At 59.4% G+C, this 115,343-nt stretch carries 93 protein-coding genes and 1 pseudogene (1 of these 94 running past the window's edge); 50 read left to right on the plus strand and 44 right to left on the minus strand.

Annotation, left to right across the window (positions count from 1 at the left end; genetic code table 11):
* Nucleotides 1-1,378: 1,378 nt before the first annotated feature.
* Nucleotides 1,379-2,083: an arylsulfatase gene (locus HB633_RS13765; protein WP_213778654.1), complete on the plus strand. Its 705-nt coding sequence runs from the start codon at nucleotides 1,379-1,381 to the stop codon at nucleotides 2,081-2,083.
* A 563-nt stretch (nucleotides 2,084-2,646) separates the two neighbouring features.
* Here the strand turns inward: HB633_RS13765 and HB633_RS13770 are convergent.
* From HB633_RS13770 to HB633_RS13780, 3 genes and pseudogenes are all read right to left on the minus strand, one after another.
* Entirely contained in the window at nucleotides 2,647-3,666 is a 1,020-nt protein-coding gene (locus tag HB633_RS13770; RefSeq protein ID WP_213778655.1) for an aldo/keto reductase, read from the minus strand.
* Nucleotides 3,667-3,747: 81 nt separating this feature from the next.
* A pseudogene (locus tag HB633_RS13775) lies at nucleotides 3,748-4,598 on the minus strand (NmrA family NAD(P)-binding protein).
* 63 nt (nucleotides 4,599-4,661) lie between these two features.
* Nucleotides 4,662-5,975 (minus strand): serine hydrolase domain-containing protein, encoded by a 1,314-nt coding sequence (locus HB633_RS13780; RefSeq protein ID WP_213778656.1) that lies wholly within the window; start codon nucleotides 5,973-5,975, stop codon nucleotides 4,662-4,664.
* 290 nt (nucleotides 5,976-6,265) lie between these two features.
* Here HB633_RS13780 and HB633_RS13785 point away from each other — a divergent pair, with 290 nt between their 5' ends.
* The 10 genes from HB633_RS13785 to HB633_RS13835 all read left to right on the plus strand — a co-directional run bounded on the left by HB633_RS13785 (nucleotide 6,266) and on the right by HB633_RS13835 (nucleotide 17,766).
* Entirely contained in the window at nucleotides 6,266-7,198 is a 933-nt protein-coding gene (locus HB633_RS13785) for a LysR family transcriptional regulator (protein ID WP_213779056.1), read from the plus strand.
* A 160-nt stretch (nucleotides 7,199-7,358) separates the two neighbouring features.
* Entirely contained in the window at nucleotides 7,359-7,784 is a 426-nt protein-coding gene (locus HB633_RS13790; RefSeq protein WP_213778657.1) for a hypothetical protein, read from the plus strand.
* Nucleotides 7,785-8,475: 691 nt separating this feature from the next.
* Nucleotides 8,476-8,706 carry a hypothetical protein gene (locus HB633_RS13800; RefSeq protein ID WP_213778659.1) on the plus strand — a complete coding sequence of 77 codons (231 nt, stop codon included), beginning with the start codon at nucleotides 8,476-8,478 and terminating at the stop codon, nucleotides 8,704-8,706.
* Between the two features lie 201 nt (nucleotides 8,707-8,907).
* Complete coding sequence (locus HB633_RS13805; protein WP_213778660.1) at nucleotides 8,908-9,183, plus strand: YlcI/YnfO family protein; 276 nt, start codon at nucleotides 8,908-8,910, stop codon at nucleotides 9,181-9,183.
* Nucleotides 9,180-9,479: a type II toxin-antitoxin system RelE/ParE family toxin gene (locus tag HB633_RS13810; RefSeq protein WP_213778661.1), complete on the plus strand. Its 300-nt coding sequence runs from the start codon at nucleotides 9,180-9,182 to the stop codon at nucleotides 9,477-9,479. Before HB633_RS13805 ends, HB633_RS13810 begins: the two co-directional genes overlap by 4 nt.
* A gap of 1,033 nt (nucleotides 9,480-10,512) precedes the next feature.
* A complete protein-coding gene (locus HB633_RS13815) occupies nucleotides 10,513-12,114 on the plus strand; it encodes a recombinase family protein (RefSeq protein WP_255580928.1) in 1,602 nt (533 codons plus the stop codon).
* Nucleotides 12,074-12,964 (plus strand): ParB/RepB/Spo0J family partition protein, encoded by an 891-nt coding sequence (locus HB633_RS13820; RefSeq protein WP_213778663.1) that lies wholly within the window; start codon nucleotides 12,074-12,076, stop codon nucleotides 12,962-12,964. The genes HB633_RS13815 and HB633_RS13820 overlap by 41 nt, the downstream gene beginning before the upstream one ends.
* The gene (locus tag HB633_RS13825) at nucleotides 12,961-13,926 is read left to right on the plus strand and encodes a plasmid partitioning protein RepB C-terminal domain-containing protein (RefSeq protein ID WP_213778664.1); all 966 of its coding nucleotides are present in this window, start codon (nucleotides 12,961-12,963) and stop codon (nucleotides 13,924-13,926) included. The genes HB633_RS13820 and HB633_RS13825 overlap by 4 nt, the downstream gene beginning before the upstream one ends.
* Before the next feature lie 1,592 nt (nucleotides 13,927-15,518).
* The gene (locus tag HB633_RS13830; protein WP_255580929.1) at nucleotides 15,519-16,448 is read left to right on the plus strand and encodes an ADP-heptose--LPS heptosyltransferase; all 930 of its coding nucleotides are present in this window, start codon (nucleotides 15,519-15,521) and stop codon (nucleotides 16,446-16,448) included.
* A gap of 379 nt (nucleotides 16,449-16,827) precedes the next feature.
* A complete protein-coding gene (locus HB633_RS13835) occupies nucleotides 16,828-17,766 on the plus strand; it encodes a transposase (protein ID WP_255580930.1) in 939 nt (312 codons plus the stop codon).
* 68 nt (nucleotides 17,767-17,834) lie between these two features.
* Here the strand turns inward: HB633_RS13835 and HB633_RS13840 are convergent, their stop codons facing one another.
* A complete protein-coding gene (locus tag HB633_RS13840; RefSeq protein WP_213778666.1) occupies nucleotides 17,835-19,340 on the minus strand; it encodes a mannose-1-phosphate guanylyltransferase/mannose-6-phosphate isomerase in 1,506 nt (501 codons plus the stop codon).
* A 485-nt stretch (nucleotides 19,341-19,825) separates the two neighbouring features.
* Between HB633_RS13840 and HB633_RS13845 the strand changes: the two genes are divergently transcribed.
* From HB633_RS13845 to HB633_RS13895, 11 genes are all read left to right on the plus strand, one after another.
* Nucleotides 19,826-21,196 carry an undecaprenyl-phosphate glucose phosphotransferase gene (locus HB633_RS13845; RefSeq protein ID WP_213778667.1) on the plus strand — a complete coding sequence of 457 codons (1,371 nt, stop codon included), beginning with the start codon at nucleotides 19,826-19,828 and terminating at the stop codon, nucleotides 21,194-21,196.
* 49 nt (nucleotides 21,197-21,245) lie between these two features.
* Nucleotides 21,246-22,637 (plus strand): UDP-glucose/GDP-mannose dehydrogenase family protein, encoded by a 1,392-nt coding sequence (locus tag HB633_RS13850; protein WP_213778668.1) that lies wholly within the window; start codon nucleotides 21,246-21,248, stop codon nucleotides 22,635-22,637.
* 94 nt (nucleotides 22,638-22,731) lie between these two features.
* A complete protein-coding gene (locus HB633_RS13855) occupies nucleotides 22,732-23,187 on the plus strand; it encodes a low molecular weight protein-tyrosine-phosphatase (RefSeq protein WP_213778669.1) in 456 nt (151 codons plus the stop codon).
* On the plus strand, nucleotides 23,181-24,356 hold the full coding sequence (locus HB633_RS13860; protein WP_213778670.1) for a polysaccharide biosynthesis/export family protein: 1,176 nt from the start codon (nucleotides 23,181-23,183) through the stop codon (nucleotides 24,354-24,356). The genes HB633_RS13855 and HB633_RS13860 overlap by 7 nt, the downstream gene beginning before the upstream one ends.
* A 45-nt stretch (nucleotides 24,357-24,401) precedes the next feature.
* Nucleotides 24,402-26,624 (plus strand): polysaccharide biosynthesis tyrosine autokinase, encoded by a 2,223-nt coding sequence (locus HB633_RS13865; protein WP_346730311.1) that lies wholly within the window; start codon nucleotides 24,402-24,404, stop codon nucleotides 26,622-26,624.
* 34 nt (nucleotides 26,625-26,658) lie between these two features.
* Nucleotides 26,659-27,645 carry a glycosyltransferase gene (locus HB633_RS13870; RefSeq protein ID WP_213779058.1) on the plus strand — a complete coding sequence of 329 codons (987 nt, stop codon included), beginning with the start codon at nucleotides 26,659-26,661 and terminating at the stop codon, nucleotides 27,643-27,645.
* Nucleotides 27,642-28,844: a glycosyltransferase family 4 protein gene (locus HB633_RS13875; RefSeq protein WP_213778672.1), complete on the plus strand. Its 1,203-nt coding sequence runs from the start codon at nucleotides 27,642-27,644 to the stop codon at nucleotides 28,842-28,844. Before HB633_RS13870 ends, HB633_RS13875 begins: the two co-directional genes overlap by 4 nt.
* A gap of 3 nt (nucleotides 28,845-28,847) precedes the next feature.
* Nucleotides 28,848-30,377: a glucose-6-phosphate isomerase gene (locus HB633_RS13880; protein ID WP_255580931.1), complete on the plus strand. Its 1,530-nt coding sequence runs from the start codon at nucleotides 28,848-28,850 to the stop codon at nucleotides 30,375-30,377.
* The gene (locus tag HB633_RS13885) at nucleotides 30,374-31,579 is read left to right on the plus strand and encodes a glycosyltransferase family 4 protein (RefSeq protein WP_213778673.1); all 1,206 of its coding nucleotides are present in this window, start codon (nucleotides 30,374-30,376) and stop codon (nucleotides 31,577-31,579) included. The genes HB633_RS13880 and HB633_RS13885 overlap by 4 nt, the downstream gene beginning before the upstream one ends.
* Nucleotides 31,580-31,620: 41 nt before the next feature.
* Nucleotides 31,621-32,787, plus strand: coding sequence for a glycosyltransferase family 4 protein (locus tag HB633_RS13890; RefSeq protein ID WP_213778674.1), 1,167 nt, complete (start codon nucleotides 31,621-31,623; stop codon nucleotides 32,785-32,787).
* 919 nt (nucleotides 32,788-33,706) lie between these two features.
* Nucleotides 33,707-34,702 (plus strand): LysR family transcriptional regulator, encoded by a 996-nt coding sequence (locus HB633_RS13895; RefSeq protein ID WP_213778675.1) that lies wholly within the window; start codon nucleotides 33,707-33,709, stop codon nucleotides 34,700-34,702.
* Here HB633_RS13895 and HB633_RS13900 read toward each other — a convergent pair.
* Nucleotides 34,692-35,660, minus strand: a complete 969-nt coding sequence (locus HB633_RS13900; protein ID WP_213778676.1) for a GDP-mannose 4,6-dehydratase — start codon at nucleotides 35,658-35,660, stop codon at nucleotides 34,692-34,694. The two genes, HB633_RS13895 and HB633_RS13900, sit on opposite strands and share 11 nt — an antisense overlap.
* Nucleotides 35,661-36,420: 760 nt before the next feature.
* Here HB633_RS13900 and HB633_RS13905 point away from each other — a divergent pair.
* The 3 genes from HB633_RS13905 (at nucleotide 36,421) to HB633_RS13915 (ending at nucleotide 43,389) form a co-directional block, all read left to right on the plus strand.
* Nucleotides 36,421-38,607: a hypothetical protein gene (locus HB633_RS13905; protein WP_213779061.1), complete on the plus strand. Its 2,187-nt coding sequence runs from the start codon at nucleotides 36,421-36,423 to the stop codon at nucleotides 38,605-38,607.
* Between the two features lie 765 nt (nucleotides 38,608-39,372).
* On the plus strand, nucleotides 39,373-40,866 hold the full coding sequence (locus HB633_RS13910; RefSeq protein ID WP_213778677.1) for a flippase: 1,494 nt from the start codon (nucleotides 39,373-39,375) through the stop codon (nucleotides 40,864-40,866).
* Between the two features lie 15 nt (nucleotides 40,867-40,881).
* Nucleotides 40,882-43,389: a glycosyltransferase family 4 protein gene (locus HB633_RS13915; protein WP_213778678.1), complete on the plus strand. Its 2,508-nt coding sequence runs from the start codon at nucleotides 40,882-40,884 to the stop codon at nucleotides 43,387-43,389.
* A gap of 39 nt (nucleotides 43,390-43,428) precedes the next feature.
* Here HB633_RS13915 and HB633_RS13920 read toward each other — a convergent pair whose 3' ends face one another.
* The gene (locus HB633_RS13920; protein WP_213778679.1) at nucleotides 43,429-44,334 is read right to left on the minus strand and encodes a LysR family transcriptional regulator; all 906 of its coding nucleotides are present in this window, start codon (nucleotides 44,332-44,334) and stop codon (nucleotides 43,429-43,431) included.
* A 130-nt stretch (nucleotides 44,335-44,464) separates the two neighbouring features.
* Here HB633_RS13920 and HB633_RS13925 point away from each other — a divergent pair, with 130 nt between their 5' ends.
* Both HB633_RS13925 and HB633_RS13930 read left to right on the plus strand, forming a co-directional pair.
* On the plus strand, nucleotides 44,465-44,791 hold the full coding sequence (locus HB633_RS13925) for a YciI family protein (protein WP_213778680.1): 327 nt from the start codon (nucleotides 44,465-44,467) through the stop codon (nucleotides 44,789-44,791).
* A gap of 44 nt (nucleotides 44,792-44,835) precedes the next feature.
* Complete coding sequence (locus HB633_RS13930) at nucleotides 44,836-45,447, plus strand: NIPSNAP family protein (protein ID WP_255580932.1); 612 nt, start codon at nucleotides 44,836-44,838, stop codon at nucleotides 45,445-45,447.
* 26 nt (nucleotides 45,448-45,473) lie between these two features.
* Here the strand turns inward: HB633_RS13930 and HB633_RS13935 are convergent, their stop codons facing one another.
* On the minus strand, nucleotides 45,474-46,649 hold the full coding sequence (locus HB633_RS13935; RefSeq protein ID WP_213778681.1) for an acyltransferase: 1,176 nt from the start codon (nucleotides 46,647-46,649) through the stop codon (nucleotides 45,474-45,476).
* A 304-nt stretch (nucleotides 46,650-46,953) separates the two neighbouring features.
* Here HB633_RS13935 and HB633_RS13940 point away from each other — a divergent pair, with 304 nt between their 5' ends.
* Nucleotides 46,954-47,097 carry a hypothetical protein gene (locus HB633_RS13940; protein WP_213778682.1) on the plus strand — a complete coding sequence of 48 codons (144 nt, stop codon included), beginning with the start codon at nucleotides 46,954-46,956 and terminating at the stop codon, nucleotides 47,095-47,097.
* A gap of 140 nt (nucleotides 47,098-47,237) precedes the next feature.
* Complete coding sequence (gene galU / locus HB633_RS13945; protein WP_213778683.1) at nucleotides 47,238-48,167, plus strand: UTP--glucose-1-phosphate uridylyltransferase GalU; 930 nt, start codon at nucleotides 47,238-47,240, stop codon at nucleotides 48,165-48,167.
* A 42-nt stretch (nucleotides 48,168-48,209) separates the two neighbouring features.
* On the opposite strand, the gene HB633_RS13950 is transcribed toward galU (HB633_RS13945), so the two are convergent.
* Nucleotides 48,210-48,800, minus strand: coding sequence for a phosphatase PAP2 family protein (locus tag HB633_RS13950; protein WP_213778684.1), 591 nt, complete (start codon nucleotides 48,798-48,800; stop codon nucleotides 48,210-48,212).
* Nucleotides 48,801-48,882: 82 nt separating this feature from the next.
* On the minus strand, nucleotides 48,883-50,070 hold the full coding sequence (locus HB633_RS13955) for a helix-turn-helix domain-containing protein (RefSeq protein WP_346730312.1): 1,188 nt from the start codon (nucleotides 50,068-50,070) through the stop codon (nucleotides 48,883-48,885).
* Nucleotides 50,071-50,362: 292 nt separating this feature from the next.
* On the opposite strand from HB633_RS13955, the gene galU (HB633_RS13960) reads away from it, so the two are divergent.
* Nucleotides 50,363-51,304 (plus strand): UTP--glucose-1-phosphate uridylyltransferase GalU, encoded by a 942-nt coding sequence (gene galU / locus HB633_RS13960; protein ID WP_213778685.1) that lies wholly within the window; start codon nucleotides 50,363-50,365, stop codon nucleotides 51,302-51,304.
* Between the two features lie 223 nt (nucleotides 51,305-51,527).
* On the opposite strand, the gene HB633_RS13965 is transcribed toward galU (HB633_RS13960), so the two are convergent.
* From HB633_RS13965 to HB633_RS13980, 4 genes are all read right to left on the minus strand, one after another.
* Nucleotides 51,528-51,992, minus strand: a complete 465-nt coding sequence (locus tag HB633_RS13965) for a GDP-mannose mannosyl hydrolase (RefSeq protein ID WP_213779065.1) — start codon at nucleotides 51,990-51,992, stop codon at nucleotides 51,528-51,530.
* 87 nt (nucleotides 51,993-52,079) lie between these two features.
* Complete coding sequence (locus HB633_RS13970) at nucleotides 52,080-52,220, minus strand: hypothetical protein (RefSeq protein WP_213778686.1); 141 nt, start codon at nucleotides 52,218-52,220, stop codon at nucleotides 52,080-52,082.
* A 182-nt stretch (nucleotides 52,221-52,402) separates the two neighbouring features.
* On the minus strand, nucleotides 52,403-52,570 hold the full coding sequence (locus HB633_RS13975) for a hypothetical protein (RefSeq protein ID WP_213778687.1): 168 nt from the start codon (nucleotides 52,568-52,570) through the stop codon (nucleotides 52,403-52,405).
* Between the two features lie 134 nt (nucleotides 52,571-52,704).
* Nucleotides 52,705-54,933, minus strand: a complete 2,229-nt coding sequence (locus tag HB633_RS13980; RefSeq protein ID WP_213778688.1) for a hypothetical protein — start codon at nucleotides 54,931-54,933, stop codon at nucleotides 52,705-52,707.
* A 1,348-nt stretch (nucleotides 54,934-56,281) separates the two neighbouring features.
* Between HB633_RS13980 and HB633_RS13985 the strand changes: the two genes are divergently transcribed.
* From HB633_RS13985 to HB633_RS14025, 9 genes are all read left to right on the plus strand, one after another.
* Nucleotides 56,282-57,283, plus strand: a complete 1,002-nt coding sequence (locus HB633_RS13985; protein ID WP_062000096.1) for a helix-turn-helix domain-containing protein — start codon at nucleotides 56,282-56,284, stop codon at nucleotides 57,281-57,283.
* Nucleotides 57,284-57,409: 126 nt separating this feature from the next.
* Complete coding sequence (locus HB633_RS13990) at nucleotides 57,410-58,924, plus strand: mannose-1-phosphate guanylyltransferase/mannose-6-phosphate isomerase (protein ID WP_213778689.1); 1,515 nt, start codon at nucleotides 57,410-57,412, stop codon at nucleotides 58,922-58,924.
* Between the two features lie 44 nt (nucleotides 58,925-58,968).
* Complete coding sequence (locus tag HB633_RS13995) at nucleotides 58,969-60,345, plus strand: undecaprenyl-phosphate glucose phosphotransferase (protein ID WP_213778690.1); 1,377 nt, start codon at nucleotides 58,969-58,971, stop codon at nucleotides 60,343-60,345.
* A gap of 16 nt (nucleotides 60,346-60,361) precedes the next feature.
* On the plus strand, nucleotides 60,362-61,543 hold the full coding sequence (locus HB633_RS14000; RefSeq protein ID WP_213778691.1) for a polysaccharide biosynthesis/export family protein: 1,182 nt from the start codon (nucleotides 60,362-60,364) through the stop codon (nucleotides 61,541-61,543).
* Between the two features lie 96 nt (nucleotides 61,544-61,639).
* Nucleotides 61,640-63,871: a polysaccharide biosynthesis tyrosine autokinase gene (locus HB633_RS14005; RefSeq protein WP_213778692.1), complete on the plus strand. Its 2,232-nt coding sequence runs from the start codon at nucleotides 61,640-61,642 to the stop codon at nucleotides 63,869-63,871.
* A gap of 69 nt (nucleotides 63,872-63,940) precedes the next feature.
* The gene (gene gmd, locus HB633_RS14010; protein ID WP_213778693.1) at nucleotides 63,941-65,059 is read left to right on the plus strand and encodes a GDP-mannose 4,6-dehydratase; all 1,119 of its coding nucleotides are present in this window, start codon (nucleotides 63,941-63,943) and stop codon (nucleotides 65,057-65,059) included.
* 7 nt (nucleotides 65,060-65,066) lie between these two features.
* Nucleotides 65,067-66,023 (plus strand): GDP-L-fucose synthase, encoded by a 957-nt coding sequence (locus tag HB633_RS14015; protein WP_213778694.1) that lies wholly within the window; start codon nucleotides 65,067-65,069, stop codon nucleotides 66,021-66,023.
* Between the two features lie 57 nt (nucleotides 66,024-66,080).
* Nucleotides 66,081-67,223, plus strand: coding sequence for a glycosyltransferase family 4 protein (locus HB633_RS14020; RefSeq protein ID WP_056357739.1), 1,143 nt, complete (start codon nucleotides 66,081-66,083; stop codon nucleotides 67,221-67,223).
* Nucleotides 67,224-67,373: 150 nt separating this feature from the next.
* Nucleotides 67,374-68,708 (plus strand): glycosyltransferase WbuB, encoded by a 1,335-nt coding sequence (locus HB633_RS14025; protein WP_213778695.1) that lies wholly within the window; start codon nucleotides 67,374-67,376, stop codon nucleotides 68,706-68,708.
* An 81-nt stretch (nucleotides 68,709-68,789) separates the two neighbouring features.
* Here HB633_RS14025 and HB633_RS14030 read toward each other — a convergent pair whose 3' ends face one another.
* Complete coding sequence (locus HB633_RS14030) at nucleotides 68,790-69,254, minus strand: hypothetical protein (protein WP_213778696.1); 465 nt, start codon at nucleotides 69,252-69,254, stop codon at nucleotides 68,790-68,792.
* Nucleotides 69,255-69,504: 250 nt separating this feature from the next.
* Between HB633_RS14030 and HB633_RS14035 the strand changes: the two genes are divergently transcribed.
* Together HB633_RS14035 and HB633_RS14040 are read left to right on the plus strand one after the other, a co-directional pair.
* Nucleotides 69,505-70,155 (plus strand): DapH/DapD/GlmU-related protein, encoded by a 651-nt coding sequence (locus HB633_RS14035; RefSeq protein WP_255580933.1) that lies wholly within the window; start codon nucleotides 69,505-69,507, stop codon nucleotides 70,153-70,155.
* Nucleotides 70,156-70,501: 346 nt separating this feature from the next.
* On the plus strand, nucleotides 70,502-72,241 hold the full coding sequence (locus tag HB633_RS14040; RefSeq protein WP_213778697.1) for a GMC family oxidoreductase: 1,740 nt from the start codon (nucleotides 70,502-70,504) through the stop codon (nucleotides 72,239-72,241).
* Between the two features lie 162 nt (nucleotides 72,242-72,403).
* Here the strand turns inward: HB633_RS14040 and HB633_RS14045 are convergent, their stop codons facing one another.
* Nucleotides 72,404-73,597, minus strand: coding sequence for a glycosyltransferase (locus tag HB633_RS14045; protein ID WP_213778698.1), 1,194 nt, complete (start codon nucleotides 73,595-73,597; stop codon nucleotides 72,404-72,406).
* 53 nt (nucleotides 73,598-73,650) lie between these two features.
* Nucleotides 73,651-75,099, minus strand: a complete 1,449-nt coding sequence (locus tag HB633_RS14050) for a hypothetical protein (protein ID WP_213778699.1) — start codon at nucleotides 75,097-75,099, stop codon at nucleotides 73,651-73,653.
* Nucleotides 75,100-75,754: 655 nt separating this feature from the next.
* Here HB633_RS14050 and HB633_RS14055 point away from each other — a divergent pair.
* Both HB633_RS14055 and HB633_RS14060 read left to right on the plus strand, forming a co-directional pair.
* Nucleotides 75,755-76,903 (plus strand): acyltransferase, encoded by a 1,149-nt coding sequence (locus tag HB633_RS14055; RefSeq protein ID WP_213778700.1) that lies wholly within the window; start codon nucleotides 75,755-75,757, stop codon nucleotides 76,901-76,903.
* Between the two features lie 169 nt (nucleotides 76,904-77,072).
* The gene (locus HB633_RS14060) at nucleotides 77,073-78,251 is read left to right on the plus strand and encodes an acyltransferase (RefSeq protein WP_213778701.1); all 1,179 of its coding nucleotides are present in this window, start codon (nucleotides 77,073-77,075) and stop codon (nucleotides 78,249-78,251) included.
* A 5-nt stretch (nucleotides 78,252-78,256) separates the two neighbouring features.
* On the opposite strand, the gene HB633_RS14065 is transcribed toward HB633_RS14060, so the two are convergent.
* Nucleotides 78,257-79,462, minus strand: coding sequence for a glycosyltransferase (locus HB633_RS14065; protein ID WP_213778702.1), 1,206 nt, complete (start codon nucleotides 79,460-79,462; stop codon nucleotides 78,257-78,259).
* 362 nt (nucleotides 79,463-79,824) lie between these two features.
* Between HB633_RS14065 and HB633_RS14070 the strand changes: the two genes are divergently transcribed.
* Nucleotides 79,825-81,072 (plus strand): oligosaccharide flippase family protein, encoded by a 1,248-nt coding sequence (locus HB633_RS14070; protein WP_346730313.1) that lies wholly within the window; start codon nucleotides 79,825-79,827, stop codon nucleotides 81,070-81,072.
* Nucleotides 81,072-82,151, plus strand: coding sequence for a glycosyltransferase family 4 protein (locus HB633_RS14075; RefSeq protein WP_213778704.1), 1,080 nt, complete (start codon nucleotides 81,072-81,074; stop codon nucleotides 82,149-82,151). The genes HB633_RS14070 and HB633_RS14075 overlap by 1 nt, the downstream gene beginning before the upstream one ends.
* Before the next feature lie 65 nt (nucleotides 82,152-82,216).
* Here HB633_RS14075 and HB633_RS14080 read toward each other — a convergent pair whose 3' ends face one another.
* Nucleotides 82,217-82,363 carry an oxalate:formate antiporter gene (locus HB633_RS14080; protein WP_213778705.1) on the minus strand — a complete coding sequence of 49 codons (147 nt, stop codon included), beginning with the start codon at nucleotides 82,361-82,363 and terminating at the stop codon, nucleotides 82,217-82,219.
* Between the two features lie 29 nt (nucleotides 82,364-82,392).
* The gene (locus tag HB633_RS14085) at nucleotides 82,393-83,790 is read right to left on the minus strand and encodes an OFA family MFS transporter (protein WP_213778706.1); all 1,398 of its coding nucleotides are present in this window, start codon (nucleotides 83,788-83,790) and stop codon (nucleotides 82,393-82,395) included.
* A gap of 708 nt (nucleotides 83,791-84,498) precedes the next feature.
* Between HB633_RS14085 and HB633_RS14090 the strand changes: the two genes are divergently transcribed.
* On the plus strand, nucleotides 84,499-85,320 hold the full coding sequence (locus HB633_RS14090) for an alpha/beta hydrolase (protein ID WP_213778707.1): 822 nt from the start codon (nucleotides 84,499-84,501) through the stop codon (nucleotides 85,318-85,320).
* A 43-nt stretch (nucleotides 85,321-85,363) separates the two neighbouring features.
* Here HB633_RS14090 and HB633_RS14095 read toward each other — a convergent pair whose 3' ends face one another.
* Genes HB633_RS14095 through HB633_RS14115 form a run of 5 tightly spaced genes read right to left on the minus strand, consistent with a single transcriptional unit; the run spans nucleotide 85,364 to nucleotide 90,813 of the window.
* On the minus strand, nucleotides 85,364-86,473 hold the full coding sequence (locus tag HB633_RS14095; protein ID WP_213778708.1) for a glycosyltransferase: 1,110 nt from the start codon (nucleotides 86,471-86,473) through the stop codon (nucleotides 85,364-85,366).
* A 31-nt stretch (nucleotides 86,474-86,504) separates the two neighbouring features.
* Nucleotides 86,505-87,539 (minus strand): UDP-glucose 4-epimerase GalE, encoded by a 1,035-nt coding sequence (gene galE / locus HB633_RS14100; RefSeq protein ID WP_213778709.1) that lies wholly within the window; start codon nucleotides 87,537-87,539, stop codon nucleotides 86,505-86,507.
* 45 nt (nucleotides 87,540-87,584) lie between these two features.
* On the minus strand, nucleotides 87,585-88,730 hold the full coding sequence (locus tag HB633_RS14105; RefSeq protein WP_213778710.1) for a glycosyltransferase family 4 protein: 1,146 nt from the start codon (nucleotides 88,728-88,730) through the stop codon (nucleotides 87,585-87,587).
* Between the two features lie 29 nt (nucleotides 88,731-88,759).
* The gene (locus HB633_RS14110) at nucleotides 88,760-89,560 is read right to left on the minus strand and encodes a glycosyltransferase (protein WP_213778711.1); all 801 of its coding nucleotides are present in this window, start codon (nucleotides 89,558-89,560) and stop codon (nucleotides 88,760-88,762) included.
* Nucleotides 89,557-90,813 carry an oligosaccharide flippase family protein gene (locus HB633_RS14115; RefSeq protein WP_213778712.1) on the minus strand — a complete coding sequence of 419 codons (1,257 nt, stop codon included), beginning with the start codon at nucleotides 90,811-90,813 and terminating at the stop codon, nucleotides 89,557-89,559. Before HB633_RS14115 ends, HB633_RS14110 begins: the two co-directional genes overlap by 4 nt.
* Nucleotides 90,814-91,398: 585 nt before the next feature.
* Here HB633_RS14115 and HB633_RS14120 point away from each other — a divergent pair.
* From HB633_RS14120 to waaA, 4 genes are all read left to right on the plus strand, one after another.
* Nucleotides 91,399-92,814 (plus strand): phosphomannomutase/phosphoglucomutase, encoded by a 1,416-nt coding sequence (locus HB633_RS14120; RefSeq protein WP_213778713.1) that lies wholly within the window; start codon nucleotides 91,399-91,401, stop codon nucleotides 92,812-92,814.
* 853 nt (nucleotides 92,815-93,667) lie between these two features.
* Nucleotides 93,668-94,663, plus strand: coding sequence for a lipopolysaccharide heptosyltransferase I (gene waaC / locus HB633_RS14125; protein WP_213778714.1), 996 nt, complete (start codon nucleotides 93,668-93,670; stop codon nucleotides 94,661-94,663).
* A 183-nt stretch (nucleotides 94,664-94,846) separates the two neighbouring features.
* Complete coding sequence (locus tag HB633_RS14130; RefSeq protein WP_213778715.1) at nucleotides 94,847-95,731, plus strand: Kdo hydroxylase family protein; 885 nt, start codon at nucleotides 94,847-94,849, stop codon at nucleotides 95,729-95,731.
* A 34-nt stretch (nucleotides 95,732-95,765) separates the two neighbouring features.
* Nucleotides 95,766-97,121 (plus strand): lipid IV(A) 3-deoxy-D-manno-octulosonic acid transferase, encoded by a 1,356-nt coding sequence (waaA, locus tag HB633_RS14135; RefSeq protein WP_213778716.1) that lies wholly within the window; start codon nucleotides 95,766-95,768, stop codon nucleotides 97,119-97,121.
* A gap of 36 nt (nucleotides 97,122-97,157) precedes the next feature.
* Here waaA and HB633_RS14140 read toward each other — a convergent pair whose 3' ends face one another.
* From HB633_RS14140 to HB633_RS14235, 20 genes are all read right to left on the minus strand, one after another.
* Entirely contained in the window at nucleotides 97,158-98,393 is a 1,236-nt protein-coding gene (locus tag HB633_RS14140) for a glycosyltransferase (protein WP_346730314.1), read from the minus strand.
* 170 nt (nucleotides 98,394-98,563) lie between these two features.
* Nucleotides 98,564-99,214: an urease accessory protein UreG gene (gene ureG, locus HB633_RS14145; protein WP_213778717.1), complete on the minus strand. Its 651-nt coding sequence runs from the start codon at nucleotides 99,212-99,214 to the stop codon at nucleotides 98,564-98,566.
* Nucleotides 99,215-99,225: 11 nt separating this feature from the next.
* The gene (locus HB633_RS14150; protein ID WP_213779069.1) at nucleotides 99,226-99,906 is read right to left on the minus strand and encodes an urease accessory protein UreF; all 681 of its coding nucleotides are present in this window, start codon (nucleotides 99,904-99,906) and stop codon (nucleotides 99,226-99,228) included.
* Nucleotides 99,893-100,510, minus strand: a complete 618-nt coding sequence (gene ureE, locus HB633_RS14155; RefSeq protein WP_213778718.1) for an urease accessory protein UreE — start codon at nucleotides 100,508-100,510, stop codon at nucleotides 99,893-99,895. The genes HB633_RS14150 and ureE overlap by 14 nt, the downstream gene beginning before the upstream one ends.
* Nucleotides 100,511-100,517: 7 nt before the next feature.
* Complete coding sequence (ureC, locus tag HB633_RS14160; protein ID WP_213778719.1) at nucleotides 100,518-102,224, minus strand: urease subunit alpha; 1,707 nt, start codon at nucleotides 102,222-102,224, stop codon at nucleotides 100,518-100,520.
* A 22-nt stretch (nucleotides 102,225-102,246) separates the two neighbouring features.
* A complete protein-coding gene (locus tag HB633_RS14165; RefSeq protein WP_062167398.1) occupies nucleotides 102,247-102,552 on the minus strand; it encodes an urease subunit beta in 306 nt (101 codons plus the stop codon).
* Between the two features lie 19 nt (nucleotides 102,553-102,571).
* Nucleotides 102,572-102,874, minus strand: coding sequence for an urease subunit gamma (locus HB633_RS14170; protein ID WP_056355911.1), 303 nt, complete (start codon nucleotides 102,872-102,874; stop codon nucleotides 102,572-102,574).
* A gap of 67 nt (nucleotides 102,875-102,941) precedes the next feature.
* Nucleotides 102,942-103,661: an amino acid ABC transporter ATP-binding protein gene (locus HB633_RS14175; RefSeq protein ID WP_056355909.1), complete on the minus strand. Its 720-nt coding sequence runs from the start codon at nucleotides 103,659-103,661 to the stop codon at nucleotides 102,942-102,944.
* A complete protein-coding gene (locus HB633_RS14180; protein WP_213778720.1) occupies nucleotides 103,648-104,298 on the minus strand; it encodes an amino acid ABC transporter permease in 651 nt (216 codons plus the stop codon). The genes HB633_RS14175 and HB633_RS14180 overlap by 14 nt, the downstream gene beginning before the upstream one ends.
* A complete protein-coding gene (locus tag HB633_RS14185) occupies nucleotides 104,295-104,972 on the minus strand; it encodes an amino acid ABC transporter permease (RefSeq protein WP_213778721.1) in 678 nt (225 codons plus the stop codon). The genes HB633_RS14180 and HB633_RS14185 overlap by 4 nt, the downstream gene beginning before the upstream one ends.
* A gap of 44 nt (nucleotides 104,973-105,016) precedes the next feature.
* Complete coding sequence (locus tag HB633_RS14190; RefSeq protein ID WP_213778722.1) at nucleotides 105,017-105,820, minus strand: transporter substrate-binding domain-containing protein; 804 nt, start codon at nucleotides 105,818-105,820, stop codon at nucleotides 105,017-105,019.
* 200 nt (nucleotides 105,821-106,020) lie between these two features.
* Nucleotides 106,021-106,896, minus strand: a complete 876-nt coding sequence (locus HB633_RS14195; RefSeq protein WP_213778723.1) for an urease accessory protein UreD — start codon at nucleotides 106,894-106,896, stop codon at nucleotides 106,021-106,023.
* A 43-nt stretch (nucleotides 106,897-106,939) separates the two neighbouring features.
* Nucleotides 106,940-107,632 (minus strand): urea ABC transporter ATP-binding subunit UrtE, encoded by a 693-nt coding sequence (gene urtE, locus HB633_RS14200; protein ID WP_213778724.1) that lies wholly within the window; start codon nucleotides 107,630-107,632, stop codon nucleotides 106,940-106,942.
* A gap of 24 nt (nucleotides 107,633-107,656) precedes the next feature.
* Nucleotides 107,657-108,484: an urea ABC transporter ATP-binding protein UrtD gene (urtD, locus tag HB633_RS14205; protein WP_255580946.1), complete on the minus strand. Its 828-nt coding sequence runs from the start codon at nucleotides 108,482-108,484 to the stop codon at nucleotides 107,657-107,659.
* A gap of 47 nt (nucleotides 108,485-108,531) precedes the next feature.
* On the minus strand, nucleotides 108,532-109,722 hold the full coding sequence (urtC, locus tag HB633_RS14210) for an urea ABC transporter permease subunit UrtC (protein ID WP_056355894.1): 1,191 nt from the start codon (nucleotides 109,720-109,722) through the stop codon (nucleotides 108,532-108,534).
* A gap of 15 nt (nucleotides 109,723-109,737) precedes the next feature.
* On the minus strand, nucleotides 109,738-111,357 hold the full coding sequence (urtB, locus tag HB633_RS14215) for an urea ABC transporter permease subunit UrtB (RefSeq protein ID WP_213778725.1): 1,620 nt from the start codon (nucleotides 111,355-111,357) through the stop codon (nucleotides 109,738-109,740).
* 93 nt (nucleotides 111,358-111,450) lie between these two features.
* Nucleotides 111,451-112,752 carry an urea ABC transporter substrate-binding protein gene (urtA, locus tag HB633_RS14220; protein WP_213778726.1) on the minus strand — a complete coding sequence of 434 codons (1,302 nt, stop codon included), beginning with the start codon at nucleotides 112,750-112,752 and terminating at the stop codon, nucleotides 111,451-111,453.
* 356 nt (nucleotides 112,753-113,108) lie between these two features.
* Nucleotides 113,109-114,428 carry an MFS transporter gene (locus HB633_RS14225; protein ID WP_213778727.1) on the minus strand — a complete coding sequence of 440 codons (1,320 nt, stop codon included), beginning with the start codon at nucleotides 114,426-114,428 and terminating at the stop codon, nucleotides 113,109-113,111.
* A gap of 115 nt (nucleotides 114,429-114,543) precedes the next feature.
* Nucleotides 114,544-115,302: an SDR family oxidoreductase gene (locus HB633_RS14230; RefSeq protein WP_213778728.1), complete on the minus strand. Its 759-nt coding sequence runs from the start codon at nucleotides 115,300-115,302 to the stop codon at nucleotides 114,544-114,546.
* 22 nt (nucleotides 115,303-115,324) lie between these two features.
* Nucleotides 115,325-115,343 carry the final stretch of an aldehyde dehydrogenase family protein gene (locus tag HB633_RS14235; protein WP_213778729.1) on the minus strand. 1,421 nt of this gene lie beyond the right edge of the window, so only the last 19 of its 1,440 coding nucleotides appear in the window; the start codon falls outside the window, past its right edge; it ends in the stop codon at nucleotides 115,325-115,327.

Consider the following 115,343-nt stretch of genomic DNA (forward strand, 5'->3'; position numbering starts at 1 on the left):
GTGGCCGCCGACGTCGTCGAAGTCGGTGCCAGTAGAGCATCGGCGGCAGGCATGACGGAACCGTGATGCGTCACTTTATTCCGGCGGCTGCGATAGCGGCGCATCCGTTCGGCGTGTGCAAAGCGGCCATGGCGGCTGCGCTGGTAGCGCCGGCCGGCCTCGCGCATGCTGGAATGACGCGAAAGCTCGGAGCAGTCGCTATTGCAATAGATTTGGCCGCGGTCGCAACGGCGGCAAACAATGACCTGTGCCCGACAGCGCACGCACACGAACAGTCGACCTGACGCCGGCATCGAGAATCCCTGTCAATGCCGATGCAATATCGACAGGGCTGACCAAGCGTGCAATACTTGGCGCACACTCGTGCCCCGTCGTACGCGTGTTGGGTTCGACACCGGAATGAACCTGGCAGTTTGGGCCGGTGTCGGACCTGTTTGTTCGGCGGTAGGTAAAACTTCTTCTACCGCATCCCGCCCTTCGCGTCACCCCCCGCCAGACGCGAGCAGCACCGGGCGCGTCTGCACTCGCCCTTCGGGCTCCTTCCGACGCACCCAAATACCTGCCCATCGGCACCTCCGCCCGTCGTCGAAAAACCCGTTCTGAAGAACAAGTCATTTAGCGTTTCTGATTGACGCCGCCATCTGGTGTCGCTTTCCGACCGCCATTCACACTAGTTACTTTAGAGCGCTGACATAACACGTTCCGTACGCCAACACGCATTCATCAGATGTAATGCTGCTATGGCTACCATGTCTTAAGCCACTGTCAAGGAGACAACGGCTTAATGGCGTAACGACTGCGGGCATTGAAGGAGGTCTGAACTTCAGGGTGAGCGCGCGTCTGCAGGAAAGGGTGGTTAGGCAGACGGGCTGTCCACACAATCATGGAAGTACTTGGGAACTTTGGCTGCGTCCATGACGCTCATTTGGTTCGATGAGGCTTGCCAGACTGTAACGCGAGATCTTTCGCTCACGTCAGTGTGATTGGGATCCGCTTTGAGCCGTTGCCAAACCCTGCATGCGGCCTTGAGCGGAGCTCACTTGTAGATCCGATTAGATGTGCGGCCGTGTGCGTTGACGCACCCGCGTCCCAATGTGTCGACCCGTTGTGATCATGAGTATGCGAAATCGACTAGCTCGTCGTAAGACGTATTCGGGGGGCCGTAATTTCCATGCGCACCGAGGTCGCCTCTACGTCTCTTTGAACGCGGGTCTGGCGAAGTTCCTGAGGATGTGGCGTCAAGAGGAGCAGATGCTGATCACTCAAATTCAACACGTCTTGAGTTCTTTGCATTTGGAATCGATCGTCGTCGTTGATACGCTCCGAATCATTGCAGACCCCGTGATCGGACAGTCAACGAGCGGCTAATGAGCATTCCATGAGACAAGACCTTTCCATCGTGCTGCTGCACGCCACACCCGTGGCCATCGCGCCAATTCACGCAGCATTCCTGGCCGATTGGCCAGAGGCTCGACTGACCAACCTGCTCGACGACAGCCTGACGGCAGCCCGTGGCAGCAGCAACGACCTGTCCGAGTCGTTGCGAACGCGCTTCGTGAATGTCACGCGATACGGCTACGAGAGCGGCGCCGATGGCATCCTTGCAACGTGTTCGGCGTTCGGTCCCGCAATCGAAAAGGCCGATGCCGAACTTCCGGTACCAGTCTGCAAACCGAATGCGGCCATGTTCGCCGATGCGCTTGCACGTGGCAAAAACCTCGCAATGTTCGTGACCATTGAGCCTGCGTTGCCAACAATGGTGACAGAGTTTTTCAGCGAGGCATCACGCACGAATCCGCACGCTACGCTCGCCACCTTCGTAGTTGACGACGCGATGGAAAGATTGAGTGCGGGCGACAGCGAAACGCACAATTGTCTGGTGGCGCGAAAGGCCGCAAGCCTGCATGGTTACGACGCGATTATGCTGGCGCATTTTTCAACCGCTCAGGCACTCGATGCGGTCACCTCGGTCGCAAGCTGCCCGGTGTTTTCCGCGCCACGCAGCGCAGTCGCGGTGTCGATCGTATCGGGAAATACCGTGATCTTCGTGCGCGCCGCGACCCGGGTCCAGTCTGCGAGATGAAGCGCGGCATCTTGATAGTCGGCGAGTAAGGCAATTTTCATACGAGGCCTCGCTTGGAGAAACGATTCCACTATCACAGGCATCGGCGTGAGAGACCACCTATCTGATGGTATGAGTCGGAGGCAACGCTTACGAAAAAACTTCCATACACGCGGGATGGACTTGAACGTTAATATTATCGGCGCGCAGTCAAGAAGGTCTGATTCGCTTGCCGTCGTGACGCAGCAACTCACAACCGAATACGTTGCAAGATTGTCCTCGCACACGTCCTTTGATCGGCGATAGAAAAGTGCTATCAAATGGCCGGTAAGTACCTCACTCTCGTCAGTCGAATGGCCGATGATGGTGACTTGTGAAGGACTGTTCCCGTCCGACTGGGGGCAAACACTGAACCGCGGTGCGGCCTACAGCTTATCGTTCCGTGATCGGCACACGTCGACCCGTTCCGGTTGGCTAGCCGCAGACTTCGAACGGCGACTATTCGAGGATGAGCTGCCGCTCATGACCACAGGCATTCTCCACTCAACGGCCTTGCGGAGGCAGGATCCCCGACGCCCGTCTCTTCAGCCGCAGACTCGATCCTGGTCATGAAAGCGTTGCATCCAGTAGGGGAAGGGAACTGACGGTTCAGATACCTTATCGAGCCGCGCGCATTGTTCGGAGGTTAGTGCGAGGTTCTGTGCATCGAGGTTAGCGGCGAGTTGCTCGCATGTGCGGGCTCCAACAATGACAGAAGTGATCGGCTCGCGCGCAAGCAACCAGCCTAATGCGACTTGAGCCGGCGTGGCCGCTAGTTCGTCGGCGACTTCACGCATTACTGTGAGGATCAACTCGCCCCTGACCGTATCAACCGGGGGAAAGTCGAGCTTCGCACGCCGCCCGACAGTTTCACCATTCTGCGAGTACTTGCCGCTCAGATAGCCACCTGCGAGCGGACTCCAGACCAGAAGGCCCATTCTGTTTGTCGCTGCAACCGGCATGATTTCGTGTTCGATATCGCGGCTCGTCAGGGAATAGTGCACCTGATTGCTTACGACATGAACCCGATCGTTACGGGACGTTATCCCGACGGCCCGCTCAAGATCGCCTGCACTGAAATTGCACACGCCAATATGGCGGACTTTGCCCTGCATGACGAGGTCGTCCAGCACACGAAGCGTTTCGTCGAGCGGAACGAGCGCGTCACGGTCGTGCAACTGGAACAGGTCAATGTGATCGCGACCAAGTCTCTTCAGGCTTGTCTCGACCGAGCGCATGATGTGTGAGCGGCCCAATCCCACATCGTTCTGGCCGGTGCCGGTGCGTAGCCGAATCTTGGTCGCGACGAGCATTCGATCTTCGTCCAATTTCAATGCTTTCAGCACATGGCCCACGACCTCTTCTGAGCGACCTTGTGAATAGGCGTCCGCCGTGTCGATCAGGTTGACGCCACGTTCCACGGCCATCGCAACGAGCCGGGCGGCCTTATCGCTGTTCAAGCCGGCAATATTGCCCCAGATGCCCGAGCCAGCACCGAAAGTCATTGCGCCCAAGCTAAGCCGTGAAACGCGTAGACCAGTTCTGCCAAGCGTGCTGTATTCCATTGTGTATTCCTTGTTTGAATTAAAACCTGATGCATCGGTAGAGTAAGACCTAGAGTCCACGTGTCGCGCCATTGGCTATGGTCAGATTCGGCGTGACACAAGCTCGCCCAGAACGGTCTCCGGTTCGACGTGGCCGTGAAAGATTTATTCAGAACTGCTTTCGAGTTAGATCCAGTCTTCGTTGAAAGCCATTCAGCACCGCATGCGAGGCAGAGGATGCTTCATGCCCTGCTTGCGGACAGCGCTTCCCACGTCTGCCTTTCGACAACTTCCGCACGTACCTGACGACGCAACACCTCGGCGAAAGCGACTGCGAGATCCTTGGGACTCGCCCGCGAGGACTTTCAAGCTCGACGATGCGCACACTGTGCCATGTCTGCTCAAGCAGTTCGGCAGCTACGCGGCCTACGTCCGCGGTGCGACATCGGCACCGGCTTATCGAGCGGCTGCACGTAACTGGCAATGACGCCGTCGTCGCTTGCTGACGCGACATCCCATGCGGCGTTCTCCATGAATCAGGCTGGCCGCAGGAACGTCACCGGCATCGGCACCTCGCGCAGCGCCTGCTCCATCAGCGTGCGTTGAGTGAGCAGGTTGCCCTCGTCGGCCTGTGCGCCGATCGTCGAGATGCAAACGACTTTGTCGGGCTCTGCCTTCAGGAGGGCTGCGGACTCAGCCTCAATCACTGTGCGCGCTTCAGGAAACCCGGGCCCTGGATCGAATTTCTAAGGCGGCAGGATGAAAACGCTCGTCGAGCCTTCGAACGCGGCGGCGAGCGATGAAGGGTCTTCAATGAAATCTGTCGCGATCTCGCAACCTCGCTCTGCCCACGCCTCTGTCTGGGTCGCATCGCGCACTACTGCGCGTACCGGCTGACCAGTAGCCACCAGTTCGCCGCTCACTTTGCCGGCAACCTCTGTGATTGCATACATTGCTTGTTCTCTATATGTGGACATATCGGGCGACGCAGCGTGAAGGTGCCGACGGCCGACCGCTCAAGCGCGACGCAAACCGTCGTAAAACGCCTGCTCGAACTGTCCGTAGAGGTTCACTACGCGCGCGTCGTAAAAAGGCAGCATCTGCGTAAAGAGCGATCCGGCGACCCGCTTGACCGGATCCACCCAGAAGTAGGTGTTCAACAACCCGGCCCAGCTCACGCTGCCTGCACTGCGTCCATGCGGTCCTTGCTCTGCATTGATGTCGAAGGACAACCCCCACTTGTGCGCGGTGCCGGGAAACTGATCGAAGCTGTTCGACCACGACGGCTGCGCCGTCTTCATTTCCGCGACCTGCAGATCGCCAATGTGATTGCGGAACATCGTCGTGACGGTGTCGGCGCGTAGCACGCGTTCTCCGCGATAGGTGCCGCCCATTAAGAGCATCTGCAGGAACGCCATGTAGTCGCGCGGCGTGCTGAAGAGTCCGCCTCCGCCCATGAAAAATTCTGGGCGCTGATTGATCTCGAACGGCTCGGGCGCGAGGGAGCCGTCCGCCTGACGCCTGTGCATGGTCGCGACGCGCTGCTTCTGCTTGCTGCCGATGAGAAAGCCCGTGTTGCGCATGCCGAGCGGATCGAAGATGTTCTCGCGGAAGTAGACTTCCAGCGACTGATCGGTCACGGCCTCGACCAGTTTGCCGACCCAGTCCATGCTGATGCCGTACTCCCAGCGCTCGCCGGGCTCGAACTCGAGCGGCGCCGCGAACGCGCCGTTCATCGAATAGCCGATGTCCGGCATGCCCGTTACTGTCTCGTACCGGCTTAGCTTGTCGCTCCAGATGCTGTAGGTAAAGCCAGAGGTATGCGTGAGGAGATGGCGCACCGTGATCGCATTGCGCGCAGGACGCAGCTTGGGCTGCCCGGAGGCGTCGAATCCGTCGAGGATTTGAGGCGACTTCAACTGCGGCAGGATCTCGCCCGCAGGTTGATCCAGCCGCAGTCTGCCCTGTTCGATGAGCTGCATGCACGCAGTTGCGGTAATCGCCTTTGTCATCGACAGGAGCCAGAAGACCGTGTCAGGGCTAATGGCCTCGCCAGTGCGCGCATTCGCCAGGCCACGCGCTCCCTCGTAAACCAGTCCATCGTCGGTTGCGGCCATGGCGACAACGCCGGCGACCGTACCGTCGTCCACCGCCCGTTGCAGGCATTGATCGATTGAACTGCAGGCCGGGTGATGGGCCAGCACGGCGTCGCCATTCGGACGCTGCGATACTGCCCGCGCGTCGCGACTTGCGGTGCCACCAAGTGTCGCAAGGGCTAGCAGGCTTGACGCTCCCTTCAGAAGACGACGACGATCTGTTTGAACTGCCATTTTTCGTTTCTTCCTAATTAAATGAATGAATCGCGGCATTACTGTGCTTCAGTGATTGGCGAAAAACGCGCGCCGTGGCCGGTTTGCGTTGATGCGTCCAGCGGATGTCTCGGTGAGACTTATTCTGGGCAAGCATTAAACAAAACAAAATGACATGGATGTCATCAGATAAGTGACAACGCGTCACTGATTTGGCATGATCAACGGACATGTCCAGCACTGCTGCAAGGCGCAGCGTTCGCTCTCACCTGGTCGGTCACGCTTCTCCAAACGTATTAACTCGAGCAACCATGAGATCCAGTAGCGAGAAACTTTCCGGCAGCATTAGCGTGTTCGCCGCCGTCGTGGATGCGGGAACGTTTGTGGCCGCTTCGGAGGTGATAGGAATGACCCCGCCGGGCGTCAGTCGGGCGATTGCGCGGCTGGAAAAAAAGTTGAACATCCGGCTCTTCAGCCGGACAACGCGCTCCGTCTCCCTGACTGAAGAGGGCCGTCGCTTTTACGAGCAGGTCATGCCCCATCTCGCTGGGCTTGAGGAAGCAGCGGCCGCTGCGGCAGGTATCGCGTCCGTTGTGCGTGGGAAGCTCAGAATCAATCTGGATCCTGTTGTCTACCGGACCATTCTCGGGCAACAACTCGATGCATTTATGGACGCGCACCCCGAACTCGAAATCGAGTTCATCGCGCGGGACAGTCTTGGCGACCTTGTCATGGACGGCTTCGACCTCGCCGTGCGATTCGGCGAACCCAAAGCGTCTACCCTGATTGCAAGGAAGCTGCTCGACACCCGCGTCGTCACGGTCGCAGCGCCCTCATACGTTGCCCGCTGGGGACGGCCGGCAAAACCGGAGGACCTCAAAGGTGGAAGCCACAGATGCCTTGAATTTCGCAACCCGGAGACAGGCAAGCCGTTCCAATGGGAATTTCATCGCAAGCGAAAAAGCATTGTGGTCGACACCCGGGGACGGCTCACGGTCAACGACCCGAGTGCGTTGCTCAACGCATGTCTCGCCGGTTCCGGAATTGCTCAGATGTTGTTGCTCGGTGCCGAGCCCCTGATTGCCGACGGCAGTTTGATCAATCTCTTTCCCGAGTGGGTAGACGAACGGTATCCGTTATACGTCTACTACGCATCCCGGCACCATGTGCCGGCGAAGACCCGCGCTTTTATTGACTTCGTAGTGGAGCTGGCAGGCAATCACGAGCGTACGGGCACGCGCTAGTGCTGTTTCGGCCGGACTGGCGAGGCAATATCGAATGGCCGGTTACGTATGGTCTGCGGTCTGCCATGATCAGAATGCGATCGTCCAGTGCTGGCCCAGATTGTGTCTAAACTCGTAGCCACTGGGAATTGACGGATCCTTTCTCGGCAGAGTTCGCGGCTTGTCGATTGCGGCAACCCGAACGTCAAATCACAGCGGAACGTATCGCAAAGACGCGACAACCCCGCACGGGCGTCATGCCTGCATCGCTGAGCCATCTCAGCAGCGCTTTGCGGCCCAATTAGAGGTTGAATGGGTTAATTTGTTCAAGGTCTCAGGTTCGTCGGCAAAAGTTCATGCTTCGAACCTCGACAACGGTATTTCGATTTTGCTCACAGAGATCGACACGCTGTTGTTTCTACATCCTTACGAAAAGCGCTTGCTTGCACGGGCCCAGCGGCTGCTCCGATTAAATAAATATAATGCATCGCTGGTTGCCGTACATCCATTGATTCATGGCCGCGTTTCTAGGCCCTATGATCAAGCAGATTTCAGCGAGCAAACACCGCGCTGGTTGGATAAAAAATTTTTGGTCGATCGTCTTTGAGGCATAGTTAATTTCGCATCTCATTGCCACGCCAAGCTTAGCTAATATTCAATCGCGCCCACGCGCCCACGCGCCCACGCACCCACGCGCCCACGCGCCCACGGCCACGCCGCTCTTGCGCGAGCAACCGTGATCCAGCGTCCTCGCGAACTAGGCTGATAGATCATCCGGGCGATTTGTGATGTCGACTTTCACCCGTGCCAAACGCAGCAGAAAGAATCAATCAAGCTCAGCGCCGAAGTCAATCACAGCCGACAGGCGGAGATGAAATATTTATCCTTTTTCGTCTTCGTTGCGCGGTACATCGCAGCGTCGGCTTTCGCCAAAAGCTCATCGAGCGTCGAGTCGTGCTTGGTTGCTAAAGCTACTCCAACACTCGCGCTCATCAAGATTTCGCGATTACCGATTCGGTAGAGCTGCAATAGTTTTTAGCACAGCGCCTCTCCCACACGTTGGGCTTCATGCGCCGTATTTATTTCAGCGCAGAAGACAGTGGATTCAGCTCCGGCGAGGCGACTGACGACATCATCCCCGAGGAAAGCCTGGATCAGGCGCCCGGATCCCGGGTCCCGCCCTCGTACGTTACTTAAATGGTCGATAACCCACATAGCGTTGCACTTCGGATCTTGTCTTTGTCATATAGGCGCACTATCTTAAGTACTGTATAAACGTACAGCTATCGGAGGGTGCCATGGAAGAATGGGTCCGAGTCCAAAATGAGCGCGATCGCACGGTACTGGTTTGGTTGCGTAAGCAGGTGAGCGATGCCGCGATCGCCATGGCCGCGCGAGCATGTGCCCAAGGTGATTCGAAACCGTTTTTATCAGCGGTCTGTCGACAGCTCGGTCTCAAGGCGCCTCGCGTGCTGTCGCAAAGTCAGACCGGCGAAGCGGTAGGGGAGAAGCACTTGGCGGCGATGTAGGAATCCTGCGGGGGCATTCTAACGGTGTCCGGCCTGGACGCTGATTTCTATCTGACGGCGTCGCTTTCTGACGATAACCGAACGTTTTTAGAAACCTGCCCTTGTCTGATTATCGTTAAAGACAGCTTTTATCAATCATTCCATGCGGCAGAGGAGCCGTGGTAACCTATGCGCTGCAAATGCAACGCATGGAGTTAGCAAATGAAAACCGCTTCGTTACCGTCGCTGCGGGTTGACCCTGAACTGCGCCAAGCGGCCGAAAGCGTCTTGCTCGACGGAGAAAGCCTGTCGTCGTTAATGGAGTCATCCCTGCGCGCAAGCGTCAACCGCCGGCAGATGCAAAGGGATTTTGTCGCGCGCGGTTTGCAGTCCCGTGACGAGGCGCGCCGCACGGGCGAGTACTACGACGCGACCGACGTGCATGCCGAACTGGAAGCGATGCTGGTTGCGGCCGAGCAATCGCAGGGCAACCGTTGAGCCATCGGGTTCGCTACACCGCTGAAGCGCGCGCTGATCTGTTGCGCCTGTACGAGTTCCTGCTTGAAAGAGACGCACCGGCCGCGCGCCGCGCACTGGTGTCCATCCGCAAGGCCGCCGAGTTGCTCGAGTCTTTTCCTTACACGTGCCGCAAGGTCGAACCTGATAACGCTTATCTTCGGGAGCTGGTCGTGTCGTTTGGCGACGCTGGCTACGTCGCCTTATTTGAGATTGAGGACGAGCGTACTGTTAGTATTCTCGCCGTCCGGCATCAACGTGAAGATGACTATCACTAAACCAGCGGCAACCATAGCCGCACGTGAGGGCATGTGTGATCGGTGCTCGCACGCACTTCACGACCGCACCAGAGCGCTGAACTCGCTGCGGCGGTCTTCTCCAGTCGCTAGTTTTAACATCCCTACGCTGCTTTACGATCGCTGACGCACATAGCTGGACATTGGCTCGTCGCTACGAATTGTGCAATGGATTAATCGATTCGATTTCTGCTCAGTATTGTTACGCAAGTTGCAGTGGCCCCCGCGAGGGCTAGCCAGTAATATTCAAGTCGAATCATTTTTAAAAAAAGCATCGCCAGCGCCAATTCGAGTGGGTCCAAAACTATGAATAAATCGCAGCACCTACTGCCAGATATGCAAGCTCATCTTCTTTGCTATGTGGTATTGAGCGCTTTGACGTCACACGCTTTAACCAACAATTGGAAAGTGGAACATTCGGTCGAGTCGATTCGGATCTGGCTGACAAGGAATCGGCAGTCAGCGAGTTGGCTTCAACGTGTGCGTCTTGGACAGTTCGGATTTAAGCTTGCTCGTGACCAAATCGCAGCAAAAAGGCGGATCGCTCATCGTGATATCGCACTGCTCTTCACTCATGAGATGATGCCGAACTATCGAAACTTACACGTTCAGCAGATCTGGCAACTTTGCAGCAATGCGCTCAACGAAAGAGATGGACTTCAGGATGTTTCGGCGAGGACAGGCGACCCTGACTCCGATCTACACTCGGCCTAACTTGGCGGCCTGGCGACAGTTCCGTTGGCTGCTGACAGGACCTACCGCAACACTGCCACAGCATCTTGAGTTCTACGACTGGGTACATACCGGGAAATCTACAAAGAAAGTTTTTGCGAGACCGTTCCGACTTCGCGCTCGTTGCATTTTTTTGTTCGATGCTTGACTAGCATGCCCTGGCGCTTCTCTCCTTCAAGCGGAACGTCAGTTACAAAAACGCCTCGGATCAGAGCGATCCGTACGCGGAGCTTGCATTATTCGCATCATCAGCTATCACACTAGCTTGATCGGGAGGTGTGGTATGCGACCCGCGACCCATACGCGCCCCCGACCGGACACATCGTCGACTGCGGTTCAATACGTGCGTATGTCCACAGACCTGCAACGCGACTCGCCCACTAACCAAAAAGAGATACTCGCGCGGTACGCCACAATACACGGCATTCATATCGCAGCAACATACGAGGACTATGGCAAGAGCGGGCTTTCGATGAGAAATCGGCCCGCGTTAGCTCGCCTCTTACAAGATGTACTCGATGAGAAGCGCATCTTCAGTGTGCTCTTGGTGTACGACGTATCGCGCTGGGGACGCTTTCAAGATGTGGATGAAAGCGCGCACTACGAATATGTGTGTCGACGCGCCGGCGTGCGTGTTGTCTATTGTGCCGAACCGTTCGAGAACGACAACAGCGCATCCTCGAACATCATGAAAACGCTTAAGCGAGCAATGGCTGGCGAGTACAGCCGCGAGCTCTCGTTGAAAGTGTTCTTGGGGCAGTGCCGCGGCACGCGCGAGGGATTCAGGCAAGGTGCCGCCGCGGGCTATGCGCTTCAACGGGTGCTTGTCGATTTCAACGGCAATGTGAAAGGGCCGTTGCACAACGGGGAACGGAAAAACCTTCAGAGCGACCATGTCGTCATCGTGCCGGGTCCTGCACACGAAGTTGCGTTGGTGCGACGCGTCTACGAATGGTTCCTAACGGAGAACTTGAGCCCAACCCGTATTGCTAAAAGGCTAAACGATTTCGGTCTTCGGACCGACTTGAATCGCCGATGGCTCAAGGATGCGATTACTCGTCTGCTCACGAGTGAAAAGTATGCGGGCAACAACGTTTATAACCGAACTTCGGTGAGGCTACACACACCGAGAGTGAAGAATCCGCCGGAGCAATGGGTGCGAGCGGTGGGCGTATTCGAGCCGGTCGTCGATCGCGCGACATTCGATGCTGTGCAACTGCGCCTCGATAGCCGAACGCATTTGATGCCAGACGACGATCTTCTTGTCAAACTCGTGGCGCTGCATGAAAAAATCGGCAAAGTAACGGCTAAGGCCATTACCGCCGACCGTTCGCTCCCAGGAGTGCAGACCTACAGAAAACGGTTTGGCAGCTTAACTGAAGTTTATCGAACGATCGGATTTGACAATGGGCACGACTACGGGTTTTTACGCGTTCTACGGGCGGCGAAAGTCCTTCACAGCCGACTGTCCGATACTGTCATAGCAACGCTGAGGGACGCAGGCCATGAGGTGCATCACTCACTGGACAAAACCCTGCTTTGTGTCGACAACGAGATTCGGATAAAGCTTAACGTACGCCCGGCGACGCGCACCCTCTACAAGCCAGTGCGATGGATCATCAAATGGCCGGAGGTCCATCCGCCGGTCGACATCCTCGTGCTCGCCCGTGCTGACCGATTTGCTGTGAATTTTATTGATTTTTTCGTACTGCCCAAGGGCAGCTTGGGACCGCAGAAGCAGACTGAGCTGACGGAGAAGCCTATCCCTCAGCTTGAAATGTTTCGTTATTTTGATTTAAAAATCTTGCTCGAACTTACGGCTCGAGTTCCTTTGGAGGTTTTTCGTGAACCCCGAAACGCGGCAAATAATCACCGTCCCGATTGACAGCATTACGATTCTCAATCCGCGAGCTCGAAGCAAGGTCAAGCACCAGGAAATCATAGACAGCATTGCGGCTGTCGGATTGAAGCGACCCATCACAGTCAGCTTGCGTTCAACCGACGACGGGTACAGCACATACAACCTCGTGTGTGGGCAGGGGCGTATTGAGGCGCTCCGGCTACTTGGTTATTTGGAGGCGCCAGCGTTTATCGTCGAAGACGATGAACAAGGCTGCCTGGTGCGCAGCCTCGTGGAAAATGTCGCGAGACGCAATCACTCGGCTGCCGAACTTCTCGCCGCCGTTCAGACGCTACGCCAAGCGGGGTGTTCAGACAAAGATCTCGCAATCAAGGTCGGCGTTTCGGTGAATTATCTTCAGGACTTGCTCGTGCTTGTCGAGTCCGGGGAAGAGCGCCTTCTGGCAGCAGTCGAGAACGGTACGATCCCGCTGCGGCTTGCTATTCACATCTCAAAAGCCTCGGATTTGGACGTGCAACGTGCGTTAGCCGATGCATATGCCGATGGGACGCTCAAGGGTCGGCAGATTGTAGTGGTGCAGCGCCTTGTTCAACGCCGAGCCTGCGCCGGTCCCGGACGATCCAAGCACGGGTCGAGCTCGGTTGAATCTAAAGCACTGACACCTGAACGCCTACGAAGAATGTATATCAAGGAGGCCGGAAAGCAACGGCTGCTAGTGAAGAAAGCTGAACTTGTGCAAACGCGTCTGTTATTTATTGTCACAGCTTTAAAAGATCTCCTCTCGAACAGGGATTTCGTTGCGCTTCTCACTAGCAAGGGGCTAACGACGATTCCGCGCGCATTGCAGGAACGGCTTGGTCGGGAGATGTCATGAACGCATATCAAAATCCGACAGGCGTTGGGGTCAAAACAGCGTTCGCGTGCAGTGCCGTGACACTTAAGCTTAAGTCCCTTCGAATCGCCAAGCCGTTGCCGCAGCAGGCATTGGTCAGTAGGAAGTTTTTTCAGGTACTCGCTTCTATTGCCGCCGTCGGCTTGGTTGAACCGGTCGTCGTCACGGCAGCGGGCGAGCCATCTAATTTGTATAGAGTTCTCGATGGCCGGCTTCGGCTTGAAGCCTTACGGCGACTCGATATGGAAGAAGCACTTTGCCTCATCACGACTGATGACGAGGCGTACACCTACAACAAGCACGTCAGTCATCTTTCTCAGGCTCAAGATGCCCGGATGATTGCGAAAGCGCTCGCACACGGCGTGTCACGTGAGCACCTTGCAACCGTTCTGGGTATTGGACCGGGGACAGTGCGCCAGAAGCAGATGTTGTTGACTGGGATCTGTCGAGAAGCACAAGCGCTTCTTGCCGATAAGACTTGTCCAGGTGCCACTTTTACGGCGCTTAAGGCGATGCGTCCGACCCGTCAGATTGAAGCCGCGGAACTGATGTGCGGGCAAGGCAACTTCGCATCCTCCTTTGCGAAAGCAATCTTGGCGGCGACGCCTCCCGAATTGCTTGAGCTGCATCGCCCCGGGAAACGAAAAGTCACGAATGATCTATCTGCGCAGCTTGCACGGCTCGAGAAGGAGCTTGCCATCCTCCAAGCTCAGGTCAGCGTCACCGAAGAAGGATATGGAATCGATCATCTTCATCTTTCAGTGGCTACAAGCTACATTGCAAGCCTCATGCGGGAGGAGGCAGTGTCGTCCTGGTTATCACGGGTTTATCCGGAATATTCGGTTCACTTCCAATCGGTCGTGAACGAAGTCGAAGTAACAAACGGGCCGCGGAAAGCGGTCAAGTTACCGTTTCTACCGTCGTACGCGAGCGCGGCGGTGTGAAAAAAAGAATATCGAAGTTGCGATAAACTTGGCTCCCACTTGCGCCGACGCGAAAAGTTGATCGCATCTTGGCTGAAACTACCCCGACAGCCGCCTCGGAGCCAAAATTCTGTGGGACTTTCGGCCTAGAAAGAACTGCGAATTTCGCTAAGTAATCTGGTTTGACCGTCTTGGTCACTCCCAAACATGCTTCGGCGCACGTGAGGGGCACCGACAGGGGACACGAACTCGATAACGTCTATAACGTCCTGCTTTGTATCGAGAAGCGAATTCAAGCGATAACATCTATTCGGATTAGGCAGCGCTAAAAGCGCTCAGAACTTCAGTCATGTTATTTGCACAGCAGTGTGTCCCTCTGGACCAAACGTTGTGATACGAATTAGGACGCCATGCGGCAAGCGACTAATCCGAACTGCTCGTAGCAGTCCCTGGTGCACGCAAACGCAGCGATCAGCCGTCCTGTACAGAGATACAGTTGGGTTAAGACCGGTGCCCCCGCGGGACAAGGGCTCTGTCGGTCCGAGGTCGAGGACAGCTGTGAAACGCTGGTCAGAGTAGGAATCGCGCGGGGCAGTCTCCAGACGCTGTTTTGAATAGCTGTACCTGTGTTCACTTACAAGGCACCCAGGATTGCTACCGCTTTCTAAGCTGCATTTATAATCAACATACACTCGTAAAGCAGAAGGCGAGCTCGATTTCGGATTGAATTCTGTTTTGTATTTGTCTGTCTGATAGCATTTAAAAGTGAACGTGCAGTCACGAGAAAATTAAAATTCTTAAATTAATAGTTTAATACGCTGATTCCCAATCAACATTCGGAACTAAGTTGCTTCGACTGACCTCGTAATTCACTTGAATATGATTTTCTTGAGAGCATGCAGTCGTATAAGCAGCCTGTTGGTTTCCCCCTTTTCACCCCAGTCCTCCTTTAAAATTACCGTGTGCTTTATTCTTAAATCTCACGTAGGCATTCAGGAGCTATTGCTGAACCCTCTGGCAAAGCTTCGAAGCGATTTGTTGGTTTATCTTCGTCTAGCAAATCATGCCGTTTTTCATAGATTTTTACAGCATGGCTGAGTCGTCAGGTAACGCGGTCAGAAACGTTAGCTGTCAAGCTAGGCATAAATACTTTTTGAATGAAACCCTCTGAATTCGATTTGTCGCACAAGGAAGGGCGTGGCCGCCCCGGGCCAAAGCCACTGACCTCTCAGAAAAGTTGTCCTCATTGTTTCTTCTTTATAGCACGTTCGGTGTAAATTGCATTCCTGCCCTATGCATAGAGTTCCAGTTGCTGTCATGCGACACTCAGTTTTCCATTTTCGTCAGACCGCCGTAGGAACTTTTTTCAACTGTAATGCTTACGGCGTAAAATAATGTAGCTTGAATGACATATACTTGTGAGAGCTGAGTTATAAAAAGACGACAATGGCTCGACTATGAAAACCGTGGATGTTCTGATTTTTTTATAAAACTAAGCTGGTTAATTTCAAATGATGCTTGACGAAATTTCTGCAATCAGTAATCCAGGGTCTTTGCTTTCAGCTAATGGTGAAATCGTTGCGTCATACGATCTCGAAATTTCGAATAGATCGATGACCGGCTACCGAGCGCTTGGGCTTTCAAATGGATTCTTTAACGCGGCGCTGGCTGCGTTCAGATTTGACTATGCTTACGTATCGCAGGTAGTTGTAATCAATGGCATGGGTGTGGCGCTTGGGGATTCCATTATCGGTATCACTGCGCTTCTCGCGATCAAGGCGAATTTCCCGCACATTTCCTTCACGATTTATCGGCCGCGGCTTACGCCTATATACGTAAAGCAGCTATATGAGCTTGCCGCGCCACTATTAGGCCGGATTGTCGACTTGCCCGTTAAGCTTGGCGCGCCGGTGCAAGGAGAATTACGCATCGACTTTGGCAATCATCTGTTCTGGCCGAAATTCGCCGAATTGCCGATGATCGATTTTTTTATCGATGCAATGGGTTTGGCGCCCCAATCAATTCCCGCCAAACGCAAACGGAACCATTGGCTCAAGGACCTGAGCTTGCCGGCGCCGCACGCAACGAGCGGCGAATACGTGCTGTTGTGTCCCACGGCCAGCACGCCAGTGCGTAGCGTTCCGGTGTCGCAACGCGCGCGTCTGGCTGAAGCGCTATGGCAGCGCTTCGGGCTTCCCGTGGCGGGCTTCGGCGCGATCGACCACGCCCATTACACCGATCTCACGCCGCGTTCGCCCAACACGCCGGATTTCATTGCGTGGATAAGGGGCGCGCGTTACCTGCTCACGCCCGACACAGCCGCGCTCCACATAGCCGCCGGTTTCGACATTCCCACAACGGCTTTTTTCACCACGATCGCTCCCGGCTTGCGTGTGCGCGACTACCCGCATTGTCATTGCGTGGACCTGCCGCTTCCGCAATTAAAGGGAATCCACGCAAGCAATCAGACGAGCGATTTAGAACTGATCGAGCGTGCGTATATCGCGCTAAACACGACTGCATTTTTTTCAGAGACTACTTAATATTCGTTAAACCAATAGCATCAAGCCTTTGAAATGTAGTCGGCATAAATTACCTGAATTTGTAAGAATAAAATATGATATGAACCGCTGAAAATCTACTGCTTTGTCATATTCGGGCAAACCATTAGGGTGGTATGCTTCCTGCACGTATTCTTCATATCCTATGACGTAGGATGAAATGTGCGCCGAGATGGATCCAGTTGTGCACCACGGCGCGGATTAGATGCATTTGGAATGCACCAACTTGTTGTTTTTAGCAAACGTTTGCGAACACATCGAATTTCTTGATTCAGCGTCGTGCGGGTGGATTCCACCTCTACGCATGTTTAACGCCTGGTTCAACTTTTCGCAGAGCGGTCCGGCTGCATGGAGCAACCCAATGTTTTTCGACGAACTCAGCAATGAAGAGTGGGCGCTGATCGCCCCGCTTGTGGCCGAAGGCGAAGTCCGTGAACATCGTCGGGGACGGCCGCGCGCGCATCCGCGCACTATCGTGAATGCGGTGTTGTGGATTCTCACGACCGGCGACACGTGGTCGAAGCTTCCCAGCCACTATCCGACCGTGCCAACCTGCCGCCGACGTTTCAACGACTGGCAAATGGACGGCACGCTGATAGAGATGGTCACGCGGCTCGCCACGCGCGGCAGATCGTTCGCCATCGTTCCGTCGCCACCTGTCGAGGCGCCGCAGCGTCAGGCGCAAAACGCGTATGAATGCGACCGCTTGCGTGGCGTGTTCTGGCAAAACCCGGAATCGTGGGGCGCCGGTGACGGCCGCGGTGCGAATGCCGTCGATGCGCTGTTCGCCGCCGTGCCGCGCCGCTTGCCGGACGCGCATGATGTTGCACGCGCCAATGCGTCCACGGCGTTGTCCGCGAGCCGCGCCGCGATGCTCATGAATGTGCCGCGCGCCATGTATCACGATGCATCGCGTATGGCCGGACGTCCGCTCGATCCGGTGCCCATGGCCTTCGAGCCCGACTGCACGCCGGTGCATGACGGTCACGGCTACACCATCTACGCAATTGCGCGTCCGGTTGCAGGCAGCATGTTCCGCGGCTGGGCCGAAATCGTGAAAGACGGGCGCCGCGTCGAGCGCTCGGGCCTGATCGGTCCGCGATACGGCAACGCGGAGGAAGCGGCGGCGTACGCGCTGGAATGGTCGCGTAGATGGATCGCGTCGCAGTCCACGCGGGTCACGCATCCGGGGCAGGATGCGTCGGCGCAAGTAGAAGCCGCTGCGGCCGAAGTCGACCATGCGCAAATGGAACGTGCAACGCCCGTTGAAGCGCGCCGCTTTGCGGACGTGCAGAGCTAAAGAAGGGCTGCACATCGCAAGACCCCACGCCATGCGGCGCGTTCGAATCGCGCGCCGCGTGGCGTTTTTCATTGCCGGCCGTATTTGTCGTCGAAGCGGACGATGTCGTCTTCGCCCAGATACGTGCCCGATTGCACTTCGATGATCTCGAGCGGCATCTTTCCCGGATTCTCCAGCCTGTGCTGCACGCCGATCGGAATGTAGATCGACTCGTTCTCAGCGAGGATGAACTCCTCCTTGCCGCGCGTCACGAGTGCCGTGCCGCGCACGACAACCCAATGTTCCGCGCGATGGTGATGCATCTGCAATGACAACCTCGCGCCTGGTTTCACCACGATCCGCTTGACCTGGAAACGGTCGCCGTTGTCGACGGAATCGTAATGGCCCCACGGCCTGTGCACCTTGCGATGATCCGCGGCCTCCTTGCCTTGCTCGGCCTTGATGCGCCCGACAATCGCCTTCACGTCCTGCACGCAGGATTTATCGGCGACGAGAATGGCGTCGGCCGTTTCCACGATCACAAGGTTATGCGTTCCCACGCACGCGATCAGGCGGCCTTCGGAATGTGCGTACGTCGATGTCGATCCCTGGAACATCACGCGTCCGCGCGCGACGTTTTCTTCGGCGTCCTTCGGCAGGATCTTCCAGATGGCATCCCACGATCCGACATCGGACCAGCCCGCACTGAGCGGCACGACGGCGCCCGCGCAGATGCTTTGATCGGCGGCGAGTTGCTCCATCACTGCGTAGTCGATGGAGTCCGAAGGCGACGCCGCAAACGCTTGTTTGTCGAGGCGAAAGAATTCGCCGTCGCGCGTGCCGGCATCGCAGGCAGCGCGGCAAGCGGCGTGAATGGCGGGCTGGAAATGCTGAATGGCTTTCAGCCACACCGACGCACGCACGATAAAAATCCCCGCGTTCCACCAATACTCGCCGGAACTCACATACTGTCGCGCAAGTTCGAGATGCGGTTTCTCGACGAACTTTTCGAGCAGCCACGCGCCCGAGCTGAGCATTTGCTGACCGACCTTGATATACCCGTAGCCCGTTTCTGCGTGCGTCGGCACGATGCACATCGTGACAATGGCGCCGTCTTCCGCGCAATTCGCGCCCGCACCGATTGCCTTGTGAAATGCTTCGCTATCCGTAACAACGTGATCGGCGGGCATGACGACGAGAATGGCGTCGTCGCCAGCCGAAAGCGCGTGCATGGCGGCAACGGTCAGCGCAGGAGCCGTATTGCGCGCCACCGGTTCGAGCAGAAGGTCGGCCTTGCGGCCGGCGGAACGCAACTGGTCCGCGGTCGTAAAGCGATGATCCTCGCCGCACACAATGATTGCGTCGTCGACACGCGCAGTGCCGTATGTCAGGCCATCGAGCCGTTGCGCGGTGGATTGCAATAGAGACTGGTCGCCGATCAGGCCGATCAACTGCTTCGGAAAATGCTCGCGCGACATGGGCCAGAGCCGCGTTCCCGCACCGCCGGCGAGGATGACGGGCTGGATTCTCAGCCTGGTTTCCGATGCAGCAGGCGCGTGTGGATGGCTGACAGGGGTTGTATCGATGGCGGTCATGAAAGGGTAACTCCTGGGCTTGAACGAGTATTGCAATTTTGAGCAAGTAGTAAATAGCCGATAAATCAAAAAACCAGAAAATAATCGAAGAACATATCCGAACCGGTAACTCGGCTATTAAACGTAACCAAAGTCTCGCAATGAATTTTTTTCTTACGCCTGGCGAATTTTTTATTGGAAAAAAATTGCCGGTCGATCCGTCCGATGGCTTATCCAGCAAGCCTTAGAGAGAATTTTGCCGTGTAAAAAAATTCGTTACAACGTAGCGCGCAAGCGGCCTAAGGTGCCAACAATTTCTTCACGTGACAAAAATAAATCCGTTCAAAACGACGAATTAATTCACGCATTATTTTGCGGTTGCAGCATGAATTTAATTCCAGCCTCATACGGGTATGTACCAAGGCAATCGGCGCTCATGTTTTGGAACAACCTTTATGCCAAAACGCGTGTCCCGCGCCCTGTGAATTCCACCCGAGGTGTCTTACATGTTGAGCGTGCTTTCGAGAATGATCGACATAGCGATGGTCGCGCTGGGCGCGTTGCTCGCCGCGTCGCTGCACGCGGGAAATGCGATATGGCTCGACGATATGCAAAGCACGCTGCTCGCGTTCAATTGCGTGCTGGTGATCATGACGTTTCCGTCGTTCGGAATCTACAAGTCGTGGCGCGGCAAGCCCGTCTACGACCTGTTGTTGCGCGTAACGGTCGCCTGGCTGATGGTGGAGGGCGCGGGCGTGCTGTTGACGTTCAGCGTGCATCGTGCGGATCTGTTGTCGCGTTTGTGGCTGCTTTACTGGGGCGTGGCCACCGCCGCGCTGCTGATGATCTCGAAGGCGAGCGTACATGCGGCGCTGAAGTCGCTGCGGCGTGAAGGCTTCAATCAGAAGGCGGTGGCGATTGTCGGCGCGGCGCCTTACGGCCAGTTCCTGATCGAGCAAATGCGCAGCCGCCCGGAAGCGGGTTTCCGCCCTGTGTATGTATTCGATGAAGCCTTCGCCGAAGAGACGCTCGCAGGCATACCGGTAAGCCGCGATCTGGCGGACCTGACGCAACTGGTCCGCCGCCGCGCGATTCGCGAGCTGTGGCTCGCGTTGCCGATTTCGCAGGAACGCACCATCCACAAGCTCGTCACCGAGTTCCGCGACGACTTCGTGAACATCCGCTTCATCCCCGATGTACGCAGCCTGTCGTTCTTCAATCACGCGGTGGTCGATCTGCTTGGCGTGCCGGCGATCAACTTGGCGGCATCGCCGATTACGGATTTGAAGGTGTTGCCCAAGCGCGTGTTCGATCGCATGTTCGCCGCCGTCGTGTTGCTGAGTCTCGCGCCGTTGTTGATCGTGCTTGCCGTGGCGGTGAAGTTGTCGTCGCCGGGACCGGTCTTCTTCAAGCAGAAGCGCAAGGGTATCGATGGAAACGAGTTCGAGATCTTCAAGTTCCGCTCCATGCGCGTGCACAAGGAAACCGCCGGGCATGTCACGCAAGCGAAGAAGGGCGACAAGCGCGTGACGCGCGTGGGCGCATTCCTTCGACGCACGAGCCTCGACGAACTGCCGCAATTCATCAACGTGCTGCGCGGCGAGATGTCCGTAGTCGGTCCGCGTCCTCATGCACTGGAACACGACGACATCTACAAGGATCTCGTGAAGGGCTACATGTACCGGTATCGCATCAAACCGGGCATCACCGGCTGGGCGCAAGTGAACGGCTTTCGCGGCGAAACGGACCGCATCGAAAAGATGATGGGACGCGTGAAGCTCGACCTTTACTACATGCAGCACTGGACCTTCGGCCTCGACATGAAGATTGTCGCGATGACCTTGTGGAAGGGTTTTGCCGGTGCAAACGCTTACTAAAAGATCAACCAAAACGCTTGAATAATTTGCCAACCCTGGAGCGCGTGCAATGAAACTCACCATCATCGGAAGCGGCTATGTAGGCCTCGTGACGGGCGCGTGTCTCGCCGATATCGGCAACGACGTGTTCTGTCTCGACCTCGACGAACGCAAGATCGCGATCCTGAACGGCGGCGGCGTGCCCATCCATGAACCGGGCCTGCAGGAAGTGATCGCGCGCAATCGTGCAGCGGGGCGCCTGACGTTTTCCACCGATGTCAAGGCCGCAGTCGAACACGGCGAAGTGCTGTTCATCGCGGTCGGCACGCCTTCGGACGAAGACGGCTCCGCCGATCTGAAGTACGTGCTCGCGGCGGCGCGTGACATTGGCCGCTACATGAACAACTTCAAGGTCATCGTCGATAAATCCACGGTGCCCGTCGGCACGGCGCGTCGCGTGAAAGCGGCGATCGATCATGAACTCGCCGAACGTGGCGAGACGCACATGTTCTCGGTGGTATCGAATCCGGAATTCCTGAAGGAAGGCGCGGCTATCGATGACTTCACGCGGCCGGATCGCATCGTGCTCGGTTGCGATGACGACGTACCCGGTGAACGCGCGCGCGAACGCATGAAGCGTCTCTATTCGCCGTTCAACCGCAATCACGAACGCACGCTTTACATGGACGTGCGCTCGGCCGAGTTCACCAAGTACGCAGCGAACGCCATGCTCGCCACGCGTATCTCGTTCATGAACGAACTCGCGAATTTCGCGGATCGCGTGGGTGCTGACATTGAAGCGGTGCGCCGGGGTATCGGTTCCGATCCGCGCATTGGCTACGACTTCCTGTATGCGGGTTGCGGTTATGGCGGATCGTGTTTCCCGAAGGACGTGCGCTCGCTGATCCAGACGGCCGGCGAGTACGACGAGCATATGGAAATCCTGAAGGCGGTGACATCGGTAAACGAGGCGCAGAAGCAAACCCTCGCGAACAAGATCGTCGCGCGTCTTGGCAATGATTTGAGCGGCAAGAAATTCGCGCTATGGGGCCTGGCGTTCAAGCCGAACACCGACGACATGCGCGACGCCCCGAGTCGCGTGCTGATTGCGGCGTTGCTGGAACGTGGCGCGACGATCAGCGCCTACGACCCCGTTGCAACGGATGAAGCCCAGCGCGTGATCGCGCTCGACCTCCGCGATACACCCGAGCAACTCGCGCGCTTGAGCTACGCAAAAGACCACGCCGATACGCTCGATGACGCCGATGCATTGATCATCGTGACGGAATGGAAGGCGTTCAAGAGCCCGGACTTCGATGGCATGAAGCGCCGCCTGAAAACGCCGCTTATTTTCGATGGCCGCAATCTCTACGAGCCGGAAACCATGGCTGAGATCGGCATTGAATATCACGCGATCGGGCGTGGCGTCCGGCAGGCGGCCAAGTCGCCGGTCGCGGCTTAAGCCATAAACACATTCAGGTGCGATCACCGGTTCAAGGACCCGGTGATCGCGCCGTGCGCAGTTTTTATCGAACACATTCACGGACAAAGCCCACATGTTTCAAAGCGTCTTGATTGTTTGCCATGCAAATGTCTGCCGGAGCCCTGTGGCCGAGATGCTGTTTCGCGCGCACTCGGCACGGATGACGACCAGGCATGCAAGACGCGGGATCGAATTCGGCTCCGCAGGGCTTTTCGCGCAAGAGGGTCGCGCTATCGATTCAACCATGTCGCGTCTCTTGATGGAACGCGATGTTGACTCGTCGGGCCATGCAGCGCGCCAGCTCGATCGCGCGATGGCCCGTGCGGTCGATCTGATTCTGGTGCCTGAGCGCAGGCACATCACCGCGATCGAAGAGATGGAACCGGTCACGCGCGGCAAGGTGCACTTGCTTGGCAAGTGGGAAGACTCCGAAGTGGTCGATCCATATGGTCGCCACGAAACCGCCTATCGCGAGAGCTTCGGGCTTATTGAACGTCTGGTCCAGGGATGGCTGAATAAAATATGGTGAACCGGTCTCTAGCTTTATCTGTTTCCGCGATCTTTTCGCTGACGACTTTTCTGTCGGCTTGCGGCGCGCTGCCGGGTTACAGCCTGAACACATCGCGCCTTGAGGACCACGACCCAACGCCGACCGCAACGTATCCGGTCCGCCTGATTTCGGCCGATGTCATCCTGCAGCAGAATCGCCCGGCCACAGCGGCGCCGTTGCCGCCCGCGCGTTTTGCCGATCCGGCGCAATACGTGTATCGCGTGGCGCCGCAGGACATCATCGGCATCACGGTTTGGGATCATCCTGAGTTGACCACGCAGCAGGGCCAGACCTTGTCGGCTGGCGGCAACACCACGCAAACGGTGGCCGGCGCACTTGCGCAGCCGTACACGACCGCGTTGCCGGGTCAGGCCGATCCGTTCGGGCAAACCGTCTCGCCCGACGGCACGATCTTCTTTCCGTTTCTCGACAAGGTTCGCGTCGCGGGCAAGACCGCCGGCGAGATCCGCGATCAGCTTGCCGCAGCTTTGTCGCCGTATTTGAAAAAGCCTCAGGTCGATGTGCGCGTGCTCGCGTACAGAAGCCAGAAGGTGTCGGTGACGGGTGAAGTGAAGACGCCCGGGCCGCTTGCAATGAGCGATGTTCCGCTGACCCTGGTCGACGCCATCACGCGTTCTGGGGGCACCACATCCGATGCCGACTTGCAGCGCGTGCGCCTGACGCGTAACGGCAAGCTGTATCAGCTCGATGCCGACGGCGTGCTCGATCGTGGCGAAGTGGATCAGAACGTGATGCTTCAGGCAGGCGACATAGTCAACGTTCCAGATCGGACCGACAGCCGCGTATTCGTGATGGGTGAAGTCAAGACACCACTGCCTGTATCGATGATGAAAGGCCGCCTCACGATCGCCGATGCCTTGACGCAAGCCGGCGGCATTCTCGATACGGACGCGAACGCGCGGCAGATCTACGTGGTGCGCGGCGCACGGGAAAAGCCCGAATCGCCTGACATCTATCGGCTCGATTTGACGCAACCGGACTCGTTGCTCTTGTCCACGCAATTCCGTTTGCAACCGCTCGATGTGGTGTACGTGGGCACGGCCGGCTCGGTGCAGTTCAACCGTCTCGTGAACCAAGTCCTGCCGACGCTGCAGACCATCTTCTACCTGAAGCAACTGACGCGTTAATCGTGAATGCGCGTCAATGCGCGTCAAATCAACCGGAATCGAATCGTGAGCACGCCAGCACATTCCTATCAGGGCAAGACCGAAGAAGAGGACGTCGTTCTCGGGCAGTTGCTGCAGGTGATCATCGACGACATCTGGTGGCTGATCGGGATCGCGGCGTTCATCGTGCTCGCGGCGGGCGCTTATTGCTACGTCGCGAAGCCCGTGTATTCCGCCGATGCCCACGTGCGTGTCGAGCAATCCGACAACACGTCGCAAGCGCTCACGCAAACGCAGACGGGCGCGGCTATCGGCAATTCGTCCGGTGCGCTGCCGACCGATGCGGAAATCGAAATCATCAAGAGCCGTGGCGTGGTCGCGCCGGTCGTGGCGCAATGCAAGCTCAACTTCTCTGTCACGCCGATGACCGTGCCGCTGCTCGGCAGTCTCGCAGGACGTCTTGCGACACCGGGCAGGCCGTCTAAACCATGGCTTGGCATGACGTCGTACGCGTGGGGCGGCGAGCAGGCGGCGATCGATTCCATTGAAGTAGTGCAGCCGCTGGAAGGGCAGAAGCTCACGCTGACCGCGCTTGCCAACAACCGTTATTCGCTTGCCACGCCCGACGGCCGTCAGTTGCTCGAAGGCACCGTTGGCACCATGGAAAGCGGCAACGGCGTGAACATCAACGTGTCGAAACTGGTCGCGCGTCCGGGCACGCGTTTCACCGTGCTTCGTGCCAACGACCTTGATGCCATCGCTTCATTCCAGTCGGGCATCACGGTCGCGGAGCAGGGCAAGGCGACGGGCGTGATCCAGATATCCCTGGAGAACGGCGACCCGGCGCGCGCCGCTGAAATCGCGAATGCCTTGGCAGATTCCTATCTGCATCAGCACATCGAAAGCAAGCAAGCCGATGCCGAAAAGATGCTCGCGTTCCTGAAGAGCGAGCAGCCCCGTCTCAAGGGCGATCTGGAACACGCAGAGGCCGCACTCACCGAGTACCAAAGCAAGTCCGGTTCGATCAACGCCAGCGATGAAGCCAAGGTTTACCTCGAAGGCAGCATCAGCTACGAAGCGCAAATCTCCGGTTTGAAGTTGCAGATCGCGACGTTGAATCAGCGCTACAACAGCGCTCATCCGGCGTTGATCGTCGCGCAGCAGCAGTTGAGCCAGCTCGAAGCGGAACGTGCGCGCTTCGGTGAACGCTTCCGCAATCTGCCGGCGTCGGAAGTGAAGGCGGTGTCGCTGCAACGCGATGCGAAGGTCGCGGAAGACATCTACGTGCTGCTGCTGAACCGCGTGCAGGAATTGTCGGTGCAGAAAGCAGGCACGGGCGGCAACGTGCATATAGTCGATGCCGCCTTGCGCCCTGGCGCGCCGATCAAGCCGAAGAAGGTTCTGATCATGTCGGCTGCGGTGATTCTTGGCTTGATCCTCGGCACGGGGTTTGTGTTCCTGCGCCGCGCGATGTTCAAGGGCATCGTGGACCCGGACAAGGTCGAGCGTCTGGCGGGTTTGCCGCTGATCGGACTCGTGCCGTTGAGCGTGGAGCAAGTGAAGCTCGATGCCGAAGCCAAGCGCACCGAGCGCGATCGGGAGCGCGTCCTGCCCATTCTCGCGACCATGCGCCCGAACGACGTCTGCGTGGAGATCATGCGCAGCTTGCGTACGTCGCTGCAATTCACGCTGATGGAAGCGAGCAACCATACGGTCATGCTGACGGGACCGGCATCGGGCGTCGGCAAAAGTTTTCTGGCGGTGAATCTTGCGGTGTTGCTCGCGGCATCGGGCAAGAAGGTTTTGTTGATCGATGCCGACATGCGGCGCGGCAAGCTCGAGCGTTCGTTCGGTCTCGAGCGTGCGAATGGTCTTGCCGAATTGCTTGCGGGCACGATCGGGCTCGAACAGGCGATCCGCACCACGCGCACGCCTTTGCTCAGTTTCATGCCTGCGGGCAAGCGTCCGGAGAATCCTTCGGAGCTTTTGATGTCACCGCGTCTGCAGCAATATCTGGATGGGCTGGGCCGCGTCTACGACGTGGTTTTCATCGATACCCCGCCGATTCTCGCGGTCACGGACGCATCGATCATCGGCAAGTTGTCGGGTACGAATTTCCTCGTGATGCGCTCGGGCGCGCACAACGAAATGGAAATCTCCGATGCCATCCGGCGTCTGCGGACAGCAGGTATCCCGCTTGCCGGCGCGATCATGAACGGCATGGCGCAGCGCTCGCGCGGCTATAACCGCGGGCACTATGCAGCGGTCGAAGACTACCTGAACGTTTGAAGCGAGCGGAGCGCGCATGACATCGACATCGACCCTGACTATCTCCGTGCTGGTTCCGACCTATCGTCGTCCCGCCGATTTAAAGCGATGCCTCGCCGCGTTGCGCGCGCAAGCGCGTCCTGCGGATGAAGTGTTGATCGTCGCGCGGCCAGAAGACGACGCCACGCATCGCGCGATGGAAACCGAAATGGCCGAATCGAATCCGTTCGCATTGCGCGTGATCGAAACTGGGCTAGGCGGTCAGGTTGCCGCGTTGAACCGCGGACTCGATGCAGCACGCGGCGACATCGTCGCGATTACCGATGACGACGCCGCACCGCGTATCGACTGGCTTGCGCGCATAGACGAAGCCTTCGCAAGCGATGCCACGCTCGGCGCGCTAGGCGGCCGCGACTGGGTCTTCGAACGGGGCGCATTGCTCGATGGCGAGCGCGCCGAAGTTGGCCAGATCCGTCGCTCGGGGAAGATCATCGGCAATCATCATCTGGGCGTCGGCGCGCCGCGCGACGTATGCTTGCTCAAGGGCGCGAACATGATCTATCGGCGTGCGGCTGTTGGTCAGTTGCGCTTCGATACGCGTTTGCGCGGCAAGGGCGCGCAGCCGTGCAACGACCTCTCGTTCAGCTTGAGCGTGAAGCGCACGGGCTGGAAGATGATCTACGATCCGCGCGTAGCGGTCGATCATTTTCCGGCCGAACGTTTCGATGACAACGGCCGCGATGCGCAAACGCTCGGCGCGCTTGCCGACACCGCGTACAACGTGCATCTCGTGTTGCGCGAACATCTTGGCCCCGTTGCGCGACACATTGCGTGGTACTGGTACGCCGCGATAGGCACACGCGCGATGCCGGGATTCGCGCATACCTTGCTCGCGCTCGCACGCACGCGCGATACCGCCTGCTGGACGCGTTATCGTGCGATGCGTCGAGGCGCACAAGACGCCCGCCGCGACGCGCAACATGAACCCGCGGCCTACGCGCTCGCCATGCGCGGCCATTCCGATGGAGCGAAAGCCGCATGAGCCGCGTATCGAGAGTCCGCAATTCGCAACGACAACATGGCGGCGTCGAGTCTTCAGGCGTCGAGCCGACCAAGGTCCACGTGCATCTTTTTTATGGCGCCGATCCGCGGTTTTATCGGAAGGGCGAGAACATTGGCTGCCTTTACGGGTATCACCACGCGGAGTCGCCGGAGACGACGCTGACGTATTCCCGCGATGAACCCGAGAACAAGATCGTGCGTCTCGCGCGTCGCGGATTGAAGGCCGTGCTCGGCTTCGACTTCATTCATACGTGGCGTAATCGTGAAGAGATCCTGAAGTCGGACGTGGTGTGGACGCATACGGAACACGAGCATTTGTCGGCGGCATTGTTGCTCTTGATGAAAGGCCGTGCGCGCGGCAACCCAATGTTGCTCGCGCAAAGCGTCTGGCTCTTCGATAAATGGGCCGGCTACGGCGCGATCAGGAAGTTCTTCTACAAGAAGCTGCTCGCACGCGCCGACGTGCTGACCACGCACGCGACCGAGAACGCGCAAATGGCGCGCGACTATCTGAAGCGCGACGTGCAGCAGGTTTTCTATGGCATCAATCCGCACGATTTTCCGCTGCAGGAACCGGTTGCGTGGAAGCCGAACACGCCCGTGCGAATCGGCGCGATTGGCAATGATCGTGATCGCGATTGGGAGTCGCTCGTGAAGGCCTTTCGCCAGGAACCGGCGTGCGAAGTGCGGATTGCGACGCGCCGGCGGGTATCGAAGGAACTGCATGCCGGCAACGTGAAAATTGCGCCGGCAATTGGTCTCAAGGCTGCGCGCGAACTCTACGATTGGGCCGATGTGATCGTCGTGCCGTCGCGCCATAACACGCATGTATCGGGCATTACTGTGGTGCTCGAAGCGGTCGCGTTAGGCAAACCCGTGATCGTCACCGATGTCGGATCGTTGCGCGATTACTTCGGTCCTGAACATGTGTTTTATGTGCCGCCGCACGACGTGGAGGCGTTGCAACGCACGCTTCAAAACATCGTCGCCAATCCCGAACTCGCGTTGCATCGCGCGCAAGCCGCGAGCCGTCATTTCGCGGCGCGCGATTTCACCACACGCCAGTTTGCGATGCAGCATGTGCGCCTCACGCAGGACTTCATGCGCAACGCGCGTCCCGCTGAAACGCCGGTGCATGCCGATCTTCACGGCGTTGCTTCATCAAGCAGGGCGCACTGAACAATGAGCACGCCAGCCGCTCCGCGCACCCCGAAGTTCATCGCCGATCTGATCGAGAACGGCGGCAAGCCCGCGCGCGCCGGATTTCTCGGCCTGTTCCGCGATGAACCCAAGCACTGGGTACCGCAGACCGGCTTCTGGGCGTTCACGCTGCTGCTCATCCTCGCGCACCAGGGTACGGTCCTGACGCTCGCGTTTCCGTTTTTATCGACGGCGATCGGCCTATGGCTCTATTTCAAGAGCCCGGCGCGTTACATAGGGTTCGTGTGGTGGCAATGGTTCCTGAGCCCGGAAGTCCGGCGCCTTGCCGACTATGCAAAGGGCGGCTTCACGCCAACGAGTCTGATCCAGATCGCGCCGGTCGTCGTCACCATGATCTGCGCGCTGACCGTCGTGCGGCATTACCGCGTGCTCGCCGAGCGGCGCGGCCTGCCTGTTCTCCTGATCTTCCTCGGGCTTGCGTACGCGTACTTGATCGGCGTGATGTCGAACGGTCCGATGGCCGCGACGTATGACCTCGCCGCGTGGCTTTACCCGGTGCTGATCGGCTTTCACATCATGGTCCATGCACGCGAGTATCCGAAGTATCGGCAGGCGATCCTCGATACGTTCATCTGGGGCATGCTCTTCATGGGCGGCTACGGCCTCATTCAGTTCTTCGTGATGCCCGCCTGGGACGCCATGTGGATGATCGGTTCGCAGATGGCATCGCAGGGCGATCCCGTGCGCCTTGGCGTGCGCGTCTTCAGCACGATGAATTCATCCGGCCCGTTCGCGCTCGCCATGATGGCCGCGCTCACCTTCACCATGGCCGGGACACAAAGCGTGCGCTGGCTCGCGGGTGGCCTCGGCTTCATCTCGTTCGGTCTTTGCATGGTGCGCTCGACGTGGGGCGGCTGGGTCATCGCGATGGTCCTGCAACTGATCAAGGCGAGCAACAAGGTACGTGTGCGCATCCTGGTTGGCGGAGTGGTGCTGGTCGCGCTCTCGGTGCCGCTGCTCACGTTCGGGCCCATCGCCGACAAGATGGCGACGCGCCTGCAATCCATCACCAATCTCAGCGACGACAACAGCTACGCCGCACGCAACGAGTTCTACGCGTCGTTCGCCAAAACGGCTTTCACCGATGTCTCCGGCGAAGGATTCGGCGCAACGGGTTCATCGACGAAACTGTCGTCCTCGAACGGTGATCTCGGCAAATACGGCAGCTTCGACAGCGGCGTGATGAACGTGCCGTTCGTGCTCGGCTGGCCGGGTTCCCTGATGTATCTCGCCGGACTCGGGCTGCTTTTGATGCGCGCGTTTCGCGCATCGTTTTCCCTGCGTGACGACAAGTACGCACAAGCCTCGTTGAGCGTGGCGTTTGCGATCGTCGGCATGCTGGTCTTCACCAACACGTTCACGTCGATTGGCGGAATGATCCTTTACATGGGCCTGTGCTCGGTTCTCGCCGCACGCCATCACATGCGGCTCGACAAGAAGCGGGCACGCGCGGTCTTGGAACAATCCATTCCTCAAAAGGCAATCCGATGAGAATCGCCATCGTCACCCATGTCGTGCGTCATAACGACGGGCAAGGCCGCGTGAACTACGAGATCGCGCGTGCCGCGCTGGCGGAAGGCCATCAAGTCACGTTGCTTGCTTCGCACGTGGCGCCGGAGCTGGCGTCGGAAACGCGTTTGCGATGGGTCGCGATCAAGGTCGGGCGCTTCTGGCCGACCAAGCTTTTCAAGCAGCAGGTCTTCGCGCTGAAGACCGCGATCTGGCTGAAGAAGCATAAGAAAGAGTACGACGTGCTGCATGTGAACGGCTTCATATCTTGGGCCAAAGCCGATGTGAATACCGCTCACTTCGTGCATGGCGGCTGGCTGCGCAGCCCTTACTATCCGTTCAAGCTCACTGGCGGTTTGTGGTCCGCTTATCAGGTCATCTATAGCCACGTCAACGCGAAGCTCGAACACTGGGCGTATCAGCGTTCGAAGATCATCGCGGCCGTGTCCGAGAAGGTCGCCATCGAGATTCGCGCGAATGGTACGCAGAGCGAGCGCATCGAGGTCGTTTATAACGGCGTGGACACGAGCGCGTTCACGGCGGCGCGGCGAACTGGCAGCGACAGGGCGTCATTCGGTCTTCCCGACGATGCCTGCCTGTTGCTCTTTGTCGGCGATCTGCGTACGCCGCGCAAGAACCTCGATACGGTGTTGAAAGCACTGCTACAGCTTCCTTCGAATGTGCATCTCGCGGTCGCGGGTTACATCCCGGGCAGTCCTTATCCTGACGAAGCGAAGGCGCTCGGCATTGACGATCGTGTGCATTTTCTCGGCCTTGTGAAGAACATGCCGACGCTCATGCACTCCGTGGATGCCTTCGTGTTTCCCTCTCGATACGAAGCCATGAGCTTGTCGCTGCTCGAAGCGCTCGCGGCTGGCTTGCCGGTCATCACGGCAAAGACGGCGGGCGGGGCGGAGATCATCGGCACGGATTGCGGCATCGTGCTCGACGATCCCGACGATGCCACCGCGCTCGCCGGCGCCGTCGCCAGACTCGCCGATGCACCCGAACTCCGCCGCGAGATGGGCGCCGCCGCGCGCCTGCTTGCGGATCAGTTCGGCTGGGCGCGGATGGCCCGGCGCTATCTGGATTTGTATCGTGGCTTTGCGAATCAGAAGGGTGCGACGGCTTCATCGAGCGATACAAACGATGCGCAAAAGGCCGAAAGCGTGGCCGCCGTATAAACGCGATTTACCTATCAACAATCTCAGGCGGGGTCAGGGATATGAGCACACAAGCCATCAAGTCGCTGCAAATCGGGATGCATTGGTTCCCTGAGCGCGCGGGCGGTCTGGACCGCATGTATCACACGCTGGTGGGCGCTTTGCCAGGCGCGGGCGTCACGGTGCGCGGCGTGGTTGCGGGGTCGGCGCGGGTTGCGTCCGATACCGAAGGCGCCATTCACGGTTTCGGTCCGGCTGCGCAATCGTTGCCGCGCCGCTTGATGGCTGCGCGCCGTGCGTTGCGCGCTTCGTTGAGTCGTGAAAGGCCGGACGTGGTCTCGTCGCACTTTGCGCTTTATACGTTCCCCGGTCTCGATGTCACGCGTGGCATTCCGCAGGTTTCGCATTTCCAGGGACCTTGGGCCGACGAGAGTCATGTCGAAGGCGCCGATTCCATCGGACAGCGAACTAAACGGATGCTCGAGCAGCGCGTCTATGCCCGTTCCACGCGGTTGATTGTTTTATCGGAAGCATTTGGCGAGATCCTGCAGTCGCGATATGCCATTCCTGCAGAGCGGATTCGCGTGGTGCCGGGGTGTGTGGATGTCTCGCAGTTCAACGTTCCGCTAAGCCGTGCCGATGCGCGGCGCCGGCTGCAATTGCCGCAGGATCGGCCGGTGGTGCTCGCCGTGCGTCGGCTTGTGCGGCGCATGGGATTGGAGGATCTTATTGAAGCGATGAAGCGTGTGAAGGCGAAGCAGCCCGATGTGTTGTTGTTGATCGCGGGGAAGGGACGTCTGGCAGAAGAGCTGCAGGCGCGTATCACAGATGCCGGTCTCGACGATAACGTGCGTCTTTTGGGGTTTGTGCCGGATCGGCATTTGGCGGCGCTTTATCGGGCGGCGGATGTGAGTATTGTGCCGACGGTTGCGTTGGAAGGGTTTGGTTTGATCACGGTGGAGTCGCTGGCTTCGGGAACGCCTGTGCTGGTCACGCCGGTTGGCGGATTGCCGGAGGCGGTCGCGCCGTTATCGGGGAATCTGGTTTTGCCTTCGACAGGGGTGGATGCTATCGCCGAGGGGTTGATCGGTGCGCTCGACGGGTCGCTTGTTTTGCCAAGCGAGCAGGCATGTCGGGCCTATGCTAAAGCGAACTTCGATACGACGGTGATCGCTCGCCGGGTGGCTTCGGTTTATAGCGAGGCTATTGAGGTGGGGGTTTTGCATTGAACGGGGTTTTTGAGGGGGCGGGGGCGGGGTTGATGCTGGGTTGCTGCTGTTTAGGCTTTCGCGCGTTCCTTGTTGGCTGATTTTTTTAGCACTGTTAGCCACTGTGCGTGGCGGGACTTCATTTCTTTGTCCAACGGCGACAAAGAAACGAAGCAAAGAAAACGCCTTCCAAACGAGGGCACATAAGTGTCTCGAGCGTGCAGTGACAACTATTTGGTACCCCAAAAGCACGCTCGGCGAATAACCACGTCCTGCTGAAACCCTCCCGCTCCGTTCACAGATACCCACACGCTTCGCCACCAGTGTGGGAATCCGTTAATACGGAAACCCGGCCTACGTATAACAACGGAATAGCCAATAACAGGTTCAAAGCATCTTGAACCCAAAGCCTCGTCATTGGCACGGCCGACCATTCGGTTTGGGCATCAGCGCGCGCAGCGCGGAAGCCTGGTTGATGGATTCCCACACTGGTGGCGAAGCGTGTGGGTTGCCGTTGACGGAGGGGGAGGGTTTCAACTGTCCGGGGTTATGCGCCGAGCGTGATTTTGGGGTACCAAACCGTTGACACTGCACGCTGGGGACACTTAAGAATTAGCGGTTGAAAGGCGTTTTCTTTGCTTCGTTTCTTTGTCGCCGTTGGACAAAGAAATGAAGTCCCGCCACGCACAGTGGCTAACAGTGCTAAAAAAATCAGCCAACAAGGAACGCGCGAAGACCTAAAAAGCAGCAACCCGGCATCAACCCCGACCGCCACGAACAACCGCCCGAGCGCCCCCCAACACCCCCCACATCCCCCTTCCCAACACCTCCCCCGCCCTCCCTCCCGCGCCCCATTCCAATTTCCATCGTAATATTCACCTTTCAGGGGCCGCGCGCTCAGCGCCCCCCCTGTGTAACCTCCAGCCTGGAACCCCCGTCCATGGACCGTTTCCTAGCGATGAAAGTTTTTGTGCGAGTCGTCGAGAGCGGCAGCTTCTCGAAGGCCGCCGATGCCTTGCGCCTTCCCGCCGCCAGCGTCTCGCGCACCGTGCAAGCGCTCGAAGCGCACCTCGGCGCACGCCTGCTCAACCGCACCACGCGCAGCATCAGCATCACCGAAGACGGCGAAATCTACTACGAACGCTGCGTGCGCGTCCTCGGCGAAGTCGACGACATGGAGTCCGTGCTCTCACGCTCGAAACTCAGCCCGAAAGGCACCGTGCGCGTCAGCCTGCCGGCGCTGATGGCGAAAAGCACGATCATCGGCGCACTGCCGGAATTTTTCGCGGCCTATCCGGATATCCGCGTGGAAATGAGCCTCACCGATAAACAAGTCGACATCATCGAGGCCGGTGTCGATTGCGTGATCCGCGTGGGCGCGGTCGGCGATATCGGTCTGGTGGCAAAGACCATCGGACGATATTCGCAGATCACGGTGGCCGCTCCCTCGTATATCGAAAAATATGGCGAGCCCAAGACGCTGGAGGATCTCGAGAATCATTATTGCGTCGACTATCTGGTGAGCAAGACGGGACGTGTCAGGCCCTGGGAGTTCGTGGTGGATGGCGAAACGCGCACCGTTCCCCTTAAGGCGATGCTCGCCGTGAACGACGCCGAGTCGTACGTGGAATGTGGTTTGAAAGGACTCGGGCTGATCCAGGCGTCGGGTTATACGCTGACGTCGTATGTGGAGAGCGGGGAGCTGCGCGAAGTGCTGCAGGCCTATCCGTCTTACCCGCGGATCGTGTCGATTCTTTATGCCGCGAACCGGCATCAGCCGCGTCGCGTGAAAGTGTTCATTGAATGGATCGCGGAGATCTACAGGCGGCAGTCGTCACTGCAAGTGTCCGACGCCGATCCGCTAGCCGGCCAGACGAGACTCGCAGACCAGGCGGTGCCGCGCGGACAGGTCCAAAACGGCGCTGTCACGTCTTGACGGTTTCTATGTTCTCGAACTTGGCCCGTGCGTGCTGGTACATCCATTCGAGCGTGTCGTAGATCGGCGTAACCGGCACCCTGCCAATTGCACGACGCAACTTGATGTTCGAGCCAACGAGCTTCGCAATCTCGTTGCGGCGCATGAAGCGGGGATCGACGAAAACCTCGATCTCGTAACCGGCGATGCGTCGCATCATGCCGAGGATTTCGCCAAGCGAATGGCCAATACCGGAACACGTATTGAACGCCTGGCCCACAGGCGCTTTTTCGATGAGCTGGGCGTAGACATCGACCACATCCCGGACATCGGAGAAATCACGGCTCACCGCAAGGTTGCCCAGCGACATTTTCTTCTCGTGGCGCGCGTGGTGATTGACGATCTTGGGCAACAAAAAATCTTCGCCCTGGCCGACACCCGTGTAATTGAACGGCCGCGTAAAAAAAATCGGCAGACGGTCGAGCCATAGACGCGCCATGTTTTCCATGGCGAGCTTGCTGACCGCGTAGTCGTTGCCAGGATTGAGCGGCACGTTTTCGTCGATGACTTCCACGTTCGCATTGCCATACACATTCGATGTGCTCGCCATCAGCACCGCCCGAGGTTTCTTGTCGAGCAGCGCGAGTGCATCGAGCAGATTGCGCGAACCCATGATGTTCACGAGATAACTTTGCGTCGGCGGATTGCCGGTAACGTGCGCGAGCCCGGCCAGATGCACGACGACGTCCGGTTTTGCATCGGCCACGCATGCGCGCACCGCGTCGAGATCGAGGAGATCGACGGGCACGCCGGTCGTACCCGGCACATCGGCTTCCGATGCCGGCGAGGTCGTGCCCCATACGTCGTAGCCTTCGTCCAGCAGACGCTCGGCCATATGGCGTCCGGTGAATCCCGAGAGACCCGTGATGAGAGCGCGGCGACGCTTCGTGCCGCCGTCAGGATGTTTTGTGTCGTTCATTACGCTTTATTTGCGGCGATCGTGTCGCGGGTGGAGTACAGCGCCGTCTATGGCTGTTGGTCGAACCGTTCAGCCATTTCGATATGGCAACCCCAAGCAAGTTCATTGCCCAGAAGCTTTCGCGCTACGTGATAACAGAACGCCTGGATGAGGCGTCCGGCCGTTTTCCGCATTGATTTCGTGCCGAATTTTAACATGCGGGTCTTTTTGAAAGGGGGCAGAACAGGGCCGCCGCTCATGTCACCGCACAAACCGTCGCTGGCCGAATCGGGCGCCGGATCGAATGAGAAATTTCACCGATCCCACGCCGGACCGCCCGTGAATATGGACACGGCAAACCCGATTTCACGCCTTTCGATGCGGGCCGCACAGAAAAATTCATAAAAATCGTCATTAATTCTATGGCGAAACAATCAAGAAAATATTTGGGAGGCTTCGCGCCTCGTGGCTTTGGAAGGCGCTGTTGTAAGCCGCGCGGAATCTTCCGGATATTACTTTTCGAAACAATTTTTTGAACAAAATAAGTCGGATCGAAATCCGCGAACACGTTCGTTCATTTCACCGATCCATTTATTTCAGATTTTTTTGCAATATTTGAACGGTAGGCTTGATTAACCGAGTAACGGCCGTGACGCCTCAGCTGCTCCATTGGCCGATCGAGCAGAGCCGGCCGCTCTCAGATGGAGAAAACCTCTTGCTTCGCACTTTGCATCGTTTTTCGGTTGTGGTTTCGCAGTTCGTGGTGGTGAGTGCGCTTGGCATGGCTGCGGCGGCTCCGGCATTTCCGGCGTACGTGGCGCCGCCCGCTGTGCTGCAGGCGCGCACATCCTGGATTGGCAACACCTTTGGTTTCGGCGATGGCGTGTGGACGCAGATCAACATCACCGCGATCGCCGTGGCCCCGGACGGGCGCGTATTTACCAACGCGCCATGGGACGAAAGCGGCGCTGAAGTCAGCGTCTACAAGAACGGCAAGGTGCTCGGCGTGGCCGACGGCACGCACGGCTGGGGCCATTACGGCGGCAACGCCATTGCGATGAACAAGCGTTACGTGTTTGTCGCGGTCGGTGTGGGCAATGAGCGCGGCGGCTTGTCGAAGCCGGGCGTATGGCCGCCAAAAGGCAAGCAGTGGTTTGGCGTGTCGCGCCGCGAGCTTGGCGACATGAAGCGGCCCGCCACGTTCCAGGCGAACCTCGCTGCCGACAAGGCCGACGGACACGCCCAGCTCGCGGCCGCGTTCCTGATGGTCAACGAGGCGCCGGACGAAAGACGTGGCGCGCCGAAGGTCGAGTTCAGGCAGGACGTCGGCGGTCTGGCCGCGACCGATGCCTTGTTGTACGTCGCGAATACATCGGCGAATCGGGTCGAGGTGTACGACGCCGAATCGATGCAGCAAAAGAGCAACTGGAGCGCGCCGCAACCGGGGCGTCTCGCGCTCGCCACGGACGGAACGCTGTGGGCGCTGGTCAACACGCAAGGTGCGAAGGCGCGCCTCGCGCACTACACGGCGACAGGCGCGGTGATAGACGATGCGCCGGCGCTCGTGGCCGGGATCGACGCGGTGGATATCACCGTCGATGCACAAGGACGCCTGCTGGTCGCCGACAACGGCCCATGTCAACAGGTGTTGATTTTCACGCGCGACGGCGGGACGGGAAAGTATCGCGAGACGGGGGCGCTGGGCGAGCGCGGTGGGATTTTTTCGGGCGTCGCAGGCAAGCCCGGACCGCAGCGTTTCAACGGCCTGACTGGCGTGGGCGCGGATGCGGCGGGCAACATTTATGTATCGACGAACGGCATTGGCGTGCGCCAGGGCTCGACGGGCGCGGGGTTAGGCGCGACGCTCGAAAGCTACGCGCCCGATGGCAAGCAGTTGTGGCAAGTGCAGGGTCTGCTGTTCGTGGATGGCGCGTGGATGGACCCGTCGCGGCCGAACAGCGTGTACACCGGCAACAAGCGCTTTGAGCTGGATTTATCGAAACCGGTGGGGCAGGAGTGGAAGTACGCGGGTTTCCTTTCGGGGCGTTTCAAGTATCCCGAGGATCCGAGTTTCAGCGTCGATGACTGGCCGGGCCAGCCGATCGCTCGCAAGCTCAATGGCCGGACGTTTTTGTACCTGACCGACATGTATGCGGATCACCTGAAGATTTATCGCTTCGATGCAAAGCGTGACGGCGAACTGGCCATTCCTTCGGGGTACTTCGCAGGCCGCGAGCGCGGTGCCGGGAACATCCCGAACCGGCCGGCGGGCGGCGACTGGATCTGGCGCGACGACAACGGCAACGGTCGTTTCGAGCCCAACGAGTTCGAGTCGAACAATGGCTTGCTGCCCAACCCGGGCGGCTGGGGATGGTGGGTCGATACGAAGGGTGACATCTGGCACACGAGTGATTCGCGCGGTATCAATCGCTTCAAGTACGGCGGCGTGGATAAGGTCGGCAATCCGCTTTACTCGTACAACAACGCGCAGAACTATCCGATGCCGGCGCCTTTCAACGTGGTGAAGCGCGCGTTATATGAGGCCGATACGGACACGATGTACTTGACGGGCTATACGGCGGACGAACCGTTTGATCGCGGGTACTGGAAGGAAGTGGGGCGACGCCTGGTGCGTTACGACCATTGGTCTTCGGAGACGCCGAAGCTGCGGTATTCGATTGCCTTGCCGTGGGATACGAAGAGCAAGCCGCTTGCTACCACGATTGGCGTGACGGTTGAGGGCAAGTATCTCTTTTCGATCGAGCCCGTTGGGATGGTTCATGTGTATGAGAAGGATACTGGGCGAGAGGTTGGCGTGATCAAGCCGGGGCCGGAAGTGGGCCGTGCGTCGGGGTGGGTCGATGTGCCGAATGGGATTAGCGCGAGCCGGCAGGCTGATGGCGAGTACCTGATTTTTGTTGAAGAGGATGCGCGGGGGAAAGTGATGATGTACAGGTGGCGACCGTAAGGGTCGCTAAGGGTAGGGAGTGTGCTGTTTGGGTTGGCGCGCGGTTTATGTTGGTTGTTTTCTTTAGCACTGTTAGCCACTGTCCGTGGCGGGACTTCATTTCTTTTTCCAACGGCGAAAAAGAAACGAAGCAAAGAAAACGCCTCTCAAACGAGGGCACATAAGTGTCCCCAGCGTGCAGTGACAACTATTTGATACCCCAAAAGCACGCCCAGCGAATAACACCGAACAGCTGAAACCCTCCCCCTCCGTTCACAGATACCCACACGCTTCGCCACCAGTGTGGGAATCCGTTAATACGGAAACCTGGCCCACGCATAACAACGGAATAGCCCATAACTGGTTCAAGCATCTTGAACCCAAAGCCTCGGCACCGGCACGGCCGACCCTTCGGTTTGGGCGCTCGTGCGCGCAGCGCGGAAGCCTGGTTAATGGATTCCCACACTGGTGGCGAAGCGTGTGGGTATCCGTGTTCGGAGGGCGAGGGTTTCAGCGGGACGTGGTTATAGCGGCAGCCGTTCTTTTGGAGTACCAAGCAGATGTCATTGCACGCTCGGGACACTTATGTGCCGATTGTGGAAAGGCGTTTTCTTTGCTTCGTTTCTTTTTCGCCGTTGGAAAAAGAAATGAAGTCCCGCCACGGACAGTGGCTAATAGTGCAAAAAAAATCAGCTAGAAACGAACGCGCGAAGACCTAAAAAGCAGCAACCCGGCATCAACCCAATACCCCCCTAAACCCCAAGTGCCAACGACCCGCCCCCCCTGATGGAAAAATCGTTAATCAAAAACATGGCGATCAACTTCTCGGGACTGGTGCTACCCACCTTTGTCTCCCTGATCACCGTACCCGCCTATATCCATCTCGTAGGCGTCGAACGCTATGGCGTCATCAGCCTGGTCTGGACGCTGATCGGCTACTTCGGCATTCTCGATCTCGGCATGGGCATGGCCGCGCAGCACCAGATATCGAAAGCACACGCAGCGAACGATCCCGAAGCGCGATCACAGGTGTTCTGGAGCGCAATCTGGCTCAACCTGGGCACAGGAATCATCGGCGGGGCGCTGATCTATTTCGGCGCCTTCGCCTATACCGCCTACGTCGCGCATACGTCGCCCGACATGCAGCGCGAGGTCTACCACGCGCTTCCGTGGCTCGCGCTCGCCATCCCCATCGCAAACGTTTCATGGGTCTGCGCGGGCGCAATCAACGGCGTCGAACGCTTCGGCATCTACAACACGAACCAGACAATCGGCACGTTCCTTTTTCAACTGTTACCGCTCGCCGCTGCATGGAAGATCGCGCCGAACCTGCAAACGGTACTCGCCGCAGCCGTCGTCGCGCGCGTTATCGCGGTCGTGCTGCTCGCGCGCGCAAGCATCAAGGTGCTCGATCTCAAACGCATCGAGTGGCCGCAACTCGGCGTTGCCAGCGGCCTGTTCAAATTCGGCGGATGGATGCTGGTTGCGACGATCTCCAGCATGATCACGGATTCGCTCGATCGCATTCTTCTCGGCGCGAATCTCGGCGCGCGTTTCGTCACGTATTACACCGTGCCGCAGAACCTCGTCACGCGTCTGAACATGCTGCCGAACTCGCTCGTGCGGACGCTGTTTCCTCGTCTCTCCGCAATCAAGCGCGATCACGCCGATGCAATGGTCCGCCAGTCGCTGGAGTTCCTCAACGGCGTGTTCACGCCCATCGCGCTCTTCGTGATGCTGGTGCTTGCGCCATTTCTGCACCTCTGGGTCGGGCAGGAAATCGCCATTGCGAGCGCACCCGTCGGGCGCATTCTGATCATCGGCGTATGGCTCGTCGGGCAGGCGAGCGTCGCGCGCATCATGATTCAGTCGCAGATCAATCCCGCTACGGCCGCGCGTATCGGCCTCGTGCAACTGCCGTTCTTCGTGACGGCACTGTGGTTCGGTATCGCGCACTTTGGTCCTATCGGCGCGGCGAGTGTGGTCGTGCTGCGTTCGCTGGTCGACTACGCCCTCTTGCTCTGGATCTCACGCGTCAACGCCCGGCCGATCGCCGCCGACATGCTCCTGCATCTCGCGTTTCTTGTCGCGGGGTTAGGCGCCGCTTATCTCATCGATCCAATCGAATACCCATTGCAGTCGGTCGCAGCGGCGTTTGTTATCGCCGGCCTGAACGCCGGCTGTTCCCTGTTGACGCGGCCTGCGTTGCGCTCCATGGCGCGCAGCTTTGTTCGCGAGTTGAGTGCGCGTCTGAAACGACGCGCGAAATCCACGGTTTAAGGCGAGGAGTGGCCCATGAGAGATGACCTCGATGATGTGCTCATCGACCCGGTTCAGGACCGCACTGACCGTACTGATGTGAACCCGCCTTCCGTGATGGACGCGCCGCCCAAGCATCGTGCGCGCGTTGCAAAGCGGGTGCCGCGGGTGGCGATCGTGCATGACTGGCTCGTGGCTTTTGCGGGTGCCGAGAAGGTGCTCGAGCAGATCCTTATCTGCTTTCCGGAAGCCGATCTGTTCAGCGTGGTCGACTTCATGGAAGAGCGTGCGTGGATGCGCGGCAAGAAAGTGACCACGTCGTTCATTCAGAAATTGCCGCAAGCGAAAAAGCGCTACAGATCGTACTTGCCGTTGATGCCGCTTGCCATCGAACAGATCGATGTTTCTGGCTACGACCTCGTGATTTCGAGCAGCCATGCGGTCGCGAAAGGCATCCTCACAGGTCCCGATCAGGTCCATGTGAGCTACGTGCATTCGCCTATTCGATACGCATGGGATCTGCAGCACCAGTACCTGCAGCAATCGAATCTCACCGTCGGCATGAAGTCGATGCTCGCGCGCCTCGTGCTGCACTACATGCGCAACTGGGACATCCGGACCTCGAATTCGGTGGATCATTTCATTGCGAATTCGGAGTTCATCTCGCGGCGAATCAACAAGGTGTATCACCGCGATTCGCATGTGATCTTCCCGCCTGTCGATGTAGACGCATTCCAGCTCTGCGAAGTGAAAGAGGACTTCTATCTGACGGCATCGCGCATGGTGCCGTACAAGAAGATCGATCTGATTGTCGAGGCGTTCGCGAAGATGCCCGAGCGCAAACTGGTGGTGATCGGCGATGGTCCCGACATGCGCAAGATCCGCGAGAAGGCGACCGCGAACATCGAGATCATGGGGTATCAGCCGTTTTCGGTTCTGCAGGACAACATGCGTCGCGCGAAGGCCTTCGTGTTCGCGGCCGAAGAAGATTTCGGCATCTCGGTGGTCGAGGCGCAAGCGTGCGGAACGCCGGTGATTGCGTACGGCAAGGGCGGCGCGCTGGAAACCGTGCTCGACAGTTCGAACGCGTGCCCAACAGGTCTCTTCTTCGATGAACAGACGACCGAATCGATCATCGACGCCGTGGAGGGCTTCGAGCTCGGCGCGGTGAAGATCGAAGCCGCAGATTGCCGCGCGAATGCCGAGCGTTTTTCGGTGAGGCATTTCCGCGAAAACCTGCGCGGCTACGTACAAAGCGTCGCGCCGCAATTCACGCTGCCGCCGCCGGCGTTGCCGCCCGTGCCGCTCGTGCGCAAGGTCAAGACGACCACGCCGAAGCAGGATGAAGACAACGAAGCCGCCGACGGCATGCGCGTACTCGCCGTCGATCAAAGCGGGGTGCTGGGCGGTGCGGAGCTCTCGCTGCTCGAAGTCATGAAGAACATGCGCGGCAACAACGAAACGGTTCTCTTCGATGACGGTCCGTTCCGCATTGCGCTGGAAGCGGTCGGCATCAAGGTCGACGTGCTCGATGGCGCGGCGCTCGGCGCCGTCAGCAAGGACAGCGGCATGAAACGGCCGAGCGCCGGCATGATCGGCGGCGTCATGGGGCTCGTGCGCGGCACGCTCGAAAAATCACGCAACTCGGATGTGATCTACGTGAACACGCAACGCGCGATGGTCGTCGGCGCCATCGCAGGCCTGATTTCGCGGCGTCCCGTGGTGTGGCATCTGCGCGATATCGTCAGCCCCGAGCATTTCGGCAAGACGCAGCTCACCATCATCAAGTGGTGCACGAAGCTGATGCTGGAACGCGTGATCGCGAATTCGACGGCATCGGCCGTTGCGCTGACTGCGTTGACGCGGATGAAGGAAGAACGACTGGATGTGGTGTTCAACGGGATTTCCGCCGAGCCGTTCACGGAGCTCGAAGCGGTCGAGCAGCACGAACTGCGTGCGCGGTTCGGCTTGCCGCTCGACGCGTTTCTTGTTGGATCGTTCAGCCGGCTCGCGCGCTGGAAAGGCCAACACGTGTTGCTCGAAGCGCTGCTTGAGGCGCCGGATATGCACGCCGTTCTGGTTGGCGCGGCGCTCTTCGGCGAAGACGCTTACGAGGCCGAGTTGAGGGCCTACGTGCTCGAGCATGGGCTTGGCGATCGCGTGCATTTTCTGGGGTTCCAGCATGACATCGCGGCGTGCATGAAAGCGGTGGATGTCATCGCGCACACGTCCATCAGCCCGGAGCCGTTTGGCCGCGTGATCATCGAAGGCATGCTGGCAAAGCGACCGGTGGTGGCGGCGCGTGCCGGCGGCGTGGTGGATATCGTGACGAACCGCGAGAACGGCATTCTCTGCACGCCGGGTGATGTGTCGGAGCTGGCGGGCGTGCTTGGCGAACTTTCCGCCGACGCAGACCTGCGCAGCCGCTTGGTGGAGCAAGGTTATGCAAATGCGATCAACCGTTTTGGCACGGAACGGTACGTGGAAAGCGTGCAGAAGATCTTGTCGGACGTCGCGGGGAAAGGGAGATCCAAGCGGGGGTAAGTGGCCTGCGAAAAAACGAGACGGAAGCGGTAGCGTCGATCAGCGATGGCTGTCCCCAAAGGCCTCGATCATCCGGTCGATAAAACATCGCAGTTTTGAGGTCATTCGCCGGTCAGCCGCGTATAGCAGATGCATGGGGCGGACGGGTCCGTCGAAATCGGGCAGCACCCGCACTAGCCGGCCGGCCGCCAGATCCTCAGCCACGGCATGCTCGGACCCCAGCACAATGCCGAATCCATCAAGGGCAGCGCTGTGAATGGCTCCCCAATCGTTGATGAGCAGGCGGCTGCCAACTGTCGCTTCGATATCGCGGCCGCCTTTATGGAAGCGCCATTGCCGGTTGAGGTCCGCTGGCCAGGGGGCAAAACCCACACATTCATGGTCGGCCAGATCCGCCGGTTTCAGCGGTGTTCCATGCTCGCTGAGATAGGCCGGCGACGCACAAGTGACCAGACGGTATGGCTTTAACGGACGCGCTACCAGCGCCAGGTTTTCACCGATCGGCCCGATTCGCACGATAGCCTCATAGCCTTCCTCGATGGGGTCCACGAGCCGGTCTGATAGCGTCAGTTCCAGTTCCACCTCCGGAAAATCGCGCAAGAAGCGCGTCACCATCGGCATCAGGCCATGGCGACCAAAGGTCACCGGCGCGTTGATGCGCAACCGGCCTTGCGGCCTGAGCTGAACCGCCTGAGCCAGGGCATCGGCGGCGTTCACTTCCGCCAGCACGGTCTGGCACCGTTCCAGATAGGCGCGCCCAAACTCAGTCAGACTCTGCTTGCGGGTCGTACGATTCAGCAAACGCGTCGCAAGGTGCCGTTCCAGCGCGGCAATATGCTTGGCGACCATTTGCGGCGACATGCCGAGTTTGTCAGCTGCTGCGGCGAATGACCCGGTCTGGGCCGCCTGCACAAACACCGCCATGCTGGTGAGTCGATCGAGCATTGACAACTCTTGGTTACTAAAGCGGAAACTGTACGCTCATTTATCAACCGCCATTAGGCGACTATCGTAGGCAGATCGACCCGCACATCTGTTCGGGGCGCATAGCACGACCTTCAAAGGAACCGACGATATGCCTATATACATAGTCCGGATGGAACATCCAGACGGCGACCTCTGGAACAAACATGTTCTCGAGCATGTCCTGTATCTCAAGGGCTTGATCGCCCAGGGCAGACTGCTGGCTTCGGGCCCCTTGAAGGGAACGCCATTGCGCGCGGGGTTCCTGATCATGCGGGCCGAGGACCGCCAGGAAGTCGAAGCGATGGTCGAAGGCGATCCGTTTTCCCGGGAAGACCTGATCTGCGGGCTTGGTATCGAAGAGTGGGATCCGCTCTTCGGCATGCTGGCCGATCAATCCAGCAAGCAACCGCCGGCGGAGCTGGCATCGTTGTTCTGACTTGGCCACGCTGTTCGCGCATGCTTTACCGCTGCAAGGAAAACATGATGCTTTATGAATTGACTACGATCTCCAGCCCGCCGCTGGAGCAAACCGCCGTTTCTACCGGCGCGCACAACTGGGTTCTGGATGGGGAGGGGCGGCTCTTGGGCGCCTGGCGCACGGAGATCGGTGAACTCTTTCAGATCAAACTGCTGCGCGGCTTCGAGACCGCCGAAGCGCTCGAAAGAGAGCGGCTGCGCGCGCTCATGAGCGTCCGTCCATTCGGTATCGATGATCCATCCAGCCGACTGAGCATGGAGCGGTATGCGCGCTTTCCTTTTCTACCCGACGTCGAGCAGCTGGCATTCGGGAGATTCTATGAATTCCGGACTTACCATCTGAAGCCGGGCGGCTTGCCACCTACCTTGGAGGGATGGGAGCACGCCATTGGTCCCGCTCGCGACTATACCCGGCATCTGGTGATCAATATGTATGCGCTGGATGGTCTGCCCCGCATCACCCACATCTGGGGGTTTTCCAGCCTGGAGGAACGCGCTGCGCTACGTGCACGTCATTACGCCGACGGCTCGTGGCCACCGAAAGGCGGCCCGCAACAGATTGCGAGGGCGACATCGACGATCTGCATTCCGGAAGAGTATTCGCCGCTTCGCTGAGTTGAAGCGCTGCTACTCGGAGCGCCTCATAACTTTCGAGTCTTCCGCTTGAAGCTGGCCGACCAATGCATTGCAGGCCGTTCCACAAGCATATAAAACACGAACGCCACGCCCACCGGCACGATCATGAAAACGAATGAAGGCCATATCGCGGTCTGCAACGTCGAGCGGAACAGCAGCGATCCAAGGAAGATCAGGATCGGAATATGCACGATATACAGCGAAAAACTGAACTCGCCGAGCCATGAAAAACCGCGCACCGGCAATGAATTGCGCATGGGTTTATCGAGGACCTGATACAGATACAGCGCGAACGCCACCGCCCAAAGCTGGAATGCCAGATACTGCGCGACCTGGAACGCCGCGCATCCAACCAACGCGACCACGATCGCCGCGCCCAGCAACTTCCACGATCCTTTCGGCGACTTGACCGCATCCGGCGCGACTTTCGCTTCGGCAATCCACGCGCCGAGCGTCCACGAGAACCAGTACGACGCGAACAAGATGATCTCGTGACGCTCGAACACGAGCGCCGATACCACGTTGACAATCCCCACGCTCACCAGCACGGCTTTCATCCCGATCCGGCGGCGCAACGCAATCAGCAACGGATACACGAGATAGAACTGCACCTCGAGCGACAGCGTCCACAACGCGCCGTTTGATCCGAACGTCCCACCCGCCACGCCCTGCAGCGAAAGCAAGTTGACGATGAACAAATGCAGATCCAGCGTGCCGATCTTCGGGCTGACCGGCGAAAAGCCGCGGCTCCATGAATCGAGTACATATGTCAGCACCAGCGCCGCGAGCAGCACGGGATAAATCCGCGCGAACCGCCGCATCAGGAAGTTGCGGGTATCGAAGGGTGCGGACGGATTGGCAAGCAGCTTGCGCGCTGTTCCGCGATGAATACAGTAGCCGCTGATCACAAAGAAGATCGGCACGCCGGCCGAACCCCAGGCAATCGGAAAGGTGAGGTAGCTGAAAAGCGTGTTGAGATCGAACCCGGCCGCCGTCCTGTGGAACTGCTGAATGCCGATCCACGTGATCTGACGGCAATGAAAGTACGCGACCAGGAGCGCGGCGAAACCGCGCCATGCATTGATGGCGATGTCCTTGTCTTCCACGCTGACCGTGGCTACCCGCTCCGGCGATAAATGCAGGGAAGAACGCGCCGGATCGAGCAGGGAGGAGTCGCTCATTAAAAACCTCATGTCCGCGATGATCTTGTTCGAATTAAGCGAGACCGGCCATTGCCCCGGCGCTGCGGCGGCTTTTGGGCGCGCGCTCACTCAGTGAGTGTCGTGAGTGTCATGTTAGTCCCGCAAATAATGAAAAAATATGCGCGGCAAATGGCCTGAAACCTCTCGTCCTGCGCATGATCGGGAAAAAACCCGTCCGGGTCTGTTCGAAAGGTAACGAATTAATTCGGCTGGAACGACGGCAATTATTTGTCGTTTTTTTTCTGATAACTTCGTTTCAAACCATTCAAAACAGGGTAACGCCATGGACATGCACGCACTCGCTGGTATTGCTGTTTTATTGGTCCTCGCCGCCGTTTCGGCATATAGAGACGCGCTGCGCAACGATCCGATGTCGAAGATGAACGCATCGGGCATTCGTTTCCCGCAGTCCGACGATCTCGAATAAAGTTTAATTGAACGGTCGTGCTGCAATGCGAAGGATTGGCGAAAAGCGCGGTTACTCGCTAAATAAGAACTGAATGTATGTACGGACCCGCACGAACGGCCATTCGTGAAATCAATAAGTGATCACTTGGGAAGCGCGCGATGCTGAAAGTCACCAAAGCCGTATTTCCTGTCGCCGGACTTGGGACACGTTTCCTGCCCGCCACGAAGGCGAGTCCAAAGGAGATGTTGCCCGTCGTCGATAAGCCGCTGATTCAATACGCCGTTGAAGAGGCAATTGCCGCGGGCATCACGGAAATGATTTTCGTGACCGGCCGAAGCAAGCGCGCAATTGAAGATCACTTCGATAAATCTTACGAGATCGAGGCGGAACTCGAAGCGCGCGGCAAGGAAGCGTTGCTCGACGTCGTTCGCAAGATCAAGCCGGCGAACGTGGATTGTTTTTATGTCCGCCAGCCGACTGCGCTGGGTTTGGGGCACGCGGTCTTGTGCGCTGAAAAGCTGATTGGCGACAACCCTTTCGCTGTGATCCTTGCCGACGATCTGCTTCACAGCAAAGAGCCGGTCATGAAGCAGCTGGTCGATGTGTTCAATCATTACCATAGCTCGGTGATCGGCGTGGAGCGCATCAACCGAATCGATAGCGCGTCGTACGGCGTGATCGAAGGGCGCGAATGGGAAGAGGACATCATCAAGTTGTCGGGCATCGTGGAGAAGCCGCAACCGGCGCTGGCGCCCTCGAATCTCGGCGTGGTCGGGCGTTACGTTTTCATGCCCGGGATCTTCTCGCATCTTCGCGCGACGCCGCCAGGAAGCGGCGGTGAGATTCAACTGACCGATGCCATCGCGTCATTGCTGTCGGCGGAACAGGTGTTGGCTTATCGTTATTACGGCACGCGCTTCGATTGCGGCAGCAAGCTGGGATACCTGAAGGCGACCGTGCAACTCGCGTTGCAACACGCGGAGGTGCGCGACGGCTTCGAGGCGTATTTGCGTGAATGCATGGCGGAGTTGATGCCGGCGCCCGTGGTCGAGCAGATCGAGCAGGCGGAATTGACGGTGCTTGAGTAGGACGTGGCTCGCACCATCGAGGCCGATCGGTGCGAGCAGAAATCAGAAATCAAACCACTGGCATAACCACGGCGAGTACGCGACCAGGATCTGTTGAATCGGCGCGTGATGCCCGTAAGCAATCGTCGATACAACCAGCAGCCCGAGCCCCGCGAATATCGATCCGGTCATCTTGCGCGGTTGACCGAAAAAGCGTCGCAGGAAAAACAGCGCAACGCCGCTGCCGAGAAACCATCCGGCGACGACTTCAATAGGCGTGTGCGCATCCTGGACGACCCGGCAGAATCCGATCAATGCGCCAAGCGCCAGTCCCGCTGCGGCGCCAAGCCCATACCAGCCTGCACGCCAACTCCCGGCGAGCAATCCGAACGTCACGCCCCATACCGCCGATGTCAGCATGGTATGGCCGCTGATCACGCGAAAATCGAGCGAGCGAACTTCGATACCGCAACCCGCATAAAGAATCTTGTTGATCCCGACCAGCGCCAGCGCAGCGCCAAGCGATGCAATCCAGACCAGCGCCTCGCGCTTGTCCGTGGCACGCAGCCAGATCGCGCAACCCGCTGCAACAGGGATGGTCACCGCCACATCACCGAGATTGGTGAAGATGGCCATCAAACTAGTATTCGTCATGCTTCCCCCGAAAAGCGCGCGCCGTGCTGCGACTGAAACGTCGCGCACGGCTTATCGCGCTGTGCTTTTACATCGTACCTATTTACTCTTCCGCTACCTTCCTGCGTCCGGCGAGGCGGTATTCCGTCGGCGATATCGACAGGCGTTTGCGAAATATCTTCGCCAGTCCGTCGCCGCTTCCCGCGCCGCATCGGCGAGCGATCTTGTCGACAGGAAGGTCGGTCGCTGCGAGCAACATGCAGCTCGCATCCAGGCGTGCGCGCAGCAGATATTCCGATGGCGTCAGCCCGATCTGCGCCTTGAACCGGCGCAGAAAATTGCGTTCGCTCATGGCCGCGACACGCGCTGCATCGGCAATCGAAATAGGGCGGATGTAGTTCTCGCGCATCCAGCGCGCGGCTGCGTCGATCTTCTGTCGTACGCCGCCTGCGTCGGTGTCTTCAAGAACCGCGGACAACTTCGGCCAGGCGCCGGGGATCGACCGCTCCGATACTTCCCTCGCCAGCGCAGGACCGTAGTCGCGCTTGATGATCGACAACGCGGCTGCGATCGGACCCTTGGGGTCATCGAGCGTGAGCGTCTGTTCCGCGATGAACAACGAACTCGTCAACGCGGACGCGGCGGCCGGGTCCTCGAAATCTGGCGCACGATTTTGCAGCGACAGGTTCGCCGCCGCGAGAATCTGCGAGCCTTCGCCTATCGCCTTCACGAACGAGATCTTGGGCGCGACGCGGCTCAGGCGCCGCAGCAACTGCGTGTCGAGCTTCGCACGTTGTGCGCCTTCTCCACCCGCAATGAACAGTGCATCGCAATCGCTCATCCAGCGGGTATCGAGGCTCTCGGTCCAGATGCGCATGGAGCAACTGCTGGCAACGCTGCCGCCATCGCTCGATAAAAACAGCAGCGCATAGTCCGGCGTCACGCCGCCCTTGATAGCGGCCGCGTCCGACAGCTCGTGAATCTCGTTGGCGAGAGAAAACACTTCGGAAATCGAACTGACTTCGACAAGCGAAAAATCCTCGAAGATAAGTATGCCGATTCGCTTGGGCGCCGGCGTGCCTTCGAGTGTGGCTTCGTGCATAACGTCCTGCATTGCGTCGTTGGCGGTTTCGTTTGCCGGGTCGTGGCTGTCAGCGGACGCCTTGTCAGCGGACAGTTCCTGTTCGCTTGCATCGCGCGATGATCCATCGCGCACCTCGTGCGCAAGTGCGGTTTCCGCACCAGTCGGGCGCACGATCTGCAACCGGCTCATGCCATTGGCGTGTCCCATCAACTTTCTCCGTTGTCGGTCAGAGCGGCGGGTATTTGGTCTCGTATGCGTCGCACTATACGCGGCGAGATTGATGCGTCATGACAGTCGTCTGAAAAGCACGAGATGTTGGCAGATGGTTTCGATATTCGAGTAATAAGCTGGCCGTAAGTGATCGAAATGGCGACGCGCGTAGCGACATGCGTAGCCAACAAGTGCGAAGCGTTCGCCAGGCCACACAGGTCACACACGATAGTCACATTCACAAGAAATCCTGGCCCGTTAGCGAGCGCCGGACAAACAAGGGGCGGATATGCTGAAAGTACGCAAGGCGGTGTTTCCCGTCGCTGGACTTGGCACGCGGTTTCTTCCGGCGACCAAGGCAAGTCCAAAAGAAATGCTGCCCATCGTCGATAAACCGCTGATCCAGCACGCGGTGGAAGAGGCGGTCGCCGCCGGCATCACCGAGATGATCTTCGTCACGGGCCGCGGCAAACGCGCGATAGAAGATCACTTCGACAAGTCATACGAAATAGAAAGCGAACTCGAGGCGAGGGGCAAACAAGCCTTGCTCGACCTCGTGCGCAATATCAAGCCGTCGCATGTGGACTGCGTGTACGTGCGTCAGGCCGAGCCGCTGGGTCTGGGTCATGCCGTGCTGTGCGCCGAGAAGCTGATCGGCAACGAACCGTTCGCCGTAATGCTCGCTGACGATCTGCTCGACGGCGAGCCGCCCGTCATGGCGCAGATGGTGGAAGTGTTCAACCGGTATCACTCGTCGGTGCTGGGTGTCGAGGAGATCGATCGGAGCGAATCAGGATCGTATGGTGTGATCGATGGCCGCCAGTGGGACGATCATCTCTTCAAGATTGCGCGGGTGGTCGAGAAGCCCGAACCGGCGTTGGCGCCTTCGAATCTCGGCGTGGTTGGGCGCTATGTATTGATGCCGCGCATCTTCCAGCATCTGCGCACGCAGAAGCCGGGCGCCGGTGGCGAAATCCAGTTGACCGATGCAATCCAGTCCTTGCTCGCCGATGAACAGGTGCTCGCCTATAGATACAAAGGCCAGCGTTTCGATTGCGGCAGCAAGCTGGGTTATCTGAAAGCGACGGTCGAGTTCGCATTGCGCCACCCGGAAGTGTCGCAGCAATTCGATGCGTATTTGCAGGCGTTTCTTGCGAGCCGTCGCCCGGCACAAAAAGCCGAAGACGAGCCGCTTGAGGAAACGCCCGAACTCGCAGTCGATACCGAATGACGACGTCGCCGGACTTTTGTTAGCTGCAGGCAAGTCCGGCCGTGGCGGGGACACGAAATCAATTGCAGCAAGTACCGCGTTGTAAGTAGCGCTAGCCCCCCGGTGCGCGCTATGGTCTTTAGCCCGCCTCGTGCGGGCTTTTTTTGTTGGTGAGGCAAATGAAAAAGCGGCTCAGTTCACATTGAGCCGCTTGCGGATTGTTGAAAACGGGCCTTAGGACGCGTTAGCGGAAATAAGCCTTGGCATTCGGATGCACGTCGTCGCGATTGAGTACTTCAGTGCGCATCAGCCACGCATAACCGCTGTGCTGATCGAAGCGGCCAATGGGCACGGCGCCGCCGAGCGTGATGGAATAGGCGAGGACCACGTAATGCGTCGTGATGTCCGCCGCGCCGGCAAAGTTGTCGTCGTAATGATGTTCGAACACGCCGAACAAACGCGAGGCCGAACGTTGCACGCTGGCTATGCCCAGCTCGTCACGCACCACGCGCGTGAACGCGGCGTCGAGTGTCTCGCCTTTCATCACGCGGCCGCCGGGCACGAACCAGGAGCCTTGTGCAGGACGGTTGCGTCTCTGTCCGAGCAGCACGCGGCGGTTGCCGTCCGTCACGATCAGGTCGATGGACACCAGCGGCGTCAAGCGGACGACATTGAGGAAATCGGCTTCATCGAGATGAGACGCGTGCAAGGATGCCGGCGCTTTTATCAGTTGCTGGGTGCCGTCTGGATCGGCGATTGCGGAAAACGAAGAAAGATCTGTCACGCTCGAATTACCTCAGTCATGGTCGTTGCTCTTGAACAGGCGTGTGCAGATACCGCTTACTAGAAACACCATCAACGCAATCAGCACGCATACAGCCATTCCCCCGCCGAGCATCGCGACGACAAGAATCGTCATCAAGCGCAGGCCGTCCATGATCTTTCCGAATAGGCTTGGAATTGTGGTGCCGTGGCCCGGCGACGCAAAGATTTCCTATGCACCGACAACGGCTCAGGCACTTTATGCTGGCATTTCAGTGTAGCGCGCGGCCTCGCGCGCCGTATTGGCCATGGACTGGCAGAAACCGACGAAAGGTCGTGTTTGTAAGCCATACGGACTCAGCCCAGGTCGTTGGACACGTGCGGGATGTGCTCGGGACGAATCGTGTCCGAAGGGTCGGCCGTATCGGGTGGACACGCGGTCATCACGGTTGCGCAACCGATCAATACGGCGAGAAGAAGGTTGCTCGTGAACGACGAGGCGCGCGATGTGTCTTGCAGGTTCATGGCTTTTCAACGGCATGAGCCGTTGCCTTGAATGATCATGGAGAGATCGAATTTAAGGGGAGCCGGAGGATGAAACTGTCGGAACTTTCGTAAAGACCCGGCAGCTTCATCGAAACAGATTGGAACGCAAGGCGCTATTTCGCAACATACCCCTCGGGCGCGTTGACGTTGTTCTTCATCACATCGGCGTTCTGAGAGATTACGTACACCGGCGCTTCGGTGAGCGTCAGTGCGACCCGGCCGTTTGCATAGGGCAGCGTGGATGGATTGCCCATCATGTCGAGCACGGTGAGTGTTCCGGATGAGCCCGGTGCATCGACGGCAAGCGAATAGCGCACGCCCCGCGTGGCGCTGAAGCCCGATGCGCCGGGCCACGCGGCATTATCGTGCGTCCATAGCGCGGTCACCACCTTGCCGCTGTTCAACCGCTGGAACGCATAGGCATAAACGCCGGGCGGCGTGTCCTTGATGTGGCCCAAGGTGCTCGTGCCGTCAACCACGCGCGTCATGGCGGCCACGCCCATTGCGGCGGGCTTCGGGCTGATTTGCGTCTGGCCGAAACCGCCTTCGGCATTCACGAGATCGAAGAAAATGCCATAGCCTGGTTCGGGTGGATCGGTTGCATAGAAGATGTAGCTCATGTCCGCGCCCTCGCCGAGTAGGATCAGATGCAGCCGCGCAACCAGCGCGCCCTGTGCATACAAGACATTCGCCGATGGCGTAGAAGGTCCGTACTTCGTGCCGATGTCGTAACTGATCCCGGACTCCGTAATGAAGAGTTTCGCACCGGGCTTGAGCATTTGCGTCATGGTGTGGCGCAACGCACGCATCATGGCGGGCAGGCTCTGCGCGGCTTTTTCCGGATCGCTGTTCCCGGCCATGCGCTCGGGCGGATGCGATGGCGACGTGCCGACATCGTAGTAACCGTGCGCACTCACGCCGTCGATATATTTGGCAATCCCAAGGGGTGCGAGACGGTTCAGCCACTCGGTGTTTTTTCCCAGCGACGACAACGTCAGCCCCATGACCACCGCATGCGGATCGGTCGCGTGGATGGATTCGTAGGTGGCTTTGTACATGGCGACGAGATTGGCGTCGGAGTCGCGCCACGGGAGGCCGCCTTCGTAATCGGGCTCCCAGCTCACCTGATAGTAATTGCTCGATTGCGTCGGGAACACGGTCGAGCGCACGCGGTTCGATTCGTCGCCCACACGTTTCATGTAGGCGCTGTAATCGGTGAGAGAGGAGGGCGCGTAGCTGTGCGTGTCCTTGCCGGTCTTGTTCGCCCAGCCGGGAATGCCATCGAGCTGGATCAGGCGTAGCAGGTCGCCCGGTTTGAAGAATGGCTGAAGATTGTCGGCGGCGGCATTGAAAGTGTTCGGCGCCTTGGGCTCCGTCATGTACCAGTTGCGGTTGTCGTTCACCCACGTGAGGCCGAGGTCCGTGTAAAGCGGCCGGTAGCCATCGCCGGAACAGCACGTCTGGCCCGGCCGCAAATACGCCGCGCCCTGACCGCCAAAGCGATGCAGGTCGGCGTTCTTATATGCGACCGGCGGCAAAACGGCCGCGAGATCGGGCAGCACGCCGAACGTCGCGATGCCCGCCGGCCGCGTGCCCTTCGAAGGCAACGTCACCGGCGACCCATTGGCGGATTCAAGCCGCGCCGAGATAGCGAAATAACCGGCCGCCTGCGATGTGCATCGAATGGATGATCCGTGCGTGCCCGGTGTGACGGCAATGCGGCCGCTCGCCTTCACCGTGTTCCATGCGTCCTGGATCTGCCACACGAGCGTGCCGGCTGATTTCGTTCGGGTGGTCAGCGTCACGTCGAATGGCTTGCGCAACGAAAACATGCGCGTGCCGTTGCTGCCGGGGGTATCGGCTTCCACGCTTTCCGCCACCGGGCTGGAGCCAGGGATTTCGACCGGCGCGCCTGGCGTGCATTGCATGGCGAGCGCGGTGGATGGAGGCGGCGCGTCGGCGACAAAGCGCGCTGCGGCGCTGGTTTTCGCCGCTGCTTCGACCCAGCAATGCTTGGTCGCGCCGGGAGCCGGATCGTCGAACACGCCGTTGTCGCAGCCGGTGCCGCCGGTGAACGTCTTGACCGTGTGTTTTTCGGGCGTGCCGTACAGCACTTTTCTCGCGCCATCGAAGGCGCATCGCTCGTATTCAGCCGCGCACTGCGTCCACGACGCGCCGTCGATCTTAACCGAGTCCTCCGCCGGTACGGCCTCCTGATTCGCCGGCGACTCGCCCCGGCAACTCGATACAACTACTGCCAGGACGCAGATCAGCGCGATCCTCGTGCATCGGGCAAGCGTGCGGCCCGCGCGCGGCGGCTGTGTTGTTGATGTTGTTTTCATTACGCCCCGAAGAATCAAAGCCGGGTGGTCCGGATCGCGGCCTCAGTGTTTCCACCGACGAAAAGGCCGCCTCGCCACCTTCGTGCTACCTGAATGAAACGTTTACGGCCGGTTTGCCGCCCCAAGCTTCGTCGTGCCGGAAAGCCAGAAACTTTCGATGCCGCAACGCAGCAAAAAGGGCCGCATTCGAGTGGACATCAACGTTTGGAGACGTGCCGCGCCCCATAAAATAAGGCTTCCGAATGCGCTGAGGATAGGCGAGGCGAAACAATCGCGCCAGTCATCGCGATGAACCTTGGCGGATGCTCACTGCATTGGACCGTCGGACCTTATATCCATGGCGGGATTGCGCGACAAAGTGTCTGATCTGGCGTGACCGAAACGCGCTCGACTGTAAGGAAAGGTGCGTAACTATTCTGTATCAAATCGTATTGCCCGCCAAAGCGTGGATTCACAAGGCGACGACATGGGCGATATCACGCCAACGCGGGTGCATACCGGTTCGATACAGCTGGTACTCGACTGGTTGAACCGATGCGGACTGATCCGCCAGACGGCTGTTCTTTTACGCCGCGGCACGAGCGGGGTTTACAGGTGCTCCATCCGCCGGAGCCCGGTTTAAACAGGGGCTATCGCCCTCAGGCACCGTTTGTCAGCCACGTTACATATTTTCATAAGATTAATTGATTCCGTTACTCATATGAAACGCGATTAAGCGCAATTTATCGTGTGCGGAGATGTCTGTGCGCAACCGCACTCACGCGGCTTGCGTTGTTAATCGGAAGACGGCATTAAAGACGCGTATTAAAGCTTGTAATTTAAATTGAAGTGGCCCTTCGGGTAACTCATGCGAAGCCTTAAACACCTCGTTCTAAACAAGTAATTCGCTAACTGGCTTTTTCTGTGTTTCACAGACGAAACGTTTTCGCCGGCCAGCGCTGGCATCGCCCTTCTGGACAGGCTGCCGGGGCGCCGGAAAGCCGTGCCGCGCGTGGCGCCAGAAACCGCGCTGAGCGTTGATTTGTATGACGTTGGCAGGTTTTGACTGCCCTGTCCGATATGCGCTACTGAATCCCACTGGCATTCGTCTTGCAATGTCCCATCCGAAATCAAATCACCCTCGGCCCATTGCGTTGTATTTAAAGCGAACGGCCGTATTAGAAAAAGGGTGAATGATGGCCAGCGCACGCATTGAAAGGATTTGAATGGCGACGCCGGAATTTTTCCGCCAACATCTCGCTACTTTCAGTCACGACAACCTAATCAAACTTGAGGGTGTCTATGATGCACCGCAATGAGAACGCACTATCCAATCATGTTGGATTCAACAAGTTCGCAGGGGAATGCCATGCCTTACGCCAGTCTTGAACCCGCCGTAATGGGCTGGCTACAACCGGCTCCCAGAAGCACGCAAGCCGAGATTCGCCGCATCGCGATCCTGTTGTACGACGGATTTTCGCTGCTTGGCGCCGGTATCGTCGCGGAGGTTTTCCATGTCGCAAACGAGCTGGCCGTCCTGAAGGCGCGCAACGACTGGAATTACGACGTACGTTTCCTTTCGGTTGAAGGCGGCAACGTGGCGTGTTCGTCCTCGGTGCGCGTGTGGACCGACGGACTCGATGCACGCCACTACGGCGGCTTCGACGCACTGTTCGTGGCCGGCGGCAAGGGCGCCGACAACGCCGCGGGCGATGAACGCATCGTCGAATGGTTGCGTCGTGTTCATTCGAAGACCACCGTGGTCAAGTCGATCGCGGAAGGACGCAAGGTGCTCGATGCAGCCGGCATCGGTCACGCGGCGGAATCGCAAATCCGTATCGGACATTCGATGATGAACGCGGTTCGCGAAGAACAGGCAAGCGAAGCCGGCGACCGTTATGAATCCATGAAAGGCGCGCTGTTGATGATCAAGCGCGACCTGGGCGTGGACGTGGCGCGCGGTGTCGCGGAACGTCTGATGCCGGGCTCGGCTTCAAAGCTGGTTCCGTTGCTTGGCGACAGCGGCACGGCCTCCGCCGGCGACAAGATTCGCGCGGCTGCGCGCTGGTTGCAGGACAACTGCGAACGGCCTATATCCGTAGTCGACGCCGCGCAAGTGGCGGCCATGAGCGAGCGCAATTTCCTGCGCCGTTTCAAGATCGAGATGGGTATCACGCCGTCGGACTATTTGCTGCAAGCGCGCCTTGCCGTGACCTGCACGCTGCTTACCGACTCCGAACTGCCGGTCGACAAGATCGCGCGCCGCAGCGGCATGGGCAATGGCGATCGTCTCGCCAAGATTTTCCGCAAGCGCCTTCTCATTTCACCCACCGAGTACCGGATGCAAAGCCGCCGCGACGCGGGCGTCTGATCAACACAGGCCATAGACGTGCAGGACGGCTCAAATCGAGCCGCGCTGAATCATCGGTGCAGCGAGCGCAAACCATATTGCGTCGCTTCACCCGGGGAAGACGTTCAAGAATATAGGATTACTAAAATGAACACGAAGGTGAGGCAGGACGAAGGAGACGTAGTCACGGGCGCAAAAGGTTTGTCGACCGACTGCCGGCGTCTCGTTCAGGTGGTGCTGGCCGGCGGTTCGGGCACACGTCTGTGGCCCGTATCGCGCGAAAACTTTCCGAAGCAACTCATTGGCGTCGTGGGCGCCGAATCCTTGTTGCAAGCAACCGTTTTGCGCATGAAGGGTTTTCCCCCTGCATGGGATGTTGCAGCGGAGCCGGTGATCGTTTGCGGTGAAGACCATCGCTTTGCTACGGCCGAGCAGATCCGCGACAGCGGCGTGAGCGCGCGCATCGTGGTGGAACCCGCGCGCCGCGATACAGCGCCCGCACTGACGCTTGCAGCGCTCGCCGCTTGCGCCGACGGCCAGGACGCAATCCTCGTCGCCATGCCTGCAGATCACGCGATCGCGGATGTTCCCGCGCTCCATGCCGCCATCGATACAGCCGCGCGTCACGCGCAGGCCGGCGAGATCGCCACGCTCGGCATTCCGCCGACGCGGCCGGACACCGGTTTCGGCTACATCCGCCTGGGCGAGGCGCTCGATGACGGCGCGCATCGGATCGACCGTTTTGTCGAAAAGCCGGCCGCTGAACTCGCCGCTCAATACGTCGCGTCCGGTAATTTTTGGTGGAACAGCGGCATCTTCATCGTGCGTGCATCGGTATGGCTTGCCGCTCTGGAAAAGCTCCAGCCGGAGATGTACGCGGCGTGTGTCTTGTCGCACGAACAAGCGAATAACACTGACGAATACTTGCGTCCATGTGCTGCTTCGTTTCAGAAATCGCCATCTGACTCCATCGACTACGCAGTGATGGAGCATCTGGGCAAGCCCGATTCGCCGTTCATGGGCGTGGTCGTGCCGCTTCAGGCCGGCTGGTCCGATCTGGGTTCATGGGATGCGGTCTGGGATGCGATGGACAAGGACGATGAAGGCAACGCGTCAAGCGGCCGGGTGTTGTTCGAAGGATCGACCGCGAGTTACGCGCGTTCGGAAGGCGGCAGGCTGGTCGCGTGCGTGGGGACGAACAACCTGATCGTGATCGAGACCGACGACGCTGTTCTTGTGGCTGACCGTTCACGCGTTCAGGACATCAAGGGCCTCGTGTCGCGGATCAAGCGCGAGAAGGCGCCCGAAGCTGATACACACCGAAAGGTTCGCCGTCCCTGGGGTTCCTACGATTCCATCGACCATGGCGAGCGTTTCCAGGTCAAGCGCATCGTGGTGAATCCGGGTGCGCGCCTGTCGCTGCAAATGCATCACCACCGCGCGGAACATTGGGTCGTTGTCAGCGGCACGGCCCTCGTGACGCGCGGAGAAGAAGAGTTTCTGCTGAGCGAAAACGAATCGACCTACATCCCGCTCGGTGTGCGTCACCGCCTGGAAAACCCGGGTCGCGTGCCGCTTGAAATCATTGAAGTGCAGTCAGGGACCTACCTCGGCGAAGACGACATCGTCAGATTTGACGACAAGTATGGCCGGTGCAGCTAATTAACCGTCAAGCGAAAGATTTGAGCGGTTCGGGGAGAATAAAAATGCGCGGAATGACCAACCTGCTGGCGAGACTGTTCGACGTCGCGATGATCGTGGCGGGCGCGCTCGTGGCGTCGCAAATCCGTTTCGACGATGTATCGCAGCGTAGCTTTTATCTGGCGTTCGTGGCCTTCGCGGCGGCGTTTTCGCTTGCCGTGTTTCCCGCGCTCGGTGTCTACGAGTCGTGGCGCGGCCGCTCGAAAAGCGCGCTCGCCGGACAGGTCGCGCTGAGCTGGCTCATCGTGCAGGCTTGCGCGATGGTGCTGATGTTCTCGCTTCATCGTATCGACTTCGTGTCGCGTCTCTGGTTCGCCTACTGGACCGGAATGGCAGGCGCGGGAATGATCGCGGGCCGCATGGTGACGCATACGGTGCTCGGCCGGGTACGCAACGCAGGCCTGAATCTGAAGCAGGTGGCGGTTGCGGGTTGCGGCGATCATTGCGACGAGATCGTGCGCAAGATCGATCTGGCGCCTGCAGCGGGATTCCGTGCGACGGCTGCCTACAACGTGCAAGCGGGCGCGAAGATGAATACCCGCGTGCCGGTCTTCGAAGATCACGAAGCGTTTGCCAATTATGTCCGCACGCAGAACGTGGGCGAAGTGTGGCTCGCGCTGCCGCTGACCGAAGAACGCACGATCCTCAAGCTCGTCGATGAATTCCGCAACGACCTGATCAATATCCGTTTCATGCCGGATGTGCGCACGCTTTCGCTCTTCGAAGGCAGCGTGACGAACCTGCTTGGCGTACCGACCATCAACCTTGCGGCGTCGCCGTTGCCGCCGAACGCGCTGCTGCAAAAAGAGATTTTCGACCGCGTATTCGCAGCGGCCGCATTGATTGCCGTGTCGCCGGTCATGATTGCCTGCGCGCTTGCCGTGAAGCTCACCTCGCGCGGTCCGGTGTTTTTCAAGCAGCGCAGAAAGGGCGCCGACGGCCGCGTCTTCAGCATCTATAAATTTCGCTCCATGCGCATGCACGTGGAGAAGGAAGGTGAATTGCGGCAGGCCACGCGCAACGATCCGCGCATCACCCGTGTCGGTGCGTTCCTGCGCCGCACGAGCCTCGACGAGTTGCCGCAATTCTTCAACGTGCTGCGCGGCGACATGTCGGTGGTGGGACCGCGTCCGCATGCACTCGAGCATGACGATCTTTATCAGAAAGTCGTATCGGGTTACATCCATCGGTACCGGATCAAGCCGGGCATTACCGGCTGGGCCCAGGTCAACGGGTTTCGCGGCGAGACTGATCGCATCGAAAAAATGGAGGGACGCGTCGCACACGATTTGTACTACTTGGGTAACTGGTCGTTCGGACTTGATATGAAAATTATCTTTGCGACGATCTTCAAAGGTTTGCGCCACACCAACGCTTATTGAAGCAGGGGACGACAACATGAACAGCCAACAAATATCCGGTGCCACGGCGCCGAACAAGAACAGCCATGCCGTGCCTGGAACGCGTGTGGCCCTTTCCCTCGCGATCGCTGCAATGCTCTCAGCATGCTCGCTGGCTCCGGGCCAGCACATGATCGAGCCGGCTGCGTTGCCTGTTACGAGTGCCGACAACGGCGACGTGACCAGCGACATCCAGATCCCGATCAAGCAGATCGACTTGACGCTGATCCGCCAGATTCGCGCGGAACAGAAGAGCATGGACAAGACGGCGAGCCAGCTCGGTCTGTTCGCCAAGGCGACCGGATACAAGCTTGGACCGGGCGACGTGCTGCAGATCACGGTATGGGATCACCCTGAACTCGCAGCAGCAGTCGGCCAGCCGGCGCAGAACACGAAGACGTCGGACGCAGCGCCTGGCTTCGTGGTGGATAGCGAAGGCAACGTGCAGTTCCCGTACGTGAACCGTGCGATCCACGCATCCGGCAAGACCGCTGAGCAGATCCAGCGCGAAATCTATAGCGAACTGAGCAAGGTGTTCGTGAAGCCGCAGGTCACGGTTCGAGTGGCTTCGTTCCGCTCATCGCAGGTTTATGTGGATGGCGATGTGCGTGCACCTGGCGCACAGACCGTCAATGACATTCCGATGACGCTCACCGAAGCGGTCAACCGCGCGGGTGGTTTCGCACCGACGGCCGATCAAAGCCGGGTGACGATCACGCGCAACGGCACGGCTTACCCGGTCAACGTCGCGCAGATGATGAAGCAGGGCAAAAACCCCGCCGACATCATGCTGCAACCGGGCGACATGCTGCATGTGGACGCACGCGAAGACAACACGGTCTATGTGATGGGCGAAGTCAACAAGCCGGCGCCGGTTCCGCCGTTGCGCGACGGCACGCTCACGCTTGCCGAGGCGCTTGCGCAAGCGGGTCAGCTCAATCAGGAAACGTCGAACCCGAAGCAGCTGTTCGTGCTTCGCTCGACCGCCGGCGACACGCCGGTGATTTATCGCCTGGATGCGCGCTCGCCGGTTTCCATGCTGCTTGCCAACCAGTTCCCGCTGGAATCGAAGGACATTGTCTATGTCGATAACAGCGGCCTGGTCCGCGCAAACCGCGTGCTGAACTTGTTCCTGCCGGCAATCAACGCGGGCCTGACTGCCGCGATCGTTACCAAGTAGTTATTGAAGCTGTGTCCGGCGCCGTCCTTTTTTAAAAGGCGCCGGCGCGTTTCGTCTGATCGTCTGATCGTCTGATCGTTTGAGTGAGCGACAAAAATGGCCATCAATTTTGAAAACCGCTATGCGGATGTAGTGTCGACAGGGGACGAGCTACGCTTGTCCGACTACCTGGCGGCCATCTTGGGGAGCTGGCGGATCATCGTTATGGTCACGCTCGCAGTCCTCCTTCTCGGCACTGCCTATGCGTTCATTGCGCCGCCGGTGTATCGCGCCGACGCGATGATCCAGGTCACCGAAAGCAACGCGGGCAATAACAACAATAACAATGCGAACGCGGTGCAAACCGTGTCGCAAATGTTCGATGCGAAGTCGACGACCGCTGCCGAAATCGAGCTGCTGCGCTCACGGCTCGTGGTTGAAGATACGGTCAACAAGCTGCATCTGGATATCACGGCGCGTCCGCGTTATTTCCCGATCGTCGGCGGCCTGATCGGCGACATTCTCGGCGCACGCAATGGCCAGGCGCCGGTGAGCTGGCTGTCGGGCTTTGCGTGGGGCAACGAAAGCATTTCGGTGCCGAAGTTCGATACGCCGAAAGAAGCCTACGACAAGACATACATCCTGACGGCAGGCGTTGGCGGCAGCTACGTCCTTAGCGATCCTGACGGCATTGCAATCCTGAACGGCAAGGTCGGTCAGGAAGCAAACGGTTCGAGCGCACTCGGTCCTGTGAATCTGCTCGTTGAACAGATGAACGGTGAACCGGGCGCGAAGTTCGAACTTTCGCGTGCATCGACGCTTGGCACGGTGGACGCCTTGCAAAAGCGCCTCACGGTGGCGGAAACGACGCTGCAGTCGGGAATCATCGCGTTGAGCCTCGAAGGCCATGACGCGAAGCTGACCTCGCAGATCGTGAACAACATCGCGCGCCGCTTCGTTCAGCAGGATATGGACACGCGTTCCGCCGAGGCCGGCAAGACGCTCGCGTTCCTCGAGCAACAGCTTCCGGAACTGCGTACGCAACTGGACCAGGCCGAGCAAAAGTACAACACCTTCCGTAACAAGCAGGGCACGGTCGATCTCGGCGAAGAAAGCCGCTTGCTGCTCCAGCAAGTCGTCGATAACAAGACGAAGCTGATGGACCTGCAACAGCAACGCGCCGAACTTTCGCAACGCTTCACGGCGAACCATCCGTCGGTCGCCGCGCTCGATGCGCAGATCGGTGCACTGCAAGCCGCGCAAGGTTCGTTGACCAAGAATGTCTCCGTGCTGCCCGATACCGAGCAGACCGCGCTGCGTCTCTTGCGTGATGTCCGCGTGAACACCGAGCTCTACACGAACCTCTTGAACAGCGCGCAGCAATTGCGCGTCGCCAAGGCGGGTCAGGTGGGCAACGTGCGTGTGGTCGATTTCGCCGAAGCTGCTGACGATCCTGTCCGTCCGAAGCGCCTGATCGTGATCCTGATCAGCCTGGGCACCGGCCTGGTGCTTGGCATCATCGTGGCGTTCATTCGCAAGTCGCTGTTCGGCGGCGTGGAGCGTCCGGAAGAAATCGAGAACCGTCTTGGCGTGCGTGTGTTCGCCATTGTTCCGCGCAGCAACCAGCAGCTTCGTCTGCAGCAGAAGGTGGGTTCGCGTAGTCAGGGCCTGCACGTGCTTGCCGCGACATCGCCGGAAGACGCCGCAGTAGAAGGCATTCGCGGACTGCGTACCTCGCTGCAACTGCAGATGGCCGACGCACGCAACAACGTGGTCATGCTGACGGGTTCGCGTCCGGATGCCGGCAAGTCGTTCCTTTCGGTCAACCTGGCGACGCTGGTGGCATCGACACGCAAACGCGTGCTGCTGATCGACGGCGACATGCGCCGTGGCGACGTTCACTCGCATTTCGGCGTGCGCCATATGCCGGGTCTGTCCGATGTGCTGATGGGTTCGGATATCGAAGCGGCTCTTCTGCACGACGTGCTGCCGGGCGTGGATTTGCTGACCAAGGGTTCGTTGCCCTCGCATCCGTCGGAATTGCTGATGAGCGATCGCATGCATGAAGTGCTGGAATTCCTCAAGCACAAGTACGACCTCGTGATCATCGATACCCCGCCGGTACTCGCCGTCACCGACGCCACCGTGATCGGCAAGCATGCTGGCACGAGCCTGCTGGTGGTGCGCCATGGCCGCAACCAGGTTGAAGAAATCGGAGAAACCATGAAGCGCCTGCAGCACGGTGGCGTGAACATGAAGGGCGTGCTTCTCACCGACGTGCCGCAATCGAAGCTGATGTCGGGCAGTTCCTATACCAACTACTACGGCTACGAGAGCATCCCTGAGTGATGCCCTGGACACGATGACGCCGCGGCGCGCGGGACGCGCCACTTTCACGAGAAAGACGAGAGGCACAAGATGAAACACAAGGTCGCTTTGATTACCGGCGTTACGGGACAGGACGGGTCCTATCTGGCCCAGTTGTTGTTGGAAAAAGGCTATGAGGTGCACGGCATCAAGCGTCGTAGCTCGCTCTTCAACACGGATCGCATCGACCATCTTTACAGCGATCCGCACGAGGACGGCCCGAAGCTGGTGTTGCACCACGGGGACCTGACGGATACGTCGAGCATCATGCACATCGTGCAGCGCACCGAGCCGGACGAGATCTACAACCTGGGCGCGCAGAGTCACGTGCAGGTGTCGTTCGAAGAGCCCGAATACACGGCGAATGCCGATGGCCTCGGCGCATTGCGCATCCTCGAAGCCGTCCGCATTCTTGGCATGGAAAAGAAGGCGCGGTTCTATCAAGCATCGACGTCGGAACTGTATGGCCTCGTGCAGGAATCGCCGCAACGCGAAACCACGCCTTTTTATCCGCGCAGCCCGTATGCAGCAGCGAAGCTCTATGCGTACTGGATGACGGTGAATTACCGCGAAGCGTATGGCATGTACGCATGCAACGGGATCTTGTTCAATCACGAGTCGCCGGTGCGCGGCGAGACGTTCGTCACGCGCAAGATCACGCGCGCCATGGCGCGTATCGCGGTCGGCATGCAGGAAAACATGTATCTCGGCAATCTGTCGGCGCTGCGCGACTGGGGTCATGCGCGCGACTACGTCGAGATGCAATGGCTGATGCTGCAGCAGGACAAGCCGGAAGACTTCGTGATTGCAACGGGCGAGCAGCACAGCGTGCGTGAGTTCGTGGTGCAGGCAGCGGCCGAGCTCGGCGTGCATCTGCGTTTCGAAGGCAAGGGCGTGGACGAAGTCGGGATCGTGGATCGGGTTGAAGGACGCGAAACCAAACTCGTCAAGGGCGATGTGATCGTCCGTGTCGACCCGCGTTATTTCCGTCCCACTGAAGTTGAAACCCTGCTTGGCGACCCTTCGAAGGCGCACGCAAAACTAGGCTGGCGTCCCACGACGACTTTCTCCGCGCTCGTCAAGGAGATGGTCCGGTCGGATTACCAGATCGCACGCCGTGACGCCCTCGTCACGATGGCCGGATTCAAAGCCCTTGAACATCACGAGTAAAAACATCATGGACAAAAACGCACGCATTTTTGTAGCGGGTCATCGGGGCATGGTGGGGTCCGCGCTGGTGCGCCGGCTCACCGACGCGGGGTATCGGAACATCATCACGCGCACGCGTTCGCAGCTCGACCTGACGGATCAGGTCGGGGTGAACATGTTCTTCGAGAAAGAGAGCATCGACGTGGTGATGCTCGCGGCCGCGAAGGTCGGCGGCATTCTCGCGAACTCGACGCTGCCGGCATCGTTCATCTATGAAAACCTGACGATCGAAACCAACGTGATCCACGCGGCATGCCGCTGGAATGTTTCGAAACTGGTGTTCTTTGGTTCGTCTTGTATCTATCCGAAGGCGTGTCCGCAGCCGATCAAGGAAGAGTACCTTCTGACCTCGGCGCTGGAACCGACCAACGAGGCGTATGCCATCGCGAAGATCGCGGGGTTGAAGCTTTGCGAGGCTTATAACCGTCAGTACGGTTGCAAGTTCATCTCGCTGATGCCGACCAACCTCTACGGTCCGAACGACAACTACGATCTGAAGAGCAGCCATGTTTTGCCGGCCCTGATCCGCAAGGCGCACGAAGCCAAGCTGAATGGCGAAAGCACGTTGACGGTATGGGGATCGGGCACGCCGCGCCGTGAATTCCTGCACGTGGACGACCTTGCGGGCGCCTCCGTCTTCCTGATGGAAAGCGCACATGACGAAGGCGTGTTCAACGTGGGCGTGGGCGAAGACTTGTCCATCCGCGAGTTGGCGGAAACGGTCTGCCGCGTTGTCGGCTTCGAAGGTGAGCTCGTGTTCGACGCGTCCAAACCGGACGGCACGATGAGAAAGCTGCTTGACGTATCCAAGCTTGGCAACATGGGATGGCTTGCATCGACGGGGCTCGAGCAGGGCATTCGCGCGACCTATCAGGACTTCTTGCAGCACTACGAGACGCTGAGCCAGCAACCGGCTCACGCATGAGGCCGGCGGTGCCTCATACCTCGTGAAGTACACGCTACCAATAGGGATAACTAGAACATGAACGCAACGGTCACCATTTTCCATAATGTCGTCTGGTCGCGGCACAAAGGGGCTGTTTTGTCCGCGCTGCACAACATTTCAGGCTCGGGCTCGATCAAGTATTCGATGGTGCAGATCGCCGATACCGAGCATGACCGTGTCGGCTTTTCGGATGTGGATTATTCGTTCCATAGCTATCCGATGCGCAAGCTCTACAACGGTTGTTATGAAGACGTGCCGACCTGGCGCATGACGGCGCGCCTCACGTGGGAAGTGCTGAAAGCAAAGACGGATCTGGTCGTGCTGCCGGGTTATCACCGCCCCGAATACTGGGCGATGATGGCCGCGTGCATCCTGACCGGCAAGCGTCGCGCCGTGTTCTGCGATTCCACGGGACGCGACCGGCCACGCAAGATGCTCACATCGATTCCGAAGCGCGTGTTCTTCTCGCTATGCGATGGTTATTTTGGCTTCGGCGAACGCAGCCGTGAATACCTGATGTCGCTCGGCGCGAAGCAGGAGAAGATTTTCATTCCCTGTCAGGCTGCGGCGCTACCGCGCTCATTTTCGCCTGAGCGCGCACTGTCGGACCGGATGCATTACCGCGCGGGATCGAAGCCTGTGTTTGTTTACGTAGGACGCTTGTCGCCGGAGAAGGGCATTGGCACGTTGATCGACGCATTCCGTGGTTTGAAAGAACGTATTCCCGATGCCTCGCTGCGCATTGTCGGCACCGGACCAATGGGCGACGAGCTCAAGGCCAAGGTGACGGACATGGGCCTCGCTGATTCGATTACGTTCCTCGGCAGCCTGCAGGACGAGCCGCTTTCGATCGAGTACTTTAGCGCGACCTGCATGGTGTTGCCGAGCATGAGCGAGCCGTGGGGCCTGGTGGTCAACGAGGCGTTGAGTCACGGCTGTCCGTCGGTGGTGAGCGAGAGCTGCGGGTGTGTGCCGGAGCTGGTGATCGACGGTGTATCGGGTTACGCGTTTCCGGCCGGCGACGTGCCTGCCCTGCAACGCACGATGCTCAAGTCCATCGAAGCATTTGCCGATACCGCCGGTTCGGCCAAGCGTTGCATGGACGTGATTCAGCGTTTCGACCCGCCTTCCGCGGCCGCAAACATTGCAAGGGGCTGCGCGATGATGCTCAGCGACTGACTGCGCCAACCGCTTCCGGTTTCGATCCAACAACCAAGAGAGCCACGCATGGTCGCCCCGGCGCTTACGCGCCGGGGCGAGTCCCGTGAGTGATGTCTGGCATAAATCCGTTTCGCCGGCGCGCGTTAGTCCGGCGGAAGTGGAGGCAAGATGAGAATCCTAATCTACGGGCTGAATTACGCGCCCGAGTTGACGGGTACGGGCAAGTACACCGCCGAGATGGCGGAGACGCTGCAGCAGCACGGCCATGAAGTTCGTGTGGTGTGCGCGCCTCCGTATTATCCGGAATGGAAAGTTGCCAAAGGTTATTCGGCATGGCGCAACGCGTGTGAAACGCGCAATCACGTGCGGATCTGGCGTGCGCCGTTGTGGGTGCCTGCACATCCGAGCGGTTTGAAACGCATGGTTCATCTTGCATCGTTTGCAATGGCCTCGCTGCCTGCGCTCATGAAGCAGACGTGGTGGCGCCCCGACGTGGTGATGACCATCGCGCCGACCATGCTCAACGCGCCTGCGGCATTGATGCTCGCGAAAATGACGGGCGCGTCTTCGTGGCTGCATATTCAGGATTTCGAAGTAGATGCAGCATTCGATCTGGGTCTGCTCAAGAGTGAACGTGCAGGGCGTATCGCGCGTTTCATGGAGCGTGCAATCCTCTGTCGCTTCGACATGGTGTCGACGATTTCCGACAAGATGATCGAACGCGCGATGACGAAGGGCGTGTTGCCGTCCCGGATGTTCCGCCTGCCCAACTGGGTCGACATCAGCGCAATCTATCCGTTGCAGCGCGTGAACAAGTTTCGCGACGAACTCGCGATTCCGGAGAGCGCGAAAGTCGTTCTGTATTCCGGCAACATGGGATCGAAGCAGGGTATAGAAGTGCTTGCGGGTGCGGCGCACGCGCTCGCCAAACGCGAAGACATCACGTTTGTTTTTTGCGGCAATGGCGCGACCAAAGCCGATCTTCAAAAATCTTGCGAACATCTAAGCAATTGCAGGTTCATTCCGCTGCAGCCGGTCGAGCGCCTGAACGAACTGCTCAATCTCGCCGATATCCACGTGCTTCCGCAACGCGGTGACGCCGCTGATCTCGTGATGCCGTCCAAGCTCACAGGCATGTTTGCGAGCGGCCGTGTGGTGATCGCGATGGCGCGTCCGGGAACAGAGCTGCACAACGTGGTTTCATCGCGTGGGGTGGTCGTTCCGCCGGAGAATGTCGACGCGTTGGCGGCCGCCATAGAAGCGCTGGTGGCCAACCCGGAGCAACGTGCGGCGCTCGGAGCCGAGGGACGTGTGTTCGCGGAATTGCATCTGTCGCCGGCGTGGGTGCTGGGACGGCTCGATGACAAGCTGCGCATGCTCAGAGGAGAACGCGCCGGTCTGCGGACGGTGGAGCGCAAGGACGCAAAGGCGGGAAATCCGGCCGCTGCCTCGCCGAAGGCCAAGGCTGCGGTGAAACTCGTGGAGATCGAGAAGATCGATTGAAGCGAGGTAGAAGCGCAAGTTTGATTTGCAAGCCGCCCGATGCACTTGTGCCGGGCGGTTTTCTTTTGCGCGGGCTCGACTTCAATACGGCGACTTGTAGATTTCCAATGGCTTTTTCGCGACCTTCACGCCGTTCGCGCCATACACGGACTGCGCGGCGGTATCGGGCGTGGCAACGAGCTTGCCGTTCGCATTCTGCACTCGCGCGCCGCGTTTCATCACGACCGTCCCAGGCTTGACGAACGATGCGTTGGTCTGTGCCGGGTCCGCGTTGTTGTTCATCATGGTCTCGGCCGACGTGGTGGCGGTGGCCGCCTTGGCGCCATTCTTCGCGCCCTTGCCATTGGCGTTCGGCGCTTGGCCGTAGGGATCGGCGTAGCCGGCATACGAGGATGGGCCGCCCAGGAGCTTGTCTTCGGCAGCGTAGTCACGCGTGCCGGCATCGCCCGCGGCGGCATGTGCGGATGGCAACGCAGACCACGCTGCACCAGCAACAAGCATGGTCAGTACGCGATGTAACGCAAGCCGGCGAATAGATGATTTCATGACGCACTCCGATCTTTCTCTCAATATGAGGATTGATTGTTATCCCAAACTTGCTGCGCTGTCGAGCGGCTGGCACCCCTTGTTTCAAGGTAGCAAATCTTTCGCATCCGGGTCATGCAGATGCCGCCAAAAGTCTTTCCCTTGCGGCCATTAGTGGGCTGGCACACCAGAACAATCAGACGCATCGACCATAATCGTTTCATGCGGTGCTGCAATGCATTCGCCGCTACGGGCTCGGGGGCCGGCTAACATGCACAGAACAATCGACGAACATTGCATTGAAGAAGATGTCGCTCAGGATATCGTTCAGGAAGGCGCTCGCCATACCGCTGCGAATACGCAGGGCAACGACGTCCATGTGATCGACCTGAGTCTTGCTGGCAAAGGCAACTACGTAGCGAAACGCGGCACGTTCATCGAACTCGTGTGGTTCTTCCTCGAGGCCGCGATCATCAACAACAAGTTCATACCGGTGTCCGGCTTAAGGGTCTGGCTGCTGCGCCGCTTTGGCGCGCGCATTGGCTCCGGTTGCCGCATGCCGCATCCTATCCGCGTGAAGGCGCCCTGGAATCTGGAAGTGGGCGACAACTGCTGGTTTGGTGTGAACGCATGGATCTACAACCAGACATCGATTCGCATTGGCTCGAATGTCTGCATCTCACAAGACGCATTTCTCACCACCGGTTCACACGATCTCGCGACGAACATGGATTTGCATGTCAAGCCGATCGTGATCGAAGACGGTGTGTGGATTACATCGAAATGCGTCGTACAAATGGGCGTGACCATCGGCCGCTCGACAGTGGTGACGCCGCTGTCGGTGGTGCATCGGTCACTGGAAGCAGAGGGTGTATATGGCGGCAATCCGGTACGGTTTATCAGGAAGCGTTTCACCGCCTGAGCCGAAACGGGGCCGTATTAAAGCATGGAGTTTTTCGCATGTGCCGCGCGCGACAGACCAGCGCGCTTTGGCCGCATGCGCCTTTATCTTGGCGGGTAACGCCGCGCGGGTGCAACGACTATTACACGCAGGCTGGGCTGGAATGTTCTCCTGACCGCACGTGGACTGGCCGGACTCGCGTAGTGTTTCGTTAGATGAAAGATGGACGGGTTCTGTCCAGGCGCCGGCGGCGCAGCGAACCGCGCGACGCGCCACGGCAGCGAAGCGTTTCTATAACGGGTGGCGACAGCGGATAAGCCTGCAGCACGATTAGGCGAACTGCTGCACACGAGAGGGAGCACGGGGAATGTTCATTGACAGCCGAAATGTAGAGCAGAACGCCGTAGTGAAGACGACCGTCTGCATCATCGGGGCAGGGGTCGCGGGGATTACGCTCGCGCTCGAAATGGATAAGCAAGGAATCGATACCGTCCTCCTGGAGAGTGGCGGTTACAAGCCGGACGATGCCACGCGCGATTTGTATCGCGGTGAGAACGTCGGCATTCCTTATACGTATGCCGACGGCAGCCGCAGCCGTTTTCTCGGCGGCAGCAGCAATTGCTGGGGCGGCTGGTGCCGTCCGCTCGATTCGTGGGACTTCGAAAAACGCGATTGGGTCAACGACAGCGGCTGGCCTTTCGGACTCGACGAACTGCGTCCGTACTATGCCCGCACGCATGCGCTGCTCAAGCTTGGCGAAAATAATTTCGATCCGGCGTATTGGGAAGCGGCTATTGGCCGGGACGACGTGAAGCGCCATCCGCTACCCAGCGGCACGGTGCGCGACACGATCTCGCAGTTCAGCCCACCGGTGCGTTTTGGCAAGGTGTACAAGGCTGTGCTCGGCGAGTCGTCGCATGTGCGGGTGTTCCTCAACGCGAACGCGATGAACATTGCCACGGAAAGCGAAGCCAAGCACGTTACGCAGATCGACGTAGGTACTTTGAGCGGCCGGCGATTTTCTGTCTCCGCCAAGATCTTCATTCTGGCGACGGGCGGTATCGAGAATGCGCGGTTGCTGCTTGCCTCGAACAAGGTGCAGGCGGAAGGCCTGGGTAACGGCAACGACATTGTCGGCCGGTACTTCATGGACCATCCGCGCACCATGACGGGCAGCATCAAGTTCAAAAAACCGTGGGCGCGCAACAAGCTCTACGACATCAAGTATCACTATCAAAATGCATCGGTATCGGCGCACGGACAGTTCATCTCGTCGCAATTCGCGCTGACGCAAAAGGTGCTCGAGCGTGAGCGTCTGCTCAATGCGCGCGTGTGGTTCTACTCGATGTTCCGTGGCGAAAACACGGAAGGCGCCGAGGCGCTGATCCGATGCAAGCAGGCCGTGCTGCAAAAGGATCAGCCGGGATGGAGTGTTTCGCAGGACCTGCTGACCATGGCGATGCATCCTGTGGACACCGCGTGTTTCGGTCTTGCGCGATTGTTGCAGCCGCGTCCGCTCATTACCGACGTCAAGTTTCAGACGATCGTTGAAGCCGAACCGAACCGCAATAGCCGTGTAACGTTGTCGTCGCAGAAAGATGCGCTCGGCATGAATCGCGTGAAGGTGGACTGGCAACTGACCGAGCTGGTCAAGCGCACGTTCGATCGCACCGTCACGCTGCTCGCGGAAGAAATGCAGCGCACGGGCGTGGCCGATGTCCAGCTCGACGAGCCGCTGGAAGGCAAGCCGTGGCCGGCGCAACTGGAAGGCACGTGGCATCACATGGGCACGACCCGCATGCACGATTCGCCGAAGCAAGGCGTGGTCGATCGCAATTGCCAGGTGCACGGCATGAGCAACTTGTTTATAGCGGGCAGTTCCGTATTTCCCACGGTCGGGGCGAATTTCCCGACCATCACGATTGCAGCAATGACCTTGCGGCTGTCGGAACATATTCTGAAGGCGTTGCGGGGTGAGGTTTCGCCACTGGCATCGGTGACATCGATTGGAGCCGGCGTCGAGCGCCGCGTATCTGAAGAGCCGATGTCATACGCTGCGTCGAAGCTGCATGCGCCTTCGGATCTTGCCTTCATGGCGAAGAAGTAGGGCGGCTTGTTTATCGGACAGGTTTGGTTGTTTCTCCGATATTCGTAGCCGATTTAAGGAACCCGCCGATGGAGACATCGGCGGGTTTTCTTTTGCTGGCGGGGGTATTTGTTGCGATGGGGGTTGGTGCCGGGTTCTTGCGCCCCGACAACCGTTAAGGCTCTATGCGGTCTGCACGCGTTTGTGCATGGTCTTTGCGCCTTCGCGCGCGCCTGCCTGCAATACGCGCAGCAAATCCTTCGACATTGCGTCGACGGTGAACCGGCGGTGGAACGTATCTTTTGCCTGGGCGCGCATCGCGGCGGCCAGCGATGGTTCGAGTTCCAACCATCGCGTGAGACTCGATACCGTGCCTTCCACTGTGTCGGCTGCAACGAAACCCGCGCCGTCTGTTTCCACTTCGCGCCAGATGTTGACCTTGTCGGAGATGAGTGCCGGCAAGCCACAGCCCAGCGCCTCAGCCACTGCAATGCCAAAGTTCTCCTGATGCGAAGGCAAAACGAATGCATCGCTTGCCTGGAATGCGCCCCACTTCATGTCACCAAGCAGCATGCCAGTCCAGGTGATTCGATCCGCCACGCCAAGCTCAGTCGCGAGCTTTTGCAACGCCGGTGTCCAGTCGCCACCGTCCGGGCCGGCCATCACCAGATGCGCCCGTGGATCGATATCGCGGATCCGCGCGAATGCCTTGATCAGCAGATCGCAACCCTTCTTCTCATGGATGCGCCCAAGGAACAGCAAGAGGCGCTTGCCATCCAGTTCGGGATACGCGGCAAGGAACGCATCGCGTACCGATGCCGATGCGACCGGCGGCGGGTTGGTGCCGAACGCCACGACTTCTTCATTCGCCTTGTACAAACGGAACGATTGCCGCGCGAGCATGCGTTCTTCTTCGGCGGTGAACAGCACGCGCCGTGCATCGCGCAAAACGCGATATTCCGCCCACGGCCAATAGAGCGCCTTCTTCAAATGCTTCAGCGGATAAGTGCGCTTGAACCACGGGTCCAGCATGCCGTGCGGGAACACGTAGTACGGCACCTGCATGGCATGCAGCGCTTTCCATGCGCCGTAGCTGTGGTATTGCCACAAGCCGTTGATGATGACGGCATCGAAGCGGGCGGCGTTCTGCTTGAGCCACGGCACGAGGTTCGGCGTCAGGCCGTAGTTGCCCTTCGATGGACCCAGCGCGTGCACGGTCAGCGGAAACGCGGCGAGCCAGGGCGCAGCGGGGTCATCGAGTGTGACGACTTCCACTTCGTGACCCAGCGCCGCCATGTTGATGCCGCTTTGACGCACGCCTTCGGTCGGGCCTCCCGCACGCGGGTCGATAGTCGATAACAGATGCAGGATCTTCATTGCCAGGCGCGCTCGATGATGAATCGTATCAATTGATAAAAGCCGCCTGCGCCCTATGCCGACGTGAAGCGCGACAGCGCATCACGATTCTCTTCAAGCGCGGACACGTGGCCCGTCGGGTGCATCGGCATGGACACGGGAGTGCCCGCCGGTGCAGGCGCGGGCGTTCCGGGACGACGTTTCTTCGGCATGCCGCGTGCCGCGGCGAGTTCGGCGTTGCGAACCTTCATTGCGTACGAAAGGCGCGTGTAGGTCGCAACGAGCAAGCCGAGAGCGACGCCAAACACAAGACCCGAATAACGCGGACCGAGCGGATTGCCGCCAATCGACGTTGCTGGCAACGCGGCGAGCAACAACAGCGAGCGTCCCATGACCGGCAGGTAGAGCAGGTCGGGCGCGCGCCGGCGCCATACACGATATGCAAAGCCGCCCATCGCCAGCGCGAAGAGGATCGCAAGCGGCATCCAGAGGCCGAACATCAGGCCGCCGGCAAATAGTTGATACACCCAGAAATTGTGGCCCGCCGCAAACTCGCGGATCGCGTAAAAGTCCTTCTTGGAGAACTGGCCGGCAAGGTAGGGCAGGTAGTCCGGCGAGTAGTGATAGACCGCGCCGTAGCCTCTCCCCGCGATCAGCGCCGAGGGTGTCGACGTGACCTGGTCGTACTGGTCCTTCATCTCGGCCAGGCGGGTGATCGTGGTCGGGTCGCGGCCGGAAGTCGTCTCTTTCGAGGCGAAGATGCGCTGCGTCCAGTGATCGGCGACTTCGGGGAAGAACATGGCGGCACCGGCCGTCATCACGCCGATCAACACCCCGGTCATGATGGCGCGCATGCCTGCCCGGACCAGATGGCGCGGCGAAGGCGCCGACAGCCACGTAGCAAACAGAAACAGCACGACGGTGCCCACCAGCAAGCTGCGCGTGACGCTCAGCAATTCGATCAGGATCGTGCCGAGGAAGATCGCGAGCGTGAATTTCGTAATGCGTTTTGCGACCACGAACTGGTGCAGGATGACGCCTTGCAAACCAAGAAACGTCACCGATACGATCCGGTAGCGCACGTCGTCGAGCGGACCGCCGCTCGTCACCATGCCGTACACGAAACTGAAAACGAGCGAGATGACCATCGACCAGAAGATCGCTTTTTCGAAGGCCGCAAGACGGTCGCCTTCCCATGGCCGGCATGCGGCGAGATAGCCGAGCAGGAACAAGCCGAAGGGCAGCAAGGTACGCAGATAGTTGCCGAAGTCGTTGCCTTGCAGGAGCTGCGCAACAATGCTGCCGACCACCGTCATGATGGTCGCTGCAGTGATGATCGAGCGGAACCTGGAACGGCGTGTGAAGCTCGGCGCGATCAGCCAGAGCACCACGCCCGCGCCTATCACCGGCAGCGTCATGAGCACCTGTATCACGTGGCTGCCTGCGTCTTCCGCGGCCTTGTAGTCCAGCGAAAGCGGGATTAAAAACAGCCAGATCCACAAGTTCGTATATTTGTTGCGCATGGCGGGTCTCTCTTCGACTCTCAGTTTTTGAGGCTTCGCTTCAAGGCGCGGCTGATGAATTCGGGCTTGGGCGTGCAAAGCGGATTTGTTGGCCAAGCATGCGGCAACCGATGGGTTCCTTCCGTTGCATGTATCGCATAGCGTCTTCGAAACCGCGGGAAGAATGTCACATGGGTGCGCGAACGAACATTCGTTTTCATCGCTGTGAACTGTTCCCGCACGTCACTTTCGCTCAATGCAAGCCGATGGCCGAAACTGCTCGCTGGAATATAGCAGTGGCCGAATCGGCTGCATCGGGACAGGCGGTTAAGCACTAATCTTCGTCGTGAATCAACGGAGCGCGGTATGTGCACCGCCGCACGCAGGTCGCTGAACCAGCGCCTTTCCTTGGCCTTTCAACGGCGCGCACATTTGCGCAATGCAATGTCCGTCGGATGCCTTGCGAAACCCTTGCGTGCGGCGCGCCGCATTGGCTGTCCGTCAACGGCGTGATGTTGGCGGATGAAACCGGACCGGTGAGGAGAATATTCAGGGACCGCCAGATCGATTGGTTCGTCGGGCGGTTTTGCCTGCGAATTGAACAGATAAGTCAGGAAATAACTACCGAGCATCAGGTCGGAAATGCGGAGCGAACGCCGCAGCAAAGGGGATCACCATGGGCTTGTTCGGCACACCACGTACACAACAAACATCGAACAGGACGATCGAGCTCGACTTCGTCCGCGGCATCGCGATCATCGCCGTGATGGGCTTTCACTTTCACTCTGTCAAGACCGGCTACTGGTTCATCAGCGCGATTGAATACCCGCTGAAGAGTTTTGGCCGCGAGGGCGTCAATCTGTTTTTCACGCTCAGCGGTTTTCTCGTTGGCGGCCTTTTGCTCAAGCAATATTCCGAGCACGGACGCATTGACGCGTGGCGCTTCATCATTCGACGAATCTTCAAGATCTGGCCCGCGTATTACGTGCTGATCCTGTTTCATCTGTTCGCCGGACGTCACCCCACGGACACGTTCCTGTTCCAGAACCTGACCCACTTGCAGAACTATCTGGGCACGTCGATCAGCCAGACCTGGAGTCTGGCCGTCGAAGAACATTTCTACCTGTTCCTGCCCGCGCTGCTGCTTGTTTTCGTACGGTTCAAGGTAGGCGTGAACGCGATCATCGGGACGTTGCTGTCCATTTGCGGCATCGTGCTCCTGGCGCGTTGCGCGGTGGTATCGAATGGAGATGTTGACGCCGCGTTCTTCCAGACGCAGTACCGCATAGACAGCTTGCTGTTCGGCGTGATCCTCGCCGCGTTCTACTGGATGAAGCCGGACGTCTACAAGAAATTCGCCGATAAAAAATGGCTGCTGCTCAGCATGGTGGCCGTGCTGATTGCGTGGCTCGTGCTGGGAACGACGCACATTGCCCTCGATGAAAGCATCGGTTTCACGATTCAGGCGATCGGTTTCACCGCTGCCATTGTGCTTGCGATCGAATATTCGAAGGGCATTCGCGACTCGCTGCTTTATCGTGGCGTGGCGTGGATCGGCGTGTATTCGTATGGCATCTATCTCTGGCATTCGTTGGCGCTTGCACCGGCCGACATCCTCATCCGCAAAACCGCCGCAATGCACGTGCCGCCGCTTGCCGCGTGGTTCATCGTACTGGCGGCGCAGTTCTGCATTGCGATCGTGATCGGTTACGTGACCACGCGCGCGGTCGAGTTCCCGTTCCTCAAGATCCGGGATGCACTGTTCCCGGCCAAGCAACGCAAGGGCGAAATGGAAGTGCCGGTGGTGAGCACTCACGTGTCCTGAGCGTGTCGACTGAAACCGCGCAGCAAGCATTGGCGCAACGCGGTTTCCTCTCCTCTTTCCGATAGTCCGAACAGCCCGGGCAACACGCCCGAGCCGTGTCAACTTGTGGCGCGATGCCGACCATGGAAGCACTTCATTACTGTTGCGCGAAAGCCGCGAGGACACACCTATGACCGCGCACGCTCGCATTGCCGCGCTCGATGCAGGCCGCTCGCTTGCCGTGATTGGCGTGATTGCCGTTCATCTTGCGCCATGGATGGTGACGAGTCCGGTATGGCTCGATACGCTCGCCAATCTCGGGCAATACGGCGTGCAGTGTTTTTTCGTGATCAGCGCAATCACAATTTTTGCATCGATAGAACATGATGCCGAACGTCTCGGGGCCACACGCGAAGTGCTGCGTAACTTCTATGTGAAGCGTATTGCTCGCATTGCGCCGCTTTATTACCTCGCGATCTTCGGTTATACGAGCATCGAATTCGTGCTGCATTTCGCGCACAGTCATATACAGACACCGCACGATCTCTCCGATGTCTTCCTGAACATGCTTTTCCTGCATGCATGGTTTCCATCGGCGACGGATAGCGTGGTTCCGGGTGGCTGGTCCATCGGCGTGGAGATGTTCTTTTACATGGTCGCACCGGCGCTCGTGTTCGTGTGCCGGACAATGCGCGGCCTGGTCATGGTGTCGCTGCTGACCGCGCTTTTTGCGCTCGCGTGCTGGTACTTCGGCGCATGCGACGGGGGTCCCGCGTGCCGTGTGGTGAACAACGAGTTCTTCTATTTTTGGCCGCCGATGCAACTGCCGTGTTTCATCGTTGGATTCTGGGTCTGGCGGCTTGGAAGGGACTATCTCGTTGGCGACAACAGACTCTCTTCACGTGCTTGCGTGAGGCTTGCGGCAGGCGGGATCGCCGCGTTGATTGCATTGTTCTTCGCCGGCACAGGCCGCGGCATGGCGCATGGAGTGGCGCCTACCTTTGCCGCGCTCGCAACTGCCGCGTTGATGCTGTTGTTGACGCGTGTTCCGCTGAAGCTTTTGAAAGCGCCGGCATCGGTGATGCTCGGGAAATACAGCTTCGGCATCTATGTATGGCATTTCATCGCGATACTCGGCGTGCGCGCCGTTGTCAGGCTCGACGCCGTGGATGACTTCGCCGAAGACCATGCGGTCCTGGTTTTCGCGGTATCGATGATCGCGGCCACGGCCTTGGCGTTCATTGGCGCGAAGATTACATTACGACGCGTCGAAGAGCCGTGTGCACGATGGGTCCGCGAATGGCTGGGCCGCGACCCGGCGCGCGCGCCCGCAAGAAGTATTGCAGTGGACGGCACCGAGGGCGTTTGAGTTGCTCAGACGATGGCTTGCCTGAGCGTCTGCTTGAATTCGCTCAGCGTGTTGCGTTCGAGCAGATGTGGCGCGCGAACCGCCGCTTGCGTGCGCGTTTCAAACACTTGATCGAGCGCCCGGTTGATCGATGTAACTGACAGATCCTGCACCACCGGCCCCAGCTCGCCCGTACGACAAAACCAGCCGATCAATCCATCCGCCGTCGCGATCACCGGCTTGCCGAAACGGTACGCCTGCACGAGCACGCCGCTCATGCCGTAATGGCCTTTGTAGCCGAGCCACACGACGTCGCAGGCGGAAAACAAATCGAGCTCTTCTTCAGCGGTGACGAAACGATCGATGAAAACCGGCGCCGGAGACAACGCGCTTGCTCGCGAAAAGAATGCGCGGATTTCTTCGTCCTGAGCGCCCGCAACCACGAGCGTCGGCTTGTCCGCATCTTTTCTCTCGGCCAATGCGGCGGCGAGTTCCTGAATGCCCTTGCGCTCGGTGATCGCGCCATACACGAGCACGTGCTTGCCCGCGCCCAGGCCCAGTCGCTGACGTGCGATGGCGGGTTCGGTCGCCCGGGCATCGGGGAACGGATCGGCGAGATACTGCACGGCCGCACCGCGCTTCGCCTGATACCGGTCGCGCTGGCCAGGCGTTCCCGCGCACCATTCGGTGAGCGTCGGATCGATGGTCAACAGGGTTTTCAGCCCCCGCGTTTGGATCGCGCGCCGGAAGAGCTGCGCTTTGACGCCGTTCAACATCGGTTCGCGCGGCGCTCTTACGCCGACCTTCGCGTGATGAAAATTGGCGCGCATCGTGATGCCGACCCACGGCGTCGCGCCAAACGGCGAACCGGTGAAGGGCAGCGAGTAAAAGAAATAATCGATGTAAGGCACCACCACGAGCGAGACCTTGCGGCCCTGGCTGGCAATGCTGAAAGCGTGTTTGAAATCGCGGAAAAAACGCACGTAACTGACCTTCGCGAAACCTTTCCTGCTATGCACGAGCGGCGCCACGAACTGGATCTGAAGCTCGGGCCGGTTCTCTTGTGCAATGCGTTTGCTGAGCGAATGTTCCGCGTTTGCGGGGTCGGTCACGATCACGCACCGGTATCCAGCCTCCCCGTAAGCCGCTGCGGCCCACTCGGCATATCTCCACCGATGCCCGGTGAAATTCGGTTCGATAATCAGAACGGTATCCCGCGTGTCATTGGCCATGGTCTATTTTTATCGAAATCGTACAAAAGGTCGTGTTGTTCGGGCGGTAAGACGCAGAACGCCGGCGTAATCGCGCACAACATGTAGTCAAGACGCCAGGGTATCGGCGAATAACGGCAACACTAGCACTGCAGCAAGTTTTGGAAGCGCCAAAACGTAGGGTATTCCTCTGGCGAAAAAAGACAGTGAGCCAGCGTACACGAGGGCCGATATCGACTACGAGATGGCGCACAACACATTGCGTGGCACGTTACCTTTGCGGGAAACCCTGGGCAAACATCGCTAATGAAAAGTCAAGTCCGGCCGGCAATCCATTTGTCGTGCTCTAAATACAAAAAACCGACCCGACGCGAGGAATGTCTGTGAGAGCAGTTCGCTTACCATTTTCAACCGCGAGCGTGCGTTTCGACCAGGACGCCGCCATCTGGGTCCTGCTGCAGCAAATCGTCGTGCGCGGGTTCGTTGCGGTCAAATTCCTGGCGATCGGGCGCATTCTCGGGCCCGCCGCCATCGGCAGTGTCAGCGTGGCGCTGCTCGCGGTCGCAATTGCCGAAGCGCTCAGCGACACCGGCCTGGCACAAGCCGTCGTGCAGGGCCGCGAGACGCCCAATCGCGCGCAGCTCGGCGCGGTCTGGACCACGCTGGCATCGCGCGGGGCTTTGATTGCCGTATTGATTGCTTGCGCCGCGCCGTTCATGGATCAGCAATTTCATCTCGGCGGATCGCTGCTGTTGCTGCAGATGGCGGCGTTGCTGCCGCTGATTCGCGGTGTGGCGTCGCCGGCGTATTACATCGTCACGCGCGAACGCGGCTTCATGCGCATTGCGGGCGTGGAGATGTCGTCGGCATTTCTCGATTGCGCGATCGGCCTGGCGTTTGCGCTCGGCGGCGCGGGCGCTTATTCGGTATTGCTCGGCATGCTGGCAGGCGAAACGCTGAAGACCGTGTTGACGTGGACCACGATGGGGCCGCGTCCGCCGCTGCGTGCGTCCTGGAAGGGCATTGGCCATTACGTGAACTTCAGCCGATGGATCTGGGCCGGCAGCGTGGTCAATCTGCTGCTGAATCAGTTCGACAAGGTGATCGTCGCGAAGCTGCTCGGGCCGGCACAACTCGGCGCGTATCAAATGTCGTCGAAGCTTGCGCAAATGCTGCTTGCTGACGCGGCGATCGCGATGTCGCAATATCTTTTCCCGACGTTTTCGGCGCATCATCGCAAGGACGCGGACTTTGCCGCGCGCTTGTTCCGCCGTTATCTTGGACTCATTGCGGGAGGACTCGTGGTGCTGGTCGTGATCCTGCGCTTTGCCGCCGAACCGCTCTTCCAGATCGTGCTGGGAACCGCGTGGTTGCCTGCCGTGCCGCTGTTCCGCATCTTCGTGGTGAACATGGCGATTGGCGCCGTGATCGCCGTGCTGGTGTCTTATCTGCGCGCGGTCGGCTTGCCGAAGGTCGCGACGCACGCATCGATCATCCAGGCCGTGGTGCTGCTCGCCACGGTGCCGGTCGCCACGCACATGTGGGGCGTGACGGGCATTGCCTGGGCCATGACCGGCGGCCTCGCGGCCGCGGCCGGTTGGATGCTGTTCCGAATCGTCAGGGAGGCGTGATGCGCATCCTTCATCTTGTACTCGCACCGCGTCTTTCGGGCGCCGAAGTGCTGGCCAAGGATCTGGCGATTCATCAGCAGAACAGTGGTGAAACGGTTGGCATGACTTCGCTCAGGCCGCAGCACGACGACTTCGTCGAACTGCGCCGCGAACTCGATATGAACCGTGTCGAGTGCATGTTCCCGGCTGCATCGCACGGAACGTTCGGCAAGTTGTGGCATTTGTACCATTCGGTTAATCACTACAAGCCGGACGTGGTCTTTGCGCACGCGACCATCCCCGCGTTTTATGCGCGCGCGTTGCCCATAGCCGCGCCCGTGGTGTACGTGATGCACTCCGCAACCAATGACTTCGAGCGCGGATTGTTCAGGCGTATCGAACGGGTGTTGTCGCGGCGGGCGCGCGCGGTGATTGCGGTATCGCCGGCGAATATAGATGACTACGTGGCAGCCGTCGGCCGGCATCCTTCGATGCAACTCATCCCGAACGGCGTCGACATGGCGCGCTTCTCGAAAGGCCTGACCGCAAATCCCGCCGATGACCACGCGCAGATCGTGCAGATCGGCCGATACACATCGGTGAAAAATCAGTTGCAGACGGTGCATGCCTTCAAGGAGGTGGTGAAGGTCGTGCCGCATGCGCGGTTGCTGCTGGTGGGCGTGATCGAAGACCCCGCGTATTTCACGGCGGTGAACGATCTCGTGGCGAAGCTCGGGATCGAGCGGCATGTCACGGTGGAAGGGCCGCGCTCGGATGTATCGGATATCTTGTTCAGGGCCAGCGTATTCGCCATGCCTTCGCGTTCCGAGGGGCACAGCATTGCGTTCCTTGAGGCGCTGGCTTCAGGCGTGCCCATTGTCGCGAGCCAGATCCGGCCATTCAGCTTCGCGGAAGATTTCCCGGCTGTGCATCTGCTCGATCCGGAAGACACCGCGAGTTATGCGCGGGCGTTGGTGACGGCGCTGGGCGAAGGACGGGCGCAAAGGCCGCTAGGCGGGCTTACGCTTGCTGACACCGCCGAGAGGTATCTTGCCGTGGCAAGAGAGGTTACGAACGGGATGGCGGGGGCGGTGGCTTGAGGTGAAATGAAGTCTCAAAGAAAAACGCCGGCTCTAAGCCGGCGTTTTCCGTTCTACCTACAAGATCAATGAAACAGCTTCGTCGCCTGCACGAGCGTGTTGATCACGCCCCACGCCAGCGGCACGATCACATAGATCCAAAAAACTCCAAGCAACGCCTTGTTCGTCGGTACGGCATTCGACGAAAGATTCTGATCGATACGAGTGTTCATTGCGTTCTCCGGTTTATGGTTGGTCTGGCTTATTCCGACGCAAGCGCCGAAGCACTCATGTGATGTTTCGCGTTCACCTGCTTCACGAGGAAATTGCAGATGAAGCCAAGCACCAGCAGCCCCGCCATGATGTGCAGCGTGGTCGTGTAGGCCTGCGCCTTTTCCACGCCATGCGCCACCTGATACGCGCGAATGTAGTTCACCAGCACCGGCCCCGCGATACCCGCAGCCGCCCACGCCGTCAGCAGCCGTCCGTGAATGCCGCCAACGAACTTCGTGCCGAAGATATCGGCGAGATACGCCGGAACGGTCGCGAAACCGCCGCCGTACATCGAGAGAATGACGCAGTAGGAAAGCACGAAGAGCGCAACATTTCCGCTCTGCGCAAATTGCGGTACGAGCCAGTACAGCACGGCGCCCAGCGCGAAGAACACGAAGTAGGTGTTTTTGCGGCCAAGCCAGTCCGATCCCGATGCCCACACGAACCGTCCGCCCATGTTGAAGAGCGACAGCAAGCCGACAAACCCCGCAGCCGCACCAGCAGTAATGGTCGCCTTGAAGCTCTCCTGGATCATCACCGACGCTTGTCCCAGCACGCCGATACCCGCCGTCACGTTGAGGAACAGCACGAGCCAGATCAGATAGAACTGTGGCGTCTTCAACGCCTGATCGATATGCACGTGATTGCGCGTGATCATCTTGTTGCCGTTGTCGGCAGGCGGCGTCCAGCCGGCGGGAATCCAGTTCGCGGGCGGCACGCGAATGGCGAGCGCGCCTATCGACATGGAGATGAAATAAACGATACCCAGCACCACGAAGGTCTCGGTCACGCCGTTGCTCGTCGCGCTCTTGAAGTGATTCATCAAGGCGACCGATGCGGGCGCGGCGATCATCGCGCCACCGCCGAAGCCCATGATCGCCATGCCGGTCGCCATGCCGCGGCGGTCCGGGAACCATCGGATCAGCGTTGAAACCGGCGACACATAACCCAGCCCGAGCCCGATTCCGCCAATCACGCCATAGCCGAGATAGACCAGGACGATCTGATGCAAATGGATGCCCAGCGCTGCGACCAGGAAGCCGCCGCCGAAGCAGCACGCCGCCGTGAACATCGTGCGGCGCGGGCCGACTTTCTCCAGCCACTTGCCGGCAAATGCCGCCGACAAACCCAGGAACACGATGGCCAGCGAAAAGATCCAGCCGAGCGTGGTCAGCGACCAGTCATCGGGCGCCGACTCGGTGATGCCGATCACGCGGGTGAGCGGCGCGTTGAAAACAGAAAATGCATACGCCTGGCCGATACACAAATGCACGGCGAGCGCCGCGGGTGGCACCATCCACCGGGAGAATCCGGGTTTTGCGACGGTGGCTTCTTTAGAAAAAAATCCTGGTGATGGGTGAATCGCGCTATCTGAGCGGGTGCTCATTGTGGTCTCCAGACTTGGTTTATTGCGCTGTTTATCGTTTGCTTTTTTTATTGCATGTCTTATCCGGCATTTCGGCTGAGTTGCCGGAATGCCGCTTCGATCGCCGTAGTGCGGTGAAAGAGGAAAAGGACAAGAAAAGCGAAGAAAATAGGCTTCCGATCTTCATAATTTGCACGCGTTGAAGCGTTGCTGCCACGATAGTTAAGCCATCGAATCAATGCAATAGGATATGTTCAGACATAAGTGTTTGTACTAATAAGGCAACCCCTGCATTCGGATGTTTTTACGGCACCGGCTAAACAAAACTTTAGGGTTAATTGCGAGGAGCCGGTAAGAACAGCTCAAAACGTCTCACCGTTAAAATATCTATGCAGGCAATAGCTTTGATTAATTCTCAGTGAGTCCGAGCTATTTAAATCAGTTTCAGACAGGTGCTTTCGCGGCAAGTCCTGCCTCCCACATGAATTCTGGAAGTCTTTTCAGCGACACGTTCCTGCCGTAATCTGAGACACCCCACGCCGCCCCGGCGTCTTTTCCAGGCAACGATCAAACACAAAGACGCCGCGCGAACGGCGCAGCTTTTTGTATGACCAGGACCGCATGACCAGGACGTACGAATACTTTGCAGGTCCCTCGCGTTGCGCACACGAAAGGTGGCGATTCTCAACGTGGACGCAACGTGCAATCTCACCTTAAGGAGCACGTTCGATGAGCACGATCAAGACGAAGGACGGCACGGAGATTTTTTTCAAGGACTGGGGGTCGGGCAAGACGGTGGTGTTTTCGCATGGCTGGCCGTTGAACGCGGATGCATGGGATTCGCAAATGCTGTTTCTGGTCCAGAAAGGATTCAGGGTCATCGCGCATGACCGGCGGGGGCACGGACGATCCGGTCAGCCGGCGCTTGGCAATGACATGAACACGTACGCCGACGATCTCGCCGCGGTGCTGGACGCGCTCGACGTGAAAGAGGCCATGCTGGTGGGCCATTCAACGGGCGGTGGCGAAGTCGCGCATTACATCGGACGTCATGGGACGGGGCGGGTATCGAAGGCGGTATTGATCGGCGCCGTGCCGCCGCTGATGCTGAAAACCGAGGGCAATCCGAACGGCGTGCCAAAAGACGTGTTCGACGGCATCCGTGCCGGCGTCGCGGCGGACCGGTCGCAGTTCTACAAGGACCTGGCGCTGCCTTTCTTTGGGTATAACCGCGAGGGCGCCAAGAAATCGCAGGGTGTGATCGATTCGTTCTGGGCGCAGGGCATGCTTGGGGGAATCGTCGGGCATTACGCGTGCATCCGCGAGTTCTCGGAAGTGGATTACACGGAAGACCTGAAGAAGATCGATGTACCCACATTGATCCTGCACGGCGACGACGACCAGATCGTTCCCATCGATACCGCCGGGCGCATGTCCGCGAAGATCGTGCCGAACGCCACGCTCAAGGTTTATCCGGGCGGCGCGCACGGCATGTGCGTGGTGGAAGCGGACAAGGTGAACGCGGACCTGCTGGAATTTGCATCGAGCTAAAACAATAGCGCCGGCTGGGAGGCCGGCGCATCTTCATGCAGCGTTATTTTTTCGCCGGATGCGCGCGGCGGAACACCATCCATCGCGGTGACTTGAATCTGACAATGCTCACGTACAACCATACGTACGTGAACGCAAACACCACGACGAAGCAGAACAAATGCACCGTATGCCGCCAGAACAGCGTGGCGGGGATCACGGCGACCAGGCACAGCAACCACAAGTACGGCGATGTCAGCGAGTTGCGCCGCGTGAGTTCACGTGCGTTCTGCGCGCCGACGGCCCATCGCATGAGGCGTTTGTAGACCAGCATGTGCAGGTGCACGCCGTCAGGAATGCCCGGCGAAATGCCGCGAATGAACTTCTTCCGGTAGATCGAAAAACACGTCTCGAAGATCGGATACATGAAGAGCAACACGGGAAACCATGCCGATACATCACGGTTGCGCATCACGAGCATGATCGACAATTCAGCGAGCATGAAGCCGATGAAATACGCGCCGCCATCGCCCAGAAAGATCAGGCCTGCGGGGAAGTTCCAGATGAAAAAGCCCATCACCGCGCCCATCATGATCAACGACGCCGATAGCACGACCGGATCGTGAACCTGGAACGCAACGTACGCGAGCGAGGCGAACATCATGAAGGCGACCATTGATGCAAGCCCGTTGAAGCCGTCGATGATATTGATCGCGTTCGCCAGCGCCGCCACCGCGATCACGGTCACGAGGCACGAGATCACGCCATAGGTCAGCAGGAAGTCGAGCGGCGGCACGCTGATGCGCGTGACGGCAATGCCGAGCAGGAAATACGCGAGCGCGGCGGCGGCCATCGTGCAGACCAGGCGCACGACGGGCGTCACGCGCTTGGTCAGATCTTCAATGAGCCCCGAAAAGAAAGCGGGCAACCCGCACGCGACCACCGCGAGAATGCCGCTCGATACAACCGGATAACTCCATCGAAGCTGCACGGCGGAGACGGCGAGCCCCAGAAGTATCCCGACGCCGCCGACGCGCGGCACCGACCGCGCGTGAAACTTCTGCACGCCGGTCAGATCGGTATCGCCGGAAATGCCTTCGTGCAAGTGCGCAAACCGCACGATCAACAGCGTGATGAACAGCGAAACCAGAAAACCGAGCGCGAAGCTAAGCATGAAAAATAATCACTAAAAAGAACGAGACCGGTCAGGCAAAGCCCTTCGGATTCTGCGACTGCCAGCGCCAATGATCGGCGCACATCCGCTCGATGCCATGTTCCGCCTGCCAGCCGATCAGCGCGGCCGCGGCGGCGGGATTCGCGTAACACTCGGCGATATCGCCCGGACGGCGCGCCACGAGTTCGTACGGCACAGGCTTGCCCGACGCCGTTTCGAACGCCTTCACCACGTCTAGCACGCTGTAACCCTGACCCGTGCCGAGGTTCACGACGAAGCTGCGATCAAGCGATTGCAGCGCATCGATTGCCTTGATGTGGCCGCGCGCCAGATCCACCACGTGGATGTAATCACGCACGCCGGTGCCATCGGGCGTCGGATAGTCGCTGCCAAAAATGCGCAGACGTTCGAGCTTGCCCACGGCGACTTGCGCCACGTAAGGCATCAGGTTGTTCGGCACGCCCGCCGGATCTTCGCCGATCAAACCGCTGTCATGCGCGCCGACCGGATTGAAATAGCGCAGCGTGGCAATGCGCCACGACGGGTCGGAGATTTCCAGGTCGCGCAAAATCTGCTCGGCGATCAGCTTTGATTGGCCGTAGGGGTTGGTCGCCGAAAGCGGAAAGGATTCATCGATAGGCACGCTCTTCGGCATGCCATACACCGTCGCCGACGAGCTGAACACGATGTTCTTCACGTTGCGCGCGCGCATGACGTCGAGCAGCACGAGCAGGCTATCCACGTTGTTGCGGTAATACTCGATCGGCTTTGCGACCGATTCACCCACCGACTTCAGCGCCGCGAAGTGGATTGCGCCGGTGATCGCGTGTTCATCGAAGATGCGGGCGAGGGCGGTTTCATCGCGCGCGTCCGCTTCGTAGAACGCGAGCGTTTTGCCCGTGATCTGTTCCACGCGCTTGAGCGACTGCGCGTTGCTGTTCACGAGGTTGTCGATCACGACAACGCCGAATCCCGCATTCAACAATTCCACGCAGGTATGCGAGCCGATAAAACCAGCGCCGCCGGTCACGAGAATGGTGCCTTTATCTTTTGTGTGTTCTGTCATGAGTTTCGCTCCCGGTGGTGCTCTTTAATGTAAAACGCCGATCGCCTAGAAGCCGGTGATCGCGCGTATTGTGCCTTTATAACGTTCGACGACGCCGTTTTCATCGAATTCCCGCGTGACCTTGGCGCGGCCCGCAACGCCCATTTCGGCGCGCGCCGCGTGGCTTGCTTGCAGCATGCGCTCTAATTGTTGCGTCAGGCTGTCCGCGCTTTTTGCTTCGCAAAGAAAACCGGTCACGCCGTTTTCGACGACTTCGCGGCAGCCGGGGACGTCGGTGGCGACGATCGGACGGCCCATCGCCGAGGCTTCCATCAAGGTCCGCGGCACGCCTTCACGATACGACGGCAACACGACGCAATCGGCGTTATCGATAAACGCGCGGACGTCCGTTGCTTCGCCGAGATAATCGATGACGCCTTCGCGCTGCCACGCCTGGACTTCGTCGAGCGTGATCGCGCTGGGGTTGTCCACGCCGGCCGGCCCGAGCAGCTGGAACCGCGCGTACGGATATTTTGCGCGAATCCGGCGCGCTGCCTCGACATATTCCGCCACGCCTTTATCCCACAGCAGGCGGCCAATTAAAACGAAAAAAAAGCCTTCCGTCTGCGGGTTGGCGCGCGGTAGCGGCTGAAAAGCGTAATCGGCGAGATCGACGCCTTCGCCGTGCAAAAGACGCGCGCGTTCGGGATGAACCAGCAGGTTTTGATCGATGAACGCCTGGCGGTCGTCCTTGTTGAGGAACCAGACTTCGCGCGGAAAGCGGAATGCGAACTTGTAGAGTTTCTTCGCGATGTTTGCCGTTCCGCTTTGCTGGATGAACACGTAACCGAGGCCCGTGGTCACGGCGATCGACGGAATCCCCGCCAGCTTCGCGGCAATCGTCCCGTAGATATTCGCCTTGATCGTGTAATGGAAGACGATGTGCGGCCTTGCATTCCGATACTCGCGATAGAGCGCGGCGAGCGTTTTGAGGTCATCGCGTGGATTGGTTCCCTTCGACGCCATGGGTAGGTCGACGCATCGGCAACCCATTTCTTCCATCAGCGGGAACGTGCGGTCGCGCGGCGCGATGATCGAAACTTCCGCGCCCTGTTCGATCAACGTTCGCAGCAAACCGCGCCGGTAGGTGTAGATCGCCCAGGCGGTGTTGCACACGAGGGCGATGCGTAGGCGGGATTTTTCTGCGTTCATTCTTTCCATTTGAAAAAAGAGGCGTTGTTTCACGCACCGAGCAGCCGCGTTTTCAGGGAACGCAGCGCGCGATAGGGCAGCACCAGATGCGCGATGTTCTTAGCAACGCCGAACCAGTCGGGCAGGTTGGTCACACGCAAATATTTCAGCTGGAGCCGCAGCGTGGACCACACTTGCGTCCGGCGTTTTGTCGCGCTGATGCCGTGTTCATTGAGTTCGTAATACACGCCGAATTCAGGAAGATTCGCGCCGTCGTGATGTTGCAGTAAGCGCAAGACCAGATCGAGGTCCTCGGCCGCCCGATATTGCGCGCGGTAATTGCCGGCATCGATCACGGCGTCCACTCGCAACATCAGCGACGGATGCGTGAAACACGAACGCAACAGCATGACACGCCGAATATCGGCGGGATCGGTTGGCGGCTGCAAGTCGAAGAGCGGCGCGCCTTCCATGTTCACCACGTGCGTCCACATGCCGAGCACGGCCGTTTTCGGATGCGCTTCCAGGTACGCGCGCTGTTTTTCCAACCGATACGGCGTTGCGAGATCGCCCGCATCTATACGCGCTGCGTATTTGATGCCGCGTGCGGCCAGTGCATCCATACCCGCCTGCAACGCCCGTTCAATGCCGCCATTGCGCGGCATGCGCAGTAGTTCGACCGTCATGTTCGCCACAGCCGGCGCGACGATGGGCGGCAGGCTGCCATCATCGACAATGAGCACGCGCACCGGCGCGCGTTCGCAAAACGATGCCAGCGTGCGCTCGATATCGTGTTGCGCGTTGAACGCCGGAAGCAGCACGGCGACGTCGTCGAGAAAAGGCGCGCTCATGTTTGCAGCCGGAAACGGATGTAGTAAAGATTCACCGATGCCGCCGCCAGATAGCCCGCGGCAAGCCCGACGAGCGCGCCGTAACTGCCCATGCGCGGAATCGCGATCAGGTTGACGATCGCCGCGACCACCAGCGCCAGCAGCCACTTTGCGAGCAACACGAACTTGGCCTGGTATTTCAGCACGACCAGATTACCAATCGCTTCAATACCCGCCGGCAGCGAGAGCCAGACGGCCCAACGGAAGATATCGATGGAAGCCGTGTACGCCGCCCCGAACACATGCGAAATGATGAACGCCGCCAGCAGGTCCAGAACGATCGCGCCGCAGACCATCAGCACGGCGGTCATCGCGAAGAGGCGCACGATGTTGCGCTTCAACTGCAGCGCGTCGTTGACCTTGTAGACGAACGCCGGCGCGATGGTCTGCGCGAGCATGAGCGCAAGCGCGATCCAGTTCTCGTTGAGTTGCTGCGCGGCGGAATACACGCCGAGATCGGCGAAGGAGATATGGCGTTCCAGCATCAGCCGGTCGAGCTTCATGAACACCGACATGCAGATCAGCCCGAGCCAGAACACCGTGCCTGCGCTCGCAAAATGCTTGAAGAGCGACCCGTCGACGTGCCAGCCGAGCTTGCCGCTGTTGCGGCGCATGTAATACAGCAGCAATACGCCGCCGATCGCCGCGGATTCCAGCGCCCAGAGCCAGCCGAAATGCGCCGGACTCGCCGCCGCCCGCACCAGCACGAACACGAGCCCGGCCTTGAGAATGGCGGTGACCATGCTGATCAGCAATTGCGGCTTGCTGTACGTCATGCTCTGCAGCCACGCGTTGATCACGCCGACAAACGGTTCGCGAAACAGCATGGTCACGGCAAGCCCGGCGAGCATGGCGCCGACAAGGGGATCGGTGAAACCCGCCGCAATCCCGATCCACGTCAAGACCAGCGCCGCCGCGGAGATGCTGATGCGCAGCACGAACGCGCTGCCGAGCACGGTGCCGATCTGCTTCGGATCGCGATGCACGATGGTCGGCACCAGAATCTCCGCGCCGCAGACCCATGTAATCGGCGCGATCACGAGCAGAAGCGTGTTTGCGTACTGCCATTTGCCGAAGACATCGGGGCCGAAATAGCGCGCGAGCAAACCGCTGATGCCAATCGCAACGGCAATTTGCGTGAGCCGTTCGAGCCCAAGCCAGACGATATTCGCGAGCGCGCGGGCGACGTCCGGGTTCGAGATCCGTTTCAGCATGCGCGCACGGTGCAGGGGATCGACTCGCAGCGAGTGTCGATAGCGGGCATGCCAATTGCTGCCATCACCCGACCGGGTGCGCCAATCCGCAAAGATTGCGGCCATGCCTTGCCCCGCTGTGCCGGCACACGGTTGCCTTCACCTTTGTTGTCGTTAATGAAAAAGCGTCGGAGCATTGGATTAGAATATTTGCGCAGGTTCGCACGTCCTTGCAAGCGCGAAACGTGTCCGGGTGAGGCCCGGCGCTTCGAAAGACTGCGATTATAGGTGCGAATAGTGTGCGCAAACGCGTGGTTCGATACAGCGGGAAGTGTTAGAAAGGCGCGTTTGACGGTTTTGATCGAGAACGACGAAGCGCTAAAGATGAAAGTCGCTCTCGTCACGTTCAATTTCTTCGTTATTTTTCGCGCGTGTGTCCGGTATCGTTTCCGGACCGGCAGCGCCAGGACCTTGTGCGCGGCGGGGTAATGCCGGCGCACCGGCAGAAAGCAGGTCTCAAGCAGGTCAGCAGCAGAGGGTCTTCGTGACCCGGGACGCTTCGGGATGCCCCGGAACCATTTCAATTATTAGTCAGGTAGCCATTCCATGAGCCAGTCACCGCAAGCATCAGTTACCCAGTCCATTTTCAAGGCTTACGACATTCGCGGGATCGTGGGCAAGACAGTCGATGCCGGCGTTGCTCGCAACATCGGCCGCGCGTTCGGCAGCGAGATCCGCAAACTTGGCGGCGACTCCGTCGTCGTGGCGCGCGATGGCCGCCTGTCCGGCCCGGAACTCGTCGGCGCATTGGCTGACGGCCTGCGCGAAGCGGGCGTGGACGTGGTCGATGTCGGCATGGTGCCGACGCCCGTTGGCTATTTCGCGGCCAGCGTGCCGCTCGCGCTGCCTTCGGGCGAGCGCCGGGTGGATTCGTGCATCGTCGTGACGGGCAGCCACAACCCGCCCGATTACAACGGCTTCAAGATGGTCCTGCGCGGCGCCGCCATTTACGGCGAGCAGATCCAGGCGCTGTACAACCGCATTGTGAACGACAACTTCGAAAGCGGCGCCGGTACATACACGGAATACGATATCCAGCAGGTTTATCTCGATCGTATCGTGAGCGACATCAAGCCGGTCCGTCCGATGAAGATTGTCATCGATGCCGGTAATGGTGTTGCTGGCGAACTTGCGCCGCGTTTGTTCAAGGCGCTGGGTTGCGAGATCGTGGAGTTGTTCACGGATATCGATGGCACGTTCCCGAATCACCACCCTGATCCGGCGCATCCGGAGAATTTGCAGGACGTGATCAAGGCGCTGAAGGAAACGGACGCGGAAATCGGCTTTGCCTTCGATGGCGACGGCGACCGTCTCGGCGTGGTCACGAAGGACGGGCAGATCATTTATCCGGATCGCCAGTTGATGTTGTTTGCGCAGGAAGTGTTGTCGCGCAACAAGGGCGGGCAGATCATTTATGACGTGAAGTGCACGCGCAATCTGGCGAAGTGGGTGCGTGATCAGGGCGGTGAGCCGGTGATGTGGAAGACAGGCCATTCGCTGGTCAAGGCGAAGTTGCGTGAGACGGGTGCGCCGTTGGCGGGTGAAATGAGCGGTCACGTGTTCTTCAAGGACCGTTGGTATGGCTTCGATGACGGCCTTTACACCGGCGCGCGGATGCTTGAGATCCTCTCGCGGGTGGCCGATCCGAGCAAGTTGCTCAATGACCTGCCGAATTCGCTTTCGACGCCGGAATTGCAGTTGAAGCTCAATGAGGGTGAGAATTTTGAGCTGATCGGCAAGATGCAGAAGAACGCGAAGTTCACCGGCGCGGACGATGTGGTCACTATCGATGGATTGCGGGTCGAGTATCCGGATGGGTTCGGGCTTGCGCGGTCATCGAATACCACGCCGGTGGTGGTGATGCGGTTTGAGGCGGACAGCGAGGACGCGCTGAAACGTATTCAGGAAGATTTTCGTCGGGTGATTTTGGCGGAGAAGGCTGACGCCCAATTACCGTTTTGATTTTTGCTCGCGCCGGTGGACCGAGGGGGTATGCTGGCGCTTGCAGTGGGGGGTGGTGTTGGGTTGCTGCTGCTTAGGTCTTCGCGCGTTCCGTTCTGGCTGATTTTTTTAGCACTATTAGCCACTGTCCGTGGCGGGACTTCATTTCTTTGTCCAACGGCGACAAAGAAACGAAGCAAAGAAAACGCCTTTCCACAATCGGCACATAAGTGTCCAAAGCGTGCAGTGACAACGTTTTGGTACCCCAAAAGCACGCTCAACGAATAACGCCGGACAGTTGAAACCCTCCCCCTCCGTCAACGGCAACCCACACGCTTCGCCACCAGTGTGGGAATCCGTTAACCAGGAATCTGCGCTTGCGCGCCCTTGCGCCCAAACGAAGGGGTTGGCTGGACCGGTGGCGAACTCGCGCGCAGTTTCAAATTGGTTTGGACCCGTCATGGGCTGAATCTGTTGTTATGCGTAGGCCAGGTTTCCGTATTAACGGATTCCCACACTGGTGGCGAAGCGTGTGGGTATCCGTGGTCGGAGGGGTAGGGGTTCAACAGGACGTGGTTATTTGCCGACCGTGCTTTTGGGGTACCAAACAGTTGTCACTGCACGCTATGGACACTTAAGAATTAGCGGTTGAAAGGCGTTTTCTTTGCTTCGTTTCTTTGTCGCCGAAGGACCAAGAAATGAAGTGCCGCCACGCACAGTGGCTAATAGTGCCAGAGAGAACAGCCAGAACGGAACGCGCGAAGACCCAAAAAGCAGCAACCCAACACCAACCCCCACCGCAATCCCCAAAAAACCCACCCCCAACCCCAAGCGCCAGCGGTAAACTCCGCACATCTAAAATCCCCCATCCAGCGTGCAAAAGATCTTGATTGTCCGGGTGTCATCCCTCGGTGATGTCGTCCACAACATGCCAGCCATCGCCGATATCCGGCGCCTGCACCCCAACGCCCAAATCGACTGGCTGGTCGAAGAGAGTTTCACTGACCTCGTCGAACTCGTCGACGGCGTGCGCCGCGCGATCCCGTTCTCGCTGCGACGCTGGCGCAAACGCTTCTTCTCCTTCGATAACTGGCGCGAAATTCGCCGCTTCCGGCAAACGCTCGCCGCCGAAAACTACGATCTGGTCATCGATTGCCAAGGGCTCATCAAGACCGCGTGGGTCGCGAGCTGGGCGCGCGGCACGCTCGTCGGACTCGGAAACCGCACCGACGGCGCCGGCTACGAATGGCCCGTGCGTTTCTTCTACAACAAACGCATTCCCATCGAAGCACGTACGCACGTGGTCGAACGCACGCGTCAACTGGTCGCCGCCGCACTCGGCGATCCGCGCCCGGAACCCACGGACAACATCGAATTCGGCATGGATACGCGACGCGCCGCACTCGCCTTGTCGGAAGTGGATCTGAACCTGCCGGTGCCCTACGTGGTATTTGTCCACGCCACGTCTCGCGCCGATAAACAATGGCCCGATACCGCCTGGATCGAACTCGGCCAGTCGCTGATCCGCCGTGGGGTATCGATCGTGTTGCCATGGGGCAGCGCCGCCGAACGCGAAACGAGCGAAAAACTGGCGAAAGAGTTCGGCGCAGCGGCGGTCGTGCCGCCGAAATTGTCGTTGCCGGCGGTCGTCGGCCTGATCGATGGCGCTGCGGCGACGGTCGGCGTGGACACGGGACTCGTGCATATCGCGGCGGCGCTCAAGCGACCGACCATCGAGTTGTACAATTTCTCGACCGCCTGGCGCACGGGCGGGTACTGGTCGCCGCGCGTGGTGAATCTCGGCAGCGCCGGCCAGCATCCGACCCTGCAGCAGGTCAAGGCGACGCTCGCGAGCTTCGGGTTGCTGTGACAGATTGCTACGAGGTCTGACCGTGTGCGGCACTGATGGCCGGGCCTTTGAGGCCTGTCAATCCGCGGCGTTTCAGGCCGCGATTTTTGCGGCCGGTTTGAGCGAAAATGCGGCTCGTTCGTCGAATGGAGGCATGTTCGCATGCTTGACCGTTCACTCGCTCATCCAAACAATCGAAGGCTCATGACCGAATCTCAAATCATTGAAGTCGCTTCCGCCGACTGGCAGGGCCAACAGCTCTCCGTGCCGCGCGAGGCATTACTGGCCGGCGTCGAACGCGGCAAGGTGCTGTACTTTCCGCACCTGGCGTTCGCCATCGAAGGCGGCGAGCGCGCGCTGCTCGATCCGAAAGTCGCCGATCCACAGCGCAAGAACATCAGCCTCGCGCCCAATGGCGGCGCGCTCGTCGGCGTGCTCGGCGACGCCGTCACGCAATCCGCCGTGCGCGCGCTGGTCGCACGGTATCAGGCGAACGCGCGCTCGCTCGTGGACGGTCTCTTTCCTGAATATCGCGGCAAGTTGCGCGTTGCGCCAACCAGCCTGCGGCTGCATCGCGTGGAAACGCGCGAGACGTCGTGGCGCAAGGACGACAGCCGCCTTCACGTCGATGCCTTCCCCTCACGGCCCAATTACGGCGAGCGCATCCTGCGCGTGTTCACCAATGTGAATCCCGATGGCGCGCCGCGCGTGTGGCGCGTCGGCGAACCGTTCGAGGAGATGGCGAAGCGCTTCTTGCCATCGATCAAATCGCCGGTTCCGGGTTCCGCATGGCTCATGAACCTGCTGAAAATCACCAAGACGCCGCGCAGCGAATACGATCATTTGATGCTCCATCTGCATGACGCAATGAAAGCGGATATTGGTTATCAAAAGACATCGCCGCAAGAGGAAATGCCGTTTCCGCCGGGCTGCGTGTGGGTTTGTTTCTCCGATCAAACCTCCCACGCCGTGATGGCCGGCCAGTACATGATGGAGCAGACTTTTTTCCTTCCCGTGGGCTCAATGGTGCAGCCAGAATGCGCGCCGCTCGGCATCCTGCAGCGCCTGAAGGGCAGGGCGCTGGTTTGAGCGCCGTCTGGATTCAGCCTTTGAAAGGCCGCCGATGCTGAGGCTCGTGTACCGCGCGCTGTGGTGGATCGTCGCGCCGCTGGCCGTGCTGCGGCTTTTGATCCGGTCGCGGCGGGAGCGCGGGTATCGCGAGCATATTGGTGAGCGGTTTGGTTTCGGCCCCGCTCGTCGTGGCGATGATCTTTCGCCGCTGATCTGGGTTCACGCGGTATCGGTTGGCGAGACGCGCGCGGCGCAACCGCTGATTGAAGCGTTGCAACGGGCGTTTCCGGACGCTCGGATTCTTCTCACGCACATGACACCGAGCGGCCGCGCGACCGGCGAGCAGTTGTTCGGCGATCGCGTTTCACGCAGTTATCTTCCCTACGATTCACCTTCGCTCGTGCGGCGTTTCTTGCGCGCGTGGCGACCATCGCTTGGAATCGTGATGGAGACGGAGGTGTGGCCTACATTGATCGATGAATGCAAGCACGCCGGCGTTCCCCTGGTGCTGACGAACGCGCGGATGTCGGCGCGATCGTTCAAGCGCGCGGCGAAGTTCGGCAATGCGACGCGCGAAGTGTTCGGCGGTTTTACGCGCGTGCTGGCCCAGACGCCGTCCGACGCGGAGCGCCTCGGCGCGCTGGGCGCGCGCAACATTGCGGTGCTCGGCAACCTCAAGTTCGACATGTCCGCGCCGCCGGAACTCGCCGCGCGCGGCCATGCGTGGCGCACGGCGATTGGCGGGCGGCCGGTATGGGTCGCGGCAAGCACCCGCGAAGGCGAGGAGGCGCTCGTGCTGCAGGCGTTCACCGCGCTGCGAACACACGTGCCCGATGCGTTGCTGATTCTCGTGCCGCGCCATCCGCAACGTTTCGATGAAGTCGCCGCGCTGATCAACGGCGCCGCGCTGAACCATGTCCGGCGCTCGACGTGGGCGGGACGCGTGGCGGCGGCCGGATCGGGTATCGATGCCGCGCCGCCTTTGCCTGCGGATATCAACGTCCTGCTCGGTGATTCAATGGGCGAGCTCGGCGCGTATTACGCGGCGTCGGATGTGGCGTTCATTGGCGGGAGTTTGTTGCCTTTGGGCGGGCAGAACCTCATCGAAGCGTGCGCCGCGGGCGTGCCGGTGCTGATCGGGCCGCATACCTTCAATTTCACGCAGGCGACCAACGACGCGATTGCGGAAGGCGCGGCGTTGCGGGTGAACGATCCGGCGGCTTTGGCGCGCGGCCTGCGCGATCTTTTCACCGATAAACCCCGCCGGCTGGCAATGAGCGCGGCGGCATCGGCGTTCGCGGCGAAGCATCGGGGAGCGACAGCGCGGACGGTGGAGGCGTTGGGGGCGTTGTTGCGGACAAACGCCGAGGAAGCAGGAAATGGCTTTTCAGTACACGATCCGGCCTGAAACCGGTCTTCATCTAACCCGCGTTACCGGCCCTCGCTAACGCCGTCCCGCCAGCAACCGCTCCAGACACGCCACAAACCGCGCATTGCTGGCTTCGAGCCCGTATTCCCGCGCGCGTCCCAATGCCATACGCGTGAAGCCGTCGCGCAGTGCGTCATCCAGCAGCAAGCGCGATATGGCTTGCGCCATCGCGTCCACGTCACCGATAGGAACGAGCAGTCCAAACTTGCCATCGTCGAGAATCTCGCGTGGTCCCGTCGGGCAATCCGTCGATATCACCGGCTTGCCAAGCGCCAGTGCTTCGAGCAGGACCATCGGCATGCCTTCGTAGCGAGAACTCAGAACCAGCGCGCTCGCGCCCGCGACCACCGCGTGCGGATTGTTCCGATACCCCGTGAAATGCACGCGTTTCCCCACGCCCAGCGCCGCCGCGAGCGCTTCGAGTTCGGCGCGAAACCCGCCATCGCCGACGATCACGAGGTCTTCCTTCAACGCGCCTTCATGCGTCGCGGCGAGCTGCGCATAGGCGCGCAACAAGGTCCGGTGATCCTTCTGGATTTCATCGAGCCGCGCCACTGAAACAATGTACGGCCCGGCACACGGCGGCGCTTCCCTGGCCGCCGCGTTCTCTCGAATCCGGTCTATATCGATGGCGTTCGGCAGCACGAATACGTTGCGCAGATGGCCGTCGAAGAGCGCGGTCGCTTCCTCGGCCATATGCCGGTTGAGCGCCGCGATGCCGTCGTAGCGGCCATATTGCGTGAGCATGCGCTTCATTTTCCGGCGCCGGCCGCCGAGCCGGGCATCGAAACTGAAGTGGTTCACACCGAGCCACGCCGTGCCGAAACGCCCGGCAAGCCGGCGCAGGGACATATCGAAGTCGATGATGATTTCGTGACGCTGCGCCAGTTCGGCCACGCGCGCTTTCACATAAGGACGCACGGCGAGCGTGTTGAATACGTCGCGGCCAACGCGGCCGAGCTTGCTCAGCGTATGCGCGTAGCGGTGCTTCTGGAAGGTGTTGAGCCAGGGTTTGTTAGTGAGGATCTCGACGTTCACGTCCGCGGGAATCTGCGCGCGAAAGCGCTGCTCGAACGCAGGCGATGAAAACATCACCGAGAGCGTCACCGCAAAGCGCGAACGGTCGAAGATGCGCAACCACTGCATCAGCGAGGTTTCGATGCCGCCATCGTTGAAATCCGCGACGTGAAAAAGCACGGAAACGCGGCGCACGGATGGCTCAGCCGGCGCACGGGGCGCGGTAGCGGCCACGGAAGCTCGTTCCAGTATGACGGCGGTATCGGCGGAACTGTCGATCTGAATTCTCCCGGTTACTGGCGAAAAGCCATAGGAATATTTAAGGCAATATCCTATCGCACTCGCATAAGCTGACGCAGTTTCGCCGCCGCGCCTTTGATTCACCTTACACCGTTTTCACGCTGTCAAACGCCCAGCAGCCCCTTCTTCTCGATAAAACTCACCACCTGATCGAGCCCGTCAAGCGCCTTCAGGTTGCACATCACGAACGGGCGTTCGCCGCGCATCTTCCTCGCATCGGAGGCCATGATGTCGAGATTTGCGCCCACGTACGGCGCGAGATCGATCTTGTTGATGACCAGCAGATCGGATTTCGTGATGCCTGGGCCGCCCTTGCGAGGGATTTTTTCTCCACCGGCGACATCGATCACGTAGATGGTCAGATCCGATAATTCCGGGCTGAACGTGGCCGCCAGATTGTCCCCGCCTGATTCAATGAACACGATATCCGCGTCCGGAAAGCGTTCGATCATCTGGTCGACCGCTTCCAGGTTGATGGACGCATCCTCGCGAATCGCCGTGTGCGGGCAGCCGCCCGTTTCCACGCCCATGATGCGCTCGGCCGGCAAAGCGCCCGCCACGGTCAGCAGGCGCTGATCTTCCTTCGTGTAGATGTCGTTGGTGATGGCGACGAGATCGTATTTCTCGCGCATCGCCTTGCAGAGCATCTCGAGGAGTGTGGTCTTGCCGGAGCCGACCGGGCCGCCCACGCCCACGCGCAACGGTGGCAGTTTTTTGGTGCGGCGGGCGGCGGCGGAATAGACGGGTGCGTTCATGGCGTTTTGGTTCAGGAGCGGAATAAGCGCGAGTATTGCGACTCGTGGCGCGCGGAAAGAATGCCGAGTTGCGGCGCGAAGGTGTTGATTTCGTCGGGCGAAGTAGCCAGGGCGCGCTCTACCGCTTGATCGATTGCAACGCGCAACGCCACGATGATCCGTTGTCCCGCGATCTGGCCTAGCGGCACGGCTTTCAGCGCCGCAGCCGCCTGGTTTTCCACCCACGCGAAGGCGTAGGCGGCGAGGGTGGCGTCGGGCGCGGCATCGTGGGTGAAGGCGGCGAAGGCGAACGCCGTTAACTGGGAAACCGGCTTGATCGTGTTCAGCGTGGCGAGACGCGCCGGGTCTCCCCACTCGAGTTGCGTGCACAACTGTGCGAGCGACCAGCCCATTTGCTGCGTCTCCCGGCGCAATTCGGCCGATTCACGGCTGGCGAGGAATTCTTCATCGGCGCGGGTCAGTTCGGCGGCTTCGTGCGCGCGCCAGCGTTGCATTTGATGCGCGAGGAACGGCAGCTCGCCGCGCGCCAGGACGTTTGTCAGCCCGCTTGCGATCCAGTCGCGGGCGCTGTCGCCATCGTGGATGAAACCGTGTTCTATCGCGGATTCCAGACCCTGCGAGTAACTGAACGCGCCGATAGGCAACGCCGGCGACGCCAGATGCAGGAGCGCCGTGAGCTCAGCGGTGCGCATGACCGTGGTCGTGTCCTTCGTGGCCTTCGTGCCCGTGCGAGCACTGGGAATGGTCGCCGTGATCGTGGCCATGGCCGTGATCGTGTGAATGGCCGTGATGGTCGTCGAAGACTTTTTGCGCGAGTGCGTAGTCTTCCACGAAGGTCTCGTCGTGACCGTGCTTGTGACCGCCGCCATATGCGCCCGTTTCCGGCTGGAACGGCGCGGTTGCGTGATCGACGTGTGCGCCGAGGCGCTTCAGCATGTCTTCCAGCACGGGATCGGCTTCAAGTTTCAACTGGCCCGCGGCGACTTCAACGGGCGTGTGGCGGTTGCCCAGGTGGTAGGCCGCGCGCGTCAAGGTAACCGGATCGTGCGCGTGAACCACCAGAACGTCTTGCGGAGCCGCGATCACGCGAACCAGGCCGCCATCGTCGGCGACGAGGATATCGCCGTCGCGCAGCACCGTGCCGCGCGGCAATACCAGCGCCACTTCTTCGCCGTTATCCAGCGTGGCGGCGAGGCGGCTTTTGCAGCGGTCATCGAAGGCAAGGGTGAGCGTCGGCGCGCGCTTGATCAGCGGCGCGGCCAGTTTCGCTTCGATACGTTTGTCGATCGTGCGCATTTGAGTCTCAGAAAAGGAAGTAGCGCTGCGCCATCGGCAGGACGGTTGCCGGCTCGCAGGTGAGCAACTGGCCGTCGGCTACAACCTGGTACGTTTCGGGATCGACGGTAATCGACGGCCTGTACGCATTGTGAATCATGTCGGCCTTCGAGATGTTCCGGCAGTTTTTCACGGCCACGACCTGTTTCTTCAGACCATATTTTTCGCCGATGCCATCATCCAGCGCCATCTGCGAAACGAACGTCAGCGATGTCTTGCCGAGCGCCCCGCCGCGCGTGGCGAACATCTCGCGATAATGCACTGGCTGCGGCGTCGGAATGGATGCGTTCGGGTCGCCCATCTGCGCCACCGCGATCATGCCGCCCTTCAGGATCATCGCGGGCTTCACGCCAAAGAACGCCGGTTCCCAGAACACGAGATCGGCCCACTTGCCAGGTTCGATGGAACCCACTTCGTGCGCGATGCCATGGGTGATCGCCGGGTTGATCGTGTACTTGGCGACGTAGCGTTTCGCGCGGAAATTGTCGTTGCGCGCGTTGTCTTCCGGCAGCGCGCCGCGTTGCGTTTTCATCTTGTGCGCGGTTTGCCACGTGCGCATGACGACTTCGCCGACACGGCCCATCGCTTGCGAATCCGACGACAGCATGGACAACGCGCCCAGGTCATGCAGGATGTCTTCGGCGGCGATCGTCTCGCGGCGAATGCGCGATTCGGCGAACGCGATATCTTCCGCAATCGATGGATCCAGGTGATGGCAAACCATCAGCATGTCGAGGTGTTCATCGAGCGTGTTGATGGTGTACGGACGCGTCGGATTCGTCGATGACGGCAGCACGTTGGACTCGCCGCAGACCTTGATGATGTCGGGCGCATGACCGCCGCCCGCGCCTTCAGTGTGATATGTGTGGATCGTGCGGCCCTTGAACGCGGCGACCGTCGTCTCCACAAAACCCGCTTCGTTCAGCGTGTCTGTGTGAATGGCGACTTGGGTGTCGGTATCGTCGGCAACGGACAGGCAATTGTCGATGGCCGCCGGCGTCGTGCCCCAATCCTCGTGCAGCTTCAAACCAATCGCGCCGGCCTTGATCTGTTCGATAGCCGGCGCCGGCAAACTCACGTTGCCCTTGCCGAGAAAGCCGAGGTTCACCGGCCAGCCATCGGCGGCTTGCAACATGCGTTCGAGATGCCACGGACCCGGCGTGCATGTCGTCGCGTTGGTGCCGGTCGCGGGACCCGTGCCGCCGCCGAGCATCGTTGTCACGCCGGAGGCCAGCGCTTCATCGATTTGCTGTGGGCTGATGAAGTGAATATGCGAGTCGATACCCCCCGCCGTCACGATCATCCCCTCGCCGGCGATCACCTCGGTGGCCGCGCCAATCGCGATCGTCACGCCCGATTGAATGTCCGGATTCCCCGCCTTGCCGATAGCAAACACGCGTCCGTCCTTGATGCCGATATCCGCCTTCACGATGCCCCAGTAATCGAGGATCAGCGCGTTCGTCACGACCGTATCGACCACGTCGGCATGCACGCGTTGCGACTGGCCCATGCCGTCGCGAATCACCTTGCCGCCGCCGAACTTCACCTCTTCGCCATACGTGGTGAAGTCGCGTTCGACTTCGATCAGCAGATCGGTATCGGCGAGACGCACGCGGTCGCCGGTGGTCGGGCCGAACATCTCCGCGTAGGCGCGGCGTCCGATGCGTAGCGTCATTTCGAGAATCCTGAAGTTGAGATCAAAGCGGACCCATCACGAGGCCGTTGAAGCCATACACCTTGCGGTCACCGGCAAGCGCCACGAGTTCGACCGTGCGTTCCTGGCCCGGCTCGAAGCGCACCGCCGTACCCGACGCAATGTTCAGCCGGAAACCGCGCGCTTTATCGCGTTCGAACGTGAGCGCCGTATTGACTTCGAAGAAATGAAAATGCGAGCCGACCTGCACTGGCCGGTCGCCCGTATTCGATACCGTCACGGACACCGTCTCGCGGCCCGCGTTGAGTTCGTGCTCACCATCGTCGATGAGATATTCGCCCGGGATCATGCGCGGCTCCTTCGGTGAATCAGGGAATCGGATGGTGGACGGTCACGAGTTTCGTGCCGTCGGGGAAGGTGGCTTCGATCTGGATGTCCGGGATCATTTCCGGCACGCCGTCCATGACGTCGTCGCGCGTGAGGAGGGTGGTGCCGTAGTGCATGACGTCGGCGACCGTGCGGCCGTCGCGCGCGGCTTCCATCAACGCAGCCGAGATGAAGGCCACGGCTTCCGGATAGTTGAGCTTCAACCCGCGTGCGCGGCGACGTTCGGCGAGCAATGCGGCGGTGAAGATCAGCAGCTTGTCTTTTTCGCGGTGGGTGAGCTTCATGGGTTTGGAACGTATCTCGGATTGGGCGTTATTGTTGCAAGAATCCTAGCATTGCAACCCTACGATTTCATTGTATGAACTTGCGTAATTCGATGGTCGTCGGCCGCTCGAAAATCTCTTCCGGCGTGCCGCTTTCCCACACGCGTCCCTGATGCATGAACACGACCTTGTTCGATACACGGCGCGCAAAGCGCATCTCGTGCGTGACCATGATGAGGGTCATGCCATCGGCGGCGAGGCTTTCGACTACGGCCAGCACTTCGCCCACGAGTTCGGGATCGAGCGCGGACGTGATTTCATCGCAGAGAAGAACGGTGGGTTTCATCGCCAGCGCCCGGGCGATTGCCACGCGCTGTTGTTGTCCGCCGGAAAGTTGCTCGGGGTAGGCGTTGAATTTATCGGCGAGACCGACGCGTTCGAGCACTTGCTCAGCCGTCGCGCGCGCCTTCGCCTTGTGGACTTTCTTCACCACCGTTTGCGCGAGCATCACGTTCTGCCCCGCGGTCAGATGCGGGAACAGGTTGTATTGCTGGAACACCATGCCCACTTTCAGGCGCAATGCGCGCAGGTCCGCATGACGGGCATCGATATGTTCGCCATCGATTTCAATCGATCCTTCGTCGATGCTTTCCAGTCCGTTCAAGGTCCGCAGCAAGGTGCTTTTACCCGATCCGCTGCGGCCGATGATCGCCACGACCTGTCCCGGTTCCACCGAAAAATCGATGCCCTTCAGGACCTGGTTCGCGCCGAATTGCTTCTTGAGGTTTTGAGTTTCAACGAGCGGCATTCCATTTCCTTTCGAGCGTGCGCGCGTAACGGGTAAGCGGATAACAGATCACGAAGTAGATCACCGCCACGAGACCGTAGACCACGAAGGGCCGGAAGGTCGCGTTCGAAATCATCGTGCCCGCCTTGGTGAGTTCGGTGAAGCCGATGATCGAGACAAGCGCCGTGTCCTTCACGGCCTGCACGCCGAAACCGACCGTCGGTCCAATCGCGATGCGCGTGGCTTGCGGAAGAATCACGTGGCGCAATTGTTCGAAGTAATTCATCGCGAGGCTCGACGATGCTTCCCATTGGCCTTTAGGAATCGCTTCCACGCAACCCCGCCATATTTCCGCGAGATAAGCGCTCGTGAAAAGCGTGAGCCCGACTGTTGCTGCAATCCACGGCTGGACTTCGACGCCGAGCAACGGCAAGCCGAAGAACACAAGGAACAGTTGCATCAAAAGCGGCGTGCCTTGGAAGATCTCGATGTAGACCTTCACGATGGTCCGCAACACGCGCGAACTCGATACACGCATCACCAGCAGCACGAATCCCACGATGCCGCCCGCCACGAACGAGACAATCGACAGCACGATTGTCCATCGCGCCGCAAGCAGCAGGTTGGTGAGGATTTGCTCGAACGTAAATTCGATCATCGCGCACCTCGCATGTTGCGCGCGAACATGCGCTTGCCGGCTTCGTTGAGCAGGAAGCGCAGGATGATCGCCATCACGAGGTACATCGCGGTGATCAGGAAGTAGGTTTCGAACGCGCGGAAATTGCGCGACTGAATGTAGCTCGCCGCGTACGTCAGATCGGATACCGAGATCTGCGACACGACCGCCGAGCCCAGCATCGTGATCACGATCTGGCTGGTCAGCGCCGGGAACACCTTGGCGATGGCTTGCGGCAAGACCACATGCCGGAAGGTTTCGCCGCGCGTCATCGCAAGCGACGCCGCCGCTTCCAGATGTCCCTTCGGCACAGCCGCGATCCCCGAGCGAATGATCTCGACCGAATACGCGCCGAGATTGAGCGTCATTGCGAGAACGGCGGCGACGTATTCATCGATGCGAATACCGAGCGCCGGCAGCCCGAAGAACACAAAGAACAATTGCACGATAAACGGCGTATTGCGGATCGCTTCCACGTACCCGCCCACGAACGATCGCAGCGCCGGATACTTGCTGCCTTTGCCTGCGGCACCGAGGATGCCGACGGTAAGCCCCAGCACGGTAGAAACCGCCGTAAGCCCGAGCGTGATCGCCGCGCCGCTCGCAAACATGCCGGCGTACTGCCCGAGGTCGCCGAACTGAAGTTGATATGCCATTGACCGGCGCCTTCTTATTTATGCTTCAGGAGAATCGGGCGGAATCACAGGCCAGCCGGCAGCGGCGCCTTGAACCACTTTTGCGACATGGCTTCGAGCGTGCCGTCCTTCTTCGACTGGGCGATGGCGGCATCGACCTTGGCGAGCAGGCGCGGTTCGTTCTTGTTCAGCCCGACAAAACAAGGCGAGTTCTTGATCACGAATTTCGGTTCCGGACGGCGCGGCGGGTTCTTCGCAAGGATCGCCGCGGCCACGATGTTGCCCGCCGCGATCAACTGGACCTGACCCGAAAGAAACGCCTGGATGGTCGCGTTGTTATCTTCGAAGCGCTTGATGTTCGCGGTCGGCGCCATTTGCGTGAGCGCGATTTCTTCGAGCGCGCCGCGGGTCGCGCCGACGGTCTTGCCGTTCAGATCGGCGGGGCTCGTCACCTTGATATCGGCGGGACCGAACACGCCCTGGAAATACGGCGCATACGGCGCGGAAAAGTCCATGACCTTCTCGCGATCAGGCGTTTTTCCCAACGATGAAATCACCAGGTCCACTTTGTTCGTGGTCAGGTACGGCACGCGGTTCGCGCTGTTGACCGGGACCAGTTCCAGCTTCACGCCGAGCGATTTGGCGAGGAGCGCGGCCATATCGATGTCATAACCTTGCGGCTTCATGTCTGCGCCAACCGCGCCGAACGGCGGGTAATCCTCCGGCACGGCGACCTTCAGCGTGCCGGCTTTCGTAATGTTGTCGAGCGCGTCGGCGTGAGCGGAGATCGAGGTTAAAGCAAACGCCGGGACGGCGAGGAGGGCGGCGGCAAGCGTGCGGAGGGCGGTGCGGCGAAGCGTGCTGGTCATTGTCTGCTTTCCTTGAGGCTGTATGGCGCGGTGCGTATCGTTATTGGATGCACTCGTCGGAAAGGTGTTTAAGCGAGAGTCGTGCCATGAGCTTTGAGCCTTGATGGGAAAGGCGTTGCATCGGGCGTGTTTGCGAGATGCACAAAGTATGGGCTTATTTATGCGCCTTCGTGGTGCCAGTTTTCTGCGTAGTTACCCGGCTACGTCGTCCAAAGCCGTAACGGTTTTGCATCAGTGCCGTGAATGATCGGGCGCAATGTTGACCAGCATTCGGTCATCAGGAGTTGCAGCGGCTCCATGGAATGGCTCGCGGCGCGAATGATCAGAACGCCGGGCGCGACGCAGGACGCGGCGGCGCGGACAGTATCGGTGAAAGGCAATTTTGCGCCGATGGATTCAGCCAGCGCGTCGTCGCAAGCGGTGCCGAGCGCCCACAGCGTGCCGTAGGCGGGGAAACCGGCGAGACCTTGCGGCGCCTGACGCAAGGGATCGTCCGCCGTGAGCAGCGTGCGTTCGTACCAGCGCAAACGGCCCGTCTTGTCCTTGATCCGGGCGATCGAGACGAGCTTTCCGTTCGACCATCGTTCGCCCGCCGCCTGACGGCCCAACTGCATCGCGTCCCAGCCAATGGCCGTTGCTGTCTCGTCCAGCGTCAGCGTGAAATCCAGCGCCACGTTCGACGATTCGAACACGATATTGTTCTGCGGCAACCAGTCGAGCTTGGCGTTCGCGCCAACGTTGATGCCGATGCGCTGCGTTGCGAGCTTGCCGTTGGCCTTGTACCACTTGGTTGCGCCGGGCGTGGTGATGACGGCGTGCGTTTGCGCGGCCAGATCGATATCGATAGCCAGCCGGTCGCCGCCCGCCACGCCGCCCGGCGGATGCACGATCACCGCGTGGCAAATTTCATCGCCTTCGGGATACAACGCGCGCTGCATGCGCAACGGACCAACATGCTTGCGATGCGTCAGCGCCGTGCGCGCCGGCGATTGATGCGTGAAGCCGAGTTCGAGCTTGCCGTGCCATTCGTCAGCGTCAGGCAGCGGTAAAAGTGCAGCGATAGGTTCGTGATGCATAAGGCGTCAAAGATCGGGACGGGCCGCCATGTTACGGCGAGCGTCAGACAGCGATCAACTCCCGCACGCCTTCGGCTTCCATATCCGCGCCCGCGCCACCCGCCACGATCTCGCCGCGGCTCATCACCCAATAGCGGTCGGCGAGTTCGCGCGCGAAGTCGTAATACTGCTCGACGAGCAAGACCGTCATGCCCATTTCGTCCACAAGCTGACGCAACGTGCGCCCGATATCCTGAATGATCGATGGCTGGATGCCTTCGGTGGGTTCATCGAGAATCAGCAGTTGCGGTTCGCTCATCAACGCGCGGCCAATGGCCAGTTGCTGTTGCTGACCGCCGGACAAATCGCCGCCGCGCCGATGTTTCATCTCTTTGAGCACGGGAAAAAGTTCGTAGATGCGATCCGGTACTTTCGATGGCGCTTTGCGGCTTGCGGCGCCGACCAGCAGGTTTTCCTCGACGGTCAGCCGCCCGAAGATATCGCGTCCCTGCGGCACGTAGGCAAGACCGCTCGATACGCGCTTGTAAGTCGGCATCGATGAAATCTTTGCGCCGCGCCATGAGATCGTGCCGCTTTTCGTGGGGACGACGCCCATCAGGCAGCGCAGCAACGTCGTCTTGCCGACGCCGTTGCGGCCAAGCAGGACCGTTAGTTTTCCGTCGGGCACGGTCATCTTCACATCGCGAAGAATGTGGCTGCCGCCGTAGAACTGGTTGAGTGAATCGACTTCGAGCATTTCTGAATTCCCGTGTTGGCCGGATCAGCGGCCGAGGTACGACTCGATCACTTTCTCGTTGCGCTTCACTTCGTCGAGCGTGCCGTGCGCGAGCACGCTGCCTTCGGCCATGACCGTCACGCGGCCCGTGTCGCCGGAAAGCGCCGCGACGAATTCCATGTCGTGCTCGACGACCATCATGGAACACGTGCCGCGCAGCTTGTTGAGCAATTCGGCGAGCTGCATGGTCTCGTGATCGGTCATGCCGGCGGCGGGTTCATCGAGCAGAAGCAGGGCGGGTTGTTGCATCAGCAACATGCCGATTTCCAGACGCTGCTTCTGGCCGTGCGACAACTCGCCGGCAAAACGCGTGGCATCGGCTTCGAGATGGATCAGTTCCAGCGTTTCCTCGATACGCGCCTGCGCCTCGCGATCCAGCCTGGATCGCAACGACGCCAGCCATCCCTTGTCGGTTTTCATCGCGAGTTCAAGGTTTTCCCAGACCGGATGATTCTCGAACACGGTCGGCTTCTGGAACTTGCGGCCGATCCCTGTACGCGCAATCACGGGCTCGGACATGCGCGCGAGATCGAACGTCTGCCCGAGAAAAACCTTGCCCAAATCGGGACGCGTCTTGCCGGTGATGACGTCCATCATCGTGGTCTTGCCTGCGCCATTCGGGCCGATCACGCAGCGCAACTCGCCCACGTCGATAGACAACGTCAGCTTGTTCAGCGCGCGGAAACCATCGAAGCTCACGGTCACGTCTTCGAGATACAGGATCGTTCCGTGCGATACATCGATGGCGCCCGGATCCAGCACATGCCCGAGGCCCGTGATGCCGTTCTGATTACGCTCGTTGAGTTCGGGCAGCGGCGGCAGGTCCACAATCAAAGCGTTGTACGCGTTAGGTGAGGTGATCAATGTGGATGTCCTCCAGCTTTCTTCTTGCGCATCGCCATATCGATAAGACCCATGATTCCGCTCGGCAGCAACAAGGGCACGAGCGTGAAAATCAGGCCTAAAAAGAACAGCCAGTACTCGGGGAAATTCGCGGTAAAAAAGCTCTTCGCGCCGTTCACCGCGAACGCGCCGATGATCGGCCCAATCAGCGTCCCGCGTCCGCCAACGGCCACCCAGATCGCCATTTCGATGGAGTTGCCCGGCGACATCTCGTTCGGGTTGATGATGCCGACTTGCGGCACGTACAACGCGCCCGCGATGCCGCACAACACGGCCGACACGGTCCAGATGAACAGCTTGTACGCGAGCGGGCTATAGCCCAAAAACATCAGCCGCGCTTCGCCATCGCGGACGCCGGTTACGACGCGTCCGAGCTTCGACGTCACGATCGCCCGCGCCGCGATAAACGCAAGGATCAGCACGCCGAGCGTCATCAGGAACAACACGGTTCGCGTGCTGGCCGCCGTGATCGGAAAACCCGCGATGCGCTTGAAATCGGTGAAACCGTTATTCCCGCCAAAGCCCGTTTCGTTGCGATAGAACAGCAGCATCGCGGCGAAGGTCATGGCTTGCGTGATGATGGAGAGGTACACGCCTTTCACGCGCGAACGGAACGTGAAGAATCCAAAGACCCAGGCAAGCACGCCCGGCACCACGATCACCAGCAGCAACGCATACCAGAGGTGTTCCGTGCCTTGCCAGTACCACGGCAGCTTGTGCCAGTCGAGGAACACCATGAAGTCTGGCAGGTCGCTTTGATAGTTCCCTTCGCGGCCGATGGAGCGCATCAGGTACATGCCCATCGCGTAACCGCCGAGCGCAAAAAACAGTGCGTGGCCGAGACTCAGAATGCCGCAATAACCCCAGACAAGATCGAGCGCCAAAGCGCCGATTGCGTAGCACATCAGCTTGCCGACGAGCGTCATCGAATAGGCGCTCAGATGGAACGCGCTCGACTCCGGCAAGACCAACGCGGCGATGGGCACGCAGATGCCCATCGCGATGATGAATGCGATCAGCGCAATCCAGCCGCCGCGCGGCAAGAGCGCCGCGCGCGGCGGCAGGCCCAACGCGAAACCTTCGCGCTTTGCCTGCTCGTCGGGTTGTGGTGCGACATCGAGATTCGCGGAGACGTTGGGTGTATTCATCGTGAACCTCGCATCTCAAACCTCGGCGCTGCGGCCCTTCAGCGCAAACATGCCCTGAGGACGCTTCTGGATGAACAAAACGATCAGCACGAGCACCGCGATCTTCGCGAGCACCGCGCCCCAGAACGGCTCGATCGTCTTGCTGACGAGCCCGAGCCCAAAGCCGCCGATAACCGTTCCCGCCAGTTGCCCGACGCCGCCAAGCACGACCGTCATGAATGAATCGATGATGTAGCTCTGCCCCAGATCCGGTCCGATATTGCCGATCTGCGACAACGCGCAACCGCCCAACCCGGCGATGCCCGCGCCGAACGCGAACGCATAGGAATCGACGCGCGCCGTCTTCACGCCGACGCAAGCCGCCATCCGGCGGTTCTGCGTGACGGCGCGAACGAAGAGCCCGAGCCGCGTCTTGGTCAGCACGACCCAGGCGAGCAACACGACAACCAGCGAGAAGCCAAGAATCGTCAGGCGGTTATAAGGCAGGATCAGGTTCTGCATGACGGACACGCCGCCGCTCATCCATGATGGATTCGTCACCTGGACGTTTTGCGCGCCGAAGATCGTACGCGTTGCCTGGATCAGGATCAGGCTGATGCCGAATGTCGTCAGAAGCGTTTCTAGCGGACGTCCATAGAGATGTTTCAAAACAAGCCGTTCGAGCACGATGCCAACCACCGCCGCCGCCGCAAACGAAACCGGCACGGCAAACAGCGGATACCAGTTGAACGCGGCGGGCGCGTAATGCTGCACGAGGTTCTGGACAACATAGGTGGCGTACGCGCCGATCATCAGGAACTCGCCGTGCGCCATGTTGATCACGCCGATCAATCCATACGTGATCGCGAGGCCGAGCGCGGCCAGCAACAACACGCTTCCCAGCGATAAACCCGCGAAGATCGTCCCGACAACTTGCCCGCGTCGTTGAATCGAATCCAGTTCTTCGATACCCGTCTGCGCCGCCGCACGCACGCGCGCATCCGGTTCGGCGAAGGTGCCATCAGCGTTCTTCACGACGATCGGACGCAGCAATTCGTTCATGTCGAGGTCGTGGCGCGCGGCGACCAGTTGCACGGCTTCGAGGCGCTTGTTGGCATCGGTATCGTGGAGGGCGGTGGTGGCCCAAAGCGTATCGAGGCGCTTTTTCAGCGTGGGATCGGTTTCTTGCGCGCGGGCTTTATCGACGAGCGGTTTGATCGATGGATCGGCGTTCTTGAGCAATTCATCTATTGCCGCGCGCCGCTTTTCAATATCCGGCGATGCCAGTTGCAAGCCCGACAACGCGCCCGACACCTTCGAGCGCAGCAGATTGTTCAGCGTGACCGGTTGCGCATCGGGCGCTTCCACGGTCTTGTTGGTCAGCGGGTCCTTGTTGCCGTCGTCGGTCTGGATGAGGACTTTGCCTGCATCGGTGGCAACGAGCGTGCTGTCGGAAAGCGCGTTGAGAACAGCGACCGAGGGTGCATCGGCGTTCGCGATCAGCTTGTCGATGGCAGCAGATTTGGCATCGAAGTCGTCGGCGGCGAGCGGCGCGAGGTCATCCGCGGTGAGCGCCGCGAACGCGGCCAGGGGCATGCAGGCAATCAGGATTGCGCAGAGGCCACGGCGAGCGAAGCGAAAAATCGAATCAGTCATGAATGGCCTGTCAGGTAGAACTTGCGAACCGCCGCTCTTGTATTTGTGCTTCGAGCGCGGCGGTCCGGTCTTCGACTGAATACTTACTGAGGCTTATGCAACGCGACGGCGGCGCAGGAACTCGGGAATCGAGCTGACGACATCCGGCTTGCCTTCGTTACCCGGAATGTACGGGCTCCACGGCTGCGCGCGGATCGCGGTCTTCGTGCGCCACACGACGTTGAACTGACCGTCGGCACGCACTTCGCCGATCATCACCGGCTTGTGCAAATGGTGGTTGCCGTCCATCTCGAGCGTGAAGCCGCTAGGCGCCGCGAACTTCTGGCCGACCATTGCGACGCGCACTTTATCGACATCCACGCTCTTCGCTTTTTCGACCGCCTGCTTCCACATATGGATGCCGACGAAGGTTGCTTCCATCGGGTCGTTCGTCACGCGCTTTGTCCCGCCCGGCAGGTTGTTCTTCTTCACCCAGTCGGCGAACATCGCCTTGAACTTCGTGTTCTCCGGGTTCTTCAACGACATGAAGTAATTCCACGCGGCCAGATTGCCGACGAGCGGTTTTGTATCGATACCGCGCAGTTCTTCTTCGCCCACCGAGAACGCGACGACCGGAACATCGGTCGCCTTCAGGCCTTGGTTGCCGAGTTCCTTATAGAAGGGCACGTTCGAATCGCCGTTCACCGTCGAGATCACGCAGGTCTTGCCGCCTTGCGAGAACGTCTTGATGTTCGCCACGATGGTCTGATAGTCCGCGTGGCCAAACGGCGTGTAGACCTCTTGAATGTCGTCGTCCTTCACGCCCTTCGAGTGCAGGAACGAACGCAGGATCTTGTTCGTCGTGCGCGGATAGACATAGTCGGTGCCGAGCAGGAAGAAGCGTTTTGCTGCGCCGCCTTCCTTGCTCATCAGGTATTCAGTGGCCGGGATGGCTTGTTGGTTCGGCGCTGCGCCCGTGTAGAACACGTTCTTCGACATTTCTTCACCCTCGTACTGCACGGGGTAGAAGAGCAGGCCGTTGAGTTCCTCGAACACCGGCAACACGGATTTCCGCGATACCGATGTCCAGCAGCCGAACGTCACGGCCACTTTGTCTTGCGAGATCAGTTGGCGGGCTTTTTCGGCGAAGAGCGGCCAGTTCGATGCCGGGTCGACCACGACCGGTTCCAGTTGACGCCCGAGCACGCCGCCGCTTGCATTGATCTGGGCGATGGTCATCAGTGCAGTGTCTTTCAGCGATGTTTCCGAGATTGCCATCGTGCCCGAGAGCGAATGGAGAACACCGACTTTGATCGGTCCGGTATCGGCGGCTTGCGCTTTTGAAATGGGCAGTTGGCCCGCAATCGCGAGCGCGCCCGACATGGAGCCGAACTTCAGGAGACTGCGTCGTTTCATGTAATTCCCCTTGCCGATATGTTTGTTTTAAAGCGGGTGTCTGGTGGATTTTTAATATCGCTGACGGAGAGTCAGTTATAGGGACACTGCAAGGGGTATGCCAATGTGAGGGGAATGCTGGATGGGCTTGGGTTTCAGGCGGAGAGAGGCGATGACGGGAGTCGACGGGATTCGTCGGATGCATGGTTTTGGTGCGTGGGCGGTGTGAGCGCCTTATGGCGGTGCGGTAGGCTTGGAGGTGGAGCGTGGAGGAGTGGCTCTGCAGTCGCTGACAAACATTGACGGCTTGATCCTAGGTTTCAAGCAGAGAGCGTTTGCGTCATCGAACGCTCGCGTTCGATGACGCAAACATGGCTTTAACGATTAACCATCCGCTTCGGCACACTCAAAGCGAGCAACCCGCCAAGCACCATAAACGCAGCCAACATATACATGCCGCTGGCGTTAGATGCGGTTACTTGCTTCAACCATCCCACGAGATAAGGGCTTAAAAACCCCGCCAGATTCCCGAGCGAGTTAATCATCGCGATCCCGGCGGCAGCACCCGTCCCGGCCAGAAACGCCGTCGGCAAACTCCAGAACAGTGGCAGGGTGGTGAGAATACCCATCGTCGCCAGCGTGAGACCGAGCATCGCCAACGGTGTATTCGTCGACCACACGACCGATAAAACCAGCCCCAATGCCCCGACCGCCGCAGGCACCGCAATATGCCACCGGCGCTCACCCCGCTTATCCGCACTACGCGCGACCAGCAGCATCCCGATCACCGCTGCGCCAAATGGAATCGCCGATAACAACCCAATATCCAACGCATCCTTCACCCCGGTCGCCTTGATGATGGTCGGCAACCAAAAGCTCACGCCATACAAACCCATCACGAACGAAAAGTACGTCAGGCTCATCAGCCACACGCGGCCGTTTTTCAGCACTTCGCGCACGGGCATATCGACCTTCTCGACATTGTCCTTCGCAATATTCCGCTCCAGCAGTTCACGCTCTTCCGCAGTCAGCCACTTGGCCTTCGCGATCCGGTCATCCATGAAAATGAAAACTAGAACCCCGACCACGATCGATGGAATGCCTTCCAGCAAGAACAACCACTGCCATGAATGCCAGCCGTTTACGCCATCGAAGTTCTTCATGATCCAGCCGGACACCGGTCCGCCGATCAACCCGGAGACGGCAATCGCCGTCATGAACAACGTGGTCATGCGACCGCGCCGGTCCGCAGGAAACCAGTACGTGAGGTACAAGATGATGCCGGGGAAAAACCCTGCTTCGGCAACGCCCAACAAAAACCGCATCACGTAGAACATGGCGGGCGTGGTGATGAACATCGTGAGCGCCGAGAGAATGCCCCATGTGATCATGATCCGCGCAATCCACACGCGCGCGCCGACCTTGTGCAGGATGACGTTGCTCGGGATCTCGAAGATGAAATAGCCGAAGAAAAAGATGCCTGCGCCGAAGCCATAAACGGCGTCGCTCAAGCCGAGATCGGTGGACATTTGCAGCTTGGCAAAACCCACATTCACACGATCCAGATACGCGACCACATAACAAAGCAGCAGCAACGGCGAGAGCCGCCACGCGACTTTCTTGTACGTTGCCGCCTCGAAGGCTGAAGGCGGCGCGCCCGCGCCCGGTCGGTGAAACTCACCCGCTGTACTGGCCATGCTGTCTCCTGGATATTTTTATCGGTTGGAACAACGATTCTAGTCGTTGACCAGGTTCTGCAAGCACCTGTTTTATATGGGGAAAACACCGAGCAAGGGGCTTTCCCCGAAGACCTTATACGCAGCGTCCGCCGTCCACTTCGAGCGCGACGCCGGTGATGAACTCGGCGTCATCGGAGGCGAGATACAGCGCCGCGTTCGCGATGTCTTGCGGCGTCGAGAGGCGCCCCAACGGAATCGTGGACAGGAACTTCTGACGGTTCGCGGGCGTGTCTTCCATGCCCATGAATTCCGACAGCAAGCCGGTTTCGCCCATCACCGGGTTGATGCAGTTGACGCGAATGCGATCCGGCCCGAGCTCAACGGCCAACGCCTTGCTCGCGATGATCACCGCCGCCTTGCTGCCGTTGTACCAGACCAAACCGGGGCGCGGCCGCACGCCCGCCGTCGATGCCACGTTGATGAACGACCCGCCGCCGACCGACCGGAAGTAGGGCACGAATTGCGTGACGCTGTGGTAGATGCTCTTCACGTTCACCGCATACACGCGATCGAACTCGGCTTCGGTCACGTCCATTACCGGCTTGTTCCGATGCGTCGTACCGGCGTTGTTCACAACAATTTGAACGCTGCCGAAGTCTTCGATGGCGGCATCGAATAGCGTCTTCCAGTCGGCTTGTTTCGTCACGTCGCCGGCGACCGCAATCGCCTTGCCGCCGCTCACCGCAATCTCGCTCGCGACCCGTTCCGCCGATGCCCCGTTGAGGTCGTTTACCACGACATTCGCGCCTTCGCGCGCGAATGTCTTCGCGATGCCTTCGCCGAATCCCGATCCGCCGCCCGTCACAATTGCTGTCTTGCCTTGCAGTCTCATGTCGTCTCCAGGTCTTGATTAATTAGCCGTGTTTAATAGCG

The sequence above is a fragment of the Caballeronia sp. dw_276 genome, assembly GCF_018449635.1.
Taxonomy (GTDB): Bacteria; Pseudomonadota; Gammaproteobacteria; order Burkholderiales; family Burkholderiaceae; genus Caballeronia.

Excerpts from the sequence above, each read along its gene's own strand:
- HB633_RS13830 (WP_255580929.1), top strand. The coding sequence starts at position 15,519 with ATGACCGGCTACCGAGCGCTTGGGCTTTCAAATGGATTCTTTAACGCG.
- HB633_RS14085 (WP_213778706.1), bottom strand. The coding sequence starts at position 83,790 with ATGAGCACCCGCTCAGATAGCGCGATTCACCCATCACCAGGATTTTTT.
- HB633_RS13845 (WP_213778667.1), top strand. The coding sequence starts at position 19,826 with ATGTTGAGCGTGCTTTCGAGAATGATCGACATAGCGATGGTCGCGCTG.
- HB633_RS13880 (WP_255580931.1), top strand. The coding sequence starts at position 28,848 with ATGAGCACGCCAGCCGCTCCGCGCACCCCGAAGTTCATCGCCGATCTG.
- HB633_RS14000 (WP_213778691.1), top strand. The coding sequence starts at position 60,362 with ATGAACAGCCAACAAATATCCGGTGCCACGGCGCCGAACAAGAACAGC.
- HB633_RS13900 (WP_213778676.1), bottom strand. The coding sequence starts at position 35,660 with ATGAACGACACAAAACATCCTGACGGCGGCACGAAGCGTCGCCGCGCT.
- HB633_RS14105 (WP_213778710.1), bottom strand. The coding sequence starts at position 88,730 with ATGAACGCAGAAAAATCCCGCCTACGCATCGCCCTCGTGTGCAACACC.
- HB633_RS13890 (WP_213778674.1), top strand. The coding sequence starts at position 31,621 with ATGAGCACACAAGCCATCAAGTCGCTGCAAATCGGGATGCATTGGTTC.
- HB633_RS14170 (WP_056355911.1), bottom strand. The coding sequence starts at position 102,874 with ATGAAGCTCACCCACCGCGAAAAAGACAAGCTGCTGATCTTCACCGCC.
- ureC (WP_213778719.1), bottom strand. The coding sequence starts at position 102,224 with ATGACGCTACGCATCGGACGCCGCGCCTACGCGGAGATGTTCGGCCCG.
- HB633_RS14020 (WP_056357739.1), top strand. The coding sequence starts at position 66,081 with ATGAACGCAACGGTCACCATTTTCCATAATGTCGTCTGGTCGCGGCAC.
- HB633_RS13995 (WP_213778690.1), top strand. The coding sequence starts at position 58,969 with ATGCGCGGAATGACCAACCTGCTGGCGAGACTGTTCGACGTCGCGATG.
- HB633_RS14035 (WP_255580933.1), top strand. The coding sequence starts at position 69,505 with ATGCACAGAACAATCGACGAACATTGCATTGAAGAAGATGTCGCTCAG.
- HB633_RS13860 (WP_213778670.1), top strand. The coding sequence starts at position 23,181 with ATGGTGAACCGGTCTCTAGCTTTATCTGTTTCCGCGATCTTTTCGCTG.
- HB633_RS14190 (WP_213778722.1), bottom strand. The coding sequence starts at position 105,820 with ATGACCAGCACGCTTCGCCGCACCGCCCTCCGCACGCTTGCCGCCGCC.
- HB633_RS14030 (WP_213778696.1), bottom strand. The coding sequence starts at position 69,254 with ATGAAATCATCTATTCGCCGGCTTGCGTTACATCGCGTACTGACCATG.
- HB633_RS14005 (WP_213778692.1), top strand. The coding sequence starts at position 61,640 with ATGGCCATCAATTTTGAAAACCGCTATGCGGATGTAGTGTCGACAGGG.
- HB633_RS14090 (WP_213778707.1), top strand. The coding sequence starts at position 84,499 with ATGAGCACGATCAAGACGAAGGACGGCACGGAGATTTTTTTCAAGGAC.
- HB633_RS13895 (WP_213778675.1), top strand. The coding sequence starts at position 33,707 with ATGGACCGTTTCCTAGCGATGAAAGTTTTTGTGCGAGTCGTCGAGAGC.
- HB633_RS14195 (WP_213778723.1), bottom strand. The coding sequence starts at position 106,896 with ATGCATCACGAACCTATCGCTGCACTTTTACCGCTGCCTGACGCTGAC.
- HB633_RS13765 (WP_213778654.1), top strand. The coding sequence starts at position 1,379 with ATGAGACAAGACCTTTCCATCGTGCTGCTGCACGCCACACCCGTGGCC.
- HB633_RS14075 (WP_213778704.1), top strand. The coding sequence starts at position 81,072 with ATGCGCATCCTTCATCTTGTACTCGCACCGCGTCTTTCGGGCGCCGAA.
- HB633_RS14175 (WP_056355909.1), bottom strand. The coding sequence starts at position 103,661 with ATGCCGCTCGTTGAAACTCAAAACCTCAAGAAGCAATTCGGCGCGAAC.
- HB633_RS14150 (WP_213779069.1), bottom strand. The coding sequence starts at position 99,906 with ATGCGCACCGCTGAGCTCACGGCGCTCCTGCATCTGGCGTCGCCGGCG.
- HB633_RS13950 (WP_213778684.1), bottom strand. The coding sequence starts at position 48,800 with ATGACGAATACTAGTTTGATGGCCATCTTCACCAATCTCGGTGATGTG.
- HB633_RS13955 (WP_346730312.1), bottom strand. The coding sequence starts at position 50,070 with ATGGGACACGCCAATGGCATGAGCCGGTTGCAGATCGTGCGCCCGACT.
- HB633_RS13985 (WP_062000096.1), top strand. The coding sequence starts at position 56,282 with ATGCCTTACGCCAGTCTTGAACCCGCCGTAATGGGCTGGCTACAACCG.
- HB633_RS13805 (WP_213778660.1), top strand. The coding sequence starts at position 8,908 with ATGAAAACCGCTTCGTTACCGTCGCTGCGGGTTGACCCTGAACTGCGC.
- urtC (WP_056355894.1), bottom strand. The coding sequence starts at position 109,722 with ATGAATACACCCAACGTCTCCGCGAATCTCGATGTCGCACCACAACCC.
- HB633_RS13925 (WP_213778680.1), top strand. The coding sequence starts at position 44,465 with ATGCCTATATACATAGTCCGGATGGAACATCCAGACGGCGACCTCTGG.
- HB633_RS13905 (WP_213779061.1), top strand. The coding sequence starts at position 36,421 with ATGGCTGCGGCGGCTCCGGCATTTCCGGCGTACGTGGCGCCGCCCGCT.
- HB633_RS13770 (WP_213778655.1), bottom strand. The coding sequence starts at position 3,666 with ATGGAATACAGCACGCTTGGCAGAACTGGTCTACGCGTTTCACGGCTT.
- HB633_RS14080 (WP_213778705.1), bottom strand. The coding sequence starts at position 82,363 with ATGAACACTCGTATCGATCAGAATCTTTCGTCGAATGCCGTACCGACG.
- HB633_RS14060 (WP_213778701.1), top strand. The coding sequence starts at position 77,073 with ATGACCGCGCACGCTCGCATTGCCGCGCTCGATGCAGGCCGCTCGCTT.
- HB633_RS13780 (WP_213778656.1), bottom strand. The coding sequence starts at position 5,975 with ATGGCAGTTCAAACAGATCGTCGTCGTCTTCTGAAGGGAGCGTCAAGC.
- HB633_RS14110 (WP_213778711.1), bottom strand. The coding sequence starts at position 89,560 with ATGAGCGCGCCTTTTCTCGACGACGTCGCCGTGCTGCTTCCGGCGTTC.
- HB633_RS14095 (WP_213778708.1), bottom strand. The coding sequence starts at position 86,473 with ATGCTTAGCTTCGCGCTCGGTTTTCTGGTTTCGCTGTTCATCACGCTG.
- HB633_RS14050 (WP_213778699.1), bottom strand. The coding sequence starts at position 75,099 with ATGCGCAACAAATATACGAACTTGTGGATCTGGCTGTTTTTAATCCCG.
- HB633_RS14180 (WP_213778720.1), bottom strand. The coding sequence starts at position 104,298 with ATGATCGAATTTACGTTCGAGCAAATCCTCACCAACCTGCTGCTTGCG.
- HB633_RS14225 (WP_213778727.1), bottom strand. The coding sequence starts at position 114,428 with ATGGCCAGTACAGCGGGTGAGTTTCACCGACCGGGCGCGGGCGCGCCG.
- HB633_RS14025 (WP_213778695.1), top strand. The coding sequence starts at position 67,374 with ATGAGAATCCTAATCTACGGGCTGAATTACGCGCCCGAGTTGACGGGT.
- galU (WP_213778683.1), top strand. The coding sequence starts at position 47,238 with ATGCTGAAAGTCACCAAAGCCGTATTTCCTGTCGCCGGACTTGGGACA.
- HB633_RS14185 (WP_213778721.1), bottom strand. The coding sequence starts at position 104,972 with ATGGCATATCAACTTCAGTTCGGCGACCTCGGGCAGTACGCCGGCATG.
- HB633_RS14120 (WP_213778713.1), top strand. The coding sequence starts at position 91,399 with ATGAGCCAGTCACCGCAAGCATCAGTTACCCAGTCCATTTTCAAGGCT.
- galU (WP_213778685.1), top strand. The coding sequence starts at position 50,363 with ATGCTGAAAGTACGCAAGGCGGTGTTTCCCGTCGCTGGACTTGGCACG.
- HB633_RS14230 (WP_213778728.1), bottom strand. The coding sequence starts at position 115,302 with ATGAGACTGCAAGGCAAGACAGCAATTGTGACGGGCGGCGGATCGGGA.
- HB633_RS13885 (WP_213778673.1), top strand. The coding sequence starts at position 30,374 with ATGAGAATCGCCATCGTCACCCATGTCGTGCGTCATAACGACGGGCAA.
- ureG (WP_213778717.1), bottom strand. The coding sequence starts at position 99,214 with ATGAACGCACCCGTCTATTCCGCCGCCGCCCGCCGCACCAAAAAACTG.
- urtB (WP_213778725.1), bottom strand. The coding sequence starts at position 111,357 with ATGACTGATTCGATTTTTCGCTTCGCTCGCCGTGGCCTCTGCGCAATC.
- HB633_RS13815 (WP_255580928.1), top strand. The coding sequence starts at position 10,513 with ATGCGACCCGCGACCCATACGCGCCCCCGACCGGACACATCGTCGACT.
- HB633_RS14045 (WP_213778698.1), bottom strand. The coding sequence starts at position 73,597 with ATGAAGATCCTGCATCTGTTATCGACTATCGACCCGCGTGCGGGAGGC.
- HB633_RS13855 (WP_213778669.1), top strand. The coding sequence starts at position 22,732 with ATGTTTCAAAGCGTCTTGATTGTTTGCCATGCAAATGTCTGCCGGAGC.
- HB633_RS13975 (WP_213778687.1), bottom strand. The coding sequence starts at position 52,570 with ATGAACCTGCAAGACACATCGCGCGCCTCGTCGTTCACGAGCAACCTT.
- HB633_RS14055 (WP_213778700.1), top strand. The coding sequence starts at position 75,755 with ATGGGCTTGTTCGGCACACCACGTACACAACAAACATCGAACAGGACG.
- HB633_RS13930 (WP_255580932.1), top strand. The coding sequence starts at position 44,836 with ATGATGCTTTATGAATTGACTACGATCTCCAGCCCGCCGCTGGAGCAA.
- galE (WP_213778709.1), bottom strand. The coding sequence starts at position 87,539 with ATGACAGAACACACAAAAGATAAAGGCACCATTCTCGTGACCGGCGGC.
- HB633_RS13990 (WP_213778689.1), top strand. The coding sequence starts at position 57,410 with ATGAACACGAAGGTGAGGCAGGACGAAGGAGACGTAGTCACGGGCGCA.
- HB633_RS14065 (WP_213778702.1), bottom strand. The coding sequence starts at position 79,462 with ATGGCCAATGACACGCGGGATACCGTTCTGATTATCGAACCGAATTTC.
- urtE (WP_213778724.1), bottom strand. The coding sequence starts at position 107,632 with ATGCTCGAAGTCGATTCACTCAACCAGTTCTACGGCGGCAGCCACATT.
- HB633_RS14015 (WP_213778694.1), top strand. The coding sequence starts at position 65,067 with ATGGACAAAAACGCACGCATTTTTGTAGCGGGTCATCGGGGCATGGTG.
- HB633_RS14040 (WP_213778697.1), top strand. The coding sequence starts at position 70,502 with ATGTTCATTGACAGCCGAAATGTAGAGCAGAACGCCGTAGTGAAGACG.
- HB633_RS13835 (WP_255580930.1), top strand. The coding sequence starts at position 16,828 with ATGTTTTTCGACGAACTCAGCAATGAAGAGTGGGCGCTGATCGCCCCG.
- HB633_RS13980 (WP_213778688.1), bottom strand. The coding sequence starts at position 54,933 with ATGAAAACAACATCAACAACACAGCCGCCGCGCGCGGGCCGCACGCTT.
- HB633_RS13920 (WP_213778679.1), bottom strand. The coding sequence starts at position 44,334 with ATGCTCGATCGACTCACCAGCATGGCGGTGTTTGTGCAGGCGGCCCAG.
- HB633_RS13800 (WP_213778659.1), top strand. The coding sequence starts at position 8,476 with ATGGAAGAATGGGTCCGAGTCCAAAATGAGCGCGATCGCACGGTACTG.
- HB633_RS14130 (WP_213778715.1), top strand. The coding sequence starts at position 94,847 with ATGACCGAATCTCAAATCATTGAAGTCGCTTCCGCCGACTGGCAGGGC.
- HB633_RS14165 (WP_062167398.1), bottom strand. The coding sequence starts at position 102,552 with ATGATCCCGGGCGAATATCTCATCGACGATGGTGAGCACGAACTCAAC.
- HB633_RS13785 (WP_213779056.1), top strand. The coding sequence starts at position 6,266 with ATGAGATCCAGTAGCGAGAAACTTTCCGGCAGCATTAGCGTGTTCGCC.
- gmd (WP_213778693.1), top strand. The coding sequence starts at position 63,941 with ATGAAACACAAGGTCGCTTTGATTACCGGCGTTACGGGACAGGACGGG.
- ureE (WP_213778718.1), bottom strand. The coding sequence starts at position 100,510 with ATGCGCACGATCGACAAACGTATCGAAGCGAAACTGGCCGCGCCGCTG.
- urtA (WP_213778726.1), bottom strand. The coding sequence starts at position 112,752 with ATGAAACGACGCAGTCTCCTGAAGTTCGGCTCCATGTCGGGCGCGCTC.
- HB633_RS13875 (WP_213778672.1), top strand. The coding sequence starts at position 27,642 with ATGAGCCGCGTATCGAGAGTCCGCAATTCGCAACGACAACATGGCGGC.
- HB633_RS13915 (WP_213778678.1), top strand. The coding sequence starts at position 40,882 with ATGAGAGATGACCTCGATGATGTGCTCATCGACCCGGTTCAGGACCGC.
- HB633_RS13850 (WP_213778668.1), top strand. The coding sequence starts at position 21,246 with ATGAAACTCACCATCATCGGAAGCGGCTATGTAGGCCTCGTGACGGGC.
- HB633_RS13970 (WP_213778686.1), bottom strand. The coding sequence starts at position 52,220 with ATGGACGGCCTGCGCTTGATGACGATTCTTGTCGTCGCGATGCTCGGC.
- HB633_RS13940 (WP_213778682.1), top strand. The coding sequence starts at position 46,954 with ATGGACATGCACGCACTCGCTGGTATTGCTGTTTTATTGGTCCTCGCC.
- HB633_RS14115 (WP_213778712.1), bottom strand. The coding sequence starts at position 90,813 with ATGCTGAAACGGATCTCGAACCCGGACGTCGCCCGCGCGCTCGCGAAT.
- HB633_RS13935 (WP_213778681.1), bottom strand. The coding sequence starts at position 46,649 with ATGAGCGACTCCTCCCTGCTCGATCCGGCGCGTTCTTCCCTGCATTTA.
- HB633_RS13825 (WP_213778664.1), top strand. The coding sequence starts at position 12,961 with ATGAACGCATATCAAAATCCGACAGGCGTTGGGGTCAAAACAGCGTTC.
- waaA (WP_213778716.1), top strand. The coding sequence starts at position 95,766 with ATGCTGAGGCTCGTGTACCGCGCGCTGTGGTGGATCGTCGCGCCGCTG.
- HB633_RS13840 (WP_213778666.1), bottom strand. The coding sequence starts at position 19,340 with ATGACCGCCATCGATACAACCCCTGTCAGCCATCCACACGCGCCTGCT.
- HB633_RS13910 (WP_213778677.1), top strand. The coding sequence starts at position 39,373 with ATGGAAAAATCGTTAATCAAAAACATGGCGATCAACTTCTCGGGACTG.